We start from the raw sequence: 115,343 nt of genomic DNA on the forward strand, positions 1-115,343 counted from the left end.
GATCCAAAAAGTAATCCCTTTAGGAGTAGTTAAAATAAATGTTAATACCGAATTCCAAATTTCTTTTGCTCAAGCAACTAGAAAGTATATTGAAGAAAAAAAAGATTTAATGAATAAAGGTTTTGATCCAAGAAAATTATTAAAACCAGGTTATTTAGCTATTAAAGAGGAGCTAAAAAAAAAATTAATTCTTTTTAAAAGTATAAATCAATCTTAATTTTTAAACAAATACAAGGAGTATTATATAGATTTTAATGAATTTTAAAAAAAGAATGTTTTTTTTTGATATTGATAACACTATTTTAAGCTCTCAGTCTCAAAAAATTTTACCCCAAACTATACGCACTATTAAAATTTTAGCTGAACAAAAGAATACTATTTTAGGGATCGCTACAGGGCGTAATATTAAAAGATTAAATGTTTTAGGTGATATGCTACCTTATTTTAAACATTTAGTTTTGTTTAACGGTGGTTTAACTAAAGTTTATGATGAAGTAATTGATGATCAAGCTTTCAAAATAGAAGATATTCAATATTTGATTAATAAATCTCATGAATTAGGCATTAGAATCGGAATGACTAGTTTGTATGAAGAAGTTGTGCCTAGTGAACAAGATTTAATCCCGTTAATTTTAGGCCAAAGATGCTGCACCAATAAACATTCTATTGTAGCTCCAAGTTTTCATTTATATAATAAAGTTTATCAAATTTGGCTTTTTGAAACTGATTTGGTAAAACTTCAATTTTTTATTAAAGAATTGACACAATTCGAAGTATACTATTGGAGAACTCGTTGTGGAGTTGATTTGGTTCCTAAAGGTATTAATAAAACTCATGGTATCAAACAAATTAAAAAATTATATCCAGAACATAAATTAATTTGCATGGGTGATGGTGTAAATGATATTGATATGATTAAGTTATCAGATATTGGTATTGGTTTAGGAAATTCTGATTACGAAGAAATTAAAAAAAATTCTAGTTTAATAGCTCCTCATATTGAAGAAGATAAGCTTTATGATTTTTTTAAACAGAATAATTTGTTTTAATTCATAAATAAATTTTTTATTATAAAATATTTATATTTTGTTAAATTTATTGATTTTGATAAAAAAAAGAGTTTAAAAACTCTTTTTTTTTTTTTTTTTTTAATTTAAATTAAAGTTTTTTGTTTTTTTATATTAAATAATTTTTATATGATAAAATATATAATATTTGTGTTAAAAAAAATAAATTTATAATAAAGTTTTTTAATCAAAATATTTTAAAATTTTGTTCTATTTGATTTATATTCTACTAAAAATAAAATAAAGGTAGCAACATAAATTATGAAAAGATATAAAATTGATAGATTAATAAACCTTAAATATTATTTTTTTTGTTTTTTGATTTTTTTGTTTTTTTGTACAACGAATATAGTTCGTGCAGAACAACAATACACTTTGGGGTTAGTACCTTCAAAAGATTTAAGGCGCGCCAACATAAATGATTTAAAACAATTAGTTATAAATTCTATAAATCAAAAAATTTTTTCAATCGATGAAAAAGACAAACAATTTATTTTAAAAAATATGCCATTATTTAAGATTATTGAAACAAGTAATAATTTTCCTTCTGAAAATTCTTTTTTTGTATCTGATGATCAATATTATTTTAAATTAGGTTTAAATAAAACACATGATAGTAATAATTCAACTCAAAAATACAAATTTCTTTTTAAGTATAAAAATAAATTAGATAATTTAATTCAAAAAACTGATTTAGGAGAAATATCTGAGTCAAGTGAAACAGAAATTATTCGTCAAGTCAAAAGATTAAATCCTTCTTTAAGTCAAATTAATTTAAAAGTTAAAGGACATCCTAGTTCTACAGGTGTTTATGTTGCTTCAGATAAACATACAGATATAGTTCCTGTTAAATACAAAAATATAGATATAGAACAAAAGCGAAGTAAACATAATTTTTTGCATTCCAATAAAATAATTGATATTATTTTGATATTTATATTTATTTTGTTAATATTGTGTTTTATTTTATAAATAAAAATAATAAATTACTGATTTTTATTTTATAATAAAATGATAGTTCTGTAGGATTAAATATGAATATTTTTGAATTGTTATTATTTTATTAAAATTTATATTTTATATATTTTTTTAAAAAAATATATATAAAATATAAATGTATTATTAAAAATATAATTTTATACAATGTTATTTTATATTTCTTTTATAGGATAATATTTTAAAAATAAGTTATTATAAAAATTTAATATCAAAATTATAAGATATTTTAAAATAATTTATAAATTAATACTTTTTTATTTAAAAAAATAAATTTTTATTTTAGATAAAACATTAATAATAATATTTTAAACATTTATAAAAAAATTAGAATAATATGTTTTATATTTTTTTAAAAAAGATCTAGAAAGTTTATATTACTAATGAAAATAATATCTATTAATTCAGGGAGTTCTTCTTTAAAATTTAAATTATTAAATATGCCTGAAGAAAAATTGTTTTGTCTGGGTTCTGTGGAAAAAATAGGTTATGATGATGCCATTTTTAATATTGAATTTAAAGAACAAAAAATTAAAAAACAATTATTAGTTAGCGATCATTATCAAGCTATTCAATTAATATTAGATGCTTTGGTAGAAAATAAAATTATTAATTCTTTGCAAGATATTCAAGCCATAGGGCATAGAATTGTTCAAGGTGGAGAAATTTTTCAAAATTCTGTTGTTTTGACAGACGAAAATATTTGTAAAATAGAAAGTTTGAATGATTTAGCTCCTTTGCATAATTTCGCTAATGTTTTAGGTATTAAATTGTTTAAAAAGATTTTGCCAAAGGTATTACAAGTAGGTGTTTTTGATACTACTTTTCATCAAGAGATGCCAGAACAAAATTTTTTATATGCTGTTCCTTATGAATGGTATCGAAAATATAAATTAAGAAAATATGGTTTTCATGGTATTTCTTATCAATATGTTTCTCAAAGAGTTGAACAACTTTTAAAAAAAACTAATTTAAAAATGATTATTTGTCACGCAGGAAACGGTGTTTCGTTAGCCGCTATTGAAAATGGTAAATCTGTAGATACATCAATGGGATTAACTCCTTTAGAAGGTGTTCCTATGGGCACTAGAAGTGGAAACATCGATCCAACTGCTATTTTTTATATTGCTAAAAAAGCAGATAAAAATTATAAAGACATTTTGGATATTTTAAATAAGAAATCAGGAATGTTAGGTATGTCTGAAGTTTCTAATGATGCGCGAATTTTAGAAGATAAAGTAATGCAACGTGATAAACAATCTATTTTAGCTTACGAAATCCAAATTAAAAGAATAGTTGATTATATTGCGAGTTATTATGTTTTGTTAAAAGGAATAGATGTTTTAGTTTTTACAGCCGGCATAGGCGAAAATTCTTCTTTTTTCCGTCAAGAAATAATCAAAAAATTAGAAGTTTTAAATATTTATTTAGATCCTGAATTAAACAAACAAAAAGGTGAAAAAGTTATTTCTAGTGAGATGTCTTCTATTAAAGTTATGATTGTTCCAACCAACGAGGAGATAACAATTGTTCGAGAGGTTTTTGCTTTAAGCAAAAAGACAATAAATGTAAAAAATAATAACTAAATAATTTTTTCAATTTCCTTTTATTTATCTACTTTAGTTTCGACTGAAGTAGATTATTTTATATATATCCGGAGGAATACTCAAGTGGTTTAAGAGGCTCGCTTGGAAAGCGCGTAGATCGTTTTAGATGCAAGGGTTCGAATCCCTTTTCCTCCGCCAAATAATTTATTTTTTATATTTTGGTTAAGTTATATTTTTAAAAACATTTACATATAATGTTTTTTCGAAAAACATTATAAAGGAAGTAAAATTATTTATATGAAGCAATATTTAGAATTATGTTTTTTAATATTAAATAAGGGTATTATAAGAACAAATAGAACTGGTGTGAAAACTCAAGGAATTTTTGGACATCAAATGCGTTTTGATTTAAATAAAGGTTTTCCTTTAATAACTACTAAAAAAATGTATTTAAAAGGTATTATTCATGAATTATTGTGGTTTATTAAAGGAGACACTAATATTAGATATTTAGTGCAAAATAATGTTAATATTTGGAACGAATGGCCTTATCAAAAATATACCCAATCTCCTTTATTTAAAAAAGAAACTTTAGAAGAATTTATTAAAAAAATTAAAAAAGATAAAAATTTTGCTAAAGAATATGGAGAATTAGGTCCTATTTATGGAGAACAATGGCGTAATTTTGCAGGCGTTGACCAATTACAAAAAATTATTCAAGAAATTAAAATAAATCCTTCATCTAGGCGTTTAATTATTTCTGCTTGGAACCCTCCTTTAATAGACAAAATGCTATTACCACCTTGTCATGTTATGATGCAATTTTATGTAGAAAATGATAAACTTTCTTTGCAATTATTTCAAAGAAGCGGAGATGTTTTTTTAGGGATCCCTTTTAATATTGCTTCTTATTCATTATTTTTAATTATGATAGCTCAAATTACTAATTTAAAATCATATGAATTTATTTATACTTTGGGTGACGCGCATATTTATGAAAACCATTTAGAAAAAATTAAAATTCAAATTAAACGCAATCCCCATCCTTTATCTAAAATAATTATAAATTCTAATGTTAAAAATATAGAAGATTTTAAATTTTCAGATTTCCAATTAAAAAATTATATTTCACATAATGCTTTGAAAGCGAAAGTGGCAGTATGATAAGTTTAATTGCGGCTGTGGATTCGAATTTTTTAATTGGAAAAGGCGATAAAATACCATGGCATTATAAAGAAGATCTTTTATTTTTTAAACAAAAAGTGGCAAATCAAAGTGTTTTAATGGGCTTAAATACTTATCAATCTTTAAAAAGTTATTATAAGGATAAATCTTTCCCTTTTAATAAAATATATGTTGTGAGTCATTCTCCTATTTTAGATTCTAATGTTAATTGGGTTTCAAATTTAAAGGATTTTTTAGAAAAATATAAAGTGTCAAAAGACAATATTTTTGTTATTGGTGGTAGTCAGATTTATCAACAATCTTTTGAATATGCTGATGTAATGTATATTACTCATGTTCTTAAAAGATATCAAGGTGATATTTTTTTTCCTTGTTTTGATTATACAAAGTATTTGATTCAAGATAAAAAAATAATACCAGAATTGATTTTTGTCACTTATAGAAGAAAATTAAATTAAGGATTCAGAATATGTTTACTTGTATTTTTATTATATCCGTTGTGTTTTTAAATATTGCTCGTTTTTTATTTGCAACACAACTTGATATGATATTGGTTTCATTTTTATCCTGCATTTTATGGTTTTTAATTACTTTGGTTTTATCATGGATTTTTATTTTAATTATTTTATTTTTAGCATTTTGGTTTTCTAAAAAATTAAGAGTTGATCACCCTTTAAGACAAAAAATTATTGGTAGTATGTCTAAATTAATCATACGTTTTTTTTGTATTAAAGTTATTGTTCATAATAAACATTTAATTCCACTTAATGGCAGATTAATTATTTATTCTAACCATAAAAATAATTTTGATCCTTTTGTTATCGCTTCTATTTTCCCTAGGACTATTTCTTTTACTCCAAAAGATGAATTGTATCGTGGAAAGTTTGGATGGTTTTTGAGTTATTATTTGAATGCTTCGAATTGCATTAAAATTACAAGAGGAAATGATAGAGAGATTATTCAAAATATTTTAAAAAGTTTGGATAACATTAAAAAAAATTTAGCGATTGTTGTTTTCCATGAAGGGGGAGTTAAAAATGTTGTTAATGATAAAATTAGTCATTCTTTAGATGGTTCTTTTCAAATAGCTCTCAAAAGCGAATCAAATATTCTTCCTATTACGTTAAGAGGAAGTTATGCTATGCGAGGCAAATGTTGGTTTCGAAATAAAAAAGTAGACATTTTTATTCATCCTGTTTTAAATTTTGAAAATTATAAAACTAAAAGTACTAAAGAAATAAATACAACAGTTACTCAAATAATTAATTCAGTTTTATGATTATTCTTTTTTAAAAAAATTAATGCTTTGTATTCATGTAATTGTTTTGGTATATTGTAAAACTTTAACTGCTTTTTTTACTAAAGAAAAACAAAGATTGGATGTAATTTTGAATATTTTATAAAGTTTTTGAGGTTTTTATAAATAGGTAAAATGAATACTAAACTTATGAAATAAGGCAATGTTTTAATCGTGATAGAAAAAAAGTTTTAGGCTTCAGTACGTTTTGGTTATTTATACTGAGTCTTACACACCACTATACAAGCAAATTTCTAAGCATACGGCGGTTTTAAATTTCTAACTTTAGGATAAGTTTTATATTAGTTTAATTTATTTTATTTTTTAAAAATTTTGTATTTGTTGATTAGTTATTTGTCTGTGACATGGTTTACAAAGTATTTTTGTTTCTTTGTTTCTAATACTTTGCTAATTCTTGTTTCGAATTATTTTAGTATGGTGGTTTTCTAGTTGTTTATCAATAACCCTTACTATACTTCACATATTTTAGCTGCTAACCTCTTTGTTAGTTTCGTTATACATTTATAGATATTAAGACTAGGTATTTGAATCATCGATAATCCTAAATTTTTGACATTTCTTTACTTTATTCAAACTTAAAAGTAGGGTATATTAAGGTGTTCCAAAATTTTAGAAGTTACCATCAAAACCTTAGAATCAGCCCTTAGCTAAATACCTTCAAGAAAACGCTGAACTCCGAAATGAAATCGAAACCTTGAAATAAAAACTAAAAACCGAAAAAAACAACATGAACAAACTAGTTAAGAATTGAAATACAAAAAAACCAAATTATCGTCTAAAAATAATGAATACAATAAACTAGAAAAAATAATAAAAAAACAAAAAACTTTTGTTGGTTAATTCCAACCTATCCGTACAAATATTAATAATAATATTATCAAACCAGTAACTTTTTAGTTCAAAAAATGGTTTTAATGTTAATTAAAAAGTTAAATATGTTAAAATAACTGTATATTAAAAATTATTCTAAAAGGAATTAATAATTATGATTAAAATTAAAAAAAATAATCAAATGGTTTTTATTAATAATTATTTTTATCATTGTTGTTTTTGTTGGTTTTATAATCTTAACCAAAATAGGAGTGATTAAACTTCCTAAAAACCCGATTCCTATTCTAAATAAAGTCGAAGTTAAAATCTTAGAAGAATGGGAAGATGAAAATCAAAGAGGTCAAGATCGATACATTATCAAAATGCTTTATAAATTCGATGGTTTTAATGGGGTTGGTTATTACCAACAACAACTTAATGATAAATCTAATAAAGACTTTTTCGAAATCACGACTATTCAAGACCGCCTCTAATCCCAACACGAACCTTCCAACCTTGCTATCTTCATCAAAAACCGTCATCCTTTCGACCGTTGGAATAAACGAGGGGCAATCTCAGAAGATTTTGGCTTTAAAGACGGTTTTGAAAACACACACTTTGATATGGAAGATGATAGTAAATTGTGTCGTTATATTGATTTCGAAAAACAACAACACGAAGAGGACCAGTTGTTAATCACTTAATCCTAAAATACAAAGGTCCAAAACATTTCTTACAAGAAGATAAAGATTTCTATCTTGGTAGTATTTTTACCCATAATAATAAATTCGAATTAACTGACTTCTTCTACCTTCACTTCGATCCTGTTCGTGGTACTTTATTCATCTTCAAAGATAAACATAATAACGATAAAGCCGAAGAAGCTGAAAATAATAAAAAAATCAGCCCTGACTGGTTATAAAATCTTAACAAATTTTAATAGTTAAAATTTAAGGAATAAAAATAAAATGAGATTTCATATAATGTTTAAATTACAAAATCAATTTAAAATAATAAATATTTGTTTATTAGTTTTTTTAGGATTGTTTTTAATTACTAATAATCAACAAGTAATGGGGATGAACAAAGATATTGCTATCACTAGTAATAATAATCAAAACATAACTAATTACTCTATTGAAGAAAATATAATTAATTTAAAATATAAAATTCGCGAAAATGCAGTTCAAAAAATAAATACAGAAAACGAAATACAACAATTATCAAATAATGAACCTAGAAAAAATACTCTTTTAGCTTTAAAACAAAATTTAGAAAATTTAATTCATAATCAAAAAGAACAATTAAAAACTTATCAAATACTTTTAAAAACTTTAAATAATGAAAATAATTAATTCTTCATAAAGACCCTCCTCAAGTATTTAAATGGTATGTTATCAGATGCCATCAAACTATAAGAGACTGGCTACAACGCAATTATGATAAATTATTATTTAGAAGACAATCAATCCGTCCTAAACTCTATCAACTCTCTCTACGAAATAATCGCATATGAGGGATAAAAATAAAGGAGATTTAATTAATGGTTAAATTAAAAAAACAATTTAAAACCATTTATTTTTGTTTAATTGCTTTTATAGGATTATTATTTCTTTTTAACAATCATCAAGTAATGGCGATGGAAAATACAGAAATTAATTTAAGTCTTTTAAATACTCAAAAAATAAAAACATTTTATAAAATTAATATTAACGAAAATTATAATAATTCATTAAAAATGAGTTATTATGTTAGTGATAAGAATTCATCATTACAAAGTGTCTCTCACAAGATAAATGTAATAAATTCTATAGCAAAACCCACAAATAATAAAAATAATTGTATAAAATTACAAAGAAATAAATCTATTTAAAATAAAAGATATACAAAAACAAGACCCTTTCAAGGGTCTTGTTTTTTACCCCCCAAACTGGTTAGGCAATAAAACTTAAAACCCAGGAGGTGAAAAATATATGAATCAAACTAAATTCCTAAAAAAGTTCTCTTAATTGTTATTTCTTTATTAATCTTTCTTTTATTTCATAACCATATCTACGCCCATAACTATTTTCACAAACAAACAAAATCCAAAATAAAATTAACAGACTCCCAAACCCTCCAACAAGAATGGTTAAACACCCAACCTAAATTAAAAAGATACGATATTAACGTTCTAGATAAAGAAGATATTCCCAACATCTTAGAATATTTTGATATTCAAACTTCCATCTACGGCCTTGAAGAACTCTCATACAATCCTTATAATAAACAATTTTTTTATCCTAAACTCAAAAACCCTCCTCAAGGTCTCTTAGGAGTATACAGTTGAGTTTCTAACTCAGGTAAGTCTCTTTTCGAGAAATTTAATAATTAAATTAGACATATTTTATATCTAATTTATTATTTTTTTGTGTTCCGTTTTCTCAAGAACACTTCAAAAAAATAAATTAAAAATCATACAAAGAGAACGACTAGACAAAAAATTAGAATCTATTGATAATTAAATCACTTTTATTAAAGAAGAACTAAAACAACAAGTCCCATACTATCTCAAAAGTTCGAAAAATTTCAAAACAAAAAAGATATAATAAATTTTTTCAATCTATTACCAATTAATTAATATATAAAACTTTTTATTTAATATTAACACAATAAAGTTGTATAATATTAGTAATCATTTCTTTAAAAGATAATATAAACTACTACTATTATTAGAAAGAAAATTAAAGAATGAACTTTTTTAAAAATTATAAAGAATTTATTATTGTTTTATTTTTTGTTGTAATTTGTATTACAATGGGGCGTTATTTCAAGTAAAAAAACAAAATAAAAATAATTCACTATCTAATATTATTAAGACAACATTAGATTTCGATAATTTACTAAAACTAAAATTAAAGCAAAATTAAATATTATTTTAAAATTACAACAAGATTTTTTATTCCTTTAAGAAGAATATCAAACTAAAAAAAGTTAATTCACATTTATATTAGGATCCATCTGATAGTTTAGAACATTTAGAACGGAATATAAATATACTATTACAAAGATAAATTATCAGATTTAAAAAAAATAATTTTAATAATTTAGGCTTCAATATTTTTAATTGAGAATTTTTACAAGTTATTTCGGATTTATAAATCCCACGATTTAAAAAATATAATTTTAATGAAGAATAAATTAATGAATGTGCACAAAATTGAAAAAAATAAAAGCAACATTATAAACCATTATTTCTAAGTTCAAAAGAATTTCAAAAGAATTTCAAAAGAATTTGATAAAATTCAATCTTATGTCTTTTTTGAAAATGATAAATATGTATTATCCCTAGAAAAACTTTCCGAAGAATAAAAAATCGAAATTGATAAAATTAAAAATAGTTGGAAATTTAATTTAAAACCTCTAAATGAATATCAAAATAAAATTGATGAATACCAAAAAAATGTGACGCTTTAATGATTCAAATAAATTTTCTAGAATTTGATCCATAAAAAAGTTAATAAAATTAAATCCCTAAATTCACAATTAAAATTTGCTTAAAAATCTAAAAATAGATTGAAAAAAAATTATGATAGAATATTATTTAATGAAATAAATAGTAATATCTTATCTCAATTCTCCCTCTACGAAATCATCTCGTTTGAGGAATAAAAATAAGGAGATTTCAATAATGTTTCAATTAAAAAATAAATTTCAAATAGTTTATATTTGTTTAATTAATTTTATAGGGTTGTTATTTATTTTTAGTGATCATCGAGTTATGGCGATGAATAATAATATATCACAAAATCCAAACGCTGAAATTATAAATAATATAGGAGAATTTCAAAACTTAATGTTATTACAAAGAAATTCAGCACAACAAATTATTAATGCTTTTTTAAATCGTGCTTCAGAACCAGAAATAGTAAATCTTTTGAATAGACATAAACAAATACATCAACAAATAGTAAATTATCAACAAAGACTGCTAAATATGCAACAACAAATGATAAGAAATATAGATTTAAATTTAACAAGAATTCAACTCGAAAGAGAAAGTTTATTATTAGAAAATTCAATGATGACTGCCATCAACAACATTCCTTTGCATGCTTCTGAATCACAGATAAATATATTAAGAAATATTCAAATAAATATAGATCAAGTTCAATCACAAATTAATAATATAATACAACAAATAAGAGATCAACAACAAAGAAACAATAACCCAAGAAGACGTTGAATAATTAAATATTCAACTTTCAATTCTAAAAGACCCTTTTCTAGGGTCTTTTTTATTTAACACACAACGAATTGACAAGTTAATAAATTAAAAAATAAAGAAAAGTGGTTAGATATTAATTTAAAAAAACTATTATACAAAGGCATTTAGTAGTAAAAACGAATATATAATAAAAAGACGTTACAAAAATAAATTTAATCACAACATCGAAAAATATATCAATTAAGAAAATAAAAAAATCAAATAATGGCTATTTCGACGAGATTAGAATAATTCAAAATCAAAAGGAGGTTAAAACTATGAATCAAACTAAATCCCTAAGAAAAGTTTTATTCACTATTTCTTTTATAATCTTTATTTTTTTTAATAACCCTATATAAGTTTATAACTATTTTCAAAGACTGAAATAATTTTTATATCCTTTCTAAAAATATTTTTAGAAAGGAATGAAATATCAAGATAAGAATTATTTAAAGAATTTGTAAAAAATAAAGAGAAATTAAAATTTCGAGATGAATTAATTGATATGCATTTATATCTGTAAATAATTTGGTTGATATATTAAAATATTATCCAAGAGTCTTTCAAAAAGATGATTTATATTAATAAGTAATTTTAGATTAATAAAAGTCTTAAATAATTATTAAGATGTAGGTTATGAATTTGTTGTCTATATAACTTCAACCAGAGAACTTATTAGAAAAAGTTATTCCTCTTCGATTCAGTAAAAAACTCATAAATATAATAACCTTTTCCTTTCAAGAAAGAAAAACATTGATCATTTACAGGGTACCAAATTATTAATCCTTATCAATTATATTTAAGAAAAATTAATCATAAACTCTTAGTTAAAAAAATTAAAAAATAAAAGGTAGTGGATTTATTTATCTTTCTCTAATTATTAAAAAAGCTATTTTAAATGATAATGATCTCGACTTATTATCGATTTGGAAAATATTGTTGATAATTCCTAAATATTTTATTAAAAAACATTGGTATTTCAAAATTTTATTTATTAATAATTACGACTAACTCTATTAAAAAGCCGTTTTTCAAACATTATTAAATCAATATAACTATTTATTAACAAAAATAAAAAAAAGATTAACTAAAGCAGGGCTTTTCTTTATTTTCAGTAAATATTGTTTTCTTAGTATTTTAAGATACAAAAATAATCAAAATTTATTTTACGTATTTCAGTTATCAATCAAAATTTTAAACAGGAATATTAAATTTAAATGATTTAATTACCTTCAAAAAAACATTTTCAAAAAAAAGAAACATGTATTTATTTCTTACTGATTATCAAAAAATAATTTCTAACGCCATAAAAGATGATTTTTTATTTATTGATCTGCCTTATTAAAATAGCAAAAATAACCCTTACATCAGTTTTTTATCAAGAGCTCTTTTGATTCGACAGAACAAATTAATTTGTTTAATTATCTAGAAAAGACCTATCATTAAGGATTGAAATGGGGTTAATATTATATTATGAAATTATCAAAGATTACAAAGGTTTAAAAATATCTTGGGAAAAAGAATTAACCAAAATAGAAATCGAATTAAAATAATTGTACGAAGCTAAAAAAATAACTCAAGAACAAAAAGAAAAAATAAAAGAAACCTTAGATAAAAACAAAAACACCATTAAAGAAATAAAAATAAAATCAAAAATGTATTTGGAAATATCAATATCTTAAAATAAAAATCAAAAATAAAATGAGTTAACAAAGAATAAGAATAACTAAAAACAAATACTAACGAAAATGACAAAACTAGATTAAAAAATAACATCAACTGGTTAGAAACTTAAAAAAATTAATTGTTAAATAAATAATCAAAATTAAAAGAGAAAAAACTGATTTATAAGCTGAAAAAGAAATGCATGAGACTCCCGACCCCCAATGTGTTATCAAATAAAATTAAATTTAGAGATCCATTACAGCGTGATTATGATAAATTAACTCTTGGAGAATAAAAAATTTTTGCCTAAATCAAATCCATTGAACAAATACTCACAGAAATCCAAAATAATAAAATAATATTGACTAAATAAAATAAAAATGAACTTTAATCTAAAAAAACAAAAAAAGATTAAAAATTTTTAGAGAAGCAGCTTTTGAATCAAGATTTACCGCAACCTATTGGGATAAAAAGCATGAATTTAGTTTTGGTGTAATCATTGCGACGATATCTTCCTAGGAAGCCTAATTATATATGGATTATTTTTCTGCAGTTGAGGCATGTTAATAGTATTAAACTTTGTAATAACTAAAAAGTCTTTGGAACATTATCATCAAAAGGTGGATTAATAATAGTTTCACGAAGTTCATCGTGTAATCTGTTTAGACCATAATTATTTAACAATGAAGACAGAACAATTAAAACGATGTACAAAGATATATACGAAACAATTGTAAAAATAATAGAGCAAAAATTAGAAGAATCAAAAGCCGACTACAAAGATTGTGAAAAGAAAATAGAAAAATATAAAATTTGTTATGCGTATAATATAATTTTAAATTCAGAACAAGAAAAATGAGCAATCCAACAATTAAAACGCGAAGAAAGAAAATGTTTACTAATTGATGAATATAAAATATTAATTGTAAATGAATTAACTAAACAAAATAATTTAGTTTCTGACTTAACAGATTTAAAATTGTAACAAAATTGACTAGAAGAAAAAATGAAACAATAACTGGAGAAATTAATATCTTAAAAGAAGAACAAAAATAACAAGACCTAAATTAAGTCAAGAGATAAAAAAAGATCAGAATAAAAAAGATAATAATAAATTTTTTTAAACCTATCATTATATAATCAATATATAAATTTTTATTTAAAATTAAAACAATAAAGTTGTATACTAGTAGTAGTCGATCTCTTGAAAAGATAATATAAATTACTACTATTATTAGAAAGGTAATGAAATAATGGACTTTTTTAAAAATTATAAAGAAGCTATTGTTGTTTCGGGATTTTTTTGAGTTTGTATTACAATTATTTTTATTTTAAATAAAAAAACAATTGTAACACATTATTTAATTATCAACAACCATTAGAAAATAAAAAGAAGAACTTTTTAATCAACCATCAAGAACCAAAACGCGAAATTAAAACTCCAAAACTTAAAATTAAAATAACTCTAGAAAGATTTAATTTCATTAAATCTTGTTTAAAAACCACAATGAAGTTTTATCATTATACAATCTTTTTAAAAAAATTGAAATTTAAACAGCCAAAAACAAATATATTAGAATATCAAAAAAACAAGGCAATTAACAAATTAAATACAAATGCGATGAATTCAACAAAAAAATTGAAGAAACTAAAAATAAAAAGATCGTACAAGGATTAACAAAAAGAGAAACAGCCGACTTTAGAAGATGACAAAGAAACTTATAAGGTTATTTTATTAAATGTTATTCAATGAAGAGATTCATTAAAGCGCGATTATGATAATTCCAAAAATAGTTACGGAAATTTCTTAGAACATTTGAATTCCTTCTGCCAAATTGCTTCATCTGAAGAATAAAAATAAAGGTGATTTTATTAATGATCAAATTAAAAAAACCAATTTTTAAAAAAAATAAATATTTTTTACTTATATTATTTTTTTAATTTTTGTAACTATGCAACAAAAAATTTATGCTTACCCTTTGTTAGACAAAAATATAGGTATTCATACAGATTTTAAAGAAGTTCCGAATGCTAAAGCTAATATAGTTGTTACTCATGGAATAGCTGAGAGTTCAAAAGAATATGAAAGATTATCAAATATTTTAAATAATACTAATTATAATGTTTTGCTTTATGATGTTAGAAGTCATGGGCAAAGCAGAAATAATTACAATGATATAGCAAATATTGATGATTTTAATATTTTAATAGATGACTTGTATTTAATAATTAACTCTTTAAAACAAAAAAATAATTTAAAAAATATTTTATTAGGACATAGTTTAGGCGGTATAATAAATAATTGTTATATTTACAGATATAAAAATATAGACGGCGTAATTAACAGTGGTTCTCCAACAAAAATAATAGATTCTGTAAATGTATTTATAGAAGAAGAATCAATAAAAAATATGCCAAATATTCCAGTAGTAATGAATTACGAAAGATTATCCAGATTACCTTTGACACAAGAAATGAAGAATTTTAGAAGTATAAAATTCTTAACTCCGAATTTTATAAGAAATACTATGGTTTTAAGTATTCGATATTTTCAAGAAAATTTAATCAATAATTCATATATTTATCCAAAATCTATTTTATTATTACACGGAGAAAAAGATAAATTTATTTTATCAGAAAATAGCCAAGAATTGTTTGATATTCTTCAAGAATCTAATAAAAAAATTGAAATTATATCCTAATATGTATCATAATTTATTTAATGATTTAGAAAATGAACAAGTTTATCAAGATATTATAGAATGGTTAGAAACAATTTTATAAAAATTTAAATAAATAATAAAAATAAAAAAATAAATTGAATATTATATAAATCCATATGAAGAAGACTTTTATGAGGTCTTTTTTTAATGAAGTTTTCTTAAAAACTGAACTGATAGAGAAGTCTCTAATTTGTTCTAAAAAAATTATTTTAATTATAAAAACAACATTTTATGTTATAATGAAAATAATTTAGTATTAAAATATTAAAAATAAATTAACTATTCATAAAAATTAAATTTTAATTTATGAATTTTAATTTATGAGTTGTTTTTAAAAAAACGAAATATAAATGAAATAGGTAAAAAAAATTAATAATCAGATTTTAATTGACATTCAAAATTTATCCAAAAAATTTTTAATTAATAAAAAAATTTTTCAAAAACCTCAAATTTTAGCAGCTAACAAAAATATTAATTTATCTATTTTTAAAGGGGAAACTTTATCTATAGTAGGCGAATCAGGTTCAGGAAAATCTACTTTAGGACAATTAATTTTGCAATTAGAAAAACATACTTCTGGAAATATATTTTATCATCAAAATAAATTAAATAAAATTGATTTAACAAAATTAGATAAAAAACAACAACGTTTATTAAGAAAAGAACTTCAAATTATTTTTCAAGATCCTTTTTCTTCTTTAAACCCTTCTTTAAAAATATCTGATATTATCGGTGAAGGTCTTTTAATTCATAAAATGGTTAAAAACACAAAAGATCATTTTTACAAAGAAAAAATATTAGATATTATGTCAAAATGTCAAATCGATAAATCTCTTTATAATCGTTATCCGACACAATTATCAGGAGGTCAAAGACAGAGGATAGCTATCGCTAGAACATTAATTATAAAACCTAAATTTATTGTTTGTGACGAAATTGTTTCTGCATTAGATGTTTCAACTCAATCTAAAATTCTTGACCTTTTAAATGATTTAAAGCAAAAAAATCAATTAACTTTAATGTTCATTACTCATGATTTAGGTGTTGCTGGTTATTTAAGCGATAGAATATGTGTCATGTATTTAGGTAATATAGTAGAATTAGGACCTAAAGACAAAATTTTAAAAAATCCTTGTCATCCTTATACTAAACAAATTTTAAATGCTATTCCTAAATTAAACAACCAAACAAAAACAGAATATAAAATTGTTTATGAAACCCTTAAATTCAAATTTTTATTTCATAAAAATGAAAAAGATTTAAATTGGCTAGAAATTGAACCTCAGCATTTTATTAGATGTACTTTAAAAAAATAAATTTAAAAAGTAGGATTTTAAATGGAAAGTTTGTTAAAAGTTCAAAATTTACATACTTATTTTGAAACTCCAAAAGGGTTAATAAAAGCTGTGAAGGGAGTTTCTTTTAAATTAAAAAAAGGGCAATCTTTAGGTATTGTTGGCGAATCAGGAAGTGGTAAAAGCCAAACTGCCATGTCAATTCTAAAATTATTTGCACAAAATCAAAAAATATATCAAGGTAAAATTATTTTTAATGAAAAAGAAATTTCCCAATATAATGACAAACAAATGACAAAAATTCGCGGCAATGAAATAGCTATGATTTTTCAAAATGCTATTTCTAGTCTTAATCCTGTTTTTAAAATAAAAAACCAAATCATGGAAGTTTTAAAATTGCATAGAAAAATGAATCATGCCGAAAGCAAAGCAAAAATTTTTGACATTTTAAATAAAGTTAAAATAAATAATGTTCGAAGGGTAATGGAAGCTTATCCTAGTCAATTATCAGGTGGGATGTGTCAAAGAATAATGATAGCGATGTCTTTAGTATGTGAACCTAAAATTTTAATCGCTGACGAACCGACTACAGCTTTAGATGTTGTTATTCAAAAAGAAATTTTAAATTTGATTAATGATTTAAAAAAAGAAATAAAAACATCTATTTTATTTATCACTCATGATTTAGGAGTTATATCTCAAATTGTAGATAATGTTATAGTTATGTATCAAGGAAAAATAATAGAACAAGGTCCTATTCAAGAAATTTTAAAAAAACCTAAACATAATTATACAAAATCTTTATTAAATAATTTTTTAAAAACAAATTTTTTTGTATAATTACTAAAAATAAATTTTGTAAAAAATTAAATTATAATTCATATATTATTTTATTAATATTTATAAAAAATATTTATAAGAAAGAAGAATTTATATGTTATGTCTTCAACAGATTATATTTTAAAAAAATTTTTTTATATTTTATTAATGTTAATAACCATAATATTAATAAGTTTTTTTTCTGTTAAATTAATACCTGGCGATCCAGTTTCAGCTATGTTTGGGCAAAAAGGACCGACAAAAGAACAAAGAGAAGTTGAAGAAAAAAAATTAGGATTAGATAAAAGTATACCAGAACAATTTAAAACGTATCTAATAAATATATTTAAATTTAGTTTTGGTAATTCTTATGTATATAGAGATCAAACAACATTTAGTCTTGTTTGGCCTAATTTTAAAATAACTTTTTTAATAGCTTTTTTAAGTTGTATTTTAGGTTCTATAATAGGTATTTTTTTTGGTTCTTTATCATCTTTATGGCGAAATACCAAAAAAAGTTTTATCTTAAATTCTATATTTATGTTTTTATTATCTACCCCTACTTTTATTATTGGTTTTACATTGCAATATTATTTAGGTTTTTGCTGGAATATATCGGAAATATCTGGAACTATTTATTTACCTATTTTAACTTTAGCTTTAGCAGCTAGTGGTTCTATTTTTAAAATAACTTTTAATAATATGAAAGAATCTTTAAAACAACCTTATATCACAACAGCTTATGCTAAAGGATTATCGACAAAAACAGTTATTTTTAAACATGCTTTAAAAAATGCTTCAATTCCTATTTTAGCTCAAATTGGTTTAATTTTTAATGGTTTAATTAGTGGTGCTGCTATTACAGAATCTATATTTAATTTACAAGGTATAGGAAGTTCAACAATATTAGCTTTTGAAAATAGAGATTTTCCAGTCCTTCAATGTTCTATTATTTTATTAGGTATTTTCATTTCTATTTTTAATTTATTATTAGATTTAATATATTTTTGGTTAAATCCTACAATAAATAAAAAGAAATAAAATATATTTTAATTATTATAGAAAGATAAAAAATTTAATGAAAAAGTTTAAATATTTAATTTGTTCTTTTAAAACCAAATTAAAAATATTAAAAGATAAAAATTTTTTATTTGGTTTTTTATTTTTAATTATTTTAATGTTTTTAATTTTATTTCGTTCTGGTTTATTTCCTAATCCTTATGATTCTTCATCAAGTACTAGATTGCAAAAAATTAGCTTTAAACATTGGATGGGAACTGACGGAACTGGATATGATTTATTCGCTCGTGTTTTAGAAGGAGCGAAAATTTCATTAAGTATTAGCTTTATAATAGTAATGATTAGTAGTTTAATAGGTGCTTTTTTAGGAATTATAGCTGGTTATTTTCAAGGTTTTTTGGATAATATAATTATTTTTGTATGTGATTTTTTAACTATTATCCCAGATATTATCTTGGCTATTTTTATTATGTTATTTTTAGAAAATTTTAATAATAAAATATTTACACTTATTATTGTACTAGTTATTTCTTATATACCTTCTTATATTCGTGTAATAAGAGCAAATACTTTAACCATTAAACAAAAAGATTTTGTTAAAGCATCTAAAGCTTTAGGTTCGAGCGAAATTAGAATTATTAAAAAACATATTTTGCCAAATATTTGCGCTAATTTAATAACTAAAATGATTTTAAATATGTCGAGTGTTATTCTAGCCATTTCGGGATTAAGTTTTATTGGTTTAGGTTTGAACAGAGATAAAGCTGAGTGGGGTAATATTTTATTTGCTTCCAAAGAATATATCATGGATAATCCTAATTTGTTTTATGGCCCTTTTATTATTATCTTTTTAACTGTTTTTTCTTTTGATTTAATAGGTAAAAGTTTAATCCATTATTTGGATAATAATAAATATAATTAAGTTGTTAGATTAATTAAAAAAATATTTCAATTTTTTTAAAATTTAATTTTTAATAAATATAAAAAGGATATAATAAATGATTGTTAATAAAAAGAAAATGAAAGATTTTTTAATAGATCATAAAGGTAAAATGTTTATTATAACTGCTATTATTTTAAGTTGCTTAGTAGGGTTTTGGATTATATATCTAAATATAATGAACGAATCTATTAAAGATAAAATAATAATAAGGATTCCCGTTGATATAAAAGATTGGGAAACTGCTGGTGGCAGTAGAACAGTTTATAAAGCACATATAATGGATTTCATACATGAATGTTTTTTAAACACACAAGAAGATGGTAAAACAATAATATCAGGATCAGGATTATTAAAACAAATTCCTCAAAAAAACGGAAAAATAATAATATGTGAATTAAAAAATGAAATTTATTTTCATAATAATGATCCTATACAAACTGATGATGTAGTATATTCAATCAATAGAGGGAAAATACAAGGTGATAAAAATTATAAAAAAATATCACAAGTCGAAAAAATAAATGATAAAAGATTTAAAATTTATTTAGACAAAGATTATTCTGATTGGGAATTATTTTTTACTAAATATATTAAAATAATTAATAAAAAAGAAGTTCAAAAAAATGAAGCAAAAGGTCTTAAAATAGGTACTGGCCCTTTTAAATTTAAAAATCATAAAATAAATGATAAAGTAGAATTAGAACTTTTTGAAGAATATTACGATAAACAGTCTATAGCTAATACGAATAAAAAAATTATTTTTAAAATAATATCCGACAATAATACTGCTATACAAGAGTTAGAAACAGGAAAAATTGACATTTGCACTGGACTTAATTCAAACCAAATTATAAATTTAAAAGAAAAAATTGATAAAAGCGAATTTAAAAATTTTAAAATATTAGAAAACAAAACAGCTAGTAGCAATTATATTTACTTTAACAAAATAATAACTATTCCATTAGTACGTGATATTATTTCAAGATCGTTAAATATACAACAAATGATTGAAGAGTTAAATTTAACATCAATAGTTTCATTTGCAAAACATTTTGTTAACAGTAACATAATAACATTAGATATAAATTATCATAAAAATAAATTAAGCGAAACAGAAGCTCAAAAACTAGTTAAACAATTAAAACCAGAAGAAAAAAAATTAAAATTAGGTGTTGGTGTAACAACACCACTGATATATAAAATAATAGACAAATTAACTAATATTGGCTTTGAAGTTGAATTAGATACACCAAACTTTAATAATTTAGTAGCAAATACTATTAATAAAAAATATAACATGAGTATTTTCGGTGAATCTTTTGATTACAAATATCCACATCCAACTTATAGTGATTATTTTTTAACCAATAATAACAAAAGTAACTTTTGTGGTGTGAATGAAGAAGATGAATTATATTTGGAACAAAAAATAAAACAAGCTGAAATAGAAACAAATGAAACAAAATACAATGAAATTATATTAGATATAGAACGATATTTAAATAAACAAAATTATTTATTACCGCTAACAGAAAACAAGTATAATTATATTGGTTATTCCGTAAAATTAGATCCAAAATTTGTTAAATGTGATATTTTCGGCTATTTTTATAATTTAAAATCAATACCAAAAAAACAAATTAAATAATATTATTGAAAAAAATCCAATATCATTGATAAATGATATTGGATTTTTTTATTAACAAATATTAAACATTTTTTTGAAATAATAAATTAACTCTTTTACCTAAATTTTCAGGTAATTCAACAAAAAACTTATTTTTTAATTTAAATGGATAATTTTTTTTTATATTTTGTAATTCTGTTTTGTAATTAGGACCTTTCATAACTATAAAATAACCATTATTATTAAGAACTAAAGAAGCCAATTTTAAAATTAAATCTAATTTTCCTAAAGCTTAAAATTTTAAAACAACTAAACTTTTAGAAAAATTATTTACTGATATTACTTATTTTAAAAATGATGAGAGTTTTTTATATTTTTCTTTTATTATTGATGTTTTTAAATAATCAAATTATTGCTTTTTATATTTCATAGATAAACAAAATAAAAATTTAATTTTAAATACCATTTCAAAAAAATACCTAAATTAAAACCTCCTTGTCTATTTTTATTTCTATCAAGTTTTATATTTATTAATTGATTCGAATTAAAAAAAATTAATTAAATCCCCTTTTTTTTGTTATTATGTTTGTCACAAAAATCAAATTCATACGATAAATTTGTTATCATAAAACCTTTTCGATCAAATGAAAAGTATTTTATTTAATCGTAATACTTTTTTATTTCAAAACTCCCCATAAAAAATCAAAAAAATTGTTAACTAATTTCCTTCTTTATGGAATCAAAAATGGTTATTAGCTAAATTAAACTATCTTTTGCCTTTTCAATATTCTCAAAATTTTAAATAATTAATTTAGAAATATTGTTTTAAAATTAGATTTTTTGAATATCAAACTTTAACAAAAGGCATTTTTTTAGATAAAATAATCAAATTATAAAAAAATTTATTTTTAGAACAAATTGAGGTCTTATAACATTTATGTTAAATAGAATGTTTAAAAATCTCAATATAAAAAACTTCTAAATTTTTTTATATTTCCTATAGTTTTAAAAGATATTAAATTATAGGCTTAATTTTAATTCTTTAATGACAATTTTAAAGACAAAAGTTGTAAAAAATAGAAAATTACACGTTTGACACACATTCATTTAATTGAAATTGATATTTATTAAAAGATATTTCAAACCTTGTACTCCATCTACATTTCCTTTTTTTATCTGATAATATAAATGAATAAATTTTAAAATCAAATTTTTTATTTTTTCAATAGATAATAATTTCATTTCTTTTATTAGAAAAAAAGTTTTTTCTGGATAATATTGTAAAATAGTGCTAATTTCGTTTTCTGTTTTGTTTTCATTCAATAAATGTTTTAATAAAATCATATCTTGTAATTTGTTTAAAATTTGATAGATAACATAATTAGGATCTTTTTTTTTATTTATTAAATCTTCAAATAATAAAAAAGCTTCTTTAGCATTTGAATTATTTATAACGGATTTAATAAATAAAAATACACTTTCATCTTTTAAAAAGATCAATTGTTTTATAATTTTGATATCATTAATTTTTTTATCTGCAGAAGATAAATAATATAATTTAATTTTTTTAATTTCTTCTTTTAATAAAGATAAATTTTTTTTGGTTTTTTTATTTAAAAAGTAAATAATGTTCGGAAATATTGTAAAACCTTCTTGTTTAAAAATTTTTTGAATATAATTGTATAAATTTTGGTCAGTTAATTTATATTTTCTTTTAATGTTAAATTTAGTATTTATTTTTTTTTGTATATCTGATGGAAAATTATTTTCTTTTGTTTCGTTTAAATAAATAATAATATTTTCATCTGGTTTGTTAAAAAAATCTAACAAAAATTTTAAATTTATATTTTTTTTAATAAATAAAAAAGAAATATTTTCAATAAACAAGACTTTTTTATTATAAAAAAAAGAACTAGTAAATAATTCTTTAGCTATATCTTTAGCCATCTCCATATAATTATCTTCTTGAATAGAATAAAATAAAAAATGATAATTTTGTGTTTGACATAAATTCTTTAAATTATTTTGTTCTTCTTCTAAAGAATGTTTTTCTTCATAAATTATTAAATTCAAAGAATTATTTTTCATAAACAAAGACTTCCTTAGTTATAAAATGATTTATTTTGATAATTTTATTTTAAAGCTCTAGGATGGTATTTGAAATATGCTTTTTTTAAATATTTTGGATTAATATGAGTATAAATTTGAGTAGTTGCAATATCTTCGTGTCCTAAAATATTTTGTAAAGTCCTTAAATCCATGCCATTTTCTAATAAATGAGTAGCAAAAGAATGTCTAAGTGTATGTGGCGAATATTCATCTCTTAAATTAGCTTTTTTAGCTATTTTTTTAAAAATTTTGTAACAACCTTGTCGTGTTAAACGTTCTCCGTTTTGATTTAAGAAAACAAAGGAAATTGTTTTCTTTTTTAAAAGTATAGGGCGTCCTTGTTTTAAATATTTTTTTAATATTTGCGAAGAATATTTAGTAACAGGGGTAATTCTTTCTTTAGAACCCTTTCCTTTTATAATAATATAAAATTCTTGTAAATGTAAATCATTTAAGGTTAAATTTAAAATTTCTGATATTCTTAAACCTGAACCGTACATCAATTCAAAAAATGCTTTATTTCTTAAAGAGCATAAAGCATTTTTCTTATCGATTACACATTTTAAAAAGAAAAAAACTTCTTGTAAAGATAGAACTAAAGGTAATTTGAGTTCTATCTTTGGTATTTTAATTATAAGAGCTACATTATATTTCACTTTTTTTTCTAAAAATAAAAAATAATGAAATTTTTTGATAACAATAATTTTTCTAGCTAAACTTCTGCTACTTATATTATATAAATGAGTTATATGTTCTAAAAATAAAGAAATATCTTTTTGTGTTATTTTATTGAGTTTTTTTATTTTTAAATCCTTAGTTATAAAATTTAAATATTGTTTTATGTCGTTTAAATAAGCTTCAATAGTATTCGAAGATAATAATAATTCATGTTCAATATAAAATTTGAAATCTATTAAAACGCTTTGCATTTTTAAATCGAAACTTTCTTTCATATTTTGAAAATTATCATTTTTAATTATCAGGTTGGGAATTAAATTTGTTTAACATAAAATATATAATAAAAGAAGTTATTAATAATTTAATAAAAGTTAATAATAAAGATATAAAATGTATTTCCCTTTGATAAAAGTATAAAAAAGAAACCGAAAATATAGCTATAATATAATTCAAAATATTAATACAAAAAGATATATTTTTCTTTTTATAAATTGATAAATATTTAGCTATAATATCTATTCCGCCAGTAGAACTACCTGTTTTAATACAAAAACTAATAATAAAACCTGTGGAACAAGATACGATAATAACTCTTAATAAAGATAATCCAAAACCACTATCTTTTTTTATTAATCCAAAACCATGACTTAAAAAATGTAATTGTCCATCAGGTTTATTTATTAAAAAAGTAAATATAAATAATAAAATAACAAAAGCTATAGTATTAATTAAAGAATTCATGCTAAATTTAAAATCTAATTTAGGAAAAGAAATAAAAATAAATAAAAATAAATTAACACAACCTACAAAAATAGAAGCAAATAAACCATTAAAAGTAGTGTTTGGGAATGAATCAGGTTTAATTTTTATTAAAATTTTAGCAATAGCATCGCCGATGCCATGAATTCCTGTTGTGTATACTGTAGTTTGGTAATCGCCGCTCATAAAAATCACATCAACCAAAATATATATTAAAACTAAAAATAAAGATATAAAAATTGTTTTAATGTTTTTTTTGGTGAAAAATTTATCATTCACGTTTTTATAAACCTTTGAAATATTATCGTTTGAAATATTTAGGTTTTTGTTCTGCATGTGATTTATTTTTATTATCCTTAGTTTATTATTTTTTCTTTATTTAAAATATTTTGAACAACGAATACATAAATTATTTAAATTTGTGTTTTCTGTAACATTCCAACATCTAGGACATTCAGTGCCTGAAGCTGTTGTAACATGAATATTTAACGAATTTGATTCTATTATTTCCGATTGCGAAACTATCAAAAATTGATTTAATTTGTTTTTAATTTCTAAATTATCTAACATTTCAATATATTCTTTGGGTAATTTTAAAATTAATTTAGCTTGTAAAGATTTGTTTATAATTTTATTCGTTCTTTCTTCTTCCAATTTTTTTAAAATTTGTTCTCTAAAACTAAAAAATAATTTATAATGATTTTGTTTTTGATGAAAATTAATTTTTGTATAATGGTCAGAAAGGAATTCTTGAATTTCTTTTTTTTTAGGTATTGACTCTAAATAAATATCTTCTTTTTTATTAAAAGATAAATGTTGATACGCTTCTGAAGTTGTATGCGGGATAATAGGAGTTAAAATTTTTAATAAAGATATTAAAATGTCGTATATATTAGATTGAATAACATTTCTTTCCCAATTATTTTCTTTTTCAATGTATAAAATATCTTTTCCAAAGTCTAAATAAAAAGCACTTATTTTGTTGGCTATAAAAGGATATAATAAGCTCATAATTTTGTCAAAATTATAATTTTCATAAAATTCTAATATTTTTAGAAAAATATTTTGGAATTCTAAAAAAAATAATTGATGAAATAATGGTCTTTGTTCTAATGGAATGTAATATTCTTTATAAGGTTCGAAATTATTTAAATTACCTAACATAAAACGAAAAGTATTTCTTATTTTTTTATACTTTTCTTCTATTTGAGATAAGATATTATTATCTAATCTTACATCGATATTATAATTGATGTTAGCCACCCATAATCTTAAAATATCAGCGCCTTTTTGTTGTATAATTTTTAAAGGATCTACCACATTATTCAATGATTTACTCATTTTTTGGCCTTTTCCGTCTAAAACAAAACCATGAGTAATAATTGTTTTATAAGGTGTTGTTTGAAACGCAGCTACAGAAGTTACCAAAGAAGAATTAAACCAACCTCGATATTGATCTGCTCCTTCTAAATAAATATCAGCACTATTAAAATCTTTATATAATTTTTTTAAAACACTGTAAGAAGTTCCAGAATCAAACCAAACATCTATAATATCTGTTTCTTTTTTAAAAATATTGTTAGGGCTTTTTGGATTTATATAATTTGTAGGTAATAATTTTGAAGCTTCCCATTCGAACCAAATCTCTTTTCCATGTTTTTCTATTAAATTGGCTACATGTTCTGTTATATATTTATCTAAAATAGGTTGTCCATCTTCTGTATAAAAAATAGGAATTGGGACCCCCCAAGTTCTTTGACGACTGATAACCCAATCTTTTCTATCTTTGATCATATTAAACATTTTTATTTGTCCCCACTTCGGAACCCATTTAATTTTTTTAATTTCTGATAATAATTTGTTTTTTATTTTTTCAATATTCAAAAACCATTGCGGAATAGCAAAAAAAATAACTGGTTTTTTTGTTCTCTCATCGTGGGGATAGGAATGATTTAATATTTCTGAATCAATTAATAAATTTTGTTTTTTTAAATCATCGACAATAATATAATTTGCTTTTTCATAAAACATTCCTTGGTATTTATCAGCAATTTCAGACATCAAACCTTTTTTATCAACGCTTAACAAAATATCTAAATTATATTTTTCACTTAATACAAAATCATCATGACCGTGTCCAGGAGCTATATGAACTATACCAGTACCTTCTTTATCTGAAATAAAAGTATCTAAAACAATTTTCCCCTTTTTGTTAAAAAGTTTGTTTTCATAAGTTAAATCATTTAAGAAATCACCCTTAAAAGTTTTTATAATTTTTATATTTTTCCATTTAAATTTGTTTTTTAATTTATTTAAAACGGAAGCACCTATAATATATTTTTTATTATCCAACTTTATCAATTGATAATCTTTATTCGGATGAATACAAATAGCTACATTAGCTGGCAAAGTCCAAGGTGTTGTTGTCCAAACTATTAAAGAAGCATCTTGGAAAATAATTTCTTTTAAATTTAGGTTAAAAATAGGAAAAAGAACAAAAATAGAAAAAGATTGGTGATTGTGATATTCTATTTCTGATTCAGCTAAAGTAGATTGTAAAAAAGGAGACCAATAAATAGGTTTTAATTTTTTAAAAATTAATTTATTGTTAATCATTTCACTAAAAATACGTATTTGATCGGCTACAAAAGAGTTATTCAAGGTTAAATAAGGCTTATCCCATTGCCCTAAAATACCTAACCTTTTGAAATTTTTTTTTTGTTTTTCTACAAAAGTTAAAGCTATTTCTTTACATTTATTTAAAAAAAATTTTTTCGAATTTAATTTATCTTTAGAATATTTTTTTAATATAACTGTTTCAATAGGAAGACCATGGCAATCCCAACCAGGAATATAAGGAGTATAAAAACCTTGCATTGTTTTAAAACGTATTATAAAGTCTTTTAAAATTTTATTTAGAGCGTGTCCTATATGAATTTCTCCATTAGCATAAGGAGGACCGTCATGAATAAAAAAACAAGAGTTATTTTGATTCTGTATTAAATTTTTTTTATATAATTTAATTTCTTCCCATTTTTTTTCTATTTCGATTTCTTTTTGACTTAAATTTCCTTTCATAGGGAAATTGGTATAAGGCATTGACAAAGTATTTTTATAATTTTTATTTTCCATAATATTGTTCTCCTAAAATAAATTAAAAAATAATTATAAACATTTTATTTGTTGTTTTTTTGTTTAGAAACGTTAAAATAAAAAGTAATGATATCTCCGTCTTTAACTATATAATTTTTTCCTTCTAAACGTAATTTGCCTTTTTCTTTAACTTTTTGAAAATTTTGAAAATTAGTTAAATCTGCAAAATTGCAAATTTCTGCCTTAATAAAACCTCTTTTAAAATCACTATGAATTATTCCTCCACACTCAGGTGCAGTCATACCTTTATTAAAAGACCATGCTTTTATTTCTTTTTCTCCTGCTGTAAAATAAGTTTGTAATCCCAAAAGTTTATAACTTTTTTGGATAATTTCTTGTAAGGCGTTATGTTTTAAATTATACATTGATAAAAAATTTTTTTGTTCTTCTTTATTTAAAATAGATAATTCTTTTTCTAATAAAACACAAATAGGAATAAATTCTCTTTTTTTTACTATAGCGTGTTCAGACATTTGTTTAAAAAAAGAATTGTGTTTTAAATGATGTAAATCTTTTTCTTCGAAATTACCAATATAAATCATAGGCTTTAAAGATAATAAATTAAAATTTTTTATTATTTTTGATTCCTGATTAGTTAAAGATATTTGGCTAATATTATTTTCTTTTTCTAAATGAAATTTTATTTTTTTTAATAATTCTTCTTCTAATATTTCTTTCTCCGAAGAAGTTTTTTTTTGTTTCATTATTTTAGATAAACGTTTTTCAATTTGTTCTAAATCTGAAAGAATTAATTCTGTTTCAACAATAATACTTTCTTCAACTGGATTTACTTTATCATTAACATGAATAATATTTGAGTTTTCAAAACATTTGACTACGTGACAAATTGCATCAACATCTCTAATATGATTTAAAAATTGATTGCCTAAACCTTCACCTTTTGAAGCGTTTTTAACTAAACCTGCTATGTCTATAAATTGAATTTGAGTTTTTATAATTTTTTGAGATCGAAACGAATTAGCTAAAAAATTAAGACGTTCATCTTGGACATCTACAATACCCACGTTAGGTTGTATAGTTGCAAAAGGATAATTAGCTTCTAATGCTTCCATGTTTGTTATTGTATTAAATAATGTTGATTTTCCAACATTAGGTAGGCCTATAATTCCGACTTTCACAATTTTATTTTCTTAAACCTTTCAAATATAAAAATTAAAATTATTAATTTTTATATTTTTTTATAATTTTTCAAACAAATTTTAAAAATAACATTATATATAATTATTTTAACTGTAAAAAAATTTTTTTCATTATTTTTATAAAACGATTTCATTTTATCAAGATATTTTGTTGCAATTTTATATATTTTTAAATTTAAACTAAATTTTGAATCTCTTCTTTACGGAGAGTTTCTTTTTCTAATAATAAATTAGTTATTTTATCTAATAAAATTTTATTTTCTTTAATAATAATTCTTGCTTCTGTAATACATTCATCTATTATTTTTTGAATTTCTATTATATTAAATTGTTGTTTAGGTGAATATGTATTAGTTAAAATATTCAAAGATTTTGTTTCGTATTTGATAACCATTTTGGTAGCGATTTGATTGGCGGCTTTAAAATCTTCATAAGCACCATTAGAGATATCATTAAAAATTAATTCTTCAGCTATTCTTCCACCTAATAAATAAATAATATTAGCGATCGTTTTGTTTTTAGAAGAAAAGAAAATTTCTTTTTCAGGAAACATTAAATTATAACTACCAACGTTGTTTCTGGGGATAATAGTTACTTTTTGTACTTTAGGGGCGTATTTTAATTTTAAACTAATAACGGCGTGTCCTGCTTCGTGATAAGCTATCATTTTCTTTTCTTTTTCGTTATATTTTTTTGATTTTTTAGATGGCCCCATTAATACTCTATCCACGGCTTCATATAATTCTTCCTGAGTAATTACATCTTTTTTATTACGAATAGTTAAGATAGAAGCTTCATTTAAAATAGAAGCTAATTCAGCTCCACTCATGCCAGGAGTTTGTTTCGCTAATTGATTAAAATCAATATCATGAGATATTTTTTTATTTCGAGCATGGACTTTTAAAATAGCTTCTCTAGCTGTGACATCAGGCAAACCAACATTAAATTTACGATCAAATCTGCCTGGCCTTAATAAAGCTTCATCTAACATATCAGCTCTATTAGTAGCTCCGATAATGATAACACCTTTGTAAGAATTGAAACCATCCATTTCAGTTAAAAGTTGGTTTAAAGTAGAATCTCTTTCTTTTGAACTACCAACCTCTAGTCCTCTTTTACCTCCGATAGTGTCTATCTCATCAATAAAAATGACACAGGGAACGTGATATTTAGCTTCTTTAAACAATCCTCTCACTCTGGAAGCTCCTACACCTACATATTTTTCAACAAATTCAGAACCTGAAACAGCAAAAAAAGGAACTTCAGCTTCTCCAGCTACCGCTTTGGCTAATAAAGTTTTACCTGTTCCCGGAGGTCCTTCTAATAAAACTCCTTTTGGGATAGAAGCGCCTATTTTTTCATATTTACGAGGATTTTTTAAAAAATCAATTAATTCTTTCATCTCTTCTTTTTCTTCTTCATTACCAGCAATATCTTTGAAGGTGAATTGTGATTTTTGAGATGAAGAAACCAAAGTTTTTTTTTTCATGTTATTATTTAATTTTAAAGAAATAAGTAGGAAAATATTGTAGCATAAAAAAATAGGATAAATAAGGCGAATTATTTTTATAAAAAAAGATAATATAGGGAATTGATTAATGAACAAAAGAAAATAATAAAATTCTTTTTTATATTCGTATCCTTTTGGATTATATTTTTTAAATTCGTCAATTATTTGATATCCTTCGGGTTCTAATATTTTTGTTTTATACAGTATATTATTAACATCTCGAGCTTCTACTAAATAATAAACTAAATTAGTTATATCTCTACGTTCTGTATATTCAAATTTTTGAATTAATCGATTTTTAAATTTACTTTTCATTTCTTTTAATGAAATTTCTTTTCCTTGCGGAACCCATTTAAAAATATAATTTAAAAATAGAGAAAAAATTATAATAAGTAAAATTATTTTATTTTTTTTGATAAAATGAAAAATATTTTTGATCATTTTATTTTAAAAAAAACACCCTTTCTGAACAAGATAGTTTTTATAACGTTCATCGAAAATATATTATTTTATAATAAGAAAATAAAAACGCACAAGAAATATTTAGAAATCGATTTTTCACTAACCACTACTATTAATTATAGTATAAATATAATCCAAAATAAGCATAATATGAACAAATTAACAAAAATACAATAATTAACAAACTAAATTATATTTATTAAATATTTAAATTTGTTTTATTTAAATTAATGAGGTTTATAATCGTGTAAATTGTTTCATCATTTAAAGTAAGATTTTCTTTTTGGACATTTTAAAGAATAAAGTATTCGAAATCATATTTTTTTACATCTCTTAAATTTTTTATATATGATATTTTTTTGGATATGCAAAAAAAACATTATTTAAAATTCCGTTTTAATGGTTAAGTTTTTAAAAAGAATATAAAGTTATCGAAGATAAATATAGAAAGTAATAAAAAGAAATAATATTTTATGACAAAATAAAAAATTCTAATTTTAAAAAAATATGATAATCTTCAACTGTTTAAAAAAATTATAATTATGAATAAACAAAAAACCCCTTAATTTAAAAGGAGTTTTTATATAGATAAAAAAATAATTCATAAATTAATCTTTATAATTGATATATTTTATTATTATATATTAATAATAACATAAATAAATAAAAATTCAAATAAATAAAGTGTTTTTGAAAACGGAACCGATAGAACATCTCAATTTTTTCTAAAAAAATATTTTTAGAATAGTAATAAATGTTAAGGTAAGAATTATTTAAATAATTTTTAAAAAACAAAGAGAATTTAAAAATTTGAAATGAATTAATAAAATCACATTTACCTCTAGCTAAATAAGTTAGTTAATATATTTTAAGTATTATCAGTGTGTTTTTTGTTCTTCGAATAGAAGATTTATAATCTAGAAGGAATTTATGATTAATAAAAGTCTTAAATAATTATGAAGATGTATTTTATGATTTTGTTGCCTATTGCTATCCTAATTATTAAATCGGAAATTAAGAGAACTAATTAGAAAAAGTCATTCACCTTCAATTCCTCAAAAAACTCATAAATCTAACAACTTTTTGAAAAGAATAAAAATACACGTTTATCATTATAAAACATACCTAATCCTTATTAATTATGGTTAAAATAAGTTAATCACGAATTTTTTTTAAATTAAAATAAAAACAAAATTAAATCAAAATGCATTTAACGTTATAAAATTAATTTTTGAAATTTCTTATGCAATATTAATGAAAATTATAAATCTGGTTATTCTAATTATAAGAAAAAATAGCAATGAACTTAATTTATATGTAAATACTATGTAATACAAGCGAAACAAATGAAAATAATAAAAATCAAAAAATGAAAAGAGGAACCCAAAAATGAATAAAAAAGAATTAATAAAAAAAATAACGGAAAATTAATAAAACTTCTAGCTTAAAAAACTTTTTCTTATAACATCAACATAATAAAATTGTACAATAGTAGTAGTACATTCTTTAAAAGATAATATAATTTATTACATATTATCGGATCAAGGAAAGGATATTAAAAGAATGAATTTTTTAAAAATTATGAAAGAAGTTATTATTTTTTTAGGTTTTGTTGTGATTTATATTACAATGGGGGGTTATTTCGAGTAAAAAAACAACAAAATAAAAATAATTCATTATCTAATTATCAACAATCATTAGAAAATAAAAGAAGAATCAAATTAACTTTCAAGAACTATATAAGAGAAATAGAGAATATCTATAAAAACAAATAACTCACGAAGAATTTTAAAAAATAATGATAAAAGTTTATTATTAAATGATGTTGCCAAATGTAGAAACAAGTGAAATTGATAAAATTAAAAATAGTTGAAAATTGTATTTAGGTTTCTTAAATGAAAAAAACCAAATTATCAAAGAAAAACAAAAATTTGATTACTTAATCTTCAAAATAAATCTTTTTGATCCACAAAAAGATGAAATTTAAATAGAATATCTATCTAATAATACTTTAAAATATGCCGAATACTATAAAAACTTTTATAAGAATGATATAAAGATTCCAAAAATAATACAAAGATAGCTTCTTATTTTAACTTAACTCCATTTATGAAAAATATCCTCGACCGAGGAATAAAAACAAAGGAGTTTTAATTAATGGTTAAATTAAAAAACCAATTTAAAATATTTTATTTTTATTTTATTATTTTTATAGGATTATTATTTATTTTTAATACTTATCAAGTTATGGCATTGGAACATGAAAATATATGTAATCAAAATATGCAAATTAATAATATTTTTGTTGAAAAAGAAGAAGATATTCTCCCTTATATTATAAGGAAAAATATTTATCAAAGTTTTAGTTATTTAACTTTAGATTATCCTTGTTATAATGGTGATAATAGTAAATATGATCTTTGTTGGCGCATAAAAAACCCTCCTCATAATTTATTATTTGTTGTTTTTGATAAAGGAGAAAGATATAAAAATGATTATATTTATTCTTTAGAAGAATTGAAAACTATTGGCAATGGAGCCGAAAACGTATATATATTTTGGTTAAAAAAAAAATTAGATTTAAAAATGAAAACTAAAAATCTAAAAGATAGCATAAATAAAGAAATATTTTATCAATTAGAAATAAAATTTAAAGAAATAGAAATAGAAAAATTAAATCTTAAGTTAAATTGGTTTAAAGAAAATAAAATAAAACTAGAAAAAGAGATAGACGAACAAACAAGTTTTTATCTTAATACAAAAAATCATATTTTTAATTTAGAAAATTTTATAAAAGAATTAGAAGAAATTTATAAAAACATCTATTTACAAAAAAAAGAATTAAAACAAAAATTAAATTCATCTTATTTAGAATTAAAAGAAGAAAAAGAAAAATATTTAAAACTGGAAAATATTTTAGAACAAAATAAAATAGAATCTTTAAAACAACAAAATAATATAAACCAATTGACACAAGAATTAAATCAAAAAACGACTACTTGTGTGGGTATTTTTAATTCATTATATAAAAAAATATTTTAATTTAATTATTAAAAAATTGTAATATTAGCTACTTTATCCCCTTCAAGACTTCTTACGAAATCAACACCCCTTGGTTGAAGGGAATAAAAAACAAAGGAGTTTTAATTAATGTTTAAATTTAAAAAACAATTTAAAATAATTTATTTTTATTTCATTATTTTTATAGGATTATTATTTATTTTTAATAATAATCAACTAATTGCGATGCAAAACATTCAAAATAAACTAAAAATTGATCTTGATATTGCAGAAGAAGCTGTAGACAAATTAATCCAAAGCACTGAATATTTTAATAAAAAAGGAATGCAAATTAATTTAAATAAAATAACAAAACTATTATCTAAGGACGACAAAAGAAAACAAAAAACTGTAGATGAATATATAAATTCCAAAAATAATAAAAAAGCAAAAAAATAAATAAATTAAATATATTATCATATTTAGACTTTTTAAAAGGTCTTTTTTTATAAATGGAACGTTCTTAAAAACTGAACCGATAGAAAGTCACAATTTTTTCTAAAAATAATTTTTAGAAATCGAAATTGTTTATTAATTATTTTTTTTAATAATATAAAAAATAATTTTATTTAACAATTATTTTTTTTAAGCTCATAAAAGGTTTTTTTTGAAAAGAATTTAAAAAAATTTGTAAATTTGAGTTTGACAAAGTTTTAAATTAATTTAATAATTAAAACAAAAAAAAGAAAAAAACTTTAAAAGTATAGTATAAAGTTAATATTTTTGTCGTAATATTTATCTTTTTTATATTCTTGAATTGTTTTTACTGTTTCACCATCTCGATCAAAATAAGTGACTTTGATTAATTTTTCTTTGTCATCATATTCATCAATACAACAAATATTTTGTGAATAATTGGTAAAACAATGCCTTTTAAACAAACCACCGTAATCCCAAGGTTGATCAAAAAAATAATTACTTTCTTTTTGTTGCCATTAGGATATTTTTCAGTACGCATTCTCATATTCGTTACTCCCTTTTTTGTGTAAATCCTTTTACACACAAACTAAATTAAAAAGGAAAATATTCAAACCTTTTTAATTTAGTTTCTATTTAAAAAAATTTTTTTAACTAAATTATTTTTTAAAAATAATTTCCGGCAAAAGAAAAAAGTCAAACTGTTTATTTTTTTTAATAAACAATTTGACTTAATTAGTGACTTCATGGTGGTTCAGTTTTTTGGAACTTCAATATCTTTAATATGCATCTAATCTGAAGGATTTCATTAACTTGCCTTCCTTAAGTTATTAAATTACTATTTTATTTCTATTAGGACTGTCTTAGGTTTTTTCCATGATAATCTTGAACTTGTGCGATAACTTCTTGACTAGTTACTTCGTCTCATTTCGCTTTTATGACTGCTGTAATCTCATATTCTTTCGTTTATGAAACCGTCGGAGTTTCCTCTTTTTATATGTTCTATGGCATTATCAGCCATGTTAATTGGTTAAATTACTGTATTATACGGTATCTTTTCGATCTTTTGTGAATATATTAATGTTTTGATTCAATAAATTAAATTTTTTTTCTATAATTATATTTTTTATTTTGATAAATTATTATATAGAAAAAGAATTTAAAATTTGATTTTATTGAATAAAATTTTTTTGATTTGAATATATTTTAAGTTTTTAAAATTGTATTTTAAATTTGACTTTTAATAATTAAAATGTTTAAATTTAATTAAACAAATTTATATTTATTGCGTCTCTAATTATTATCTGGCAATAAATCTGACAATAACTAAATTTTTATTAATATAATAGTCAAATATAATTTGTTAAAAACAATTAAAAGATTTTTGATTTATATTTTATATTTTTTTAATTTTAAATTTTTTATTTGTTTATTCATTTTATTCTTTTTATCGAATAATAAAGTGTATGGTTATTATTTATAGTGAAGGCGTCCTAAGAATTTCTAGATATAATGAATTTAGGGAAAGAGAAATTAAAGAGGCACAGAATATTATTAATGCGGCGTTAGATCACATAATTCTAATGAAGAAGATGTTTTAAATTATATTAAAGAAGATATTAATCCTTCTTGTTCAAGTTATGTTTCTTCAACTTCTTCTTGTAACAAAGAAAAAAACAGGTAGTTTATGTCGGTATATTAAAGATTCTGATGACGGTTTATTAGCATTTGATTTTTGATATGGCGGAACAAAAGAAAAGGTAGAGATGAAAATTACGATTTTATAGATTTAAGATGTTAGGTAACGGTTCTCTACATATGTATTGTTTCTGGAAATTCATTATTGATAAAAACCTTGCTATTGAAAATGATTTGTTTAAAGTAAAAAAATTCTTGGAATGATAATATTGTTTTTGAATTGATTAAATCCAATTTATTAAAAAAATTTACTATACCAGGTATATTATAATAAAAATTGCTGAAAAAGTGAGTGATAAAGTCATTAAAATAATATATCTGGTGGAAATTTTGTTATTTCGGTTATTTTAAGTTATTCTGGCGGTAAATTAACTGATTTTATTGTAAATTTTTTAAATTCAAATAACGCCCCGAAACAGCTAGCAAAATTATAAGTCAAGTTGAAGATATTTTTTATGGGAACGGATCTGATGTAGTAGATGATGTCCCATTTTAGTTAGAAATGTAGCTCATGCAGAGTTAGAAGGTTTTAAACTTTTGGAAAAGTAATTAGTATATCCTACCAATATTTTAAATACTGTTAAAAAAATTTAAAAAAAAGAAGATTTTAAATCTGTCGAAAATCTACTTAATGTAGTTGAAAACACTGGTAAAGTGATTTATAATATTGGAGATGTAACTAAAAATACCACTGTTAATACTTTAAAAGATTTTGGTTATGGTGTTTATATGATACTTTTTATAAATTATTTAATTAATTAAAAAAATTTTAATTATAAAAAGAGGTGTTAAAATATGAGAATATCAAAAAAAATAAAATTAATAATTTTTTCATTAATATTAATATTTTCTTTTTTTGCTTTTATTTATTTATATGTTATATCCGAAGAAACAAAATTAGAAAAAAATATAATTTTATTAATTATTTTAGAGTTATTTGTAACTATACCTTTTTTGTTTTTTTTATTAGGTTTTGGATTTTTTTATATTTCGTTTAAAATTGTTAAAGGAAGAACTTTTATTTATAAAGACTGTTCAAAAGCCAAAATTTTAGACAATATTGATATTGATAAAACTTATCATAATAGAATTTTTATAATTCCAATGCGTTTGTTTGAATGGATTTTTATAATTATTGCAATTATTAGTTTATTTATCCCTCATCCAATTATCAAATGGTGTATATTCATTCCTAGTATTATTCGTTCATTGTACTATATTTTTCATTTTTTTTTTTTTTGTTTTAATGAAATTTGGTGGATTTATTATGTAAAATTTTTGCGATGGATCGGCATTTCTTATTTTGAAACAGATTTAAATCAAACTATTAATCAATTTTTAATACAAAAAACTAACAAAAACAAACTAAATAGTAATTTTATTAAATAGTAATCTTATTCAAAACTCTAAAACATTAAATACAATTTATTTAAACAAAATCGGCCAAATTAGTTTATATTATATCATAATCACTCTTGTTGCTTTATTTTTTTTAATAATAGCTTCTTATTGTCATTTTGGTCAAAATTTATCTTTAAGTGATTTTGGGTTTTGGTATGTATTTTATTTTGGGGTTCTATTTATGTTATTTTTAATTATTTATTTTTTGTTCAAGAGAAAAAATATTTGCGATATTTTTCTAATAAAAACAATATTATTTCTCATGAATAAAAAAATCAAGATACAGAAAATAACAAAATTAATTTTCTTAATTTAGAAAAAGCAAATAATTATAAAAAGTTAAAACATAATATAGAAACAAATAAATTAGAAAATATAAATTATTTAGAATTAAAATTAAAAAATTAATACAAAAAACAAAAATATTTTATAAAAATAGTTATTATAATTAATATAAATTCTTTTTTTGAAAAATATTATATAAAATTACAAACTTAATCTTTGTACATCGAATTAAATAAAAACAAGTATAAAATTCGAAACTGAAAAACGATACCAGTTAATTAAATTATTACGTTGGATCATACCTAATATCTAATATTATGGGGCATAGATAAAATATAAGAATAAATTAGTTAAGAATTAGTTTATTATATAGCGAAAAAAATTTCAAATTTGTTTGATTGGTAATTTTTTGAAATAACTAAAATCAAAGTAGTCGTTAAATAATGTTTTTTTGTTTTTAAATCATAATTGGATAAAAATGTTAAAAAATAAATAAATGAAGATAAAATTTTTTTACGTTGTTTTTTAATATTTTGGATTTCTTTATTTTATTTTATCAATATACGGTTATTATTCATTTATTAAAATAGATAAAAATTCTAAAGTTTTATATTATGTTGAAAAAGTATTCCGAAATTGATTTTGGTTATAATTTTTTTATTAGTATATTACCAGCGCTTCCACATCTTATTCCTTGCATATTAATGCATAGTTTATTCTGTGATACATAGACATATTATATGTATTTTTAATAAAAAAAATATTTTATTTTATTTAAAAAACTTATTTTAAAAAACCTAAAGAAAATGAAAAACACAAATATATCAGGTTTATAAATAGAAAAAAGCTAGATAAAAGAATATAAAATAGCAAAGCTTTTAGAATTATTTTTACAATTTTTTATATTAAATATTTTGTTTCAGTTTATGTTTAAAATTAAATTGATAACTGATATTAATTTGAATTCATTAGTTGAGATTATATTTATTTTTGATGTTTTTTATTTTTTTGTATAATTTTATTTTTATTACTTTTGTATATTTTTTGAATTCATTTTTTTTATTTTATATTATTATTTTGTTAAAAAAATAATTTGTTTTCAACAGTTAAAAGTTCTCATATCATGAGAACTTTTTTATTTTTAAAATTGAAATTAGTTGAAAATTCAATTTAGTTAATAAAACTTTTGTACTTGAATCAAGTAACGTAATTTAATAAAAATAATTAAAAATTGAAGTTTTTTTATATTTATTTTATTTATTAAATGTTGTATAATTAAGTAAAGGTATTTATTTGACTTAGAAATATAAAAATATAAATTTATTAATAGTTTTGTTATTTGAGATTGATCTTTTTTTTAATTATTTCTGATTATAATATTGTATTGTGTTTGATATAAGTTAGATTGATTTTTTTAAATGTGGCAATGAAATATGTTTTTTTAAAATTTATTATATTTTATTCAGGAATACAATTTTAAATGATAAAATTTTAATTTCGAACAAATTTGTTGGTTATTTCAATTTTGTTTTTTTCTTTATGGATATAATTAAAATAAAGAATAAACAGCAACATTTTTGTTTGAATATTTGGTAGAATAAAGTGAAAAAAAATTTTTAACGCAAATAAATATTTTTGTTTTGAATACATATAAAGGAAAATGAAATGAGTATTTTATTTAAAGAATTAAATTTATTGAAAACAACTGAAGATGCTTTATTGGAGTTGAATTTTTTACATCCTACTCCGATTCAAGCCTTGGTTATTCCAGAAATTATAGAAGGTCACGATATTATAGCGCAATCTCAAACAGGAACAGGTAAAACTTTTTCTTTTGGTATCCCTATTATTGAAAAAATTGATCCAAAAATAAAAAAAGTTCAATCTTTAATATTATGTCCTACTAGAGAATTAGCGTTGCAAGTTTTTTTGGAAATTCAAAAATTATTAAAGTTTCACTCTACGATTAAAGCGATTGTTGTTTATGGTGGGGAATCTTATATTAAACAATTTCAAGATTTAGATACAAAGCCGCAAATTATTATTGCTACTCCAGGTAGAATGATAGACTTGTTAGAAAGAAAAAAAGTTGAATTATCATCAGTTAAAATATTAACTTTAGATGAAGCTGATGAAATGTTAAAAATGGGTTTCCAACAAGCAGTAGAAACTATTTTGTCTAATGTTCCAAAAGAAAGACAAACAATTTTATTTTCAGCTACGATGCCTCGTTCTATTCAAGAGATAGCTTATAAGTATCAAAAAAAACCTAAAATCATTAAAGTTAAACAAGATCAAATTGTTGTTAAATCTATTGAACAATTTTATTTTATTGTAAAAGAATTTGATAAACATAAACTTTTGGTTCGTCTTTTAGATCAAAAAAATCCTGATTCAGTGATTATTTTTGCTAATACAAAAAAAGATGTTGATACGATTTTAAATTATTTACAAGAAAGAGATTTTTTAGTAGATGCTATTCACGGGGATTTGAAACAAAATCAAAGACATCACGTTATGAATAATTTTAGAAAAAAAAATATTAAAATTTTAGTTGCTACAGATGTAGCTGCTAGAGGAATAGACATTTCTGATGTTAAAATGGTTATTAATTATGATTTACCTCACGAGGAAGAAGTTTATGTTCATAGAATCGGTAGAACAGGAAGAGCAGGAAAAGTAGGTTCAGCATATACTTTTGTTGGTTTAAGAAAAGTTTTTCAATTTAAAAAATTAGTCGCTTATTTAAAAGAACAAATTACTAATTTAAGAATTCCAACGATAGAAGAAGTTCAAAAAGAACAAAATAAAATTTTTCAAGAAAACATTTTACATTTAATAGAATCACCACAAAAAGAAAAAATACAAGATAATACTTTTATTGATTTATTGTTAGAAAAAAAAGATTCTAAAGAAATTATTTCTGCTTTGTTGCAACATTTAGCGCCTCAAAATAAAAATTATGAATACATAGCAGAACCTAAAATGTTTAAAAATGATAATTTGCAAAACTCTTATATTACAAGAAATAATATGTCATCTAATTTTAATAAAATGAATAACAACTATAATAGTTATAATAAAATTATGAAAAAACCGATGATAGAGTTAATTATTAACTTAGGTAAGGATGACGGAATTAATCCTTCTTTACTTTTAAAATTATTAAGAGAAAAATTTAATATTTATAGTAAAAACATCGGGAATATAAAACATTTTTATAATAAAACTATTTTTGAAATTCCTTCTAATTTAGCTATACAAATTAAGTCACAAAATAATATTTATTATGATAATAAACTTGTACATATTCAATCGAAATAAATTTTTTTTAATAACTAATCTATTGCTAAAAGCGCGTGATGAGTTCAAAATATAAATAATAAATTATTAAAAATTGAGTTAACATGATATTAATTGTTTATAATGATTAATATTAACTTATAATTGATTTAGATTCTTTATTATTGTTTTAATAATTGTTTTTTTAATTAAAAAAACAATTAAGAAATTTCTTAATTAATAAAGGGAATTATTTTTTATGTTATCTAAAAATGAAATTCAAGACATTTTACAAAAAGGATTAGACAAAGGTTTTGATTTTGTTGAATTATTTTTTGAAGATAAAATAGTTAATTCGTTACGGATTATTGATCAAGAAGTTATTAATTATGGCACTTCAAATGTTTTCGGTGTAGGTATTCGTTTATTAAAACAAACAGATGAAATTTATATTTATACTAATAAAATAGATTATAAATATATTTTGATTTTAATAGAAGAACAAAAAAAACAAAATAACGGTAAAGATATCACAACAATTATTCCGCTAGGTGAATCTCGAGAAATCAATAATAATATTAAAATACCTTTTGGTAATTGGTCTATTTCTAATAAAATTAGTAAAATGATGAAATTATCTAAAATTATCAAAGAATATAACGATAATATTATCCAAAGTATAGTTAGTTTGTCAGAAGAAGAACAAAATGTTTTTATTGCTAATTCTAAAGGGGTTTATCAAAAAGATTCTCGACCTTATATCATGTGTTATATGATGGCTGTGGCTAAAGATAATCAAAAAATGGAAGAATTTTATGATAGTGAAGGACGTTCTATGGGTTTAGAAATTTTTGATATTATCGATTTTGAAACTAAAGCGAAAAAAGTAGCTGAAAAAGTTATTATGTTGTTAAAAGCCGAGGAAATAAAACCTCAAACTATGACTGTTGTTATTAGCAACGGAGGAGGTGGAGTTATTTTTCATGAAGCTTGTGGACATTCTTTAGAAGCTACTGCTATTTCTAGAGGACTTTCACCTTTTTGTGGTAAGTTAAATCAAAAAATAGCTTCAGATATTTTAACTGCTTATGATGATGGTACTATCGGCAATTCTTTTGGTAAATTGAATTTCGATGATGAAGGCCAACCAACTCAAAAAAATCTTTTAATTGAAAATGGAATATTGAAAAACTATTTAATAGATTATCGTAATAGTTTGAAAATGAAAATGAAAGTAACTGGTTCGTCAAGAAGAGAATCTTATAAATATTCTCCTACTTCTAGAATGAATTCTACTTATATTGCTGCCGGAAAAGATGAACCTCAACAAATTATTAAAGATACTAAATATGGTCTTTATGCTGAAAGTTTTAGCGGTGGAACTGTTTCACCTGCTACAGGAGAATTTAACTTTTCAGTTACATCTGGATATTTAATTGAAAATGGAAAATTAACTAAATTTGTTAAAGGAATGATGTTGATTGGTAAAGGGCAAGATGTTTTGTTAAAAATAGATCGTGTGGGCAACGATTTATTATTAAATCAAGGATATTGCGGTTCTATTTCGGGATATGTACCTGTCGATTTAGGACAGCCAACAATTAGAGTTCAAGAAATGATTGTTGGAGGAAGTAAAAAAGAATGATGAGCAGCAATAATATAAATTATAACAAATGGTTTAAAACTGCCTTAAATCAAGGATTTCAAGCTTTAGAAATTTTAACTAATGAAAATACAAGTATGTCTATTGCTTTAGAAGACGGTAAAATACATGAACATGTTAAAAGTGATATGTGTGTTTTTACTATTAAAGGTTTATATCAAAATAAAAAATCTTCTATGTATTTAGAAAAAATAGATGAAACAAAGATGATAGAAACTTTACAATTATTAAAAAATCAAATATCATGTTTAAATTTTAAAGAAAAAGATTTTATTTTTGAAGGCTCTTCTGTTTATCCTGATGTTGTTAATTCTAATTTTAATTTTACAACAATTGATATTCAAAAAAAATATGATTTACTTTTTCGGTTAGAAAAAGAATTATCTAAGAGTCTTTGGTTAAATAAAATAGAACATATGTCTTATAGTGAATCATTTATTAAACATAAAATAGTTAATTCTAAAGGTTTAAATTTAGAAGAAGAATCTAGTTCATTAACTTTTTATGTTTATTGTGTTTTTAAAAAAAATAAAGAAATACAAGATATTAGCGAAAGTTTTACAGTTAAAAATTTTGATCAAATTAATATATCTAAATATGCTCAAAAAATAATATTTTTAGGCGAAAAAAAATTAACAACACAGTCTTTAACGTCTCAAGTTTATCCTACTGTTTTGTCTAATAAAATTTTTGCTAAATTTTTAAATAGTTTTAGTAATATTTTTAGCGGCATTTATGCTTATCGTAATTTAACTAAATTAAAAGATAAAAAAGGACAACAAATAGCTTCATCTAAAGTTACTTTAATCGATGAACCTTTATGTGATACAGCTTTTTTTAAATATAAATTCGATGAGGAAGGCGTCCCTTGTTCTACTAAAAAGATTATCGATAAAGGTATTTTTAAACAGTTTATCCATAATTTAAAAACATCTTTTATTTTTAATACCAAACCTACTGGTAATAGTTTTTATAATTCTATTGCGATGACTAATTGTTATTTAAAAGAAGGTCAAAAAAGTTTTGAAGATATGATATTACCGATTCAAACAGGAGTTTATATTGATTATTTAATTGGCTTACATGCAGGTATTAATGATGTAAGCGGAGATTTTAGTGTTCAAGCTTCTGGTTTTAAAATAGAACAAGGTAAAATTACTACTCCTGTAAAAATGCTTGTTATTTCTGGTAATTTTTTTGATATTTTATTAAATTTAAAAGATATTGCTAATGATTTATTATTTCAAACTTCAGGTTTTGGAAGCCCTAGTGTTTATGTTGGTGATTTAACTGTTGCTGGCGCAAATTAATTTAACAAATATCTAAATTATTTTCCAAATATTTTTTATAAAAAATAATAAAAGGATTTATTATAAAAAAAGATATGAAATATATAGCTTTATATCGAAAATATAGGCCTAAAAATTTCCAAAATATAGTTAGTCAAAAGATTATTATACAAACTTTGAAAAATGCTATTAAATATCAAAAAATTCATCATTGTTATTTATTTAGTGGTAGTAAAGGAGTTGGAAAAACTACTTTAGCTAAAGTTTTCACCAAAGCTATTAATTGTGCCTATTTTCTCGAAAAAGAAGATTGTTGTGTAAATGATAATAATGAAAATTGTTGTGAATTTTGTTCGTCTATAGATCAAAAACAAACTTTAGATTTTATTGAAATTGATGGCGCTTCTTATAGCGGTGTTGATGATATTAGAGAATTAAAAGATAAGTTGTTTTATAAATCTAATTTTTTGAAATATAAAGTGTATATTATCGATGAGGTTCATGTTTTATCTTCTAATGCTTTTAATGCTTTATTAAAAGTTTTAGAAGAACCTTCTTCTAATGTAATTTTTATTTTGGTTACTAGTGAATATCATAAAATTCCTGAAAATTTTTTCTCTCGTACTCAATATTTTTATTTGAATAATATTTCTTCTGAAGATATTCAAAATAAATTAAAATCTATTGCTCAGATTGAAAATATATCTATATCTAATGAAGCTTTATATAAGATTTCTTTGTATTCTAAAGGTAGTTTAAGAGATGCTTTGAATTTATTAGATCAAGTTAGTTCTTATAAAAATAATGTTATTGAAGAAAAAGATGTTTTAGAAATATTAGGAATTGTTTCTGAAGAAGATATTAAAAAATTATTTCAATTTTTATTCCAAAATAATATGAAAAATCTTATTTCTTTTTTAGAACAAATCTTAAGTTCTGATATAAATTATGTTCTGTTTTTGATTGATTTTGTTGATTTTTTTCATAAACAAATAATTCATTGTTTTAAACATAATGATGATAGTTTTGTTTTTTTATCCAATTTAAATTATCAAACAAGAGAAAAAATTTTGCAAAAATTATTTGAATTACAAAATAATTTAACGTTATCTCAATATAAGAAAAATTTACTAATTATTGGTTTTATTCAAATTAATAATTTTTTGTTTGCTAAAATTAAGGGTGAAACGATAAACAATTTAAACGAAAATAAAATTATTTTTTCAGGAACGCAATCTAATGGGAAATTAGAACAAAAAAGATTTGTAGAAAATCAATCTTCTGCTGTAATCGCTAACATGAAAGAAAATAATGTAACAACATTAAAAAAAGCTATTTTATTAAATATTAAGAATATTTTACTTTACCATGATATTGCGGCTAAAGATTTTATTTGCAAAGGTTGGAAAAAATTAGAAAATTATCCTATCCCTAAATTATCTAATATCGCGAGATTATTGTATAATTCGCAAGTTTTAATGATAAATTCGAATAAAGAAATTCTTTTATCATGTAGAGATGAAATAGAATATAGGCAATTATTAAAAAACGATGTTAGAACCAAAATTAAACAAATTTTAAATACAAAAAAACAATTAATTAAAGAATATTTTGTCATTTTACATAATGATTGGGAAGATATAGTAAAACCTGTTTATTTAAAATTTGTCAAAACTAATAACAAAGAAGATTTGGATTTATCTCTTTTTAAAACAGATTTTTATGAAAGAAATTCGTCTTTAAATATTGAACAAAATCAATTAACTATTGTAAAATTAGCTAGATATTTATTTGCTTCTGATAACTTAGAAATTATTAATTAAAAGAGGATTTTAAATAATGGATATATTAGAAAAGTTAAAAAAAATGCAAGAAAATATCGATAAAGAACAAAAACAATTAGAATTAAGAGAATTTACTTCTAGAGTAGGCGATATTGTGATTGTTATGCAAGGTACAAAACAAGTAGTTGATGTTTGTATTAAAAATTTAGATTTATTTAAAAATTTAGATTTGTTTCAAGAAAGTATTTTGTTATCTTTTAATGATGTTTTAAAACAAGTAGAAAAAGCTTCTAAAGATTTATTTATAAAAGCCGCAAAAGATTATGGATTTTAATTTTTTAAAGAAATAAATAATATTTTTTTGCGTATTTTTTATTTAATGAGCGTCCACAATAATTTATTTTTATCAGAAGGAGATATGTGGTATAAGAGGGTTATGTTAAATAATAACAAAGAAATTAATCCATCAAATTCTATGATTGATATTGCTTATCGAATTTTATCTCAAAATAAAGAACCTATGGTTATTCAAGAATTAATACAGAAAGTTTTTGAAATTAAAAAAATGGATATCAATAATAAAGAGATTTGTGCTCGATTATATCTAGATATCGTGTCAAGCGGTCTTTTTATTTTTTGCGGTAATGATCTTTGGAATATCAAGGCTAATAATTTGCATTTTTTAGATCAAGAATATTTTGAAGAAGATGAAAAACTTCTTCCTACAGAAATAGATGAAGAGGTTTTAGATTTTAATGATTTTGATTTAAATAAAGAAAAAACTAAAGATAATGAAGATGAAAAAGAAGAATTAGAAGAAGAATTAGATGTTTTAGATATACCCTTAGATCGTTTAGATGATAATGATGAAAAATTAGAAGAAGAATTTAATGGTGTTGATAAAAACAAAGAAGAAGACGAAAATGAAGAAGAATATATTAACGGATATGATGATTATTTTTATAAATGATAATTATAAATTAAAAATTTAATAATTGAGGAAACATTTATATGTTTTTAGGCTTTTATAATTATACTGTTCATTTAACTTATTTAAATGCATTGTCAGGTTTGATGGGTATACTGATTCTTATTAACAAAGGTTCTATGCATAATAATTTGAATTATGCATCTATTTGTATTTTAATTTCTGGTATTTGCGATATGTTTGATGGTTTTGTTAGTAATTTGAAAAAAACACGTTCTATAAAAGAAAAAAAATATGGTATTCAAATAGATTCTTTAGCAGATATCATCAGTTTTGGTATTTTACCTATTTTGATAGGTTTTAAGTTATTACAACAATTAAACGAAACAAATGAGATGTTTTATTTTTTATTTGTTTTTGGTAGCGTTTTATATATATTAGCCGTTTTAATTAGATTGGCTTATTTTAATGTTTTAGCAGAAAATGATTTAAATTTGCCAAATTTAAAGGCAAAATCAAAAATTTTTATTGGTTTGCCAGTAACTTTATCTTCTGTTATATTTCCTTTTTTAATTTTATCTCAAAATATATTTTTATCTTACAATATATGCGATCTAGAAACATTGAAACGATTATTTGGCAAAATATATTTGTTTTTTATTATTTTATTTTCTTTTTTATTTACTTTTGATAAAATTAAATTTAAAAAATCTAAAAGTATATTTTTTTTTATTTTTTCATTATTACTATTTTGTTTATTGATATTTAGTTTAATAATATTAAAAAAATCAACTTAGAAAAGAAAGATTTTAGTTGAGTGTGGATTATCCAAAAGATGAATGTAGTCAAAAGCAAAAATTTTTATATTCTAATTTACATAAAAGTTTTGTGAAAAGATTATTTTTAAGAATTTGTATTTCTAAAACAGTTACTTTTTTATGTAGTATTTATTTAAGAACTTTTTTGTCTAAAATACATATTAAAAAATTAGTTCGCAAAAATAGTATAGATTTAAAATTATTTAAAAAACAAAAATTTTCTTCTTATAATGATTTTTTTATACGTCAATATAAAGACATATCTTTTTGTAAGGAATCTTCTGTTTTTATTAGTCCAGCTGAAGGAAGGATAATGATTTTATATATTCAAAAAAATAGTATTTATTCTATTAAAGGAGTAAATTATCATTTAAAGGATCTTTTAAAGGATGATAAATTAGCTTCTATGTTTACAGGAGGTTATTTATTAATAATAAGGTTAACTCCTCTTAATTACCATCGTTATATTTTTGTTGATGATGGAATTCAAAAAAAAGATACTGCTGTTAAAATTAAAGGTAAATTTCATATAGTTAATCCTATTGCTTTTAAATATTTTAATGTTTTGCATGAAAATAGCCGTGAATATAATATTTTAGAAACAAAAAATTTTGGTCAGATAGTTCAAATTGAAGTTGGCGCTTTATTAGTAGGCAAAATTAATAATCATCCTATTAATAATTTTCATAAAGCACAAGAAAAAGGTTTTTTTTCTTTTGGTGGATCAACTATTGTTTTATTGATTCAAAAGAATAAAGTAATTTTTGATAAAGTTTTTTTAGAAAATAGTTTTAAAAATATAGAAACTGAAATTAATTTAGGGGAACGTTTAGGCTCTAAAATTTATTTAAATTAATATTTTTAATTTAAATAAATTTTATTTTTAGAATTTTTGAAGAAAGAAATTTAAAAATGGTTCACAATATCAAAGAAAAGAAATTTATTTTTATAACTGGAGGAGTAGTTTCTGGTTTAGGCAAAGGTATTATTGGTGCAGCTATAGGCCAAATTTTAAAACAACGTGGTTTAAAAGTATTTATGAAGAAAATAGATCCTTATATTAATGTTGATTCTGGTACTATGAATCCTACTCAACATGGTGAAGTTTTTGTTACTGAGGATGGAGCTGAAACTGATTTAGATTTAGGTCATTATGAAAGATTTTTAGATGAAAATTTATCTAGAGAATCTAATGTTACTACAGGTCAAGTTTATCAAGATGTTATTAATCAAGAAAGACAAGGTAAATATTTAGGTCAAACTATTCAAGTTATTCCTCATATCACTAATGAAATTAAAAAAAGAATTTTAGAAACTAAAAGTATACATAAGGACTATGATGTTGTTATTGTAGAAATTGGAGGAACAGTTGGAGATATGGAATCTTTACCTTTTTTAGAATCTATTAGACAAGTTCGTTATGATTTAGGTTTTCATAATACTTTGTATATTCACAATACTCTAATTCCTTATTTAAAAATTTCTAATGAAACTAAAACTAAACCTACTCAACATAGTGTTAAAGAATTAAGATCTTTAGGTATTCAACCTCAAATTTTAATTTTACGTAGCGAAAAATCTATTTCTTCTGAAATGAAAAAAAAAATTTCTATTTTGTGTGATGTTCAAGAAAATGCTATTTTTGAAAATATTGATGTTGACATTTTGTATCAAATTATTGTGAATTTAAATAAACAAAAAATAGATGATTTTATATTAGAACATTTTAAAATTAATAATTTGAAAAAATCAGATATATCTTCTTGGATAAATTTAATTCATAAAATCAAAAATTTAAATACCAAAATTAATATTGGTTTAGTTGGTAAATATATTTCTGTTAAAGATTCTTATTTATCCATTATAGAAGCTTTAAAACATGCTTCTTATTATAATGATACTGATATAGAAATCATATGGATCGATGCAGAACATGTTAATGATTCAAATGTTGTTTTTTTGTTAAAAAAATGTCATGGCATTATAATTCCTGGTGGTTTTGGTTCAAGAGCTTTTCAAGGAAAAATAAAAGCTATTAATTATGCTCGTGTTAATAATATTCCTATTTTTGGTATTTGTTTAGGTATGCAATTAATGATTATTGAATATGCTAGAAATGTTTTAAAATTAGAAAATGCTAATTCTGTAGAATTTGATGTTAATACTCCAATACCTGTTATAATACCAAAAATCAAAAATTCTATTTTAGGTGGAACATTGAGATTAGGTTCTTATTCATGTCGTTTAAAAAAGAATACTAAAAGTTATGAAATTTTTCAAAAAGAATTTATTAATGAAAGACATAGACATCGTTATGAGATGAATTCTGAATATATTTCTTTTTTTAATGATGGTAATTTTATTATCTCAGGGACTAATGAACAAGAGCAATTGCCTGAGATTATAGAATTAAACAATCATATTTGGTTTATAGGAGTGCAATTTCATTCTGAATTCGTTTCAAGACCTTTTAAACCTCATCCTTTATTTAAAGATTTTATAAATACATCTTTACAATATTTTTTAAATTTAAAATAAAAAAAATTCGATGATATCATCGAATTTTTTTTATTAATTTTTTTGTCTTTTAACTTAATTATTTTTCATCGAACTTTAAATCAGTTATAATTGAAGTTTTAATTTCATTTATTTCATCTTTTGAATTTTTTAAGTCAGCTGCTGTGTCTTTATTTTTTGTTATTTCTTTTTTTAAATTGTCAATTTTTTGCTTAGTTGTTTCTGAAACTGAGTTGTTTTTATTTTTTAAAGTTTTTAATTCATCTAATATTTTATTTAAATTTTCAGAATTTGGTTTTTCTTTATCCATTTCTGTTTCAAATGCTTTTGCTTTATTTTCTACAGTTGTTTTAGTAGTTTTTGCAAATAAACCCCATCCAAATATAGCCATCACTAATAGTGTTAATAAGATTGCTCCTAAAGCAACAGAAATACCAACAATTACTTTACCTTTTTGAGTTTTTAAGAAACTTTCTTTAATTTGCATTTTTTTATCCTCTCTTTAAGATTTATTCTAATTTGTCAAATAAGTTAGAACTTATTAAATCTTTTTTCTAGATTCAATACTTTTATTATAACATAATTTTAAGTATATTTGTCTCAATACATTATTTAATTTTGTTAAAAATTTTATTAAGAATTTGATCTGCTTTATCATCATTTTCTATTTTTAAACTATTTTTATGATTTAGAATTCTTTCTATATAATAAATAGATTTTTTTTTATTTATGGATGCTACGTTTATAGCTTTTTTTATGTCAGAATCAGAATAATTTTTTTCTAAATACCATGCTTTAATTATTTCTAATTCATATGATACTAAAATATTACCTTTTAATTGTTCTATTTTTTCTATAGTTTCAGTGATATATTTGTTTTGTTTTTTTAATTGAGCGTTCTTTTTTTTCTCTAAATAAAATTGTTCTAATTTATGAAAAGTATTATCTAAATTAAAAACTTCTATTATTTTATTATCTTCAGTATCTTCAGATAAAGTGAAAAATTCTTTTTGAATTAATTCTTCTAAAATATTTTCCACTTCATTTTTAGATATATTAGCTTTTTTTGCTAAAAATAAAGAAGAAAAATTTTTGTTTTCATGACAATCAAATAACAAGATTAAAATCATTGCTTCTTGAAATTTTAAATTTATTTTATGATATTCTTTAATTAACATTTTTTCAATATTCAAAAAACCTTTTTCATAAAGAATTTGAAACATCTTTTTTATCCTTTTCTTTATTAATTTTGATTAAAGCTTGTTCTGCTGCTTTTTGTTCAGAAGCTTTTTTAGTTTTCCCTGTCCCTCTTCCTAAAAATTGATTTTCTAAATAAACTTCAGCTATAAATTCTTTTTCATGTGCCAAACCTTTTTCAGAAATTATTTTATAACAAATATTTTGCTTATTAGTTTGAATTAATTCTTGTAGTTGAGTTTTAAAATCAATAATATTGATGATTTTTTGTAAATAAGGTAATACAATATGTTGAAAAGCTTTTTTAGCTTGAATATATCCTAAATCTAAGTAAATAGCTCCAAATAAAGCTTCAAAAGCATCAGCTATAATAGAATAATTATTATCATATCTTTTCTTTTCTCCCTTGCCTAATAAAATATAATTTTTCAATTCTATTTCTTTGGCATAAATTAATAAAGAATCGATGCAAACTGCTTGAGCTCTTTTTTTAGTCATAATGCCTTCGTTATCTTTATTTTTTCTATATAAATAACTAGCCATTAAAAAATTAATAACTGAGTCTCCTAAAAATTCTAATCTTTCATTATTATTTTTACGAAAATGATGTTCATTAGCATAAGAACTATGTGTTAAAGCATTTATATATAATTTAATGTTTTTAGGTTTTATATTTAATCTTTTGAATAATTTTTTTAAATACATGATAATTATTAACTCTTTTTTATGTTATTTTGAGAAATTTTATTTAAAAAATTTGTTTCAATTAAAATTTTGGCTTGAAGTATTGCTTTATAAAAAGCATAATCATCGGAGTTACCATGAGCTTTTATTACAATTTTATTTAAACCTAACAATATAGCGCCGCCTATTTCTTTAACATCTAAGTTTTTTTTAATTTGCTTGAATTTTTTCTGAAATAAAATTTTACTTACAATTTTTTTAAACCAATTATCAGTCAAAATTTGTTTGACAGAAGAAAAAACATTTTGAAATGCCCCCTCATAACTTTTTAAAACCATGTTAGATGTAAATCCATCGCTTAGTAAAATATCTGCTTCAGTATTGAAAATATTTTTAGACTCTTCGTTCCCTTTAAAAATTATTTTTTCATTTTTTTCTAATAAATTATAAACTTGTCTTTCAAAAGCTCTACCTTTATCTTTTTCTATACCTATATTTAATAATTTTACTATAGGTTTATCAATTTTTAATAATTCTTTTGCTGCTAAAGAAGCGTAAATAGCAAAATTTAATAAATTTTCTGGTTCAATTTCTATATTAGCTCCTGCATCTATCAAAATTCTTTTCCTATTTTCTATAGAATTAAAAATAGGTGCCAAAGCTATTCTTGAAACAGAATTAATAGTTTTTATTATTAAAAAACTTGATAAAACTAAAGCTTGAGTTGGTCCTGCCGAAATAACTCCGTCTACTTTATTTTGTTGAACTGCTTTTATAGCTAAAAAAAGAGAATTGGCAGGATTATCTCTTAATTCTTCTCTTGTGTTTTTAATGTTCATTTTTAAAAAAAACGGAGTATGAATAATATTTATTCTTTTTTCAACTGATTTATAATAAGAAGAAGAAATTTTATTTTTTATTATATAATTTATTTTATCTTTGTCACCATATAAATAAATATATAAATTTTCTTCTTTAGATAAAGCCATTAGACTTCCTTTAATTGTTATCTCAGGGGCTAAATCCCCCCCCATGGCATCTATAGCTAATTTAATCATTTTTGCATACACCTTTTTAATTTTTTGAATTTCCGAAATCTTTTTTAATTTGATTTATTATCGAGTAATCTTTTATTATGTTTAAAAATTGACATTTAAAAAAGCCACTTTGTTGTTTGCCTAATAAATCTCCTGGTCCTCTTTTATAAAGATCGAAATTGCTTAATGTAATAACATCGTTTTCTTTTTCTAATATTTTTAAACGTTCATTATCTTTGTTATAAACTAAATAACAATAATTTTGTTTATTATTTCTACCTACTCTACCTCTTAGTTGATGCAATTGACTTAATCCAAAATATTCTGCTCCCAAAATAATAATAGTTGTAGCATTTTTAATATCAATTCCTACTTCAATGATAGAAGTTGTTAATAAAATTCCTTTTTGGTCTGATATAAATTTTGAGATAGTTTCTTCTTGTTGTTCTGTTGTTTTTTTGCCATGTAAAACATAAATATGTTCTAATTTGGCTTGTTCTAAAAAAACAGTTATATTTTCGATATTAAAATATTTTTTATTATCTTTGATAGCAGGAACTATAATATAACTTTGTTCGTCACGGTATTGATTTTGTTTTAAAATGGTAGCAATCATGTTAAAAGAGCATTTTTTTGTAATAATATTTCCTTTGGAATGAGGTTTTTCAGTTAATAAAGAAATTTTTAATAAACCTGAGTAAATAAGAGCCAAAGTTTTAGGGATAGGGGTCGCTGTTAAATATAAGATATCTGATGTTTCATTTTGTGAAATAGTTTTATTTTTAATGTCTGTGCCAAATTTATGTGTTTCATCGATAATAATAAGCCCTAATTGAAAAAAATCTATGTTAGCTAATAAATGAGTGCCAAAAATCATTTTATATTTATTGTTTTTTATTTCTTCTTGATATAATTTCTTTTTTTTGCTTTTAGAAGTTAAAATAATGGTTTCGATTTTTGGAAAAAGTTTTTTAAAATTTAGATAATGTTGTTTAGCTAAAATTTCTGTAGGAGCCATCATTAAAACTTGTTTATTTAAACTAATTATACCTAAAGAAGCTATAAAAACTGTAATAGTTTTGCCAGTACCAACATCTCCTTGAATTAATCTTTGAGTAGGATGATTTTTTTTAAAATCGGAATATATTTCATTTACTATTTTTTTTTGATTTAAATTTAATATAAAAGGGATTTCTTGAATCATTTGTTTCACATAACTTATATTACATTTTAAAGGTTGTTTAAAAGGCAATTGTTGTATTTGACACCATTTTTTAATTATAATCAAAGCTTCTTCGTATTTAAATCTTTGAATAGCTTTATCTAACATTTGTTTATTTTGAGGTAGATGTAAATTTTGTAAAGCTTGTTTTCTATTTATTAAATTATATTTTTTTAAAAGTTTTTCATCTAAATTTTCTTCTATGTCCAAATTAGGATGTTGAAAAATTTTTTGCATTAATTCATGTATTGATTCGTCCTTAATATTTTTTATTTGATAAATAGGTTTGATTTTATTTTCTAGATTAAGTTCACAAGATAAAAAAGAAGCTATGATTGCGTTATATTTAGTATAATATGTGCCTTTAATAAAAATTTTTTGATTTATTTTTAAAAATTTAGAAAAAAAAATTATTAAAAATAATTACTTTTAAAGTAATATTTTGACTTGTTAATATTTGAAACATTTTAATATTTTTTTTAAAAAAATTATTTACAGTAATAAGTTCTTGTTTTATTATTCCATATAAATTTAGTTTGTCTTTATTTTCTATTTTGTCTAATTTAGATAAAATAAAATTTTGATATTTTTTAGGTTTTTTTAAAATCAATTCTTTTATATTGTTTATATTATTTTTGATTAATTTAGTATATAAATTAGATTCTTTAAAGATGTTGTCTAAGTTATTTATCATTATGACCTCGTTTATGATTGTTTTAAGAAATAATTAATTCAATAATATTTATTTATTATAGCAATTAATGTTTACTGTTATTTTAATATTAATTTTTTAAAAATTTCTGAAAATTTTTATAAAATTAATATTAAATGTGCAATAAAAATAATTTCAATTTCTCTTAAATTATAACATATTTTAAATTTTTATTTTCTTAGCTTTTTGATAAATTTATTTATTTGTAAGAAAACATTTAAATGTGATAAAATTATAAAATAAATTTTGATTTTTTAATTTTTTTTATTATTTTGTTAATATTTTTTTAATAAAAAAAGATACTTTATACCAAAGTATCTTTTTTGTATTTATTGAGTTAAGAAAAAAATAAATTTGTATAATTAAATATCTTTTTTATTCGATTTTTTAGATTGGAAAAAGTATTTGCAAAAAAATATAATTAATACAAATTTTAACCAATAAAAATTGTCTATAAAGATAGTAAATATATCTTTAACATTGTCAGATTTTGTTGTATTCATTTTATAATTTTTAATGAAATACTTTATTTTTTCATATATTTCATCTTCTTGTATGTTTTCTTTTTTTAATTCGTCTTTAGCGATCAAAAAAGCTCCTTTATTTATTAATTCTATTTCTTGATTAGAGAATCGTTGATGTATATCTTTATCTAATAATATATATCTATTTATATTTTCTAAGATCTTATTATTTAAATTATTTTCTAAAATTTGAATTTGTTTTTCAGCTTCTTCATTTAGAAATTCTATTATCTGATTTAATTTGATATTAGAATAAAATAATTTTGTTTTTGTTATTTTTTCTAATGTTTTTATTATTTTATCTTTGTCCAAATTATATTTAATATTTAATTGCTGTAATATTTGAGTCCATTTTGTTTCAAACAGTGATTCAGTGTGTGTTTTTTTTATTTCGTTTATTTTATTTTGAATATCTTCTAAAGAATAATATTCTTTTGTTACGAAATAATTATAAATATTTTCGATCATTTTTTCTTTTATTGTTCTTATTTCTGTATTATTAAATATTTTGTTATTGAATGTTATTTCGTTTATAAATTGTTCGATTGTTTCTTTTAAGAAATCATGTTTATTTTTTTTTATTTTACGTTTGATATCAAAGATAATTTCTGTTTTGATGTCTGTTAAAGATTTAAAAACATCATTTTGATTAAATATTTCATTTATTTTTTTTCGGATTTCTTTTTTAGTGTGTAAATAATTTTCTTCATTTTTTACTTCATTATCTTGTTTTATTTTATCATAAATATCATCAATTAATTTTTCTTTTGTTTCTTCTATATATTGTAATATTTCTTTTTCGATGTCTATTTCGTTATTTTCACTAATTTCAATTATTTCTAACAATTTATTGTGTAAAAAATTATCTGATTGTAAAAAATTAAATTTATTTTTGTATTTAATTAATAATTGTTCCATTTTTTGTTTGTTATATTTTCTTTTTTCTATATTCCATATAAAATAAATTTTTTTTGCTTTTGCTTTTACTCCTTCGTGTAAAATGCTTTCTAAGTTATAAATATTTTTTATTTCTTTTATTTTTTTGCTTTTATCATTTGTTTCAAAATAAAATCCTAATAAATCATCAGGCAAGGGGTTTGGGGAAGAATAAAAATTATTTATTTTTTCTAAATTGGTTTGATCGATTTCTATTTCTAATATTTTTTCTGGATTATTTACGTTGTAGACAAATTTTTTGTTTTTATTATAACCGTTTTGGATTAATTGAAAATATTGTTTTTCGTTAGGCATAAAAATACTATCTAAAAATAGATGTTTTATAGCAGTGTTTTTAAATTTGGTTGTTTTAAATAATTCATCTTTGTCATGTTTTTTATGTTCGTGAGAATCCCAATCAATAATATTCTTATTTTGTGCGATTCTATCTAATGATAATTGTAAATCTATTGGCATAATATTTAAATGTTCGTGCTTTGTAACAGCAATTGAGGTAGCTTGATCAAAAAGTTCTATTATTTTTCTAGGAGTTCTTAATTCTTTTTTTGGTGAATTTATTATTTGTTTTGAAATTTGTTCTAAATATTTATAACTTCTGATATCTAAATTATATTTTTTAGACATTACATCAAGAAACATAATTATATCTTTTTCTACCCAAAAATCCACTTCAATTAATTTATTAAAACGACTTAAAATAGAATCATCAATATCATCTTTGAAATTAGTGGTTGCTATAACAAAAACTGGTTTTTGTGGATCTGTATAAATACCTTCCATTTGTGATAAAAAAGCTGTAATAACATTCCCATGATCAGAATTTAAACCTTCACTATTACGTTTTCTAAATGCTACTTCACACTCATCTATTAAAATAACACTCGGAGATTGTTTTCTAGCCTCTTCAAAAAGATTTTTAATTAATTTTGGAGATTCTCCTACATATTTGTGAGAAAAATCTGATGATGTTATAGAGAAAAAAGGTAATCCAGATTCTCTAGCAAAAGCATTTGCTAAAAAAGTTTTTCCTGTGCCGGGCGGTCCATATAATAAAATACCTTTAGGTGATGTATCTGAACCCATATGTTTATATAAATTTAAATTTTTTAATTGTAATACACTTTCTTTTAATTGTTCTTTTACTTCTTTATTTCCTATAACTTCTTCAAAAGTAGGCAATTTATCTGTTTTTTTTAAGAAGTTTTTAGCACTTTCTAATTCAAGCGTGTTTTGAGATTCTTTTTGTTTTATAGTTTCTTTTATAAAATTTAAAGCTTTTTCGTGAATAGAGTCTGAATGGTCCATCACTTTTAAAACGAAATTATTAAATATTTGAGTGTTGTCCAGATGCTTTTCTATATCTGTTCTATATTTCTCTAATTTTGTTTTTAGGCGGTTCAAAGACATAAATTGATTATTAATGTTACTTCTTAATATGAATTTGTCGTTTTCATTTAAAAGTTTACTATATGCTATTTTGTTTGTTTGTTGTGTCAATTTGTTTTCTAAATTTTCAATTTTTTGTTCAGCTCGAGATATAAAATTTTCTTTTTGTTTTGTTTTTGCTTTTAAATTGTCAATTTCTTTTTTGGAATTTTTTATTTCTTCATTTAAAATTCTTTTTTGTTCGTTGGTTAATAATTTGTTTTGTAATAATTCTTCTGTTTTTTTATTTAATTCCAAACTTATTTTTTTTATTTCTTTTCCTAATGAAATAATATCGGAGTTTTTTTGTTTAATATTTTGGTCTAAATTTTCAATTTCTTCTTGTTTTTTTGTGATAATATTTTGTTGTTCTTTGATAGTTTGTTTAAATTGATCTATTTTTTGTTGATTTTCATTTAAATCATTTTCTAGACTGGCTAGAAGTTCTGTTTTTGATTGTATATTTGTTTTTAATTCATTTTTTTCTTGTTCGTTTAACTTATTCATTGTAATAATTTTTTCTTCTTGTTGGTCTAATTTATTTTGTAAATTTTCAATTTCTTTTTTTGCTTCAGTTATAAAGTTTTCTTTAGAATATAATTTTTCTTTTAATTTATTTATTGATATTGTTTTTGAATCAATTTCTTTTTTTAATAAATTTTTGTCTTTTTCTGATAAAAATGCATTTGTTAAAAGTTCTTGTTGCTTGTTGGTTAACTCTGTTTCAATTGTTGTTATTTTGTCACTTAAAGAATTTATGATGTTATTTTTTATTGCAATATTTTCGTTTAAATTTGTAATTGCTTCATTTTGTGTATCAATAATATTTTGTTGTTCTTCGATAGTTTCTGTTAATTCGATAATATTTTTACGAGATATATTTAATTCTTCTTGCATTTTTTCTAAATTTTGCATTTTATCTTTTATTTGGTTTTGTAATGTGTTTTTTTCTATTTGATTTAAATTTGTTATGTTTGCAATCTCTTGGTTTTTAATTTCCAATTGAAGCATTAAATTGTTAATTTTATCTTGATTATTGATTAAAATAAATTCTTGAGTATTTAATTTTTTTTGTAATTCTTTTTTGCTATCTTTCAAACCTTGAAGCTCTAAATTTAAATTTTGCTTAGTCAATTTTAAATGGGATTTGTTTTTTTTTATTTCTTCGTTTTTTTCTACTAATTTTTTATTTATTTCTTGTATTTGTTTATTTAAAAGATTAATTTGTTTTTTATTATTTTCAACATTTTGGTGTAAATTTTGAATTTTAGCTTCTTTTTTGCTTAATAATTGTATTTGTTCTTCGTTAGTTATACTTAATTTATCGATATTTTGTTGATACGATTGTATATCTTGTTTTAATTGATTTAGTTGTTCAATTTTTTGTTGGATATTTTGTTGATAAGTTTTTTTTTCTTGAGTTTTTAATCCTTGCATTTCAATAATGTTTTGATTTTTTTCTTGTAATTGAATTATTAAATTTTGAATTTGTGCCTCTTTTTCATCAATAAATAATTCTTGGTTCGATAATTGTTGTCTTACATTTTTTATTTGGCCTTGCAAAGATAAGATATTATTTTTTAGACTTTGTTTTTGTTCTCTAGATAACTCAAGATTTTGATCTAATGATCTATTTTTTTCCATCAAATCTGCCTGTAAATTTTGTATTTTCTCTTTTAATGAATTCATATTATTTTGGTTTTGAATAATTATATTTTGTAAATTTACGATTTCTGTATTTTGTTCTTGGATAATTTTTGTTTGTTTGTTAAATATTAAATTATAATTACTTATTTGTTTATTTAAATATTCTATTTGTTGTTCTATTTGATTTAAATTTTGTATTTGTTGAAAATTTGTTTGTTTATATTCTTCTAGTATCATAATTTCTTCGAAAGTATTTACAAAAAATTCAACTGTTTTTTTTGAGTAACAATTAATATTGGCAGGCTTCCATCCTAACCAACTTCGTCCCATGTTTGATTTAAAATTATTTTTTTTATCATTAAGATATTTGTTATAGTTTATAAAATCTGCAGAATTTGCAATAAAAACAAAAACATATTCGCTTTTATCAATGGTCTGTTCTATTTGAAACGGAAATTCATCTATTAAATTATCGTGATAGATTCAGTACGTTTTAGTTATTTATACTGAGCCCCACACAACACCGTACAAGCAAGTTTTCAAGCATACGGCGTTTTTAATTTCTTAAGTTAAAGAAATTGCAAAATAAATTCTTTGCATTAGAAAGATTAGATTTGTTTTATTCAATTGTCAATATTTTTTTTGAAATTCTTTCTTTTTAGTCTTAAACTTGAAATTAATTCTCCTTTCGCCCTGTAAAGGTTGTTAACCTTCTCCTTGGTTAGGCGATTATCTTAAATATTCCGATTTAAGTGTTGTTCTAACGACTACTATGGTTCTGCTTTTTCCTTGAGGTTATCAATTTGGATTATGTTTTCTGTTTTATATTCTAAAACCTTTTAGGAAGATACAAGTTACTCTAATAAACTACGCGAATTCTTTAGGTATGCTGACTCATTTTTTTAATTTTTATTTAGAGATAAGAAATGTTTTTTAACTGAGTAGGTCAAGAAAGTGGGAATTTAATCCAGATCGACTTTATATAGTCGTTAATAATTTAATTAATCAAATATAAAATATTAATTAATTCCTTCTTGCAAATCGTAATTTCAGCTATTTTCGATTTGGTTTTAATATTACCCCATTTGTTGCATTTAGGCTCTTTGAAGAGCTTATCCATAGAATTCATTCTTCTTGCAAAATCATTTTGGTTAATAACTTCACCTCAATTTGCTTTTATCTTTTGCTGTAATTTCTAATTCTTTCGTTTTAGAAACCAAAGATATGAAGTACGTGATTATTACACGTTTTAGGTCGTTAATCTATTGTTTATTAGGCCTCTTTGTCGCCCATATTTTTCTAATAATCGAATTTTATCGTTGATATCGTCTTTTTTTTCTCCATTATAATATTCTTTATCAAATTCTTCTAATATTTTGTTCAAAACTTTTTTTAATAAAACATGATTATTTAATTTAGGAAATATTGTTTGTAATTTTGAAATAGTTGGAGAATTTATAAATTCTTCATTTTTTTGATCATTTGAATTAGAATTAGCATTTATAGAGTAAGTATAACAAAATATTATTAATATTACTGAAATATTTAATAATATTTTCTGTTTTAATTTCATTATTTCAAAAACTTTCTGATTTTTGATTAAATATTTTTTTATTTTATTTCAAAAATTATTAAATTTTTCTTATTTAAAAAAATATTTAGAACAATATTTTATTTTTAATTTTTATAAAAATTTTTTTTCTATTTATTTTTAAAAATTCAATAAATAGAAAAAAATTTTTTATTTTATGTTTTTTAATTGTTCCAATATTATATTAGTGATATCTTGGATTGATTGTTGAGGATCTTTTACTTTAATCTCTAATACTTTGTTTATTTTTTGATAATAATCTATTAAAGGAAAAGTTTCTTTTTTATAAATTAATAAACGTTTTTGGAAAGTAGTTAAATTATCATCTTTCCTTTGAATTAAATAAGTGTTATCGTTGTTACAAAAACCATATCTTTCAGGAGATCTTTTTTCTTTATGATAAATTTCTCCGCATTGAGGGCAAACCATTCTACCTATTATTCTTTGTTTTAGTAATTGTTCATCAACATTAAAATAAAACACTTTATTTAAATTAATATTTCTTTTTTCTAATTCTTCAGTTAAAAAATGACCTTGTTCTAAATTACGTGGATAACCATCAAAAATAAAACCTTTTTTAATAATATCTTGGTTTAAATACTTACTTATCATAGAGTTAGTTATTTCATTTGGAACCAATAAACCTTTATTGATATAAGAAACGACTAATTTGCCTAATTTCGTTTTGTTTTTGAAATTTTCTCTAAAAATATCTCCTATGGAAATATGGGGAATATTAAAATGTTTGGATAAAATTACAGATTGTGTCCCTTTACCAGAAGCAGGCGGCCCTATTAAAATTATATTCATTGTTTATCCTTAATATTTAAATGATATTTTTATAAAATGAAAAAATTTTTTCTAAAAGTTTTTAATTTGTTTAAAGTAATAATAAAAAATATTTTGTTTTTTTATTGAAATTTCTATAAAAATTTATGAAAATAATTTCAAATTTTAGATTATTTTGTATCCTGAGCCAAGAAAGATATATTTCGAAGAGAAATTAAATTATATATTATTTAAACATTTGAAATACTTTTACTTGTTAGGTGTTTTTTAATTTCAACTGATGATAAACTTATTATATCAAATTTATAAATAATTTTCTATATTTTCTATATTAAAGTAGAAAATTTATAATAAAATTATAAACTTTTTTTATAAACCATAAAAATTGTTTAATTTAAAGTTTATTTAATAAATTATTTAAAATAAACATAAAAATTAAAGAAACATTATTTAATTTTTATGTAATTAATTGTATAAAAAGTATGTGTATGAATATTGTAATAAATTCGATTTTTTTAAAAAAAATTAGTTTGCTAACAAAATTATTTTAAATATTGATATAATATTATTACTTTAGCAAATAAAATCAAATAATAAAAAAAATTATTTTTTATAATAAAAAGTTTTATTTTTATATTTTTTAAAATTTATGATAAATTATTTTTTAATTTGTTATTTTTGGTTACAATATAAATGTTTTAATGAAGTCCAAATAATAAATAAATAATAATAAGATGAACAAAATCAATGAATTAAAGTAATGGATTATAAAGAGGAGAAGAAAATGTATTCTGTTAAGGATCTTTATAATAATTACAAATTATATGTAAATCAAAAGATTTATATTAATGGTTGGGTTAGAAATTGTCGTTTTCAAAAAAATTTATTTTTTTGTGATTTAAGCGATGGTTCTTTTGTTAAAGAATTACAAGTGGTTTATAAAAACGTTCAAACAACTTATTTTAATGAAATAAAAGATAAGCTCCAAGTAGGAGTTTCTTTGTATTTAGAAGGATATTTAATTATTACTCCTGAATTTGATCAACCTTTTGAGTTGTTAGCAGATAAAATAGTTATTTTAGGTCCTAATTATGATTCTTATCCGATTCAATCTAAAAAACATTCTAGAGAATTTTTACGTCAAAAAACACATTTAAGATTAAGAACTACACTTTTTGGTGTTGTTTTTAGGATTAGAAATGCAGTTAGTTTGAGTATTCATGAATTTTTTCAAAAAGAAGGATTTATTTGGGCTCATACGCCGATCATTACTACAAGCGACGGAGAAGGTGCAGGAGAATTATTCCAAGTTACTACTTTGGATTTTAATAAATTACCTTTAGATGAAAATAAACAAGTTGATTATAAACAAGATTTTTTTGGACAACCAACTTTTTTAACTGTTACAGGCCAATTAGAAGGCGAAGCAATGGCTTTAGCTTTTAAAAAAATTTATACTTTTGGCCCTACTTTTAGAGCTGAAAAGTCTAATACTTCAAGGCATATATCTGAATTTTGGATGATTGAGCCTGAAATTGCTTTTTGTGATTTACAAGAAAATATGCAAATAGCACAGAAAATGATACAATATATAATTAAATCTTGCTTAAGAACAAATAAAGAAGATTTTTTATTTTTAGAACAAAACATAGAAACAAATTTGATTCAAAGATTAGAAAAAGTAGCTAATTTAAAAGAATTTAAACAAATTAAATATAAAGAAGTTATTGATATTTTATTAAAAAGTAAATGTGATTTTGAAAATAAAGTTGTTTATGGTTTAGATTTATCTACAGAACATGAAAAGTTTTTAACAAATTTTTTTGGAGAACCTATTTTTATTACTGATTGGCCTATTGATATAAAGGCTTTTTATATGAAAAATAATTCAGATGATAAAACTGTTGCAGCTATGGATTTATTAGTTCCTAAAATTGGAGAATTATTAGGCGGCTCTCAAAGAGAAGAAAATTTAAAAATTTTACAAGAAAAGATGAAAATTTTTAATATTTCTCAAGAAGAATTGAAATGGTATCTCGATTTACGTCGTTTTGGTGGTTGTATACACTCAGGTTTTGGTATAGGATTTGAGCGTTTATTGGTTTATTTAACTGGTTTAGATAATGTTAGAGACGTTATAGCATTTCCAAGAACTCCTAAAAAAGCTTGTTAAAATGATAAATTAATGTAAAATAAAATATTAAAGGATTTTAATCATGGGAATTATATTAAAGAATGTTTCTAAAGTTTATACAAATAAAGAAAATAAAAAGAAATATTACGCAGTTGAAAAAATTAATTTAGAAATTGCTACTGGTGAGTTAGTAAGTCTGTTAGGTCCATCAGGGTGTGGCAAATCAACTATTCTTTATATGATTGCAGGTTTATCTCGTGTTTCAGAAGGAAATATTTTTTTTGATGGTAAAAATGTTACTGAACTTTCCCCAGAAAAAAGAGGTATTGGTTTAGTTTTTCAAAATTATTCTTTATATCCACATATGACAACTCTTCAAAATATAATATTCCCGCTGCAAAATTTAAAATTTTCAGATGAACAGATCCGCGAAGAAGTTAAAAAAATTGCTGCTTTAGCTTCAATTGATGACTATTTAGATAAAAAACCTTCTGAACTTTCTGGCGGACAACAACAAAGAGTTTCTTTAGCAAGAGCTTTAATTAAGAATCCTAAAATTTTATTATTAGATGAACCTTTATCTAATTTGGATACTAGACTTCGTTTCAAGATGAGAGAAGAAATTAGAAGGATTCAAAAAAAGACTAAAATTACAGCTATTTTTGTTACTCATGATCAAGAAGAAGCGATGTCTATTAGTGATAAAATTTATGTAATGAATAAAGGGCTTATTCAACAAAAAGATATTCCTAAAAAAATTTATGAAAATCCAGTTAATTTATTTGTAGCATCTTTTTTAGGGATTCCTCATATTTCTATTTTTAATGGTTGTATTTTAGATGGTAAATTGATGATCGGCAATAAAGTTATTTTAGAACATTCTAGGTTTAAAAATATACACAAAGAAATTCAAATTGCAATCAGGCCCGAAGGTTATGACGCAGAAGAAAATGGTGTTTTAGAAGTAGAAGGAATAACATTAGAAAATATAGGTAGAGAATTATTTTTATTAGCTAAACATCCTTATTCAATAAATAATAATTTTCAAATAATTATTCCAACTTATAAACAAAAATCATTAAATTTAACTAATGTTTATAAAAAAAAGTTTCGTTTTAATATTATTGAAAATAGATATTTTATTTTTGATAAAAAAACTGGTAATAGGTTTTATTAAATGTTTGACATTGTCAACAAAAAAAAAAATAAACATTGGTTTTATTTAATTCCTGCTTTAATTGTTTTAAGTATTTTTACTTTTTTTCCTTTGACTAAAGTTTTTATTATATCTATAACAAAATATGATCAATTTCAGGATATTTTTCAAGAATTATCTTTATTAGAAAATTATATAAAAGTTTGCCATGATGAAGAATTTAAAGCTGCTTTACAAAATACTTTATTATTGGTTGTTTTTGTGGTACCATTATCAATTATAGTTGCTTTATTTATCGCTTTAGCTTTAAATAGTGTGAAGAATTATTTTTTTAAAAACACTTTTAAAATTTTTTTCTTTTTGCCTTTAATTTCTAATAGTATAGTTATGGGGATGATTTTTGGTATTTTGTTTTATTATAATTCTGGTATTTCTACAAATAAACCAACTGGTTTATTTAATTCTTTTATAAGTTTTTTTGGTTTTTCATCTTGTGAATGGATTGGCAGAACAGCTTCTTATAGCAATAAAATGTTTGTTTTAGTTTTATATAATATTTGGGCTAGATTGTCATTTAAAATTTTTGTTTTTGTTTTAGCTTTACAAGATATTGATAAATCATATTATCAAGCAGCTAAAATTGATGGAACTCCTAAATGGCGCGTCTTTACTAAAATCACTTTACCTTTAATTACGCCTATTATTTTTTATCAATTTATTATAGAGATGTTAGCTGTTTTCAAAGAATATGACTCTGTTATTGGTTTATTTGGTCCTGATCCTGGATATAAAATAAAAACCATAGTAGGTTATATTTATTATCAATTATCCGCTTCTACACATGATGCTTATTCCAAAGGAACAGTTGCTGCTATGATATTATTTGTTATTTCTATTTTATTCACGATAATAAGTTTTATTATCTCTCGGAAAAAAACAAATTAATTAAAAGGTTATATGATAATAATGAATAATTATAAAAATTTTTTCTTAAATAATTGGTGTAATTATAAAACTAAAATTAAAATTTCTTCTTTATTTTTATATTTATTTTTATTTTTGATTACTTTTGTATTTGTTTTGCCTTTTTATTTAATGTTTATTACATCTATTAAAAGTACATCAGAAATTATTGAAAACAATCCTTTATCTTTACCTATGAATTTGATGAATGTTATAAGTAATTATAAAAAGTCTTTTAGTGAACAATTTTCCTTTATACCTTATTTTTGGAATACTTTTAAAATTACTTTTTTGTCTACTTTTTTCGGCACTTTATGTTGTATTTTAACTGCTTACGCTTTGAGTTCTATTTTTGACTTTACTTTTAAACCCGCATTAATGATATTGTTATATTTAGGTTTGATGACAACTTCCGAAACTTTAACAATAGTTAATTATAGGACTGCTGCTGATTTAGGATGGATTGATTTTGGACGGGGCTCAAGATTTCCTTTTGGTAATGATTTTGCGATAATCATTCCTTATTTAATTAATATAGTGCATGTTTTATTATTATTAAGAATTTTTGAGAACGTTCCTAAAGAATTATATTATGCTGCTAAAATAGATGGTACTAGTGATTGGAAATATTTGTGGAAAATATTGGTTCCTATAACCAAACCCACTATTATTATTACTGTTGTTTTTAGAATAGTATCAACTTGGAATGCTTATGCTTGGCCTGAATTAATGGGTGCTAAATTATTAACTAATATGATGAGAAAAACTTTTGATAGTGAAACAGGTATTGAGACAATAAATATTCAAATGGCGGTTGCTGTTTTGATTAATATACCTTTAATTTTGATTTTTATTTTTTTTAGAAAATATATTACTTCAGGAGAAAATACAAGTGGCATCAAAGGTTAAAGTTAAAAATCATTTAATTATTTTGGGATATTTTTTCTTTTTATTTGTTATTATTTTAATATGCAATAAAATTACTACAACAAATAAAGACGAAAACGAAAAGGCAATAAGAAATTTTAAAGTAACTAAAGCAAGTTTAAAAACTGCATATGAAGAATTTAAAAAACATAAAAAGAATAATGATTTAACTAAAATTAATTTTTGGCATAATTTATATACTGACGAAAGAATAATACTACAAGAAATTATTAGAAAATTTGAACAAGAATATCCTGGTATTAAAGTGTTAGAAGATAATAAAGGTTCTTGGCCACAAATTTTTAAAAATGTTACTGGCGCTTTGGCTGTGGGCAAACAACCCCAATTAGTTGTGTCTTATCCTGATCATGTAGGATTTTATCATAAATCTGGAAAAGTATTACCTTTAGGACAGTTTATAGATAACGATGATTTAAACACTAATGTGTTTAATGATTCATTTAAATATCCTTTTTTAGATGGTTATTGTGAAAAAATTAAATTTGGTAATAAAGAAGATAGCTATTATTTACCTTTTTTGAAAACTACTGAAATTATGTTTTATAATAATGCTTTATTAAAAGAAATACACGATCAGACATCTTCAGTTGAATTTAAACAATTAGTCGATAGCAAAGGATACATTAAAAAAAGAAATCGATCATTGACATGGGGCGAACTGGAAATAATTTGTAAAGAATTCGAAAAATATAAAACAACTGATTTTGTTCCAATATTAGTTGATAGCGAAACTAATTTATTTATTATTTCTTCTAGACAACAAGGTATAATTTATCCAGATCAAAAAGATAAAACACAAGAATTTTTAGAAGATGATAAAATAAAAACTATATTAAAAACATTTAACCGTTTATATAATAAAAAATATCTAACCTTAAGTAAATTAATCGAAGAAAATAATATTCAAAAAATTATTAAAGACAAAAATATAGCTTTTTATATTACATCAACTAGAAGAATAGATAGTTTATGCGAAATTGATGGTTTTATTCCCAGTTTCACTTCTATACCTACATTTGGAAAAGAAAAAAATATTTTACAAGGTTCCAATGTTAATTTATTTTATTCAAAAGATCCAAAAGAAAATTATGCTTCTTGGTTTTTTTTAAAATATTTAACATCTTTTGATGTTTATCAAAAATTTTTAGAAAAAAATAAGTTATTCAACATTACTCGTAATTATAATGATGATGATAAAACAAAATTGATAAAAAAAATAGAATCTATAATAGATCAATCAATTTATTCAGATGATTTAAAAAAATTTAGAAAAGATTTTTTTAACAAATTCATTTTAGACAATGGAAAAAAAATAAAGGAAAGAAAATTACAACAAGATTTTTTTGTTACTTCTGTTTTCGAAAAATCCGATTTTTTCCGCAATATTATAACTGATTTATTTATAGACGTTTTAATCATAAAGAGCGAAGATGAAAACATAGATCGAAAGATAGATGAATTATTACAAATAGCTATCACAAGAATAATAAAATAAATTTAAATGAAAAAAGAAAAGGTTTTTAAAAATGAACTTTATTAAAAAACAAATTGAACAATTTAATACAATAATTATTCATGGACACAAAACACCTGATGGAGATTGCTATGGATCCCAATTAGGATTAAAAGATATAATTGCAACAAATTATCCTGATAAAAAAGTGTATGTTGTAGGTGATGAAACACCAAAAATTTCTTTTTTGGGTAAAATGGATCAAATAGAAGATGATGTGTATAAAGATGCTTTAGTATTTATTGTAGATTGTGGACAAAGTTCAATTATTAGTGATAATAGATATAAATTAGGAAAAATGAGCATTAGAATTGATCATCATTTGTTTGTTCAAAAAATCGCTGATTATGAATGGATAGATAGTAATTTCGCTTCTTGTTCAGAGATGATTTACTATTTTAAAAAATTTCATAATTATAAATTAACTTACAAAGGAGCTTTACCAATATATACAGGCATTGTAACTGATACAGGTAATTTTCGTTTTGAAAGAGTTAATTATAAAACTTTTCAATTTGTTGTTGATTTATTAAAATATGATTTAAATGTTTTCGAAATAGATCAAAAAATAAATTTTAAAAGTGTTAATTTATTAAAATTTCAAGGTTATGTATGTTCTAATTTTATAGCTGAAGGTGGATTTATTTATTTTAAATTTTCCGAAGAAATACTTGAACAATATAATTTAACTGTTGAAGAAGCTTTTTCTATTGTAAATGTTTTCAATTATATCGAAAATAATTCAGTATGGGGATTTATTTTGGCATATAAAAATGGTTCTTATAAATTCAGTCTTCGTTCTTTGGGTCCTAAAATAAATTCTATAGCACATAAATTTGGTGGTGGCGGTCATCAAAAAGCTTGTGGTATTTTTGTGCAAAATACGGATGAAATGAATGAAGTTATTGAATTAATAAAAGAATCTATTAAAGTATTTAATTCTGAAAAAAGTCAAACAATTCACACTAATATAACTAATAAATAAGTCAAGAAAGTATTAAATATATGATTGTTTATGATAATATTGCTGCCATTGCAACTCCCTTAGGAACTGGAAGCATTAATGTTATAAGAGTAAGTGGTCCAGAAGCAATCCAAAATATTAATCAAATTTTCCGAAGTTCTAAAAAAAACATTGATTTATCGCAAGTACCTTCGCACACTATTCATCACGGTTTTATTTTAGATAAAAATAAAAATATATTAGATGAAGTATTAATTTCTATTTTTAAAAAACCTCATTCTTTTACTGGCGAAGATGTTGTCGAAGTCCAAGGCCATGGAGGAATTTTAATAACTCAATTGTTATTAGAGAGAATTTTATCATTAGATATTAGATTATCGGAACCAGGAGAATTCAGTAAAAGAGCTTTTTTAAATGGTAAAATAGATTTAATACAAGCAGAATCAATCATGGATTTAATTTTTGCTCAAAATGAAAGCGCTATTAAATTAGCTAATTTAGGTTTACAAAAAAAAAATTCTAAATTATTACAAGATTTAATTAATCAAATTGTTAAAATAATAGGTCAAATAGAAGTCAACATTGATTATCCTGAATATTTAGATATTGAGGAAATGACTAATAAAATTATTTTACCTCAAATTAAAAAATTGATTTCTAAAATGGAAGAAATTTTAAATTTGTATACCCAAAATCGTTTTTTAAAAAACGGAGTTAAAACTTTGATCATCGGAAAACCTAATGTAGGAAAATCTAGTTTATTAAATGTTTTACTACAAGAAAAAAGAGCTATTGTTTCTGATATTGCTGGTACTACAAGAGATTATGTCGATGGATATATTAATGTTAAAGGTGTTTCTTTATTTTTAATTGATACTGCAGGGATTCGGAAAACTAATGATCCTTTAGAGAAAATAGGTGTTGATAAATCTCAACAACTTTTAAAAGAAGCAGAATTAGTTTTATTGTTATTAGATCAAAGTAATGTTTTAGACAAAGACGATCAAATATTACTTGATTTAACTAAAAAATATTCTAGAATTATAATAGGAACTAAATCTGATTTACCTCCAAAAATGAATTTAAATCAAATTAAAGAAGAAATTATTTTATTATCTAGTCATAATCAAGATGGCATTGACAAATTAAAAAATAAGATTTTACAAAAATTTCAATTAGATAATATTCAAAATAAAGAATTTAATTATTTTTCTAATGCAAGGCATATTAAACAAATAGAAATTGCTCTCAAATCTTTAACAAATATTATTATAGATATTAAAAAACAAATGCCTGTTGATATACACACAATAAATTTAAAAGAAGCTTATAATGCTTTAGAAAATATTTTAGGTAAAAATATTCCAGACCATTTAATTAACGAATTATTTTCTAAGTTTTGTTTAGGAAAATGATTAATATTAATAATTTTAAATGTTAAAATAATACTAAGTAGAATGTTTTATTTAAGTATTAAACGAAAATGTTTTTCAAAAAAATTGTAATACAAATTATAAAGGTAAGCTAGAAATTTCATATATGATCGATATCCAATTTAAGAACGGTTCAAATCAAAAATTTTCTAAAAGAATTGATATTTTAGAAATTATAAAACAACATAATTTTATTTTTTCTAATAAACCAATAGCTGCTTATTTTAATGGCAAATTAATCGATTTAAAAACAAAATTAGAAGTAGATGGTTTATTAGAAATTATTACTTCAGATAAACCTGAAAGTTTACAAATTTTAAATTATAATACCGCTCTTTTGATGGCTCAAGCTATTCAAAGAATTTATCCTGATGCCCTTTTAGTTTCTGGTTCGCATCATAAAGAAGGTTTTTATTACGAAATAGATTTTCAAAACATGATTTTTTCTCAAAATTATTTACCTGAAATAGAAAAAATGATGCATCAAATTTCTAACGAACAATTAGATATTGTCAAAAAAAAAATAATTTATAAAGATGTATATGATAAATTTTCTTTTAATAAATATAAAAAAGATATGCTTCAAAAAAGTAAAAATATCGATTTTATCGATATTTATTCTTGTTTAGATTTTGAAGATTTTCAGTTTAATAATTTAAATCCTTTTTTAATTAATACTAAAATAATGAAAAATTTTAAATTATTACACATATCTGGTTCTTATTTCGAAGGAGATGTAAACAAATCTGCTTTGACAAGGATATATGGTGTTTCGTTTTTTAATAATAAAGATTTAAAAGAATATTTGCAATTATTAGAAGATAGAAAACATAGAGATCATAAAAATATTAATAAAGAACAACAATTATTTATGTTATCTTCTGAAGTTGGCGTAGGGTTGCCTTTTTGGTTGCCTAAAGGTGCTACTATTCGACGTATTATAGAAAGATACATTATTGATAAAGAAATAAGTTATGGTTATCAACATGTTTATACTCCTATTTTAGCTAATACTAAATTATATCAACAATCAGGTCATTTAGAACTTTATAAAGAGAATATGTTTCCTATAATGGAAATGCCTAATGAAGAAAAATTAGTTTTACGTCCTATGAATTGTCCTCATCATATGATGATTTTTAAAAACAATTTACGAAGTTATAAAGAATTACCTTTGAAAATTGCAGAATTAGGTATGATGCATCGTTTTGAACATTCAGGTGCTGTTGCTGGTTTACAAAGAACAAGAGAAATGACTTTAAATGATGCTCATATTTTTATCGAAGAAGGTCAAATCCAAGAACAAATAATTCAAATTATTAAGTTGATTTTAGAAGTTTACAAAGATTTCGATATTACAGATTATAGTTTTAATTTAAGCACTAGAGATATTTTGAATAAAAATAAATATTTTGATAACGATTTAATGTGGTTTAAATCAGAATCTTTTTTGAGAGAAATATTACAAGAAAATAATATTAATTATAAAGAAGTTACTGGTGATGCTGCTTTTTATGGCCCTAAAATAGATATTCAAATTTTAACTGCTTTAAAAAATGAAGAAACTTTATCAACTATTCAATTAGATTTTTTATTACCACAAAAATTTAATTTGACTTATATAGGACCAGATAACAAAGAACATTTTCCTATTGTAATCCACAGAGGTGTTGTTTCGACTTTAGAAAGATTTGTGTCTTATTTATTAGAAAAAAATAAAGGTGTTTTACCATTATGGCTTGCACCTGTTCAAATTATATTAATTCCTGTTAATAATGCAATTCATTTAGAATATACAAAAATAATAAGAGATTTGTTAGTTAAAAATAATTTCAGAATAGAATTAAACGATAAAGAAACAAGTTTAAGTTATAAAATAAGAGAAGCTCAAAAAAATAAAATTCTTTATCAACTAGTTATAGGCGATAAAGAAATGAATAGCAATTTTTTAACTGTAAGAAAATATCAAAGTTTAAAACAAGAAGAAATAGTTATAGAAGAATTTATAAAAATGTTACACAAAAGAATTATAGATAAAAAATAAAAATTATATTTGTATTTCTATAATATTAGAAAAAAATATTGAAATATAATTTTTATTTTTATATAATTAAGTTATGTAATTTGTTAAATACAATATTAAAAGGTAATGAAATATTTTTATGCGTATTAGAACAGTTAGAACATTTAAAAAAAATCATAAAATATCTTTGGACGAATGGTTGCAAATTTTTGATGAAATTCGTTATACTCCCTCTTCTTTTGATTTGCAACCTTGGCGTTTTGTTGTTATTGAAAGTGAAGAGGCTAAACAAAAATTAAAAACAATTATACATCGTGGAAATTTATTTCAATTAGAAACTAGTTCTGCTACAGTTTTAGTTTGTGGTGTTTTAGATAAACACAATTTAAGCGATTATATTTATAATCAAAAGTTTTTGAATAAAGAAATAGATTTTACAAATAAAGAAATAACTATTAATAAAATAAAACAACATTATGGTAAAATGAGCCTTGATAAAGTTAAGAATGAAATTTGTTTAGAATGCGGTCTTATTTCTTTTAATTTTATTATAACGCTTCAAAAATTTGGTTATAGTTCTTGTTTTATGGGAGGTTTTTGTTTTGAAAAAATAAACTATCTTTTTAATATTCCTCTTAATTATCAACCTATTATTTTGATTTCTGTAGGTAAATCTGATATAAATTTAACACAAAATGCAACAAAATTTAAATTGGATGTTAAAGAAATTGTTTCTTTTTTGTAATTATTAAACTAAATTAATTATTGAAATAATAATTAAAAAACTAATATATAATAAAAAATTCTAAATTGTTTATTTTTTTGAATAAGACAATTTAGAATTTTTTATTATATTTCATTATGTCATAATAGTTAAAATAAATGGAATTAATTACGATTTTTAATAAAGAATACCTTGTTCTAATAATGATAAAAAATCTTCATTGGTAGCGTCTAAGATGTAATCTTGAATATTAACATTTTTTAAAATGGTTTGTAAATTTTTTTTGTTATAAGGAATTTTCACAAAATTATTTAATAATTCTGATAAATTGTCTTTTTTATGAAAAAAATCTCCTTTTAAGATAATGTTTTTTATTGTTCCTCTATCAAGAGATAATAAAATTTCTAAATTTCCCCATCCAAATTTTTGTTTTAATTTTTTATCATATTGTGGTTGTTCTCCAAAAATCCATTCTTTAGAAGAATATTTTTCTGACATTTTTTCTACTTTAACCGTTTCATCAGAAGTTAAAGTATATTGTTTATCTGTTAAATAATTATCTAAATAATTTGTTAATTCTTTTTGACTCATTCCTTTCAGAAATTGTTTTAAATTAGTAACTCTTTGAGAAACACTTTGTATTCCTTTAGAAATTAATTTTTTATTATCAGGAGTAATACATCTTACCATTGTATCGATATCGCAATCATAAAGTAAAGTTCCATGCATAACCATTCCATTTTTATTTTTCATAAAGGAGTTTCCTGAAATTTTTTTATCATTGATAAGAATATCATTCCTCCCGCTTAAATATAATTCAATTCCTAAGTTTTTAAAAGCTTCAACAATTTTATTTAAATATGTTTTAAAATTAAAACTTTGATTTTGCTGAGCTGTAATAATACTAAAAATAGGTGTTTTCGGATCATTATAAACACACCCTCCACCTGTTGCTCTTCTAAAAATGTCGATTTTATTTTCACGAACAAAATCTAAATTAACTTCATTTTCGATAATTTGATTTTTCCCTACAACTATACCTTTAATTTGCCATTGAAAGAAAAAGGTTTCATTTTTTTTTAAAAGATTATTTAAAATATATTCTTCAAGAGCAAAGTAAAAATAAGGCTTTAAATCTTTAGGTTTATTAAATTTAACTAAAATCATTTTTTGCTCCTTTATTTAAAACAATTTGAAAAAGAAAATATTAATAAATTCTTTTTCAAAAATTTTTGTTTTAATTATAAAAATAATTTGTTTATAAATTTTCAAAAATCAAAAATTTTTTTAAAATAATGCATCTAATTCTTTCATTTGTTTTAGAAGTTCTTTTTGTTTATTAGATAATCTAGGAGTTTTGATTTTGACCATAACATAATGATCCCCTTTACGATAAGAGGAATGTAGATAAGGAATACCTTTGTTTTTTAATTTAAATTTGGTATGTGTTTGTGTTCCTTCTGGTATTTTTAATTCAACTTCTCCATAAATAGTAGGTATGTTTATTGTTTTTCCTAAAACAGCATCATAAAAATCAATATAAAAAGTGGAAAGGATATTTTGTTTTTCTCTTTCGAAAATATCATGAGGGCGAATTTTAATAGTTATATATAAATCACTATTTTCTGAATTTAAATGTTTACCATGACCTTGTTTTTCCAATTGCATTGTCATTCCGTTTTCAATTCCGGCAGGTATAGAAACTTTTATTGTTTTAATATTAGATACTCTTTGTAACCCTTTACAAAAAGAACATTTTTTAATGATAGTTTTTCCTTGTCCGCTACAATTGCGACATACTTTTTGTGTTCCAATTTTTCCTAAAAAAGTGTTTTGATATTCAGTAATATATCCTTCACCATTGCAATGGTTACACGTTTTAATGTCTTGATAATTGTTTGCTCCTGTCCCATTACATTGTTTACAATCTTCTTCAAATTTATTTTGAAATTCTATTTCTTTGCCTAAACAAGCATCTAAAAAATCAATTACTATTTCTATATTTTGATCTTTTACTTTGTATTTATTTGTATTGTTTTTATTTTTTCTTTCTCCAAAAAAATCATCGAAAATATCACTAAAACTAAAATCTTGATTAAATCCTTGGAAACCGCCTTCGAAGCCGCTTCTAAAACCACTGTTATTATAATCTTGGTTGCCAAAACGATCATAATTACTTCTTTGTTGAGCATTACTTAAAACTTGATAAGCTTCTTGAACTTCTTTAAATTTTTCAGCAGCATCATGTTCTTTAGATACATCAGGGTGATGTTTTTTAACAAGTTTACGATAAGCTGATTTAATTTCTGATTCGCTTGCGTTTTTAGAAACACCTAAAACATCATAATAATCCTTTTTCATAATAAAACTCCTCTAGTTTTGTAACAGATTTTTATTTTTAACAAAGAAACCAAAAAAAGATTAATTTCTTTTTTTGGTTTTTTATTTCTGTCTAAATAAAATTATTTTTTTTCTTTAAATTCAGCATCTACTACTTCATCTGGATTAGATTCTTTTTTAGGATCATTATTTTTTGTGTTATCTTTTGTTTTTTCTTGAGCTTTTTGATAAGCTTTCATAGCTAATGCTTGAGATTCTTTTTCTAAAAGACTGATTTTTTCTTTAATAAGAGCGATATCTTCTTTTTGTAAAGCTTCTTCTAAATTTTTAATTTGTTCTTCGATTTTTTCTTTTTCTTCTTGTTTTATTTCGTCTTTCAAAGTATCTAAAGATTTTTTAGTTTGAAAAAGTAAATTATCAGCTTCGTTCAAAGTATCAATTTTTTCTCTTTGTATTTTATCAGCTTCTGCATTCTCTTCAGCTTCTTTAATCATTCTTTCTATATCTTCTTTTGATAATGAGCCATTTCCTGAAATAGTAATTTTTTGTTCTTTTTTAGTACCTAAATCTTTAGCTTGAACTGAAACAATACCATTTACATCAATATCAAAAGTCACTTCTATTTGTGGTACTCCTCTTGGTGCCGCTGGAATATCATTTAATTGAAAACGACCCAAAGTTTTATTTTCTCCTGCTAAAGGTCTTTCTCCTTGTAACACGTGAATATCAACCGCAGTTTGATTATCTTCAGCTGTTGAGAAAACTTTTTTAGCTGTTGTAGGAATTGTTGTATTTCTTTCAATTAATTTCGTGAAAACGTTGTTTAAAGTTTCGATACCTAAAGAAAGCGGAGTTACATCTAAAAGAACAATATCTTTTACATCTCCCGATAAAATACCACCTTGAATAGAAGCTCCCATAGCAACTACTTCGTCAGGATTAATACTTTTATTTAAATTATCTTTGTTTAATGTTTTTTTTACTAGGTCTTGAACAGCTGGAATTCTAGTTGAACCGCCTACTAAAAGTACTTGTTGAATTTCTTCTGGTTTTATATTAGCATCTTTTAAAGCACGTTTTAAAGGGATTAAACAACGGTCTACTAAATCTTGAGTTAATTCATTAAATTTCACTCTTGTTAAATTATATTCAAAATGAATAGATTCACCAATAGAACTGCCTTGATCTTGTTTTTGAATCATTGTTAAGAATGGTAAAGAAATTTGAGCAGACATAGCACTGCTTAATTCTTTTTTGGCATTTTCAGCAGCACTTTTTAATCTTTGCATAACCGCTTTATCTTTGCTTAAATCTACTAAATGTTCTTTTTTAATTTCTTTAAGTAAAAAATCAATAATTTTGTTGTCAAAATCATCTCCACCTAGAAGATTGTCTCCAGCAGTTGATAAAACAGAAAAATTACCTTCTGCTAAATTTAAAATAGAAACGTCAAAAGTACCTCCACCCAAGTCAAAAACTAAAATATTTTGTTCTTTGCCGCTTTTATCAATACCATAAGCTAAAGCAGCAGCTGTTGGCTCGTTAATAATTCGTTTTACTTCTAAACCAGCAATTTTACCTGCATCTTTAGTAGCTTGTCTTTGAGCATCATTGAAATAAGCAGGTACAGTAATAATTGCATTTGTAACTTCTGCCCCTAAATAATCTTCGGCTTGTTTTTTTAAATTTCTTAAAATCATTGCGCTTATTTCTTGAGGAGTATATTTTTTGCCTTTAATATTAACTGTAAAACCTTTTTCTCCCATATGTCTTTTGATAGATAAGATAGTATCTGGATTAGTTAACATTTGTCTTTTAGCTACTTCTCCTACCAAAATCTCGTCATTTCTAAAAGCAACTATTGAAGGGGTAGTTCTTCCGCCTTCAGAATTAATAATAACTTTGGCCTCTTTGCCCTCCATAACAGAAACACAAGAGTTAGTTGTGCCTAAGTCTATTCCAATAATTTTATTTGTTTTCATTTTTTTCTTTACTCCATTCGTTTACTTTTACCATAACTGGTTTTATAACTAAGTCTTTATATATAAAACCTTTTTGTAAAACAGCTACGTTAACACCATCAGGTTTGTTTTTATCTGAAATTTTCTCAATTGCATGATGAAATTCAGGGTTAAATTTTTCACCTAAAGCTTTAATTTCTTTAACTCCATCTTTATTTAAAATTTCTTTAATTTGTTGATGAATCATTTTAAAACCTGATAAAAAATTTTTTAATAAAGGTTCCTCTGGAGACATTTCTAAAACTTTTTCTAATTGTTCTAAAGGAACTAAAATTTGAGTAATTAAATTCATAGAAGCATATTTTAAAGAATGAATTTTTTCTTTTTGAATTCTTTTTTGAAAATTATCTAAATTTGCTTGGTATTTTAATTTTTCATTTTTATACATTTTATTTATTTCAGATAAATTGTCTTTTAGTTGTTTTATTTCTTTTTCTAATTCATTGTTTTTGATTTGATATTGATTTTTTGTTTCATCAGAATTAGAATGATTTTCTTTTTTGTTGTTGTCTTGTTTCTTATTTTTTTTAGTTTCATTCAAGGAACACTCGTTACATTGGTTGTTACAAGATTTTGTTTTGTTGTTTTGTACATCATCATTATCATGTTGATCTTTTTGTATTTCTTCGCAACAACATTTTATTTCTTCGCAACAACAATTTTCTTTTTGAATTTCTTTTTCTTTCATTTTTTCGAAAACAACTCCTTTATAAAATTTAAGATTTTATTTTTTCTCATATAAATTAGATATATGAGCTGATAAATATTCTAATATAGGTATAATTTCTTGATATTTTGTTATATGAGAACCTAATAAAGCTATAAATCCTTTTTCATCTTCATTAATATTATAAGGAACGGAAATAAAAATGAATTTTTTATTATAAGGGATTAAACTAATTTGATTAGCTAATTTACAAACAAATTCTTTGGAACCATAAAACAAATTACTTAATTTTTCTTTATCAAAAATTTCGTAAATATCTTTGGCGTTTATATTTTTTTCTTCATAAGAAGTTAAAAAATTATTAACACCATAAACAGAAGCGTTATTATTGAAAAAATTACGAAAAGCTTTTAAAAAAAATTTTATTAATTGTTTTTGATATTTAATATGTTTTTGAATTGTTTTTTGAAAAATTTCACTTTGAATAATTGTTAAAGCTTCGTTTAAATACTTATCAATTAGTAATTTATCAAAAATATTAATAACTTTTTTTAAATCTTCAATTTTTAAATTTTGTTCTTCATCTAAAAAGATATTTTGATGTTGTAAGTTGCCTTTATTTGTTGCAATAAAGATAATTGCTTGGTTATCATTAACACAAATTAAATCAATTTTTTGAATTTTACTTGTTTTTAAAATATCAGGTTTTATATTAATAATTGCGTGATTAGTTAAATCGCATAATAATTTTAAAACTTCTTTGACAATTTTTTCTTTATTTAAACTTTTTTTTTGAATTATTTGTTCAAATAAAGATAAAACTTCGATATTTTCGTTTGTACGAGTCATTAAATTATTAAGATAAAACATATAACCTTTTAAAGAAGGAATTCTGCCGCTAGATTTGTGAGTTTTTTCTAAATAACCTTTTTTTTCTAATTGAAGCATATCATATCTTATGGTAGCGCTAGAATATTTTAAATAAGTTATTTTTGATAATAATTCAGAACCTACAGGTTTTGTTTCTTTAGAATAATTTTCGACTAAAGCCTTTAAAATTAATCTCTCTCGGTTCGAAAGCAATTTAACACCACCTAGTGTTTATTGATTCTAGCACTCACAAAAATGACTGCTAATATTATTTTATTATTTTTTTTCTAAAAGTCAAGATTAAAAATCTTATTTAATATAAAAAAAATATTAAATTAATCCTAATTAATATATTATTATTAAGAAGAGTATTTTAAAATTTTTTCATTTTCAATTTTTAAATTATTTATTTTTAGCACTCACAAAAATGACTGCTAATATTATTTTATTATTTTTTTTAAAAAAGTCAATATACAAAATCTTAAACATAATTCATCTATATAAAAAATTAAATATATAAATTTGTATATTTTTTTGAACAAATTTTTCTATTTCAAATTATTAATCTAGTGAATAATAATTTTGTCTTAAAAAAACAGTAAAAATTAAACATGAAATGGATTAATCTCAAAAGATGATGTTTTTTAAAAAAAAAGGGATATGTATTTTTTTGAAAAAAAAAAGAAAAAATTTTTTTATTTTTGTTTTATTATTTTTAATGTGTTACTATTGGTTTTTGTTTGAATTAAACAAAGATGATATTGTTTTTAACGAATATAAAAAGAATCAACATTTATCTTCAGTCAATGTTGAAGGTTTAAAAGAAAAAGAAAGAATAATAAAAGGGTTACAAACTCAAATAAAAAATATTTTTAATCTTTCAAGTGAAAAACCAATTTTTGATATTAAACCTCATAGGTTTTATAAAGGTCAAATAGTTTATGCTTTTTCTTTGGATATTGATAATGGTATGAGCCCTTTTCAAGAAGGGATAGTAAGTCGTGATTATAATTTAGATAGTGATGATTATTTATTTGTTTCTTTCAAAGGTAAAAATAATAAAATTGTTTTTAATACTAAAGGTGAATTTATAGGTATTTCCGCACCAGATCAAGATTATTCAGGAGGAATAATAAATCATATTATAACTTCGAATTCTTTTTTTTATTTGTCTCAATGCGAATCTTTTGATGATGATCCAGAAATAAAAAATGATTATTATTTTGAGATCAAATCAAAGACAGGAACAAAGAATAAAATTTTTTTGGATCAAAAAGGTTTATTATTGGGTTTTTCTAAAAAACCTCAACCCGAAACAATAAATTTATGGGATTATTTGTTTAAACACATTTTCTTGAAAAAAAATCAGTTCTCTCAATGTAAACGCAATATTGTAGACACATACAATGAAGATGATAAAATTTTAGACAATTCTTTAAATAATAAAATTAAAGATTTAGATCAAATTACTTTTTTAATCGCTTTAACAACAAGTGATATATATGGCCATAATAATGTATTGAGTTTAGGTTCTGGTTTTATTTATAAAGCCGAAAAAGCAGACAATGGTAATTATAAATATTATGTTTTGACTAATAGGCACGTTATATCATCATTTTATAATCTAAGATATCGATATCAAAATTTACAAATTAAACTTTTTCATCCTAATGAAAATGTAAAAACAGGGAAGTTATTAGGAACTATAAATAATAAAGATATTTATGATGATATAGCTGTTGTTACTTTTGAAGATTCAGATCGAATGAATTTTGAAAAAAGACAATCTATTTTAGATAAAGCTTTTCCAAAGAAAAAAATAAATATTAATCAAGGACAAATAGTTTATAGTATGGGGTCACAAATTTCTGATGTCCCAGAAGAACATTTAACTTTTAATCCTCATGATTATAATAAATATCCACATAAATTAAATCATCAAAAACTTATAGGAACTAATTTACTTAAAAAAGGTAATATTGTTTATTTTAATGCAAAAGAAATTGCGTTTGATATTCAAATTGATGGAGGTAATAGTGGTGGCCCTGTTTTTAATAGTGAAGGTCAAATCATAGGAATGAATAAAAGCGTTGTTCTAAGTTCAGATTCTCTTATGGATCGAATTTCTCAATGTATTTATATTGAACATATAAAAAGAAAATTTGACGAAATAATACAATTACAAAAACAAAAATCCCAAAGTTCAATCGTTGACCTTATTCCTGCATCAGATACAAATTCAGATCATTTCCTTGATTTTATTCAAAATCAAAATTTAGGAATAGAAAATTTTAATAGACAAAGTATTTCTATTGTATTTAAAGATTTATTAAATTATTTGAAGAAAATGCCTAAAAATTCAATTAGTTCTCGTAAATTAAAACATTCACAAGATATTCAATTTAAAATTGATTTAATTCTTAGTGTTTATGGGCAAAAACAAATATTTTTTTTTGATCCCACTAAAGAAACGATTACAATAAGTTATGATATAAAAAATAACAAAATTATTTTTGGTAAAAATGGACCTGATGATTTAGTTGAATTAAAAGAATATGATATTAATGAAATTGATAAATTACAAATATATGAGCCTTTTTTGTCTTTAGAATTAAATTATCCTTCTTCATCGAATAACGATAATAATGAAATAAATAAAAACAACAATTTAATGACTTTACAAAAAATAAAAAATTCTTTTATTTTTTTCGAATATAATAAATATATTAACGGCAATGGAATTATTTTTCAAAAACAACAATTATCGAATAACAAATTTTTATATTTTGTTTTATCCGCTTATATACATGCAGATGGTTTTTTAGATTCTACTATAAAATCAGTTAAAAATATTTTTGATAATCAAGTAGGAATAATTACTTATCATAACGGCAAATACAAAAAAGAAACAGGCGATATAAGAAATTTTTTACCTAATGATGATTTAATTTTGATTACTTTTGAATCTTCAGATGTTTATGATGTTGTTTTAAATCGTTCTACAGAAGATTTAAAATTAGGAGAAGAAATCTTTTTTTTAAATAATGATGATGATTCTTATTACCCACACATGTTAAAAAGTGTTGTAAGTTATAAAGATAAAGATATTTTTCTTTGTGATTCTGTTTTTGATTTGACTACAAAAAAATCAAAATTTAATTTGTTTTATTTTGATCATGATGGTTGTTTTGTAGGCATTAATAAAAAAAACGATAATTTTGCTTCTTATTTTGCTCCAGTGTCTTTGCCAAAAGAAATAGACATTTTAAGTTTATTGATACAAAGTCAATTAAAAAAAATTTTACCTTTTGTATTTTCTTTTGTGTTTCTTTTTGTATTTTGTTTTATTATTATCTTTTTATTTGAATATAATCCCAAAAATTTAATTGTAAGAATTAAAAGTTCAAGTTTGTAATTTAATTATTTTATGTATTTTTTTTAAAAAATCACTGATTAGTTATTTTTTATTTTATAATATAAGAGATGATGAAATAAATATTTGTTTATATTCAAAATTATAATTTTTTTAATTGTAAATAGCAATAAGATTAAAAAAAATAATTCTATTATTTTTTAATTATAAAAAAATTTTTATATCTTTTGTTAAGTATTCTTATATTTTTAAAAGAGTTTTATATAAATTTAAAAAAAGGAGTTTATTTTAAAAATGTCTCGTTATACAAATCCAAGTTGGAAAGTTTCTCGACGTCTAGAATATTCTTTATCTGAAACAGGAAAAGAATTAGTCATTAAAGATAATAATTTAGTTAAATATAAAAAGAAAAAAGATAAAAGTAATTTTAGTATTCAATTAAAAGAAAAACAAAAAGTACGTTTTGTCTATGGTGTTTCAGAAAAACAATTTAAAAGATTTTTTCGTAATTCCTCTAAATTACAAGGCGTTCATGGAGAAAATTTTTTGATTTTATTAGAATCTCGTTTAGATAATATTGTTTTTCGTTTGAATTTAGCTAAAACAAGAGCGCAAGCGAAGCAATTAATTTCGCATGGTCATATTTTAGTAGATTCTCATAAAGTAGATATAAGTTCTTATTGTGTAAAACCAGGACAGCGCATTTCTATTAGAGAAAAATCTCAAAATTTAGAAATTATTAAAACGGCTTTGTTGCAAAAAAAACATCATAAACCGGAATATGTTTCTTTAGATGAGAAAAATTTAATCGGTAAATATATTAGATATCCAAAAAGAAATGAATTTTTAACAGATATTAATGAACAATTAATTGTCGAGTTTTATAATAAATAATTGATGTTTTTGATTTTTATTTTTTTATTTAAAAACATTCAAAATAATTTTGTTTTATGTTAAACAAAATTATTATTTTTATAAATAAAATATTTTGATTTTATCTTAATATATCAAATTAAAAATTTATTAATATTTAACATATGACAATAATATACAAAAAAATTAAAATAATAAATATTTTTTTAACTTTTTGTTTTGTTATTTTATGATTTTTTTGTCTTTTAGTAGAATTGTTTTCTATTTTAAGACAAAAAAATTAATAACTTAACAATAAATATGATGGGTATAAATAATTTCAGAAATATAAAAAATATTTCAACGATATATCATAAATATTTTCTTATTTTATTTCATGAAACAAAAATAAATTTTGAAATTCAGGTTTAAATAAAAAATTAGGATGTAATTTTTGAAATTTTTGTTTTAGTTATATATAGCTTTTTTAAATCGATTATTGAAAAAAGGTTTTTATAATAAATTTTTATTTTTATATTGTAAATAATTTTTTTGATTTATATTTCTTTTTAAATTATTTCATTAAATTGATAAACTCTTTTATATTTTATTTAATATAATTTTGTTTATTATTTTATTTTGATAGATGCAAAATTTGAAAAATAAAAAATTGTGATATTTTTATATTTAGATATTTTAGTATTTTAGTTGTTCACAAAAGATAACAAGTTATTTCTAATTTATTTTAGCAAAGAGTATTATTTTAAATATTTCATGTTAATTCTTATTTCATAACATTAATTTATGATTTTGAAAATATATTTTATTTTGGTTTATATTATTAAAAGGAGTTTTGATGAAATATGAATGTCAAAAACAACAAAAAAATAGGTTTTGTAGTGGATTCTACTATAGGCGACAATATAGATGTAAATTTTTTAGATGATATTTGTATCGTGCCCTTGTCTATTATTTTAAATGGTAAAGAATGCTTAGATAAAAAAGATAATTCATTTTTTTTAGATTGTTTAAAAAAAAAACAACAAATAACTACAAGTCAACCTAATCCACAATTATTTCTAAAAGCTTTTCGTAAACAATTGGATGCAGGTTATGAACATATAGTATGTGTAACAATATCTCAAAAATTAAGTGGTACTTTTAATAGTGCTTGCAAAGCTAAACAAATCTTAGATAAGAATAATATTACGGTAATTGATAGCGAAAATATTGGTCCTGGAATGTTGTTTGCTATTAAAAAAATTCATAAATATGTTTATAATACTGATTTAAGTTATAAAGAAATTTTTAGTAAAGTTATTGATGAGCTAAAATTAGCTATTTGTTATTTTTCTTTAGATGATTTAAAACAATTAGTTATTAGTAAAAGAATTAGTAAATTTAATTTTTTTATTGGTAATTTTTTAAAAATAAAACCTATTTTAAAATTTCAAAAAGGTATTTTTACAATTGAAAAAAATGTTAGACTTCGGAAAAATTGTTTTTTATATTTGATAAAATGTATTTTAAAATTTAAAGATTCAGTTTCTAAAGAGCCTATAGAATTGAAAATGATGTACGTAGAAGATGATATTTATTTAAAAGAATTAATTCAAGAAATTAGCAAATTAAACGATCCTAGCATAAAGATTTCTATGTATGGACCTGTTTCGCCTATAATTGCTGTTCATTTAGGTTCTAAAGGTTTTGGCTTTTATGTAAACACTTTAATTTAATTATTTGTAAGAAAATTTTATTAAATAAAAAAATTGAAATAAAAAATTTAAAATTTTTTATTTCAATTTTTTGTCTAAAATGTTTTTGATTTCTTTTAAAGTTTCTATTTGTTCTTTTTCTAATGATTCTAATTTAGTATATATTTCTGCTTTAGGTGGATTTGTTTTTTGATTAGTATCATTTTTTTTTATTAATTTTTGTTGAACAAAAATTAATATTGTGTATATAATTAAAGACACTAATAAAAATTCAAATGAAATTTGAATAAAATTACCATAATTAATGTAAATAGAATTTTTTAATTGAAATTTCCAATCTTTAATAGAATTTTCATTTAATAATAAATTAATTGGCGGCATGATAATATCGTTGGATAAAGAACTAATTACTTTAGTAAATAATTGCCCCATAATGAAAGCAATAGCTAATTTTAAAATATCACCTTTATTTATGAATTCTTTAAAACCATTTTGAAATTTTTTGATATTTTGGAATTTCATGTTTTAATGACACAACACTTTCTTTTTAATTTTATGTTATAATAATGATTTTCTTTTATTATAAGTATATTAGTTTATAATATGTTACAATTTATGTATATAATGAAATTATGAAAAAAATTATAATAAAATTTTAAAATATAAATTTATATATTTTATTATAACATTTTAAGTATAAACCAATTTCTTTATTAAATCGTTTTTCTCTTTTATTTAATATATAGAAAAAAGGAGAAGTGTTTAAATTGTTAGAGGAATTTAAAAAATTTTATGATACATTAAATGGTTGGCACATTTTTGGAATAGTTGTATTGATTTTAGTTTTATCCGGGCCTATTTTATTTTTAATTTTTAAAATGTGTCAATTTGTATTTTTTATTATAAAATTTAATTTTAATTTTTTGATGAATAATTTTAATTTGTTTCCGAAAGAAAAAACCAAAGATAGCGAAAGTACAAAAACTTCTAATATTTCTATAAATAATAGTCCACCTACGCCTAACGCAAATTTAAGTTTAATTGAATTGAAAATGATAGAATTAAAACAACGAGAATATAATAACAAAAATCAACAATTACAACAGAATAATTTATTGCAATTAGAATTAAATCAAAAATTACATCAAAATAAAATGGAAGAAAAATTCGAACTATATAAATTAGAACAAAAAATTGTTTCATTAGAAAAAGAGATACAAAGACTATCTGGAAATAATAATTTTCAAAATAAAAATAATACTGGTGAAACAAATGATCATTTGCCAGAAACTTTAAAAGAAATATTTGACAAAATTTCTGACTTTGAAAATGTTCAGTTGTTTATGTTGAATAAAATGATTAATAATGAAAATAAATCTTATTATGATTCTCATAAAAATGCTTTATATATAAATCCTCAAGATTTAAATTTTGTTAAGAATTTTTTGGTAAATAAACAAAAAGAAAACAAAAGATTTAATTAATTTTTTGTTTTCTTTTTTTATTTATTTTTTATTTATTTTTTATTTTAATTCTAAATATTCTTTAGGTTTAACTTCTTCTTGTTTTTTCTTAATTTTTAATATTAATAAACCGTTTTCTAAATTACCTTGGATATCTTTAATATTAAACTGTTCTCCTAAATTAAAACTACGTCTAATAACTCCTGTTATTCTTTCTTTTTTGAGATAATTACATTTTTCCATTTTTTCTTCTTTTTTGTTAGAAGGTACAGCTTCTAAAATTAAATAACCATTATCTAAAGAAATTTTAACTTCTTCTTTTGTAAACCCTGGTAATTCAGTTGTTAAAATATAATGATCATTATATTCTTTGATGTCGGTTTTCATTAAAAAATGAGAATTATCAAAGAAAGAATTATTTTTAAAATCTTCAAATAAATTTTCTAGTAAATCTTGATTTCTATTAATTAATCCAACAACAGACATTATAAATTCAACTCCTTTATATATTAAATTGTTTTGAATTGAAAACGCTTATTGTTCGAATGAAATCTTAGAAAAAATTCATTCATAAATAAGTGCAATTAAATTATAACAATTTTTTTTAAAAAAAACAATATTTTTTTATTTTTAAAATAATAATTTTTGTTTTTGATAAATATTATTATTAATGTATAATAATAGATGTTATATATGTTTTCGAATATATAATTACATTAATAAAAATATAAAACAAATGGCGGTTGTGGCGAAGTGGTTAACGCCACGGCTTGTGGCGCCGTTATGCGTGGGTTCGATTCCCATCAACCGCCCCAATTAAATAATGTTTTTATAAATATTATTTTTTCTTATTTATAAAGGCCCATAGCCAAGTGGTAAGGCAACGGACTTTGACTCCGTGATTCGTTGGTTCAAATCCAGCTGGGCCTGCCAATTTTAAATATAAATGATATACAAGATAATTTAATAAGCAGGTGTGGCGGAATGGCAGACGCACTAGACTTAGGATCTAGCGCTTAGGCGTGCAGGTTCAAGTCCTGTCACCTGTACCATAATTTTTACAAAAGGGATATGATGTTAACGGTAGCATAACGGTCTCCAAAACCGCTTGTTCGGGTTCGAATCCTGATATCCCTGCCATTGAAAACCACCAGTAAAATAAAAATTAAACAAATAAAAAAAGAGAGCTTATTAAATAATAGCTCTCTTTTTTTATTTGTTTAAAAATTAAATCTTTTTTGAATAAATTTTATCATTTTTATTTATTAATATCATCAAAATAGAAATCTTCATCTTTGATACTTTCAGATACCATTTTTTGGTATCCGTTACCCTTCATAGAGAAATTATCCATGGTTTTAGTTTCAGTATTCAAGCCATTAATAATAACAGGGTTAATCGCTTCATAAGGAAATTTTTGTGCAAAACCTAAACTCAAAAGAGCTTTATTAGCGTTATAACGAACAAAAGCATTAACATCATCTACTAATCCAACTGTTTTATACATAATTGAAGTTAAGTTCGTTTGCTCTTGGTATAATTCGTCTAGTAAAGAATGCAACCATTTTTCTAAATCTACTTGTTGTTCTTTAGAGAAATCATAATATAATTCTTTGGCTAATCGTCCTATATAAGCGCCATGAACACTTTCATCTCTAATAATTAAATTAATCATTTCTCCTGCTTGCATTAACATACCTTGACCATAAAAATATAAAGGATAATAAAAACCACAATAAAATAACCAAGTTTCTAAAAAAACAGAGGCTACCATAGCTTTCCATTTAATGATATTTATTTTTTCGTTATTCAATTCAAGACTATGAATTTTATGTTGCAAAATATTTTGTTCTAATTCTTCATAAATATCAACGATTTTTTTTAAAATATTTTGGACATTCTGTTGGTTTTCACCCCATTTGAATAATTTTTTAATGTCTTTTTTATTTAAAAAAGTCATAAAAATATTAGAATAACTTTTAGCATGAACTGCGTTTTCCATGGCTCCCATAAAATTAAGAGTAGCTTTTTTTTGATGTTCCCAAGGTAGACAAGAACGTAAAATAGTAGGCATTCCAATATCTCCTTGATAAGTATCTAAAAAAGTTAAAATTAATAAGTTACGTGAATAAGCTTCTTTTTCTTGAGGACTTAATTTTTGCCATATATGCAGATCGCTTTGTAAACTAATATCTTCGGGACGCCAAAATTGACTCAAATTTTGTTCGTAAAAGTGTTGTGTATATTCATCTTCGAATTCATTCCAATTAGCGCCTTTGTATTTGTCAAGTTCATTCATTTTTGTTTATTCCTTTACTTATTTGGATTTAAATTAATTTATGATGTTTTTTGATTTTATTTTCTAATTCTTCAGCAATTTTTGTATTTTGACTTAAGAATTCTTTAGCTTTTTCTCTACCTTGACCAATGTTTTTGTTTTGATAAGCAAACCAAGAACCGCTTTTTTCGATAAAACCTAAATCAATTGATAAATCTAACAACTCTCCTATTTTAGAAATTCCTTTACCGTAAATTATATCGAAACTAGCCATTTTAAAGGGAGATGAAATTTTGGATTTGACAATTTTGACGTTAGATCTAATCCCTATAATATTATTTTCTTCTTTAATAAGTTCAGCTCTTCTGATGTCAAGTCTTAAGGAAGCAAAATATTTTAAGGCTTTTCCTCCAGGAGTAACTTCGGGACTTCCATAGATCATTCCTACTTTTTCTCTTAACTGATTGATATAAATGACAGTAGTATTAGTTTTAGAAACAATTGTTGATTGTTTCCGCATTGCTTGACCCATCATTCTAGCTTGAAGCCCCATAAAAGAATCTCCGCTTTCGCCTTTTAATTCAGCTTCTGGAGCTAAAGCAGCTACAGAATCGACTACTATTAAACTTATAATTTCGCTTTTAATTAAAGATTCGACGATATCTAAAGCTTTTTCTCCTGAGTCAGGTTGAGATACTATAAAACTATCTATGTTAACCCCAATTTTTTTAGCATAGTTTGCATCTAAAGCATTTTCAACATCTATAAAAGCAACGTTGCCGCCTGCTTTTTGAGCTTCAGCAACAGCATGTAAAGCTAAAGTAGTTTTGCCTGAACTTTCTGGACCATACAGTTCAATGATACGACCTTTTGGTAAACCGCCTATTTCTAAAGCTATATCTAAATTTAAAGAACCAGTGGAAATAGATTGAAGTTTATTTATTTTTTCAGAATTAAGCTTCATTATGCTGCCTTTGCCAAAACGTTTTTCTATATCTTTTAATGTTTGTTCTAAAATATTTTTTGTTTCGTTTTCTTTATTCATTTTTAACACCTTTTAAGATTTAATTTTTTAAAAATTATTTTTATATGAATTAAAAATTTTTTGTAATAAATTTAAAGTTTTTAATGATATAGTGTGCTCCGGACGAAATTACTAAAAAAATATTAATGATTAATATAATTTTCATTGTGTAAATTAATGTTATTTCTTCTAAATATGTAATGTTTTTGATTTGTTGAGATAATAAAATGAATAAAATAGAAGCAAAAGTAAAAATAGTTTTTAATTTTCCTAAAAAAGAAGCAGTTATAATAGTTTTTTGTTCAAAAGCCATTAGACGAACTCCCATTATTAAAAAGTCTCTAATTATATTTATCAGCAAAACACTAAGCACCATATTTTTAATATTTAGAACAGAACTGTTTTCAGATAATAATTTATTGTTTTCGCATAGTATATAAATATAAAAAAAAGAAACAATAATTAATAATTTATCAGCAATAGGATCGAAAAATTTACCGAAGACAGTTTGTTGTTGGAATTTTTTAGCTATATAACCATCTAGAAAATCTGTAAGAGATGCTAAAAGAAAAATGAAGACAAAATAAATTCTCAATTGGTTGTCTGATGGATTATTTTTTGATTTTATAAATAAAAAAGGTAACATAAAGAAAACTAAAAAAATTCTAAAAAGAGTGATCAAGTTAGCTGATATTTTTGTTATTTTTTTCATTTTTTTATAAAATAAACCTCTTATTTAATATTATACTTTATTTAATTTTAATACTTAAAATATTATATATTAAAAAATAGTTAATATTTTAAGTATTAAAATATTTTTCAAATTTATATATGAACGATCAAAATATAAAACCAACAGCTAATTCGAAAATATTTGTCATAAGTATTGCCTTAATAATCATCACAGCTTTTGTTATAACTGGAAGTATTTGGAACTTAAAAAACTCAGAAATTCAAAACTTAAAAAAAAATAACGATACGAAAACTCAAGAATTAAAAAGCGTTAAACAAAAAGAAAAAGAAACACAAGAAAACCTAGAAAAATTACAAAAACAAAACCAACAAAAACCTGAATGGGATATTAATAAAGCAAAAGAATATCAATTAAAACCTAAGAATTTATTAAATATATTTTCATTAGACATAATTCTTGAAAATTATTCTTTAGAAGAATTATGTAATAAAGAAAAAGGTATTTCAGAAGAATTAAACAAACTTAATTTGAACAATGACAAAGAATTAAAAATTTTAAAAAATAAAGTAACAACTAAAAAACAATTTAAAAAATTAAAAAAACGTTTAAACCAAGAATTATTAATTCAATTATTAAAAAAAGCTGAATTTAATCCTTATCGTCTAATAATAGATTATAAAATGCCAGCAAATGAAGTAATAGTTGAAAAGGGTTTTACACAACAAGAATTAATAAAAAACATAATTATGAAAGATTTAAATGAAGAAATTTTAAAAACTTTGAATGTGAGTATTTCACAATTACTTGAAGCAAAGGTAACAGTACAACAATTACTTGAAGCAAAGGTAACAGTACAACAATTACTTGAAGCAAAGGTAACAGTACAACAATTACTTGAAGCAAAGGTAACAGTACAACAATTACTTGAAGCAAAGGTAAATAAAGAAGAAATAATTAAAAATGCATATTTAATACCTGATTTCCCTAAATATATAAATTCATTTCAAATATCGATAAAAGAAGCAAGCAATATTAAAACAAAAGATAACCAAAATATGTTTTCAACAGAACAATTGATATTCGATATATTTAATGAAGCCAAAGCAGAAGAATTCATTCAAAATCAAGTTAACATTATAACATTTATTCAACAAGAAACACAACAAGAAAAACTAACAAGAATTAAAAAAAGATTTACAGCTCAAGATTTAAAAAATGTTAGTTGGCAAGATAATGAAAATACTTATAAATTAACTAATGAAAACCTGTTAAAGATAGGTTATACTGAGGAAGAAGTTATACTGATACGGAAAATTTTTCGTAAGGTTTAGATAAAAGGACTTATTTATAATAATCTTAAATAATAAATTTCTCATACTTTATAGAGTTTAAAGAGGGCAGCCGAGAATAAAAATTATTAAAACGTATTTTATTTATCGATATTGTTAAAATAAACAAATAAGATGATTATTATTTATTTTAACAATCGAATAAAAAAAAAAAAAAAGAAAATATTGTTAATGATATTTTCTTTTTTTTAATTATTTAAAAAATATTTTTATTTTAATTCTTCCTCAGTATAACCTATCTTTAACAGGTTTTCATTAGTTAATTTATAAGTATTTTCATTATCTTGCCAACTAACATTTTTTAAATCTTGAGCTGTAAATCTTTTTTTAATTCTTGTTAGTTTTTCTTGTTGTGTTTCTTGTTGAATAAATGTTATAATGTTAACTTGATTTTGAATGAATTCTTCTGCTTTGGCTTCATTAAATATATCGAATATCAATTGTTCTGTTGAAAACATATTTTGGTTATCTTTTGTTTTAATATTGCTTGCTTCTTTTATCGATATTTGAAATGAATTTATATATTTAGGGAAATCAGGTATTAAATATGCATTTTTAATTATTTCTTCTTTATTTACCTTTGCTTCAAGTAATTGTTGTACTGTTACCTTTGCTTCAAGTAATTGTTGTACTGTTACCTTTGCTTCAAGTAATTGTTGTACTGTTACCTTTGCTTCAAGTAATTGTTGTACTGTTACCTTTGCTTCAAGTAATTGTGAAATACTCACATTCAAAGTTTTTAAAATTTCTTCATTTAAATCTTTCATAATTATGTTTTTTATTAATTCTTGTTGTGTAAAACCCTTTTCAACTATTACTTCATTTGCTGGCATTTTATAATCTATTATTAGACGATAAGGATTAAATTCAGCTTTTTTTAATAATTGAATTAATAATTCTTGGTTTAAACGTTTTTTTAATTTTTTAAATTGTTTTTTAGTTGTTACTTTATTTTTTAAAATTTTTAATTCTTTGTCATTGTTCAAATTAAGTTTGTTTAATTCTTCTGAAATACCTTTTTCTTTATTACATAATTCTTCTAAAGAATAATTTTCAAGAATTATGTCTAATGAAAATATATTTAATAAATTCTTAGGTTTTAATTGATATTCTTTTGCTTTATTAATATCCCATTCAGGTTTTTGTTGGTTTTGTTTTTGTAATTTTTCTAGGTTTTCTTGTGTTTCTTTTTCTTTTTGTTTAACGCTTTTTAATTCTTGAGTTTTCGTATCGTTATTTTTTTTTAAGTTTTGAATTTCTGAGTTTTTTAAGTTCCAAATACTTCCAGTTATAACAAAAGCTGTGATGATTATTAAGGCAATACTTATGACAAATATTTTCGAATTAGCTGTTGGTTTTATATTTTGATCGTTCATATATAAATTTGAAATTCTTTCTATAAATTTAAATTTTATTAAATTAATTTTTAAAATTAAAGATAAAATATGAAATTAAAAAATTTTTTAAAAAAAAATTGAATCTTTGAAGTCAATAATTATGTAATCTAATACAGATATTATAAACTTACTTAAATCTTAAACTTTTATCTTAAACTTTTACTTGGTATTTCCTCTTTTCGCTTTGTTTTTATAATAAATTTTAAAAATATTTTCGAAGCAAGTGTTCTTTTTTTATATTTAGTGAATTCAAAAATTTTTAAAATCTTTATGTTTTTATTATAACAAGATAAATCATAAAAATTTCAAACAATTATTTTTAATTAAAATCAAAAAAAAAAAAACGATTGAAATGAAGCCATTTCTGCAAATTTTTTAGATAGATAATGTTTAATAAATAACTTTTATTATCAATATTTTTCATTAAATTTTAATATTTAACCGGTGGGACCCCAATACTCAAAATTACTCATTAAAATAAAAACTCGATATATAAAATATTACTTTATTAATTATAATTTAATAAATTATTGTTTTTTTATATTATAATATTGGTTATTATTACAAATAATGTTATAAAATATTAATGTGTAGAAAAAATATAATTTTATGAAAAAGGATATATTTAAAAGATGGCAAATATTAAACAACAAAAAAAACGTATTAGAACTAATGAAAAACGTAGATTATTGCGAAAAAACTTTAAATCTTCTTTAAAAACTTTTATTAATAATTTTAATAAATGTATTGCTAATGGAGAAAAAGATAAAGTTAATTCTCTTTTTAATACTATTAATAAGAAATTAGATAAAGGTCAATCTAAAAAGATTTATCATAAAAACTATATATCTAGGAATAAATCTCATCTGTCTAAATTATTAAATAGTGTCTCTAAATAATTAATCTATTATCTAGAAAACTTATTTTTTAGATAAATTTTCTTTTTTTAAAAAAGTAAATTTAAAATCTCAAAAAAATTTGAATTAGTCAACTTAAATTTAATCAAAAGGAATTCTATTTATTTTATGTTAAATGTCAAATTTATTCTTTGTCATATGGATTTAGTTTGTGCCAAACTCAAAAAAAGAGGTATGGAAACTTCTTTTTTAGACAAACTTATTTATTTAGATAAGGATAGAAAAAAATTAATTCAAGAAATAGACCAAAAAAGATTTTACAAGAATAATTTAACAAAAAATATTTTAGAATTAAAAACTCAGAATAAACTAGATGATAGTTTTTTAAAAAAAGAACAAATTTTAAAACAAAATTTAAAAGAATTTGAAAGACAATATCAAGAAGTCGAACAAAAGATTTTAGATATTTTATCTTATATTCCTAATTTGCCTCATGATTCGGTTCCTTATGGAACTTCTGAGAAAGATAATATAGAAATATCTTGTTATCCTGAAACTCATCAAAGGTCTTTTGTTCCTAAAGATCATATAGAATTAGGAACCAAATTAAATATTTTAGATTTTGAAAAAGCAGCTAAAATAACAGGTAGTAAGTTTGTTGTTTTAAAAGGTGTTGGTGCTAAATTAGAAAGAGCTTTAATAAACTTTATGATTGATACGCATCTATCTAGAGGTTATCAAGAAATTTTACCTCCTTTTATAGTTAACGAACAATCTATGTTTGCTGCTGGGCAATTGCCTAAATTTAAAAAAGAACTTTTTCAATTGAAATTAGAAAAACAAAATTGGTATTTGAATCCAACAGCTGAAGTTCCTATTATTAATTTACATCGAAACGATCTTTTAGATATTACTCAATTACCTTTAAAATATGTTGGTTATACAACTTGTTTTAGACAAGAAGCAGGAGCTGCCGGCAAAAAAACTAAAGGCATTTTAAGACAAAAACAATTTAATAAAGTGGAATTAATTCAATTTGTAGAGCCAAAATCTTCTTATTTAGTTTTAGAACAAATGTTAAAAGACTCTGAATATATTTTACAACAATTAAAATTACCATATAGAGTAGTTCTTTTATCTACTGGAGATTTAGGTTTTAGCATGAGTAAAACTTATGATATTGAAGTCTGGTTGGCAGGACAAAACAAATATTGTGAAATAGCTTCCATAAGTAATGCTGAAGATTTTCAAGCTAGAAGAGCGAACATTAAATTTATCTGGGATAAAAAAGAAAAAAGAGAATATGTACATACTTTAAATGGTTCAGCTTTAGCAATAGGTAGAACCATGATGGCGATTTTAGAAAATTATCAAGATGAAAACGGTAATATTCAAATTCCAGAAGTTTTACACAAATATATGGGTATAGATTTGATTACAATAAAACGATAAATTAAATTTTAAAATATTCAGTAACGTTATTACAAGGATAAAATTTATTATGAAAAAAATACAAGATTTTTTTAAAAATATTAATTTGTGGCATATTTTATATTTAATTTTGGGTCTCTTAATAATTGGACTTTTGTTTTCTCTTTATAATATTTATAATAAAGATAACAATTATAATATAAATAAACTTCTTAATGATATGGAAGAGAACCAAATAGAACAAATAGAACCTTATATATCTCAAGAACATTTTTTTTTAATGTATAATTTAAGCATTAAATATAAACATGATTATCCAAAAATATTACGTAATATTAATAAAAGCGAATACAATAAAATTAGTGAAAAGGCCACAGAAAAAGGCATTGATTTAAAAGGTATTCAAACACCCTTACCATATTTAGGTTTTGAGCCACTTATCAAGGCTTTAAGTTTTTCTTTACAAATCATTTTTATATTTTATATGATCAAAATTTTAACGAGCACTTCAAGTCAATTAATGGAACAATTTTCTGATAAAAATAAAACACAACAAATGAAACATTCATTTAAACAACCAACATTAACTTTTAAAGATGTTGCTGGCGCAGAAGAAGAAAAAGAAGAATTACAAGAATTAGCTGATTTTTTAAAAAATCCTAAAAAATATTATTTAATGGGTGCTAGAATTCCTAAAGGTGTTTTGTTATCTGGCCCCCCAGGTACTGGTAAAACATTATTAGCTAAAGCTCTTGCTGGTGAAGCTAAAGTTCCTTTTTTTGCAGTTTCAGGTTCAGAATTTGTAGAAATGTTTGTAGGTTTAGGAGCTTCACGTATTAGAAGTTTATTTAAATCAGCTCAAAAACACTCTCCTTGTATCATTTTTATAGATGAAATTGAAACTTTAGCACGTAAAAGAGGTATGGCTTACGGTAACACTGAACAAGAACAAACTTTAAACCAATTATTAATTGAATTAGATGGTTATAATCAAAATGAAGGTGTTATTGTTATTGCTGCTACAAATCAACCTGATTTTCTAGATCCAGCTTTATTAAGACCAGGACGATTTGATCGTCGTTTTATAGTTAATTTACCAAGTGTTAAAGATAGAGAAGCGATTTTAAGATTGCATGCTTTAAATAAAAAAATGGCTCCTGATGTAGATTTAGAAGAATTAGCTAGAATAACTTCAGGTTTTAGTGGAGCTCAATTAGAAGGTATTTTAAATGAAGCAGCTTTATTAGCTACTAGAAATAATTTAATGTTAATTGATCAAAAGACTATTAGCGAAGCTACAGATCGTATTTTGATTGGTTTAGCTAAAAAAAGTGTTAAATATTCTAATAAAGAAAAAAAATTGGTTTCTTATCATGAAGCAGGGCATGCTCTTATTGGAGTAAAATTGCCAGATGCTCGAAAAGTTCAAAAGGTAACTATCATTCCACGTGGTATCTCAGGCGGATATAATTTACTTTCTAACGAAGAGGAAAATTTTTTTTCATCTAAAAAACAATTATTAGCTGAAATTACTTCTTTATTAGGCGGCAGAGCAGCGGAAGAACTTTTTTTAGATGATGTTTCTAATGGAGCTTATCAAGATTTTAAAATGGCTACTAATATTGCTAAAAAAATGGTTACTATTTTTGGGATGAGTGATTTAGGATTAGCGCAATTTGAAGAAGGCAATAGTTTTCATAAAACTTTTTCTGATCCAAAAGCTTTAGAAATCGATCAAACTATTCAAAAAATTATATGGAATTGTTATGAATTAGCTAAAAAAACAATTTCTGATAATAAAGAATGTTTTTTAAAAATGACAGAATATTTATTAGAAATTGAAACTTTAAATCAAAAAGATATTCAAGAAATAGCTGAAACTAATAAATTAAATTGGTTCGATAAACAAAAAGAAAAAGATAAATTTGAAAAAGAAATTGATGAAGTAAATACAAAACAATTCAAAGATGAAAAAGAAATTGATGAAGTAAATACAAAACAATTCAAAGATGAAAAAGAAATTGATGAAGTAAATACAAAACAATTCAAAGATGAAAAAGAAATTGATGAAAAAGTTGATCAAACTTTTATAGAACAAGATTAAAATATTAACGAAAATATTAACATAGGTTTTAATTTTCATAAATAAAAATTTATTTTTTGATATAAATTTTTATTTATAACTCAATTATTAAATTATTTTTTAAATCAAAATGTATTTGTGTTTATACAACACGATACGTTTTTTCTTTCTTTATGTAAAAAAAGTAATATTTTAAATATTTTAGTTAGAAATTTTTTTGGTGAATTATGAAAATATTGGTCGTGCAAGATAAAGACAAAAATTTACGTTTAGACCTTTTTTTAACACAAAAATTAAATATTACTAGAAATCATTGTTATTATTTAATTAATTCTGGTGAAGTGCTTGTTAATAATAATCCAGTATTAAAAAAAAGTTATCTTGTGAAAGAAAATGATATAATAAAAGTACCCATTATTCAAAAAAAAACTTTGATTAATGTTTTTGAACCTATTAATTTGAATTTAAAAATAATTTATGAAGATCAATATTTAGCTATTATTGATAAACCTTATGATTTAATAGTTCACCCTTCTTCTAGTTATTCAGGAATCACTTTGATTAATGGATTGTATTATCAAATTAAAGATTTTAACATTTTAGATAAAGACAATGATCGGCCGGGTATTGTGCATCGTTTGGATAAAGATACTACTGGTTTAATTATTATTGGTAAAACAGAAGAAGCGGTATCAAGGTTGCAAAATTTGATTCATCAAAGAAGCATTAAAAGAACTTATTGGGCTATCATTGAAGGCTATTTAGGTTATGATTATGGGAAGATTGATTTACCTATTAGAAGAAGCGTACATAATCGTTTGAAAATGGAAGTTTCTGTATTAGGAAAATCTTCTGTAACTTATTTTCAAATTTTAAAAAAATTCCAAGATTTTTCTCTTTTAGAATTAAACTTAGATACAGGTAGAACTCATCAAATTAGAGTTCATTTATCTTATTTAAAGCATCCTATTTATGGTGATCGTTTATACGGTAAACAACAAAATTTAATATCAAGACAATTATTACATGCTAAAAAATTAAATTTTATTCATCCTTTTACTAGCGAAAAATTACAATTTGATATACCTTTGCCTTTGCATTTTCAAAAATTTTTAGATGAATTACAATATTAAGATAATTTCGGTACATTATTGTTATTGTATTAATCAAATAAAATATACTTTTGGATATTTTATTTGATTAATACAAATTTTTAATATTAATTTTTAAAACAATTATCAAATGATTAAAGGCAGTATATATGTATTTACAAGAAATGAAAAAGCAAATAGAACAAGTTTTAAATGATAAGTATTTACTGTCAATAGTTTTGCAAATTAATTTAAAAGAGGATAAGTTCGATTTTTTTTTACCTTTGTTTAATTATGTTAAAATTTTAAACAAAAAAATATTAGAAATTTTCAAAGATTTTCAAAAAGCATTAACAAAAAACACAGAAATAGATAATATTTTTTTTCAAAATGGTTTTTTGAATATTAAATTAAAGAGAGTTAATTTTTCTCAAAAAATTTTGTTAAATGTGCTAGATAGCGGTCATAATTATTGTCAAAAAGATATTAATTATCAAACAATAGTTTTAGATTATTCTTCACCTAATATAGCTAAAAATTTTTCTATTGGACATTTACGTTCTACAATCATTGGTAATGCTTTAAAAAAGATTTATCAAAAATTAGGTTTTAAAACGGTTAGTATTAATCATTTAGGCGATTGGGGAACGCAATTTGGAAAAATGATTTTAGCTTATCGTAAATGGGCTAAACAAGAAAATATGATCCAAAATCCTCTTAATGAATTACAAAGAGTTTATGTTTTGTTTCATCAAGAAGCTTTAAAAGATGAAAAATTAAATGAAGAAGCTAGACAAATTTTTTATCTTTTAGAGAACAAAGATAAAGAAATAACTGATTTGTGGAATTGGTTTAAGAAGATTTCTTTAAAAGAATTTTATAAAATTTATGATTTGTTAGGCGTTTCTTTTGATTATTATTTAGGAGAATCTTTTTTTCATGATAAAGCGACTGAATTACTAGAAGAATTAAAAGATAAAAATTTGATTGTTTTGGATGATGAAGCTTATATTATGACCTTAGATAAAGATATACCTCCGGTTTTAATACAGAAAAAAAATGGTAGCACTCTTTATTTAACAAGGGATATAGCGTGTGTTTTGTATCGTTATCACACATTTAATTTTGATAAATGTTTATATGTTGTAGGGAACGAACAAAAATTACATTATCAACAATTACAGTTAGTTATTGATAAAATTGGTTATAAGAAATTAAAATTAGAACATATTAATTTTGGTTTAGTTTTATTTCACAATATGAAAATATCTACAAGACAAAGCAATTCTTTTAGTTTGATCGATATTATTAATAAAGCTCAAAAAGAAGTTCAAAATATAATAAAAAATAAACATTTTGATCCAGAAAAAATTCATACAATTTCTCAAAAAATAGCTATTGGCGCCGTTGTTTTTAATGATTTAAAAAATGATCGTCATTTAGATATAGATTTTAATTTAGATGCAATGTTGAAATTTGAAGGTAACACAGGGCCTTATTTACAATATACAGTAGTTAGATTTAATTCTATTATACATAAAATAGCTTTTGATAGTTGTGAATTTACCAAACACGATTTCAATGTTTATTATCAACAATTTCATTATTATGTTTTAATTCGTTTAATCGATCAATTTGATGTAATATTAGAAAAAGTTAAAGAGGCTAATATGCCGAGTATTCTTGCTAGGTATTTGTTTCAATTAGCTAAATGTGCTAATAAATTTTATGAAAAAGAAAAAATCTTAAATATTAACGATTTGACATTACAATATGCTAATATTTTGTTGATTAAAAATTTTTTAATTGTTTTAAAAGAAGGATTGAATATTTTAGGCGTTCCTATTTTAGAACAAATGTAAATAAAAATATTATAAATTAAAGAAATATATTCAGGAAACTAATAAATATTAAAATAAAATTTTAATATTTATTAGTTTGATTTGTCAAAAACATTAAAATAAAGAAAAGGTTTTATGATGAATAGTTGTTTAGATTTAGAACAAAATTCTAATGATTGGCATAATCATAGAAAGAAATATATTAACGCTTCAGAAGTATCAATCATTATGGGTTTGAATCCTTTTGAAAATAAACAAAATCTTATAAAAAGAAAGTTGTTTGATGAAAAAATAGAAGATAATGAATTTATGCGTCACGGAAGAGCTTTAGAGCCAGCAGCCAGAATTTTTTTTAATGATATTAATAAAAAAGAATTTAAACCCGTGGTTTTTGTGAAAGAATTTTTATCAGCATCTTTAGATGGTTGGAATGATGAAAACAAAAGTTTATTAGAAATAAAATGTCCCAAATTTTTGAATTCTGATACTTGGAGTAAATTTTTTAATTATGATAAAATTCCTATGTATTATTATGCTCAAGTACAAGCTCAAATTTATTGTTCTAATGCTGAAAAAGCCTTTTTTTTAGTATTTGAAAGTTATCAAAATGCTAAAGTTCAAGAAGTTCCTAGAGATCAGTTATTTATCGACAAAATGTATAAAGAGTGTCTTGAGTTTTATAAAATTTTTAAAGAACTTAAGGTAAAAATTGATCAATTAAATAATAATAATAAAAGATAAAATATTTTTATTATTTTTTGTTTAATAAGCAAATATTTATTAAAATTTTGATAAAATAATTTGACATATGTTATAAAAATTGAAAATAACAAAAAATATTATATAATTATATATAACTTTTTTATATTTAAAATTATTTAAAATTATTTAAAATTATTTAAAATTTTAAAAAAAAGTTAATGTTCGCTTATTTTAAAAGGAGCTGATTATGGTTTTTGAACAAGTTAAGAAAATCATTTCTAAAAAGAAATCTATAAAAGAAGAGATAATTTCTTTAGAAACAAGATTAAAAGAAGATTTAAATTTAGATTCTTTTGATGCTGTTGAAATAGTAATTGAATTGGAAAAGACTTTTAAAATTAAAATTAGTGACGAAACTATGCAACAATTTAAAACAATAAAAGATGTTGTTGATCATATTAAAAGTGTTTTATTATATTTTTAATTATTTTATCTATAAATTTTTTTATATTGTAGAAAAAAAGGTTTTTTATGTTGATTTATGATTTTCATCAAATAGAGTTAAAATGGCAACGTCTTTGGGAAATAAAAAAAACTTTTAAAACTGGCAATGATTTTTCTAAAAAAAAATTTTATTGTTTAGACATGTTTCCTTATCCTTCTTCTTCTGGTTTACATATTGGTCATATCGAAGGTTATACTGCTAGCGATATTGTTAATAGGTTTAAAAGAATGCAAGGATATAATGTTTTGCATCCTTTTGGTTGGGATTCTTTTGGTTTACCTGCTGAACAATATGCTTTAAAAACAGGAAATAATCCTAGTTCTTTTACTTATGCAAATATAAATAATTTTAAACAACAAATTAAAATGTTAGGAAAAGGAGTTGACTGGGACAAAGAATTGTCAACTTCCGATCCTTCTTTTTATAGTTGGACTCAATGGATATTCAAAAAATTTTATGAAAATAAAATAGCAGTTTTGCAAGATATAGAAGTTAATTTCTGTGAAAAATTAGGTACAGTTTTAGCCAACGAGGAAATAATTTCAACAGAAAAAGGTCTTTTTTCTGAAAGAGGTAATTATCCAGTTGTTAAAAAAAAAATGAAACAATGGGTTTTAAAAATTACTTCTTTTCTTGATAGACTTTTGAAAGATTTAGAATTATTAGATTGGCCCCCTCAATTAAAGAATGTTCAAAAGAATTGGATAGGTAAAAAGAAAGGTTTTATTTTTTACTTTTCTGTTTTCTCTAAATATAATTATATTTTAGAAATTTTTACAACTAAGCCTATGACCATTTTTGGTGTTAGTGCTTTAGTTTTATCCCCTGAACACTATTTAGTTAACAAATTAACAGAAAAAGATTATATTGAAGACGTTAATTCATATTTAGCTGAAACCAAAAATAAAACAGAACTGGACAGACAGATTAATAAACAAAAAACAGGTGTTTTTACTGGCAGTTATGCTATTCATCCTTTTACTAAAAGCAAAATTCCTATTTGGATATCTGATTATGTCTTACCTCATTATGGCACAGGTATCGTTATGTCTGTACCTTTTTGTGATGAAAGAGATTTTGATTTTGCTAAAAAATATAATTTAGAGATATTTCCTATTTTTGAATGTCAAAATTATACTTCATGTTCCGAAAATTTAGAAAAATGTTATTTGACATCAGAAAAAGATATTTTGATCAATAGTTATTTTTTAAATGGTTTGAATATTAAAAAAGCTAATGATAAAATTATCGAAATATCTGAAAAAGATAAATTAGGACGTATTCATTATACTTATCAAATGCGTGATTGGATTTTTTCTCGTCAAAGATATTGGGGCGAACCCTTTCCTATTTATTATGATGATCAAAATAATATTTATCTTGAAGAAGATGAAAGGTTACCTATAAAATTGCCTTTATTAAATAAAGTCGAAATTTCAGGAAACGAACAATCTCCTTTATCTAAGGTCGATTCTTGGTTATATTTTGAAAAAGATGGTAAAAAATATAAAAGAGATTCTAATACAATGCCTCAAACTGCGGGTAGTTCTTGGTATTATATAGGTTATATTTTACAAAATCTTTTTGAAATTAAAAATTTAAATACTGATGAAGCCAAGAAAACTTTAGATTATTTTTTACCTGTAGATCTTTATATTGGTGGTAAAGAACATGCTGTAGGTCATTTATTGTATGCTCGTTTTTGGCATAAATTTTTATATGATTTAGGTTTAGTTTCTATTAAAGAACCTTTTCAAAAAATTATTAATCAAGGTATGATCTTAGGCAAAGATAATTTAAAAATGAGTAAATCTAAAGATAATAATGTTAACGCTTCTTTGATTTTAGAAAAATACAGCGCTGATGCTACCAGACTTTATATTATGTTTTTAGGACCTTTAGAAGATGATAAGGCTTGGAATGAATTAGGCTTCAAAGGTATTCAACGTTTTTTAAATAGAGTTTATAATATTTTTTCCTTATTTTTAGTGGATAGTCAATGTGACGATTTAGAATTTTTATTGAATAAAACTATTCAAATAGTTACTGAAAATTATGAAAAATTGAAATTTAATAAAGTTATTAGTCAATTGATGATTTTTATTAATCAAGTTTATAAAAATAAAAAAATAAACTCTCATCAAATGAGAATTTTTTTACAATTATTAAATCCTATTGCTCCACATTTAACAGAAGAATTAAATCAAATGTTTTTACATTCTAAGGAAGAATTAGTTTATTCTGTTTGGCCTTATTTTAAAGAAATATTATCGTTGAATAAAAAAATTGAAATTGTTATCCAAATAAATGGTAATTTAAAATCCAAAATTTTTGTTTCAGAAGATGCAGATCAAGAGATTATTTTCAATAAAGCTATTAAAGATGCTAAAATAAGCCTTTTAGTTAAACATCATAAAATTTTAAAAGTTTTTTATGTTAAAAATAAGTTATTAAATTTAGTCATTTAATTTCCAGAAGATTTATAAAAAAAGGCAAAAGAGTAAAATTATGGGAACACATCAAAAAGGTTTTATGATAATAATTTCAGGACCATCTGGAGTTGGCAAAGGGGAAATTAAAAAAGCTTTATTAAGCCAAGATAATAACAATTTTTACTATTCTGTTTCTTATACTACAAGAGAACCTAGACCTGACGAAGAAGAAGGAAAAGATTATTTTTTTATAAATAAATTAGATTTTAAAAAGAAAATAAAAGAAAAATTTTTTTTAGAACATAGTAAATTTATTAATAATTATTATGGTACTCCTTATAAAAAAACTTTAGACAAAATAGAAGAAGGTAAAGAAATTCTTTTAGAAATTGATATCGAAGGAGCTTTACAGATTAGAAAACATAAAATTAATAAAGATTGTATTTTTATTTTTATTGCTCCTTTGTCGATAGCAATTTTAAAAGAACGTTTGCAAAAAAGAAATACTGAAACAGAAGAAAATTTACAAAAAAGAATATCAAAAGCTGATCAGGAAATTAAATTAGCTTATAAATATGATTACATTGTTTTGAATGATGAAGTTGAAAACGCTGTTAATAAAATTAATTCTATTATTGTTGCTGAACGTTCTAAAACTAAAAATAGTATTGGTTTTTATTTTACAGATATTTTGCAATAAAGAAAGTTGAAATAAAATATGAATAAAGAAAACAAAGAAGGTTTGAATTATCCTTCTATTGATAAATTATTAAAAAGTATTGATTCTAAATATAAATTAGCTTATTTATCTAGTAAAATAGCTCATGTTATGGAAAATTATAAATTAGATGTTTCAAATATTGAAGGTAATAAAATATTAAGTAAAGCTTTAACAGAAATTATTAATGATAATTATAAAATTGTTTTTAAATAAAAAAATTTTAATAATTACGAGGTTTAACAATTGTCATTAGCAAAACACATTCCAGTCTTAAATAAAGAAATTATAGAATATTTAAATATAAATCCTCAAGGTATATATGTTGATGCTACTTTAGGCGACGGAGGGCACAGCGAATCTATTTTACATAAAATTAATAAAGGTTTTTTATATTCTTTTGATTGCGATTTTTTAGCAATTGAAAAATGTCAACAAAAATTTAATAATAATAAAAAAATATTTTTAATTCATAATAATTTTGCTTTTTTAAAAGAAGAATTATTGCAACGAAATATTTCAGCCATTGATGGTATTGTTTTTGATTTAGGTTTATCTTCTGCTCAAATCGAAGATAATAAAAGAGGTTTTAGTTATTTACGTGATTCTTTTTTAGATATGAGAATGGATTCTCAAAAAAAAATAAATGCTGCTTATATTGTTAATAATTATAGTTATTTACAATTAAAAAAAATTTTTTGGTTTTACGGTGAAGAACCTAAAGCTTCTTGGATATCTCGAGAAATAATTAAAAGAAGACCTTTGACTAATACTTTAGAATTAGTATCAATTACTGATAAAATTTACCCTGCTTATATGAATAAAAAAAGAGGTCACAGCGCTAAGAGAATTTTTCAAGCTTTAAGGATAGAAGTTAATCAAGAGTTACAAAATTTAGAAAAAGCTTTAGAACAAAGTCTTCGATTATTAAAACCTAATGGTAGAATCGCTGTTATAAGTTTTCATTCTATAGAAGATCGCATAGTAAAAAAATTTTTTAAAAAACATAGTCAATTTAACATACATCCTAAGATACCAATTTTAGAAGAACAATTACCGCCTAATCCTTTAAAAATTATTAATAAAAAAATTATTTATCCGAGTGAGGAAGAAATAAAATTAAATTCTAGAAGTTCTTCTGCTAAATTGAGAATTGCTGCTAAAAATTGTTAAATATTAGTTTTATAAATCTATTTATTTAAAAAAAATTTGTTTTATTTATTTAAATGTTTTTTGTTAATATTTATTATATAAAGTATTTTATGTTAAAACATATTATATAATGTCAATTTAATTTTTTATTGTAATGATATATTTTTTCATATATAATTAAAATGATTGTCTTTTTTAATAATTGATTACCTTTTTAATAAAGGTAAATATTGATTTTATATTTTGTAATATTGAATTTTTTCTTAATTTTCATATTTAATATTAAAAAATATAAAATTGTTTATTTTTTATTAAAAAAACTTCTTATTTCAAAAATATTTTTTTTATTAAACGCAAAATTATAAAAGTTATTTTTTAATATTTTGGATATATTTGCATGAAAGGTGTATATTTGCAGTGTCTCAGAACAAGGAAATTGTAAAAATTATTTTAAAAACTTATGATCATTTTTTAATCGATCAAGCAGCGAAAAAAATTATTAATAGTATTACTAAAATAGGGGCAAAAATTAAAGGTCCAATACCTTTACCAACGAGAAGAGAGATTTTTACTGTAATTCGTTCTCCGTTTGTTAACAAGGATAGTAGAGAACAATTTGGGCGTTTCACTCATAAACGTTTAATTCAAATTATTGATCCTGGTTCGCAAATAATAGACGCTTTAATGCATATTAATTTGCCTTCCACTGTTAATATTTTTTTAAAGAAAAAAATTTAAACAAATTAAACAAATATTTAAAAAAATATTTTATTTTAAGCAAAAATTTTTGTTTTTTTCTATTTAAAGAAAGAGGATAAGATGGCTAAAGGAATTTTAGGAAAAAAATTAGGCATGACTCAAATTTTAACTGAAACAGGATTATGTATTCCTGTTACTGTAGTTGATGTTTCTGGTAATTTTGTTTTACAACAAAAAACTATTGAAAAAGATGGTTATCAAGCAACTCAATTAGGATTTGATTCGAAAAAAGAAAAATTAACAAACAAACCTCTAATAGGACATTTTAATAAATCAAAAACTGAACCTAAGTATTTTGTGAGAGAAATCTCTTTTTCCTCAAAAGAAAATAATGAATTAAAAGATCTTCAAGAAGGAACTGTTTTGGATAATAATTTTTTTGTTTCTAAAGAAATAATAGATGTTACAGGGATCAGTAAAGGAAAAGGTTTTTCAGGCGCTATTAAAAGACATAATCAACGTAGTGGTCCAGGAAGTCACGGTTCTAGATATCATAGAAGACCTGGTTCTATGGGGCCTATTAAAGGAAATATTACAGGTAAAAAATTACCAGGGCAGTTAGGTCATGAAAAAGTTACTATACAAAATTTAACACTTTATGATGTTGATATAGAAAAAGGATTATTTTTGATTAAAGGAAGTATTCCTGGAACTAAAAAAAGTTTTGTAGTTATAAAATCTGCTGTTAAAAAAAATGATAAGGAAGTTGCATAATGCCTAAGTGTAATGTTTTCAATCAACAAGGCGAATTTATATCAGAAATAATTTTATCTGAGAATATTTTTGGTATTCAACCTAATCAACAAGTTTTATATGATGTTGTGAATCAACAAAGAGGAGCGATGCGTCAAGGGACTCATTGTACTAAAAATAGAGCTAATGTTTCAGGTGGTGGCAGAAAACCTTGGGCTCAAAAAGGAACAGGTAATGCTCGTCACGGTTCTATTCGTTCTCCTTTATGGAGAGGTGGTGGAGTTGCTTTTGGTCCTAAACCAAGAAAATATTCTTTTAAGATTAATTCTAAAATTAGAAAATTAGCTATGAATTCAGCTTTATCTTTGCAAAAAAAAAAAGACGGTTTAATTATAATTGAAAATTTTAAAATTGATAATTATAAGACAAAAAATTTTCAAAATTTTTTAAACAAAATGAAAATAGGAAAAGATAAAGTTTTAATAATAGTAGATGAATTAAAATTCGATGATTTTAATAATAATTTAATTCGTTGTACTAATAATTTATCTCAAGTAACTTTAGAAACTGTTTCACATGTTAGTGTTTATCAAATTTTAAATGCAAAATTTATTCTTATGACAAAAAAATCTATTGATTATTTAGAAGAGGTATTTAAATAATGCTTAAATATTATGATATAATTCAAGCTCCTATTATTACTGAAGCTACTAATAAAAAAATGGAAAGTCATAATGAATACACTTTTAAGGTTAAAAAAGATTCTAATAAGATAGAAATTAAAAAATCTATAGAACGTATTTTTAAAGTAAAAGTTGCTTCTATTAATACTATGAACGTATTACCTAAATTTAAAAAAAAAGGTAAATACCAAGGTTATACTTCTGCTTATAAAAAAGCAATTGTTAAAATAGTTCCAGGACAAAGAATAAAAATTTTTAACGAAGAAAATAAATAAAAAAATATTATAATTTTTTTCAAAATTTAAGAAAGGTTTGTTATCCATGGCTATTAAAAAATATAAGCCTACATCTAATGGAAGTCGTAATATGAGATTACAAGACTTCAGAGAACTTACGACTTCTAAGCCTGAAAAAAGCCTATTAGTTGCTCAAAAGAGCACAGGAGGCAGAAATAACCAAGGTAAAATAACAGTTAGACATCGAGGTGGTGGAGTTAAACAACAATACCGTCTTATTGATTTCAAACGTAATAAATATGATATCCCCGGAACATTATCTACTATAGAATATGATCCTAATCGTAATTGCAATATTTCTTTAGTTAAATATATGGATGGTGAAAAAAGATATATTTTAACTCCTAAAGATGTTAAAGTAGGAGATAAAATATATTCAGGAGACAAAGCTGATATTAGAGTTGGTAATTCTTTGCCTTTAAAGAATATTCCTGAGGGTTTTTCAGTTCATAATATTGAATTAAAACCTGGTAAAGGTGGACAATTAGCACGTAGTGCCGGTACTTCAGCGCAAATTGTTAAAAAAGAAAGTAAATATGTTGTTTTAAATTTATCTTCTGGACAAATAAGAAAAGTTTTGGCCGAATGTAGGGCTACTATAGGTATAATAGGCAACGAATTTTATAAATTAATTCGTAATGGTAAAGCTGGAAGAACTCGTTATTTATCCATAAGACCTACAGTTAGAGGTTCAGCTATGAATCCTAATGATCATCCGCATGGTGGTGGTGAAGGACGCGCTCCTATTGGTCGTAAAGCTCCTATGACTCCTTGGGGTAAAAAAGCTCTAGGTGTTAAAACACGTAAAAAAAATAAAAGCTCTAATAGTTTAATTTTAAAAAATCGTAAAAAATAGAATGGAAACATAATAAATATGGCTCGTTCAATTAAAAAAGGTCCTTTTTGTGATAAATCATTATTGATGAAAGTAATGAAACAAAACAAGGATAAAACAAAAAAAATTATTCAAACGCATTCGCGAAGAAGTGTAATTTTACCTGATTTTATCGGTCATAAAATTGCTGTGTATAATGGTAACAAGTATATAATCGCTTCTATTATAGAAGATATGGTTGGCCATAAATTAGGAGAATTTTCACCTACTCGTGTTTTCCGTGGCCATTCTAAAGGCGATAAAAAAAATCCAAAAAAATAATTTAAAGAAGGTATTTATATGAAAGTTAAAGCTGTTGTAAAACAAGTACCTGTGACACCTAGAAAAACACGTTTAGTTGTTGATTTGATTCGTGGTAAAAAAATTAAAGAAGCTGAATCTATTTTAATGTTTACACCTAAAGCTGCTTCTCCTATTGTGGCTAAATTGTTAAAAAGTGCTGTTGCTAATTCTGTTCATAATTTTAAGTTTAATATAGATAATTTATATGTAGAAGAAGTATTTGTTAACGAAGGCATTCGTTTACCTCGTTTATTTCCAAGAGCAAAAGGAAAAACAGATAAAAGAAAAAAACGAACTAGTCATATAACGATATTTGTTTCTAATTATAAAGAAGAAACTCAGGAGATAAATACAAATGGGTCAAAAAAGTAATCCTAATGGTTTAAGATTAGGAATAATTAGGACTTGGGAATCTAAATGGTATGGCGAACATAAACAAGTTCCTGTTTTAGTTGTGGAAGATTTTAAAATAAGAAATTTAATAAAAAAACATTATCCTCGAGCAACTATTTCACAAATAGAAATTAAACGTTTGAAAAAATCGAATGATGAATTTGTTGAGATTGAATTATATACTTCTAAAATAGGTCTTATTCAAGGTCCAGATAATAAGAATAAAATTAATTTAGTTAATAAAATAGAAAATTTAATTAAAAAAAAAGTTCAAATTAATGTTTTTGAAGTAAAAGCGGTTAATAAAATTGCTATTTTAGTAGCCCAAAATATTGCTATTCAATTACAACAAAGAGCTTTTTATAAAGCTGTTCAAAAATCAGCTATGCAAAAGGCTTTAAGAAGTGGAGTTAAAGGTATTAAAATAATCATTACAGGACGTTTAGGTGGAGCTGAAAAAGCTAGACAAGAATCTGTTGCGATGGGTGTTGTTCCTTTAAATACTTTAAGAGCTGATATTGATTATGCTTTTGAAGAAGCTCATACTACTTATGGTGTTTTAGGTGTTAAAGTGATTATTAATCATGGTGAAGTTTTGCCTAATAAGACTATCGCCCATACTAGACAAATATTTGCTGCTCAACCTAATCCATATGACAATAGCAAAAATTTTAATAAAAGAAAATTCACTGAGAAGAAAGATTTTCAAAAAAATACGTCTTAATATAATAAAAAGGGGTAAACAATAATTATGTTAATGCCAAAAAAAACTAAATATCGTCGCCCTCATCGTATAAGTTACGAAGGCAAATCTAAAGGCAAAAATAAAATAATTAATGGTAATTATGGTTTGATAGCCAAAAAAGGAGCTTGGATTACTAGTCAACAAATAGAATCTGCTCGTATTGCAATGACACGTCATATGAAAAGAGAAGGAAAAGTTTGGATCAATATTTTCCCATTTTTATCTTTAACTAAAAAACCTTTAGAGGTACGAATGGGTTCTGGTAAAGGTAGTCCTGAATTTTGGGTTGCAGTTGTAAAAAGAGGCAAAGTTCTTTTTGAAGTTAGAGATGTTAATAATTTAGATAAGATAGAAATAGAAGCTTTAAGATTGGCTTCTCACAAACTACCTATTACTACTAAAATAGTTAAAAGAGGTCAAGAAGAATGATAATTGAAAAAATTCGTAAATTATCTAAAGAAGAGATGGATACAAAAATTTCTTCTTTAAAAGAAGAATTATTTAATACTAAAATAGAATTAAATTTAGTTAAATTGAAAGATACATCTCGTATTCGTAAAATCAAAATGCTTATTAAACAAATTAAAACTGTTATGCGTGAAAAAGAAATTGCTAAAACGAATAATGTAGATGAAAACTTAAAATTAAAAAATAAATCAGTTTTAAATTCGGATCATAAAAATTCTGAAGAAAACAATGATACTTCTTTAGATAAAAAAGAAATTTCTTTTGAAATTTAGGTTTTATAAAATATTTTTATAAAAGAGGTTAAAAAAGTATGCGTGATAATAATAGAAAAAAACTTAAGGGTGTTGTTGTTTCTGATAAAATGCAAAAAACAATTGTTGTTGCAGTTGATTATTATAACAAAGATCGTTTATACGGCAAAAGAATTAAACAAACCAGTAAATTTTATATTCATGATGAAAACGAAGTAGCTAAATTAGGTGATGTTGTTTCTTTTGAAGAAAGAAGACCTAAATCTAAAACTAAGAAATTTCGTTTGTTGGATGTTATTTTAAGTAAAAATAAGGTAAATAAATAATATGATTCAAATAAATACTCGTTTAAAAGTAGCTGATAACAGTGGAGCTAAAGAAGTTTTGGTTATTAATATTCCTGGTTCAAGTAAAAGACGTTACGCCCAGATAGGAGATGTTGTTGTAGTTACTATTAAAAAAACTATTCCTTCCGGTTTAGTTAAAGCAGGTGAAGTATCTAAAGCTTTAATTTTACGAACTAAAAAAGGTTTATCAGGCAAAGATGGTTCTTATATTAAATTCGATGATAATGCTGTAGTTATTATCAAAGATGATATGACTTTAAAAGGCACAAGGATATTTGGTCCTGTGGTTAAAAATCAAAAATTAAAAGATAGTAAATTTTCTAAATTTATTTCTTTAGCTGAAAAAGTTTTTGTAATATGAGGGAAAAAAGATGTATATTAAAGTTGGAGATATAGTAACTATTCTTTCTGGAAAAGATCGTTTTTTAGTAGATGAAAACGGTAATAAAACTATTAAAACTGGAAAAGTCATAAAAATTTTTTTTAAAGAACAAAAAGTTTTAGTTGAAGGTATAAATATAGCTATTAAGCACAAAAATTCTTCTAAAGATGGAGAGAAAGGTAATATAGTTCGTGAAGAAATGCCAATTCATATTTCTAATGTTGCTTTAATAGATCCTGACAAAAAAATTCCAACTCGTGTAGGTTACCGTTATGAATCAGGTCGCAAAGTTCGTTATTCAAAAAAAACGGGCGCTTTAATAGATTTGTCATAATGAAGAAGGTAGAAAATAAATGAAAAAACAAAATATCAGCAATACCACAAAAAATTCATTTTTTGCTTTAAAAGAAATTTTTAATTTTAAATCATTAATGCAAATTCCTAAAATAGATAAAATAGTTATTAATATGGGTATTGGCGAAGCTGTTACTAATGTTAAAATTTTAGATGATTTTCAAGAACAATTAACTTTAATTAGCGGACAGAAACCTGTAGTTGTTAAAGCTAAAAAATCAATTTCTAATTTTAAATTAAGAGAAGGAATGCCAATCGGATTAAAAGTTACTTTAAGAGGAAATAAAAAAGAATTTTTTTTACATAAATTAATTAAAATAGTTTTACCTAGAACAAGAGATTTTAGAGGAGTTAGTGCTAAATCTTTTGATGGTAGAGGTAATTATTCGTTAGGAATAAAAGAACAAATTGTTTTTCCTGAAATAGATTTAGACAGAGTTCAAAAAATTTATGGAATGGATATTTGTATCGTAACTACAGCTAAAAATGATGAAGATGCTAAAACATTATTATCATTTTATGGAATGCCTTTCAGAAAATAAAATATTTTAAGAAATATTAATAAAAAGGTTAAGGAGTATTTATATGGCAAAAAAATCTAAGATTGTTAAAAATCAAAAACAAAGAGAAATTTTTTTAAAATATAGAGACAAACGTCTTGAATTAAAAAAGAAAAAAGATTATAAAGGGTTATCTCTTCTTCCGGTACAATCTTCTCCGGTACGTTTAAAAAATATAGATAAAATTGATGGTCGACCAAGAGGATATATAAGAAAATTTGGGATATCTCGAATTAAATTTCGTGAATTAGCAAACAAAGGTGAATTACCTGGTGTTAAGAAAGTTAGTTGGTAAAGGAGACAAAATATGATTACAAACCCCATTGCTGATTTATTAACAAGAATGCGTAATGCTAATATAATGTATCATGCAAAAGTTTCAGTTCCTGCTTCTAAATTAAAAATGAAAATTTTAGAAGTTATTAAAAAAGAAGGTTTTATAAGAGATTTTTATTTAGATACTTCAAAAAGAAATATTATTATTCATTTAAAATATTACGGTAATAAACAAAGAACCATTACAGGTTTAAGAAGAATATCTAACCAAGTTTCTGTCAAAAACATACCTAGAGTGTTGAATGGTTTAGGAATAGTTTTGATTTCAACTTCCAAAGGCATTTTAACAGATTACGAAGCTTTATCTCGTAATATAGGCGGGGAAGTTTTAGCTTATATTTGGTAATTATATAAGGAGTTTACAATGTCAAGAGTAGGCAAAAAAGCCATTTTAATTCCTGAAGGAATTAAAGTTGAACTGAAAGAAAATAATTTAATACATATTATGTCTTCTACACATCATTTAAAATATCAAATAAATCAGTTTTTAAATATTGATATTAAAGATAATTTAATTCAGATTTCAAGACCAAATGATCAAGTTTTTATGAAAAAAATTCACGGCACTACAAGATCTATATTATTTAATATGATTAAAGGTTTGATTGAATTATTCGTTAAAAAAATTGAAATTGTCGGTTTAGATTATTCTGTTAAAAAAGAAGGTTTAAATTTAATTTTTAATTTAGGTTTTTCCCATATTGTAAATGTGCCTATTTATGATAATATAGAAGTAGAAATTATAAAAAATAAAGAAATTATTTTAAAAGGTATAGATAAACAAATTGTGGGCGAAATGAGTTCTAAAATATTAAAATTACGCAAACCTGAACCTTATAAAGGTAAAGGAATCCGCTTATTTGGTGCTTATGTTCATCGTAAAGCAGGAAAAAGCGCTAAAAAATAAGAAAGGATATCTATTTAAATAATGATAAATAAAGAATCATCCAAAAATTTACGTAAAAAACGTCATTTACGTTTAAGAAAAAAAATAATAGGTACTCCAGAAAGACCTCGTTTTAATGTTTTCTATTCAAATAAATATTTTTATGTTCAAATAATTGATGATCAAAATAAAGTCACTTTATGTAGTGCTCATAGCAAAGAAATTAATGCTAATATAGTTAATATAAAAGTAGCAACGGATATTGGTAGAATTATTGCTAA

The 115,343-nt window shown here is 22.6% G+C and carries 102 protein-coding genes and 5 tRNA genes (2 of these 107 running past the window's edge); 79 read left to right on the forward strand and 28 right to left on the reverse strand.

What is annotated here, in order from left to right; all coding sequences use genetic code 11:
• The 20 genes from Q2306_RS00500 to Q2306_RS00595 form a co-directional block, all read left to right on the forward strand.
• Positions 1-217 carry the end of a ketose-bisphosphate aldolase gene (locus tag Q2306_RS00500; RefSeq protein WP_323847795.1) on the forward strand. It extends 650 nt beyond the left edge of the window, so 217 of the gene's 867 nt are visible here — the last part of the coding sequence; its start codon lies beyond the left edge, outside the window; its stop codon occupies positions 215-217.
• Between the two features lie 37 nt (positions 218-254).
• A complete protein-coding gene (locus Q2306_RS00505) occupies positions 255-1,049 on the forward strand; it encodes an HAD-IIB family hydrolase (protein ID WP_323847796.1) in 795 nt (264 codons plus the stop codon).
• 279 nt (positions 1,050-1,328) lie between these two features.
• Entirely contained in the window at positions 1,329-2,039 is a 711-nt protein-coding gene (locus Q2306_RS00510; protein ID WP_323847797.1) for a hypothetical protein, read from the forward strand.
• 407 nt (positions 2,040-2,446) lie between these two features.
• Complete coding sequence (locus Q2306_RS00515; protein WP_323847798.1) at positions 2,447-3,649, forward strand: acetate kinase; 1,203 nt, start codon at positions 2,447-2,449, stop codon at positions 3,647-3,649.
• 70 nt (positions 3,650-3,719) lie between these two features.
• A tRNA-Ser gene (locus Q2306_RS00520) sits at positions 3,720-3,808 on the forward strand.
• A gap of 99 nt (positions 3,809-3,907) precedes the next feature.
• Positions 3,908-4,774, forward strand: a complete 867-nt coding sequence (locus tag Q2306_RS00525) for a thymidylate synthase (protein WP_323847799.1) — start codon at positions 3,908-3,910, stop codon at positions 4,772-4,774.
• Positions 4,771-5,253, forward strand: a complete 483-nt coding sequence (locus tag Q2306_RS00530) for a dihydrofolate reductase (protein ID WP_323847800.1) — start codon at positions 4,771-4,773, stop codon at positions 5,251-5,253. Before Q2306_RS00525 ends, Q2306_RS00530 begins: the two co-directional genes overlap by 4 nt.
• A gap of 11 nt (positions 5,254-5,264) precedes the next feature.
• The gene (locus Q2306_RS00535; RefSeq protein ID WP_323847801.1) at positions 5,265-6,074 is read left to right on the forward strand and encodes a lysophospholipid acyltransferase family protein; all 810 of its coding nucleotides are present in this window, start codon (positions 5,265-5,267) and stop codon (positions 6,072-6,074) included.
• A gap of 1,121 nt (positions 6,075-7,195) precedes the next feature.
• On the forward strand, positions 7,196-7,417 hold the full coding sequence (locus Q2306_RS00540; RefSeq protein WP_323847802.1) for a hypothetical protein: 222 nt from the start codon (positions 7,196-7,198) through the stop codon (positions 7,415-7,417).
• Positions 7,418-7,906: 489 nt separating this feature from the next.
• Positions 7,907-8,278 carry an SVM family protein gene (locus tag Q2306_RS00545; RefSeq protein WP_323847803.1) on the forward strand — a complete coding sequence of 124 codons (372 nt, stop codon included), beginning with the start codon at positions 7,907-7,909 and terminating at the stop codon, positions 8,276-8,278.
• 188 nt (positions 8,279-8,466) lie between these two features.
• Positions 8,467-8,796: an SVM family protein gene (locus tag Q2306_RS00550; protein WP_323847804.1), complete on the forward strand. Its 330-nt coding sequence runs from the start codon at positions 8,467-8,469 to the stop codon at positions 8,794-8,796.
• 1,797 nt (positions 8,797-10,593) lie between these two features.
• Entirely contained in the window at positions 10,594-11,148 is a 555-nt protein-coding gene (locus Q2306_RS00555) for an SVM family protein (RefSeq protein WP_323847805.1), read from the forward strand.
• 1,574 nt (positions 11,149-12,722) lie between these two features.
• A complete protein-coding gene (locus tag Q2306_RS00560; RefSeq protein ID WP_323847806.1) occupies positions 12,723-12,851 on the forward strand; it encodes a hypothetical protein in 129 nt (42 codons plus the stop codon).
• Between the two features lie 689 nt (positions 12,852-13,540).
• Entirely contained in the window at positions 13,541-13,693 is a 153-nt protein-coding gene (locus tag Q2306_RS00565) for a hypothetical protein (protein ID WP_323847807.1), read from the forward strand.
• Positions 13,694-14,786: 1,093 nt separating this feature from the next.
• Positions 14,787-15,536, forward strand: a complete 750-nt coding sequence (locus Q2306_RS00570) for an alpha/beta fold hydrolase (RefSeq protein ID WP_323847808.1) — start codon at positions 14,787-14,789, stop codon at positions 15,534-15,536.
• 440 nt (positions 15,537-15,976) lie between these two features.
• Entirely contained in the window at positions 15,977-16,873 is an 897-nt protein-coding gene (locus Q2306_RS00575; RefSeq protein WP_323847941.1) for an ABC transporter ATP-binding protein, read from the forward strand.
• Between the two features lie 21 nt (positions 16,874-16,894).
• A complete protein-coding gene (locus Q2306_RS00580) occupies positions 16,895-17,692 on the forward strand; it encodes an ABC transporter ATP-binding protein (protein WP_323847809.1) in 798 nt (265 codons plus the stop codon).
• Between the two features lie 99 nt (positions 17,693-17,791).
• Entirely contained in the window at positions 17,792-18,712 is a 921-nt protein-coding gene (locus Q2306_RS00585; protein WP_323847810.1) for an ABC transporter permease, read from the forward strand.
• A gap of 37 nt (positions 18,713-18,749) precedes the next feature.
• Positions 18,750-19,613, forward strand: a complete 864-nt coding sequence (locus Q2306_RS00590) for an ABC transporter permease (protein WP_323847811.1) — start codon at positions 18,750-18,752, stop codon at positions 19,611-19,613.
• 76 nt (positions 19,614-19,689) lie between these two features.
• On the forward strand, positions 19,690-21,282 hold the full coding sequence (locus Q2306_RS00595; RefSeq protein ID WP_323847812.1) for an ABC transporter substrate-binding protein: 1,593 nt from the start codon (positions 19,690-19,692) through the stop codon (positions 21,280-21,282).
• Between the two features lie 61 nt (positions 21,283-21,343).
• Here the strand turns inward: Q2306_RS00595 and Q2306_RS00600 are convergent, their stop codons facing one another.
• From Q2306_RS00600 to ftsH (Q2306_RS00630), 7 genes are all read right to left on the reverse strand, one after another.
• Complete coding sequence (locus Q2306_RS00600) at positions 21,344-21,523, reverse strand: hypothetical protein (RefSeq protein WP_323847813.1); 180 nt, start codon at positions 21,521-21,523, stop codon at positions 21,344-21,346.
• Positions 21,524-22,368: 845 nt separating this feature from the next.
• A complete protein-coding gene (locus Q2306_RS00605; protein ID WP_323847814.1) occupies positions 22,369-23,349 on the reverse strand; it encodes a DNA polymerase III subunit delta in 981 nt (326 codons plus the stop codon).
• A gap of 44 nt (positions 23,350-23,393) precedes the next feature.
• A complete protein-coding gene (locus Q2306_RS00610; protein WP_323847815.1) occupies positions 23,394-24,323 on the reverse strand; it encodes a tyrosine recombinase in 930 nt (309 codons plus the stop codon).
• Between the two features lie 19 nt (positions 24,324-24,342).
• Complete coding sequence (locus Q2306_RS00615) at positions 24,343-25,086, reverse strand: YitT family protein (RefSeq protein ID WP_323847816.1); 744 nt, start codon at positions 25,084-25,086, stop codon at positions 24,343-24,345.
• A 96-nt stretch (positions 25,087-25,182) separates the two neighbouring features.
• Positions 25,183-27,939, reverse strand: coding sequence for an isoleucine--tRNA ligase (gene ileS, locus Q2306_RS00620; protein WP_323847817.1), 2,757 nt, complete (start codon positions 27,937-27,939; stop codon positions 25,183-25,185).
• Positions 27,940-27,983: 44 nt separating this feature from the next.
• Complete coding sequence (gene ychF, locus Q2306_RS00625) at positions 27,984-29,099, reverse strand: redox-regulated ATPase YchF (protein WP_323847818.1); 1,116 nt, start codon at positions 29,097-29,099, stop codon at positions 27,984-27,986.
• A 196-nt stretch (positions 29,100-29,295) separates the two neighbouring features.
• Positions 29,296-31,071, reverse strand: a complete 1,776-nt coding sequence (gene ftsH / locus Q2306_RS00630; protein ID WP_323847819.1) for an ATP-dependent zinc metalloprotease FtsH — start codon at positions 31,069-31,071, stop codon at positions 29,296-29,298.
• A 2,178-nt stretch (positions 31,072-33,249) separates the two neighbouring features.
• On the opposite strand from ftsH (Q2306_RS00630), the gene Q2306_RS00635 reads away from it, so the two are divergent.
• Together Q2306_RS00635 and Q2306_RS00640 are read left to right on the forward strand one after the other, a co-directional pair.
• Positions 33,250-34,134: an SVM family protein gene (locus Q2306_RS00635; protein WP_323847820.1), complete on the forward strand. Its 885-nt coding sequence runs from the start codon at positions 33,250-33,252 to the stop codon at positions 34,132-34,134.
• A gap of 108 nt (positions 34,135-34,242) precedes the next feature.
• On the forward strand, positions 34,243-34,551 hold the full coding sequence (locus Q2306_RS00640) for an SVM family protein (RefSeq protein WP_323847821.1): 309 nt from the start codon (positions 34,243-34,245) through the stop codon (positions 34,549-34,551).
• A gap of 403 nt (positions 34,552-34,954) precedes the next feature.
• Here Q2306_RS00640 and Q2306_RS00645 read toward each other — a convergent pair whose 3' ends face one another.
• Positions 34,955-35,110: a hypothetical protein gene (locus Q2306_RS00645; RefSeq protein ID WP_323847822.1), complete on the reverse strand. Its 156-nt coding sequence runs from the start codon at positions 35,108-35,110 to the stop codon at positions 34,955-34,957.
• A 1,952-nt stretch (positions 35,111-37,062) separates the two neighbouring features.
• On the opposite strand from Q2306_RS00645, the gene Q2306_RS00650 reads away from it, so the two are divergent.
• The 10 genes from Q2306_RS00650 (at position 37,063) to Q2306_RS00695 (ending at position 50,255) form a co-directional block, all read left to right on the forward strand.
• Positions 37,063-37,656, forward strand: a complete 594-nt coding sequence (locus Q2306_RS00650; protein ID WP_323847823.1) for a hypothetical protein — start codon at positions 37,063-37,065, stop codon at positions 37,654-37,656.
• Positions 37,657-39,618: 1,962 nt separating this feature from the next.
• Positions 39,619-41,277: a DEAD/DEAH box helicase gene (locus tag Q2306_RS00655; protein WP_323847824.1), complete on the forward strand. Its 1,659-nt coding sequence runs from the start codon at positions 39,619-39,621 to the stop codon at positions 41,275-41,277.
• Positions 41,278-41,494: 217 nt separating this feature from the next.
• Positions 41,495-42,880, forward strand: coding sequence for a TldD/PmbA family protein (locus tag Q2306_RS00660; RefSeq protein ID WP_323847825.1), 1,386 nt, complete (start codon positions 41,495-41,497; stop codon positions 42,878-42,880).
• Complete coding sequence (locus tag Q2306_RS00665; RefSeq protein ID WP_323847826.1) at positions 42,877-44,208, forward strand: metallopeptidase TldD-related protein; 1,332 nt, start codon at positions 42,877-42,879, stop codon at positions 44,206-44,208. Before Q2306_RS00660 ends, Q2306_RS00665 begins: the two co-directional genes overlap by 4 nt.
• Positions 44,209-44,282: 74 nt before the next feature.
• Complete coding sequence (dnaX, locus tag Q2306_RS00670) at positions 44,283-46,010, forward strand: DNA polymerase III subunit gamma/tau (RefSeq protein ID WP_323847827.1); 1,728 nt, start codon at positions 44,283-44,285, stop codon at positions 46,008-46,010.
• A 16-nt stretch (positions 46,011-46,026) separates the two neighbouring features.
• Positions 46,027-46,305 carry a YbaB/EbfC family nucleoid-associated protein gene (locus Q2306_RS00675; protein ID WP_323847828.1) on the forward strand — a complete coding sequence of 93 codons (279 nt, stop codon included), beginning with the start codon at positions 46,027-46,029 and terminating at the stop codon, positions 46,303-46,305.
• Positions 46,306-46,389: 84 nt separating this feature from the next.
• Positions 46,390-46,941, forward strand: a complete 552-nt coding sequence (gene rpoE / locus Q2306_RS00680) for a DNA-directed RNA polymerase subunit delta (RefSeq protein ID WP_323847829.1) — start codon at positions 46,390-46,392, stop codon at positions 46,939-46,941.
• A gap of 41 nt (positions 46,942-46,982) precedes the next feature.
• A complete protein-coding gene (locus Q2306_RS00685; protein ID WP_323847830.1) occupies positions 46,983-47,696 on the forward strand; it encodes a CDP-alcohol phosphatidyltransferase family protein in 714 nt (237 codons plus the stop codon).
• Between the two features lie 22 nt (positions 47,697-47,718).
• A complete protein-coding gene (locus tag Q2306_RS00690) occupies positions 47,719-48,573 on the forward strand; it encodes a phosphatidylserine decarboxylase (protein WP_323847831.1) in 855 nt (284 codons plus the stop codon).
• A gap of 56 nt (positions 48,574-48,629) precedes the next feature.
• Complete coding sequence (locus tag Q2306_RS00695; protein ID WP_323847832.1) at positions 48,630-50,255, forward strand: CTP synthase; 1,626 nt, start codon at positions 48,630-48,632, stop codon at positions 50,253-50,255.
• 58 nt (positions 50,256-50,313) lie between these two features.
• Here Q2306_RS00695 and Q2306_RS00700 read toward each other — a convergent pair whose 3' ends face one another.
• The 9 genes from Q2306_RS00700 to Q2306_RS00740 form a co-directional block, all read right to left on the reverse strand.
• Entirely contained in the window at positions 50,314-50,721 is a 408-nt protein-coding gene (locus Q2306_RS00700; protein WP_323847833.1) for a hypothetical protein, read from the reverse strand.
• A gap of 121 nt (positions 50,722-50,842) precedes the next feature.
• Positions 50,843-51,457: a DnaD domain protein gene (locus Q2306_RS00705; protein ID WP_323847834.1), complete on the reverse strand. Its 615-nt coding sequence runs from the start codon at positions 51,455-51,457 to the stop codon at positions 50,843-50,845.
• On the reverse strand, positions 51,438-52,136 hold the full coding sequence (rnc, locus tag Q2306_RS00710; protein ID WP_323847835.1) for a ribonuclease III: 699 nt from the start codon (positions 52,134-52,136) through the stop codon (positions 51,438-51,440). The genes Q2306_RS00705 and rnc overlap by 20 nt, the downstream gene beginning before the upstream one ends.
• A gap of 8 nt (positions 52,137-52,144) precedes the next feature.
• Positions 52,145-53,173, reverse strand: coding sequence for a phosphate acyltransferase PlsX (gene plsX, locus Q2306_RS00715; RefSeq protein ID WP_323847836.1), 1,029 nt, complete (start codon positions 53,171-53,173; stop codon positions 52,145-52,147).
• A gap of 16 nt (positions 53,174-53,189) precedes the next feature.
• The gene (locus tag Q2306_RS00720; protein WP_323847837.1) at positions 53,190-54,611 is read right to left on the reverse strand and encodes a DEAD/DEAH box helicase; all 1,422 of its coding nucleotides are present in this window, start codon (positions 54,609-54,611) and stop codon (positions 53,190-53,192) included.
• Positions 54,612-54,771: 160 nt separating this feature from the next.
• Positions 54,772-55,068, reverse strand: a complete 297-nt coding sequence (locus tag Q2306_RS00725; protein WP_323847838.1) for a hypothetical protein — start codon at positions 55,066-55,068, stop codon at positions 54,772-54,774.
• 380 nt (positions 55,069-55,448) lie between these two features.
• Positions 55,449-59,969, reverse strand: coding sequence for an AAA family ATPase (locus Q2306_RS00730; protein ID WP_323847839.1), 4,521 nt, complete (start codon positions 59,967-59,969; stop codon positions 55,449-55,451).
• A gap of 919 nt (positions 59,970-60,888) precedes the next feature.
• Complete coding sequence (locus tag Q2306_RS00735; protein ID WP_323847840.1) at positions 60,889-61,212, reverse strand: hypothetical protein; 324 nt, start codon at positions 61,210-61,212, stop codon at positions 60,889-60,891.
• 168 nt (positions 61,213-61,380) lie between these two features.
• Entirely contained in the window at positions 61,381-62,040 is a 660-nt protein-coding gene (locus Q2306_RS00740) for an adenylate kinase (RefSeq protein ID WP_323847841.1), read from the reverse strand.
• A gap of 763 nt (positions 62,041-62,803) precedes the next feature.
• On the opposite strand from Q2306_RS00740, the gene asnS reads away from it, so the two are divergent.
• The 9 genes from asnS (at position 62,804) to Q2306_RS00785 (ending at position 73,898) form a co-directional block, all read left to right on the forward strand.
• The gene (gene asnS, locus Q2306_RS00745) at positions 62,804-64,192 is read left to right on the forward strand and encodes an asparagine--tRNA ligase (RefSeq protein WP_323847842.1); all 1,389 of its coding nucleotides are present in this window, start codon (positions 62,804-62,806) and stop codon (positions 64,190-64,192) included.
• Positions 64,193-64,235: 43 nt separating this feature from the next.
• Positions 64,236-65,330, forward strand: a complete 1,095-nt coding sequence (locus tag Q2306_RS00750) for an ABC transporter ATP-binding protein (protein ID WP_323847843.1) — start codon at positions 64,236-64,238, stop codon at positions 65,328-65,330.
• Complete coding sequence (locus Q2306_RS00755; protein ID WP_323847844.1) at positions 65,331-66,254, forward strand: sugar ABC transporter permease; 924 nt, start codon at positions 65,331-65,333, stop codon at positions 66,252-66,254.
• A gap of 21 nt (positions 66,255-66,275) precedes the next feature.
• Positions 66,276-67,181 (forward strand): carbohydrate ABC transporter permease, encoded by a 906-nt coding sequence (locus Q2306_RS00760; RefSeq protein ID WP_323847845.1) that lies wholly within the window; start codon positions 66,276-66,278, stop codon positions 67,179-67,181.
• Positions 67,165-68,715 (forward strand): extracellular solute-binding protein, encoded by a 1,551-nt coding sequence (locus tag Q2306_RS00765; protein ID WP_323847846.1) that lies wholly within the window; start codon positions 67,165-67,167, stop codon positions 68,713-68,715. The genes Q2306_RS00760 and Q2306_RS00765 overlap by 17 nt, the downstream gene beginning before the upstream one ends.
• Before the next feature lie 31 nt (positions 68,716-68,746).
• Entirely contained in the window at positions 68,747-69,718 is a 972-nt protein-coding gene (locus Q2306_RS00770) for a bifunctional oligoribonuclease/PAP phosphatase NrnA (protein WP_323847847.1), read from the forward strand.
• A gap of 23 nt (positions 69,719-69,741) precedes the next feature.
• On the forward strand, positions 69,742-71,112 hold the full coding sequence (gene mnmE / locus Q2306_RS00775; RefSeq protein WP_323847942.1) for a tRNA uridine-5-carboxymethylaminomethyl(34) synthesis GTPase MnmE: 1,371 nt from the start codon (positions 69,742-69,744) through the stop codon (positions 71,110-71,112).
• 124 nt (positions 71,113-71,236) lie between these two features.
• The gene (gene thrS, locus Q2306_RS00780) at positions 71,237-73,174 is read left to right on the forward strand and encodes a threonine--tRNA ligase (RefSeq protein ID WP_323847848.1); all 1,938 of its coding nucleotides are present in this window, start codon (positions 71,237-71,239) and stop codon (positions 73,172-73,174) included.
• Positions 73,175-73,292: 118 nt separating this feature from the next.
• Positions 73,293-73,898, forward strand: a complete 606-nt coding sequence (locus Q2306_RS00785; RefSeq protein WP_323847849.1) for a nitroreductase family protein — start codon at positions 73,293-73,295, stop codon at positions 73,896-73,898.
• A 156-nt stretch (positions 73,899-74,054) separates the two neighbouring features.
• Here Q2306_RS00785 and Q2306_RS00790 read toward each other — a convergent pair whose 3' ends face one another.
• The 5 genes from Q2306_RS00790 to hrcA all read right to left on the reverse strand — a co-directional run bounded on the left by Q2306_RS00790 (position 74,055) and on the right by hrcA (position 79,988).
• On the reverse strand, positions 74,055-75,044 hold the full coding sequence (locus Q2306_RS00790; RefSeq protein ID WP_323847850.1) for a lipoate--protein ligase: 990 nt from the start codon (positions 75,042-75,044) through the stop codon (positions 74,055-74,057).
• Between the two features lie 120 nt (positions 75,045-75,164).
• A complete protein-coding gene (dnaJ, locus tag Q2306_RS00795) occupies positions 75,165-76,238 on the reverse strand; it encodes a molecular chaperone DnaJ (protein WP_323847851.1) in 1,074 nt (357 codons plus the stop codon).
• 101 nt (positions 76,239-76,339) lie between these two features.
• Entirely contained in the window at positions 76,340-78,199 is a 1,860-nt protein-coding gene (gene dnaK / locus Q2306_RS00800; protein ID WP_323847852.1) for a molecular chaperone DnaK, read from the reverse strand.
• Positions 78,186-78,926, reverse strand: a complete 741-nt coding sequence (locus Q2306_RS00805) for a nucleotide exchange factor GrpE (RefSeq protein ID WP_323847853.1) — start codon at positions 78,924-78,926, stop codon at positions 78,186-78,188. Before Q2306_RS00805 ends, dnaK begins: the two co-directional genes overlap by 14 nt.
• A gap of 36 nt (positions 78,927-78,962) precedes the next feature.
• Positions 78,963-79,988, reverse strand: a complete 1,026-nt coding sequence (gene hrcA, locus Q2306_RS00810; protein WP_323847854.1) for a heat-inducible transcriptional repressor HrcA — start codon at positions 79,986-79,988, stop codon at positions 78,963-78,965.
• 457 nt (positions 79,989-80,445) lie between these two features.
• On the opposite strand from hrcA, the gene Q2306_RS00815 reads away from it, so the two are divergent.
• The 3 genes from Q2306_RS00815 (at position 80,446) to Q2306_RS00825 (ending at position 85,736) form a co-directional block, all read left to right on the forward strand.
• Complete coding sequence (locus Q2306_RS00815) at positions 80,446-83,190, forward strand: serine protease (RefSeq protein WP_323847855.1); 2,745 nt, start codon at positions 80,446-80,448, stop codon at positions 83,188-83,190.
• Between the two features lie 252 nt (positions 83,191-83,442).
• The gene (gene rpsD / locus Q2306_RS00820; protein WP_323847856.1) at positions 83,443-84,042 is read left to right on the forward strand and encodes a 30S ribosomal protein S4; all 600 of its coding nucleotides are present in this window, start codon (positions 83,443-83,445) and stop codon (positions 84,040-84,042) included.
• Positions 84,043-84,863: 821 nt separating this feature from the next.
• A complete protein-coding gene (locus Q2306_RS00825; RefSeq protein ID WP_323847857.1) occupies positions 84,864-85,736 on the forward strand; it encodes a DegV family protein in 873 nt (290 codons plus the stop codon).
• A 57-nt stretch (positions 85,737-85,793) separates the two neighbouring features.
• On the opposite strand, the gene mscL is transcribed toward Q2306_RS00825, so the two are convergent.
• A complete protein-coding gene (gene mscL / locus Q2306_RS00830) occupies positions 85,794-86,237 on the reverse strand; it encodes a large conductance mechanosensitive channel protein MscL (protein WP_323847858.1) in 444 nt (147 codons plus the stop codon).
• Positions 86,238-86,473: 236 nt separating this feature from the next.
• Here mscL and Q2306_RS00835 point away from each other — a divergent pair, with 236 nt between their 5' ends.
• Positions 86,474-87,199 (forward strand): hypothetical protein, encoded by a 726-nt coding sequence (locus tag Q2306_RS00835; RefSeq protein WP_323847859.1) that lies wholly within the window; start codon positions 86,474-86,476, stop codon positions 87,197-87,199.
• Between the two features lie 39 nt (positions 87,200-87,238).
• Here Q2306_RS00835 and Q2306_RS00840 read toward each other — a convergent pair whose 3' ends face one another.
• Complete coding sequence (locus Q2306_RS00840) at positions 87,239-87,664, reverse strand: Hsp20 family protein (RefSeq protein ID WP_323847860.1); 426 nt, start codon at positions 87,662-87,664, stop codon at positions 87,239-87,241.
• A gap of 253 nt (positions 87,665-87,917) precedes the next feature.
• On the opposite strand from Q2306_RS00840, the gene Q2306_RS00845 reads away from it, so the two are divergent.
• From Q2306_RS00845 to Q2306_RS00860, 4 genes are all read left to right on the forward strand, one after another.
• A tRNA-His gene (locus Q2306_RS00845) sits at positions 87,918-87,993 on the forward strand.
• 43 nt (positions 87,994-88,036) lie between these two features.
• Positions 88,037-88,111: transfer RNA gene (locus Q2306_RS00850), tRNA-Gln, on the forward strand.
• Positions 88,112-88,148: 37 nt separating this feature from the next.
• A tRNA-Leu gene (locus tag Q2306_RS00855) sits at positions 88,149-88,230 on the forward strand.
• 13 nt (positions 88,231-88,243) lie between these two features.
• A tRNA-Trp gene (locus tag Q2306_RS00860) sits at positions 88,244-88,318 on the forward strand.
• 118 nt (positions 88,319-88,436) lie between these two features.
• Here the strand turns inward: Q2306_RS00860 and nrdF are convergent.
• The 3 genes from nrdF to Q2306_RS00875 are packed head-to-tail and all read right to left on the reverse strand — an operon-like array spanning position 88,437 to position 91,192.
• Positions 88,437-89,477: a class 1b ribonucleoside-diphosphate reductase subunit beta gene (gene nrdF / locus Q2306_RS00865; RefSeq protein ID WP_323847861.1), complete on the reverse strand. Its 1,041-nt coding sequence runs from the start codon at positions 89,475-89,477 to the stop codon at positions 88,437-88,439.
• 28 nt (positions 89,478-89,505) lie between these two features.
• Positions 89,506-90,501 carry a recombinase RecA gene (gene recA / locus Q2306_RS00870; RefSeq protein WP_323847862.1) on the reverse strand — a complete coding sequence of 332 codons (996 nt, stop codon included), beginning with the start codon at positions 90,499-90,501 and terminating at the stop codon, positions 89,506-89,508.
• A gap of 49 nt (positions 90,502-90,550) precedes the next feature.
• Positions 90,551-91,192: a CDP-alcohol phosphatidyltransferase family protein gene (locus Q2306_RS00875; RefSeq protein WP_323847863.1), complete on the reverse strand. Its 642-nt coding sequence runs from the start codon at positions 91,190-91,192 to the stop codon at positions 90,551-90,553.
• A 119-nt stretch (positions 91,193-91,311) separates the two neighbouring features.
• On the opposite strand from Q2306_RS00875, the gene Q2306_RS00880 reads away from it, so the two are divergent.
• Positions 91,312-92,505 (forward strand): hypothetical protein, encoded by a 1,194-nt coding sequence (locus tag Q2306_RS00880; protein ID WP_323847864.1) that lies wholly within the window; start codon positions 91,312-91,314, stop codon positions 92,503-92,505.
• 227 nt (positions 92,506-92,732) lie between these two features.
• Here the strand turns inward: Q2306_RS00880 and Q2306_RS00885 are convergent, their stop codons facing one another.
• A complete protein-coding gene (locus Q2306_RS00885) occupies positions 92,733-93,899 on the reverse strand; it encodes a hypothetical protein (RefSeq protein ID WP_323847865.1) in 1,167 nt (388 codons plus the stop codon).
• A 653-nt stretch (positions 93,900-94,552) separates the two neighbouring features.
• Between Q2306_RS00885 and rpsT the strand changes: the two genes are divergently transcribed.
• The 29 genes from rpsT to rplR all read left to right on the forward strand — a co-directional run.
• On the forward strand, positions 94,553-94,819 hold the full coding sequence (gene rpsT / locus Q2306_RS00890; RefSeq protein WP_323847866.1) for a 30S ribosomal protein S20: 267 nt from the start codon (positions 94,553-94,555) through the stop codon (positions 94,817-94,819).
• 126 nt (positions 94,820-94,945) lie between these two features.
• On the forward strand, positions 94,946-96,229 hold the full coding sequence (serS, locus tag Q2306_RS00895) for a serine--tRNA ligase (protein WP_323847867.1): 1,284 nt from the start codon (positions 94,946-94,948) through the stop codon (positions 96,227-96,229).
• Between the two features lie 49 nt (positions 96,230-96,278).
• Positions 96,279-98,312, forward strand: a complete 2,034-nt coding sequence (gene ftsH, locus Q2306_RS00900; RefSeq protein ID WP_323847868.1) for an ATP-dependent zinc metalloprotease FtsH — start codon at positions 96,279-96,281, stop codon at positions 98,310-98,312.
• 206 nt (positions 98,313-98,518) lie between these two features.
• The gene (locus Q2306_RS00905) at positions 98,519-99,424 is read left to right on the forward strand and encodes an RluA family pseudouridine synthase (RefSeq protein ID WP_323847869.1); all 906 of its coding nucleotides are present in this window, start codon (positions 98,519-98,521) and stop codon (positions 99,422-99,424) included.
• Positions 99,425-99,552: 128 nt separating this feature from the next.
• Positions 99,553-101,244, forward strand: coding sequence for an arginine--tRNA ligase (argS, locus tag Q2306_RS00910; protein WP_323847870.1), 1,692 nt, complete (start codon positions 99,553-99,555; stop codon positions 101,242-101,244).
• A 114-nt stretch (positions 101,245-101,358) separates the two neighbouring features.
• Positions 101,359-101,964 (forward strand): YqaJ viral recombinase family protein, encoded by a 606-nt coding sequence (locus tag Q2306_RS00915; RefSeq protein ID WP_323847871.1) that lies wholly within the window; start codon positions 101,359-101,361, stop codon positions 101,962-101,964.
• 208 nt (positions 101,965-102,172) lie between these two features.
• Positions 102,173-102,409, forward strand: a complete 237-nt coding sequence (acpP, locus tag Q2306_RS00920; RefSeq protein ID WP_323847872.1) for an acyl carrier protein — start codon at positions 102,173-102,175, stop codon at positions 102,407-102,409.
• A gap of 47 nt (positions 102,410-102,456) precedes the next feature.
• Positions 102,457-104,898 (forward strand): leucine--tRNA ligase, encoded by a 2,442-nt coding sequence (gene leuS, locus Q2306_RS00925; RefSeq protein ID WP_323847873.1) that lies wholly within the window; start codon positions 102,457-102,459, stop codon positions 104,896-104,898.
• 40 nt (positions 104,899-104,938) lie between these two features.
• The gene (gene gmk / locus Q2306_RS00930) at positions 104,939-105,562 is read left to right on the forward strand and encodes a guanylate kinase (RefSeq protein WP_323847874.1); all 624 of its coding nucleotides are present in this window, start codon (positions 104,939-104,941) and stop codon (positions 105,560-105,562) included.
• 18 nt (positions 105,563-105,580) lie between these two features.
• A complete protein-coding gene (locus Q2306_RS00935; protein WP_323847875.1) occupies positions 105,581-105,796 on the forward strand; it encodes a DNA-directed RNA polymerase subunit omega in 216 nt (71 codons plus the stop codon).
• A gap of 30 nt (positions 105,797-105,826) precedes the next feature.
• Positions 105,827-106,753, forward strand: a complete 927-nt coding sequence (gene rsmH / locus Q2306_RS00940) for a 16S rRNA (cytosine(1402)-N(4))-methyltransferase RsmH (protein ID WP_323847876.1) — start codon at positions 105,827-105,829, stop codon at positions 106,751-106,753.
• A gap of 396 nt (positions 106,754-107,149) precedes the next feature.
• Complete coding sequence (gene rpsJ / locus Q2306_RS00945) at positions 107,150-107,470, forward strand: 30S ribosomal protein S10 (protein WP_323847877.1); 321 nt, start codon at positions 107,150-107,152, stop codon at positions 107,468-107,470.
• Between the two features lie 81 nt (positions 107,471-107,551).
• Entirely contained in the window at positions 107,552-108,205 is a 654-nt protein-coding gene (gene rplC, locus Q2306_RS00950; protein WP_323847878.1) for a 50S ribosomal protein L3, read from the forward strand.
• A complete protein-coding gene (gene rplD / locus Q2306_RS00955) occupies positions 108,205-108,846 on the forward strand; it encodes a 50S ribosomal protein L4 (RefSeq protein WP_323847879.1) in 642 nt (213 codons plus the stop codon). Before rplC ends, rplD begins: the two co-directional genes overlap by 1 nt.
• Positions 108,846-109,142, forward strand: coding sequence for a 50S ribosomal protein L23 (rplW, locus tag Q2306_RS00960; protein WP_323847880.1), 297 nt, complete (start codon positions 108,846-108,848; stop codon positions 109,140-109,142). Before rplD ends, rplW begins: the two co-directional genes overlap by 1 nt.
• Before the next feature lie 46 nt (positions 109,143-109,188).
• On the forward strand, positions 109,189-110,019 hold the full coding sequence (rplB, locus tag Q2306_RS00965) for a 50S ribosomal protein L2 (protein WP_323847881.1): 831 nt from the start codon (positions 109,189-109,191) through the stop codon (positions 110,017-110,019).
• Positions 110,020-110,037: 18 nt separating this feature from the next.
• Positions 110,038-110,319, forward strand: a complete 282-nt coding sequence (gene rpsS, locus Q2306_RS00970) for a 30S ribosomal protein S19 (RefSeq protein ID WP_323847882.1) — start codon at positions 110,038-110,040, stop codon at positions 110,317-110,319.
• A gap of 18 nt (positions 110,320-110,337) precedes the next feature.
• Positions 110,338-110,712, forward strand: coding sequence for a 50S ribosomal protein L22 (gene rplV, locus Q2306_RS00975; protein ID WP_323847883.1), 375 nt, complete (start codon positions 110,338-110,340; stop codon positions 110,710-110,712).
• Complete coding sequence (gene rpsC, locus Q2306_RS00980; RefSeq protein WP_323847884.1) at positions 110,696-111,457, forward strand: 30S ribosomal protein S3; 762 nt, start codon at positions 110,696-110,698, stop codon at positions 111,455-111,457. Before rplV ends, rpsC begins: the two co-directional genes overlap by 17 nt.
• 27 nt (positions 111,458-111,484) lie before the next feature.
• Entirely contained in the window at positions 111,485-111,907 is a 423-nt protein-coding gene (rplP, locus tag Q2306_RS00985) for a 50S ribosomal protein L16 (protein ID WP_323847885.1), read from the forward strand.
• Positions 111,904-112,218 (forward strand): 50S ribosomal protein L29, encoded by a 315-nt coding sequence (gene rpmC / locus Q2306_RS00990; protein WP_323847886.1) that lies wholly within the window; start codon positions 111,904-111,906, stop codon positions 112,216-112,218. Before rplP ends, rpmC begins: the two co-directional genes overlap by 4 nt.
• Before the next feature lie 38 nt (positions 112,219-112,256).
• Positions 112,257-112,523 (forward strand): 30S ribosomal protein S17, encoded by a 267-nt coding sequence (rpsQ, locus tag Q2306_RS00995; protein ID WP_323847887.1) that lies wholly within the window; start codon positions 112,257-112,259, stop codon positions 112,521-112,523.
• A gap of 1 nt (position 112,524) precedes the next feature.
• Positions 112,525-112,905 (forward strand): 50S ribosomal protein L14, encoded by a 381-nt coding sequence (rplN, locus tag Q2306_RS01000; protein ID WP_323847888.1) that lies wholly within the window; start codon positions 112,525-112,527, stop codon positions 112,903-112,905.
• Between the two features lie 10 nt (positions 112,906-112,915).
• Positions 112,916-113,260: a 50S ribosomal protein L24 gene (rplX, locus tag Q2306_RS01005; RefSeq protein ID WP_323847889.1), complete on the forward strand. Its 345-nt coding sequence runs from the start codon at positions 112,916-112,918 to the stop codon at positions 113,258-113,260.
• Positions 113,261-113,279: 19 nt separating this feature from the next.
• Entirely contained in the window at positions 113,280-113,822 is a 543-nt protein-coding gene (gene rplE / locus Q2306_RS01010) for a 50S ribosomal protein L5 (RefSeq protein ID WP_323847890.1), read from the forward strand.
• Positions 113,823-113,865: 43 nt separating this feature from the next.
• Entirely contained in the window at positions 113,866-114,135 is a 270-nt protein-coding gene (rpsN, locus tag Q2306_RS01015) for a 30S ribosomal protein S14 (RefSeq protein ID WP_323847891.1), read from the forward strand.
• Positions 114,136-114,147: 12 nt separating this feature from the next.
• Positions 114,148-114,522 carry a 30S ribosomal protein S8 gene (gene rpsH / locus Q2306_RS01020; protein WP_323847892.1) on the forward strand — a complete coding sequence of 125 codons (375 nt, stop codon included), beginning with the start codon at positions 114,148-114,150 and terminating at the stop codon, positions 114,520-114,522.
• 18 nt (positions 114,523-114,540) lie between these two features.
• Positions 114,541-115,083: a 50S ribosomal protein L6 gene (gene rplF / locus Q2306_RS01025; RefSeq protein ID WP_323847893.1), complete on the forward strand. Its 543-nt coding sequence runs from the start codon at positions 114,541-114,543 to the stop codon at positions 115,081-115,083.
• A gap of 21 nt (positions 115,084-115,104) precedes the next feature.
• Positions 115,105-115,343: the 5' portion of a 50S ribosomal protein L18 gene (gene rplR, locus Q2306_RS01030; protein WP_323847894.1), read on the forward strand. 115 nt of this gene lie beyond the right edge of the window; 239 of the gene's 354 nt are visible here — the first part of the coding sequence; the start codon lies at positions 115,105-115,107; its stop codon lies off the right edge, out of view.

The organism is Phytoplasma sp., assembly GCF_035187685.1.
Lineage (GTDB): Bacteria > Bacillota_I > Bacilli_A > Acholeplasmatales > Acholeplasmataceae > Phytoplasma.

Bases quoted from the DNA above. Each gene is read 5' to 3' on its own strand.
- Q2306_RS00805 (WP_323847853.1), bottom strand. From the start codon at position 78,926: ATGAAAGAAAAAGAAATTCAAAAAGAAAATTGTTGTTGCGAAGAAATA.
- thrS (WP_323847848.1), top strand. From the start codon at position 71,237: ATGATCGATATCCAATTTAAGAACGGTTCAAATCAAAAATTTTCTAAA.
- Q2306_RS00640 (WP_323847821.1), top strand. From the start codon at position 34,243: ATGTTTAAATTTAAAAAACAATTTAAAATAATTTATTTTTATTTCATT.
- rpoE (WP_323847829.1), top strand. From the start codon at position 46,390: ATGTGGTATAAGAGGGTTATGTTAAATAATAACAAAGAAATTAATCCA.
- dnaK (WP_323847852.1), bottom strand. From the start codon at position 78,199: ATGAAAACAAATAAAATTATTGGAATAGACTTAGGCACAACTAACTCT.
- Q2306_RS00695 (WP_323847832.1), top strand. From the start codon at position 48,630: ATGGTTCACAATATCAAAGAAAAGAAATTTATTTTTATAACTGGAGGA.
- Q2306_RS00735 (WP_323847840.1), bottom strand. From the start codon at position 61,212: ATGAAATTAAAACAGAAAATATTATTAAATATTTCAGTAATATTAATA.
- Q2306_RS00605 (WP_323847814.1), bottom strand. From the start codon at position 23,349: ATGAAAAATAATTCTTTGAATTTAATAATTTATGAAGAAAAACATTCT.
- rplE (WP_323847890.1), top strand. From the start codon at position 113,280: ATGAAAAAACAAAATATCAGCAATACCACAAAAAATTCATTTTTTGCT.
- rplN (WP_323847888.1), top strand. From the start codon at position 112,525: ATGATTCAAATAAATACTCGTTTAAAAGTAGCTGATAACAGTGGAGCT.
- rplB (WP_323847881.1), top strand. From the start codon at position 109,189: ATGGCTATTAAAAAATATAAGCCTACATCTAATGGAAGTCGTAATATG.
- rplC (WP_323847878.1), top strand. From the start codon at position 107,552: ATGGCTAAAGGAATTTTAGGAAAAAAATTAGGCATGACTCAAATTTTA.
- rplP (WP_323847885.1), top strand. From the start codon at position 111,485: ATGTTAATGCCAAAAAAAACTAAATATCGTCGCCCTCATCGTATAAGT.
- Q2306_RS00585 (WP_323847810.1), top strand. From the start codon at position 17,792: ATGTCTTCAACAGATTATATTTTAAAAAAATTTTTTTATATTTTATTA.
- ftsH (WP_323847819.1), bottom strand. From the start codon at position 31,071: ATGATCAAAAATATTTTTCATTTTATCAAAAAAAATAAAATAATTTTA.
- Q2306_RS00730 (WP_323847839.1), bottom strand. From the start codon at position 59,969: ATGGGACGAAGTTGGTTAGGATGGAAGCCTGCCAATATTAATTGTTAC.
- rplW (WP_323847880.1), top strand. From the start codon at position 108,846: ATGCTTAAATATTATGATATAATTCAAGCTCCTATTATTACTGAAGCT.
- serS (WP_323847867.1), top strand. From the start codon at position 94,946: ATGTTAAATGTCAAATTTATTCTTTGTCATATGGATTTAGTTTGTGCC.
- Q2306_RS00770 (WP_323847847.1), top strand. From the start codon at position 68,747: ATGAACTTTATTAAAAAACAAATTGAACAATTTAATACAATAATTATT.
- Q2306_RS00755 (WP_323847844.1), top strand. From the start codon at position 65,331: ATGTTTGACATTGTCAACAAAAAAAAAAATAAACATTGGTTTTATTTA.
- asnS (WP_323847842.1), top strand. From the start codon at position 62,804: ATGTATTCTGTTAAGGATCTTTATAATAATTACAAATTATATGTAAAT.
- Q2306_RS00505 (WP_323847796.1), top strand. From the start codon at position 255: ATGAATTTTAAAAAAAGAATGTTTTTTTTTGATATTGATAACACTATT.
- rplF (WP_323847893.1), top strand. From the start codon at position 114,541: ATGTCAAGAGTAGGCAAAAAAGCCATTTTAATTCCTGAAGGAATTAAA.
- Q2306_RS00685 (WP_323847830.1), top strand. From the start codon at position 46,983: ATGTTTTTAGGCTTTTATAATTATACTGTTCATTTAACTTATTTAAAT.
- rpsS (WP_323847882.1), top strand. From the start codon at position 110,038: ATGGCTCGTTCAATTAAAAAAGGTCCTTTTTGTGATAAATCATTATTG.
- Q2306_RS00885 (WP_323847865.1), bottom strand. From the start codon at position 93,899: ATGAACGATCAAAATATAAAACCAACAGCTAATTCGAAAATATTTGTC.
- Q2306_RS00675 (WP_323847828.1), top strand. From the start codon at position 46,027: ATGGATATATTAGAAAAGTTAAAAAAAATGCAAGAAAATATCGATAAA.
- Q2306_RS00840 (WP_323847860.1), bottom strand. From the start codon at position 87,664: ATGTCTGTTGTTGGATTAATTAATAGAAATCAAGATTTACTAGAAAAT.
- dnaX (WP_323847827.1), top strand. From the start codon at position 44,283: ATGAAATATATAGCTTTATATCGAAAATATAGGCCTAAAAATTTCCAA.
- Q2306_RS00750 (WP_323847843.1), top strand. From the start codon at position 64,236: ATGGGAATTATATTAAAGAATGTTTCTAAAGTTTATACAAATAAAGAA.
- rpsH (WP_323847892.1), top strand. From the start codon at position 114,148: ATGATTACAAACCCCATTGCTGATTTATTAACAAGAATGCGTAATGCT.
- Q2306_RS00590 (WP_323847811.1), top strand. From the start codon at position 18,750: ATGAAAAAGTTTAAATATTTAATTTGTTCTTTTAAAACCAAATTAAAA.
- Q2306_RS00790 (WP_323847850.1), bottom strand. From the start codon at position 75,044: ATGATTTTAGTTAAATTTAATAAACCTAAAGATTTAAAGCCTTATTTT.
- rpsN (WP_323847891.1), top strand. From the start codon at position 113,866: ATGGCAAAAAAATCTAAGATTGTTAAAAATCAAAAACAAAGAGAAATT.
- Q2306_RS00725 (WP_323847838.1), bottom strand. From the start codon at position 55,068: ATGATAAATAACTTAGACAACATCTTTAAAGAATCTAATTTATATACT.
- dnaJ (WP_323847851.1), bottom strand. From the start codon at position 76,238: ATGAAAAAGGATTATTATGATGTTTTAGGTGTTTCTAAAAACGCAAGC.
- gmk (WP_323847874.1), top strand. From the start codon at position 104,939: ATGGGAACACATCAAAAAGGTTTTATGATAATAATTTCAGGACCATCT.
- Q2306_RS00555 (WP_323847805.1), top strand. From the start codon at position 10,594: ATGTTTCAATTAAAAAATAAATTTCAAATAGTTTATATTTGTTTAATT.
- rpsQ (WP_323847887.1), top strand. From the start codon at position 112,257: ATGCGTGATAATAATAGAAAAAAACTTAAGGGTGTTGTTGTTTCTGAT.
- Q2306_RS00635 (WP_323847820.1), top strand. From the start codon at position 33,250: ATGGTTAAATTAAAAAACCAATTTAAAATATTTTATTTTTATTTTATT.
- rpsT (WP_323847866.1), top strand. From the start codon at position 94,553: ATGGCAAATATTAAACAACAAAAAAAACGTATTAGAACTAATGAAAAA.
- rplD (WP_323847879.1), top strand. From the start codon at position 108,205: ATGCCTAAGTGTAATGTTTTCAATCAACAAGGCGAATTTATATCAGAA.
- Q2306_RS00785 (WP_323847849.1), top strand. From the start codon at position 73,293: ATGCGTATTAGAACAGTTAGAACATTTAAAAAAAATCATAAAATATCT.
- ileS (WP_323847817.1), bottom strand. From the start codon at position 27,939: ATGGAAAATAAAAATTATAAAAATACTTTGTCAATGCCTTATACCAAT.
- acpP (WP_323847872.1), top strand. From the start codon at position 102,173: ATGGTTTTTGAACAAGTTAAGAAAATCATTTCTAAAAAGAAATCTATA.
- Q2306_RS00650 (WP_323847823.1), top strand. From the start codon at position 37,063: ATGAGAATATCAAAAAAAATAAAATTAATAATTTTTTCATTAATATTA.
- plsX (WP_323847836.1), bottom strand. From the start codon at position 53,173: ATGATTAAATTAGCTATAGATGCCATGGGGGGGGATTTAGCCCCTGAG.
- Q2306_RS00655 (WP_323847824.1), top strand. From the start codon at position 39,619: ATGAGTATTTTATTTAAAGAATTAAATTTATTGAAAACAACTGAAGAT.
- rpmC (WP_323847886.1), top strand. From the start codon at position 111,904: ATGATAATTGAAAAAATTCGTAAATTATCTAAAGAAGAGATGGATACA.
- Q2306_RS00530 (WP_323847800.1), top strand. From the start codon at position 4,771: ATGATAAGTTTAATTGCGGCTGTGGATTCGAATTTTTTAATTGGAAAA.
- Q2306_RS00535 (WP_323847801.1), top strand. From the start codon at position 5,265: ATGTTTACTTGTATTTTTATTATATCCGTTGTGTTTTTAAATATTGCT.
- Q2306_RS00935 (WP_323847875.1), top strand. From the start codon at position 105,581: ATGAATAAAGAAAACAAAGAAGGTTTGAATTATCCTTCTATTGATAAA.
- Q2306_RS00720 (WP_323847837.1), bottom strand. From the start codon at position 54,611: ATGCAAAAAATTTTTCAACATCCTAATTTGGACATAGAAGAAAATTTA.
- Q2306_RS00550 (WP_323847804.1), top strand. From the start codon at position 8,467: ATGGTTAAATTAAAAAAACAATTTAAAACCATTTATTTTTGTTTAATT.
- Q2306_RS00515 (WP_323847798.1), top strand. From the start codon at position 2,447: ATGAAAATAATATCTATTAATTCAGGGAGTTCTTCTTTAAAATTTAAA.
- Q2306_RS00570 (WP_323847808.1), top strand. From the start codon at position 14,787: ATGCAACAAAAAATTTATGCTTACCCTTTGTTAGACAAAAATATAGGT.
- Q2306_RS00875 (WP_323847863.1), bottom strand. From the start codon at position 91,192: ATGAAAAAAATAACAAAAATATCAGCTAACTTGATCACTCTTTTTAGA.
- Q2306_RS00545 (WP_323847803.1), top strand. From the start codon at position 7,907: ATGTTTAAATTACAAAATCAATTTAAAATAATAAATATTTGTTTATTA.
- Q2306_RS00660 (WP_323847825.1), top strand. From the start codon at position 41,495: ATGTTATCTAAAAATGAAATTCAAGACATTTTACAAAAAGGATTAGAC.
- nrdF (WP_323847861.1), bottom strand. From the start codon at position 89,477: ATGAATGAACTTGACAAATACAAAGGCGCTAATTGGAATGAATTCGAA.
- rplX (WP_323847889.1), top strand. From the start codon at position 112,916: ATGTATATTAAAGTTGGAGATATAGTAACTATTCTTTCTGGAAAAGAT.
- Q2306_RS00645 (WP_323847822.1), bottom strand. From the start codon at position 35,110: ATGCGTACTGAAAAATATCCTAATGGCAACAAAAAGAAAGTAATTATT.
- rplV (WP_323847883.1), top strand. From the start codon at position 110,338: ATGAAAGTTAAAGCTGTTGTAAAACAAGTACCTGTGACACCTAGAAAA.
- Q2306_RS00610 (WP_323847815.1), bottom strand. From the start codon at position 24,323: ATGAAAGAAAGTTTCGATTTAAAAATGCAAAGCGTTTTAATAGATTTC.
- rnc (WP_323847835.1), bottom strand. From the start codon at position 52,136: ATGTATTTAAAAAAATTATTCAAAAGATTAAATATAAAACCTAAAAAC.
- mscL (WP_323847858.1), bottom strand. From the start codon at position 86,237: ATGAAATTCCAAAATATCAAAAAATTTCAAAATGGTTTTAAAGAATTC.
- Q2306_RS00580 (WP_323847809.1), top strand. From the start codon at position 16,895: ATGGAAAGTTTGTTAAAAGTTCAAAATTTACATACTTATTTTGAAACT.
- rpsD (WP_323847856.1), top strand. From the start codon at position 83,443: ATGTCTCGTTATACAAATCCAAGTTGGAAAGTTTCTCGACGTCTAGAA.
- Q2306_RS00510 (WP_323847797.1), top strand. From the start codon at position 1,329: ATGAAAAGATATAAAATTGATAGATTAATAAACCTTAAATATTATTTT.
- Q2306_RS00825 (WP_323847857.1), top strand. From the start codon at position 84,864: ATGAATGTCAAAAACAACAAAAAAATAGGTTTTGTAGTGGATTCTACT.
- Q2306_RS00525 (WP_323847799.1), top strand. From the start codon at position 3,908: ATGAAGCAATATTTAGAATTATGTTTTTTAATATTAAATAAGGGTATT.
- Q2306_RS00760 (WP_323847845.1), top strand. From the start codon at position 66,276: ATGAATAATTATAAAAATTTTTTCTTAAATAATTGGTGTAATTATAAA.
- Q2306_RS00915 (WP_323847871.1), top strand. From the start codon at position 101,359: ATGATGAATAGTTGTTTAGATTTAGAACAAAATTCTAATGATTGGCAT.
- Q2306_RS00595 (WP_323847812.1), top strand. From the start codon at position 19,690: ATGATTGTTAATAAAAAGAAAATGAAAGATTTTTTAATAGATCATAAA.
- ftsH (WP_323847868.1), top strand. From the start codon at position 96,279: ATGAAAAAAATACAAGATTTTTTTAAAAATATTAATTTGTGGCATATT.
- Q2306_RS00705 (WP_323847834.1), bottom strand. From the start codon at position 51,457: ATGTTTCAAATTCTTTATGAAAAAGGTTTTTTGAATATTGAAAAAATG.
- Q2306_RS00565 (WP_323847807.1), top strand. From the start codon at position 13,541: ATGTACAAAGATATATACGAAACAATTGTAAAAATAATAGAGCAAAAA.
- rpsC (WP_323847884.1), top strand. From the start codon at position 110,696: ATGGGTCAAAAAAGTAATCCTAATGGTTTAAGATTAGGAATAATTAGG.
- argS (WP_323847870.1), top strand. From the start codon at position 99,553: ATGTATTTACAAGAAATGAAAAAGCAAATAGAACAAGTTTTAAATGAT.
- Q2306_RS00905 (WP_323847869.1), top strand. From the start codon at position 98,519: ATGAAAATATTGGTCGTGCAAGATAAAGACAAAAATTTACGTTTAGAC.
- Q2306_RS00880 (WP_323847864.1), top strand. From the start codon at position 91,312: ATGAACGATCAAAATATAAAACCAACAGCTAATTCGAAAATATTTGTC.
- Q2306_RS00665 (WP_323847826.1), top strand. From the start codon at position 42,877: ATGATGAGCAGCAATAATATAAATTATAACAAATGGTTTAAAACTGCC.
- Q2306_RS00700 (WP_323847833.1), bottom strand. From the start codon at position 50,721: ATGCAAATTAAAGAAAGTTTCTTAAAAACTCAAAAAGGTAAAGTAATT.
- recA (WP_323847862.1), bottom strand. From the start codon at position 90,501: ATGAATAAAGAAAACGAAACAAAAAATATTTTAGAACAAACATTAAAA.
- leuS (WP_323847873.1), top strand. From the start codon at position 102,457: ATGTTGATTTATGATTTTCATCAAATAGAGTTAAAATGGCAACGTCTT.
- Q2306_RS00740 (WP_323847841.1), bottom strand. From the start codon at position 62,040: ATGAATATAATTTTAATAGGGCCGCCTGCTTCTGGTAAAGGGACACAA.